The sequence below is a fragment of the Duganella sp. SG902 genome (assembly GCF_013376005.1).
GTDB lineage: Bacteria > Pseudomonadota > Gammaproteobacteria > Burkholderiales > Burkholderiaceae_D > Rugamonas.
In genome coordinates, this window is record NZ_JABMJK010000001.1 from 401,790 (window position 1) to 512,158 (window position 110,369).

The window sequence follows — 110,369 nt, forward strand, 5'->3', positions numbered from 1 at the left end:
CGGGCTGGCCGAGTTTCTGGAAGCCGCTGGAGCGCGGCGTCCACACCAGCCGCACCACGTCACTCGGCATGTACGGCGTGGAGGTGGTGTGCCGTCGTTGCGGCAGTCATCTCGGCGACGTGTTTGACGATGGCCCGGAACCGACCGGCCTGCGCTACTGCATCGACGGCGTGGCGCTGAATTTCGTTCCCGGCGAAGCTTGAGGAGGGTCGCATCATGGTACTGATTCTGCTTGCTTATCTTGGCGGGGCGCTGACGATACTCAGTCCCTGCATTCTGCCGGTGCTGCCGTTCGTGTTTGCGCGTACTGGCCAACCGTTTGTACGCAGCGTGCTGCCGCTGTTGGCCGGCATGGCCCTGACCTTCGCGCTGGTCGCGACGTTGGCCGCGGTGGGCGGCGGCTGGGTGGTTCAGGCTAACCAGTATGGCCGTTGGGTGGCGCTGGTGTTGATGGCGTTCTTCGGCCTGACCTTGATGCTGCCGCACCTGGCGGACCGCTTGACCAAGCCGCTGGTGGCGCTGGGCGATAAGTTGTCCAGCAAGGCGCGGCAGGATGGCGCGGCGGCAGGCAGCGGCGCGCGCTCGTCCTTCCTGTTGGGCGTGGCCACCGGTTTACTGTGGGCGCCGTGCGCGGGCCCGGTGCTGGGACTGGTGCTGACCGGCGCGGCCTTGAATGGCGCGAGTGCCGGCACGACCTTGCTGTTGTTGGCGTATGCGGCGGGCGCGGCGACTTCGCTGGCGCTGGCCCTGCTCATCGGCGGCAAGGTGTTCAGCGCGATGAAGCGTTCGCTGGGCGCGGGCGAATGGATACGGCGCGGTCTGGGCGTGGCCATGCTGGCAGGCGTCGGCGCAATCGCGACCGGCCTGGACACCGGGCTGCTGACGCAAGTCTCGAGCGTCGCAACGGCCGGCATCGAGCAAAAACTGATCGATACCTTGGCGCCGCACGACAACGAGGTCCCCGCCGGCGGCGCGATGATGCGCAGCGTGGCGGCACGCGGCGACGCCGCCGATGGCCCGGCCATGATGGCGCGGCGGGTGGCGGCGACGGCGGCCGATGCGCTGCCGGTCGAAGGACAGCTGCCGTCGCTGAACGGCGCCGTGGAGTGGCTGAATTCCGCGCCGCTGACCGCCGAGCAGTTGAAAGGCAAGGTCGTGCTGGTCGACTTCTGGACCTACTCCTGCATCAATTGCCTGCGCAGCCTGCCCTACACCAAGGCCTGGGCCGAGAAGTACCGCGACCAGGGGCTGGTGGTGATCGGCGTGCACGCGCCGGAATTCGCCTTCGAACGCAACGTCAGCAACGTCCGCAAGGCCGTGAAGGATCAAGGCATCACCTTCCCGGTGGCTATCGACAACAATTACGCGATCTGGCGCGCCTTTAACAACCAGTACTGGCCCGCGCACTACTTCATCGACGCCAAGGGCCAGATCCGCCACCATCACTTTGGTGAAGGCGAATACGCCCGCTCCGAACAGGTGATCCAGCAACTGCTGGAAGAGGCAGGCCGCAAAAACGTCAGCAACTCCGTGGTCAGCACCGAGGACGTGCAAGGCATCCAGCGGCAGTCCGACATGGGCCAGGTCGGTTCCCCGGAGACCTACCTGGGCTACGAGCGCGCCGAAAACTTCGCCTCGCCGGAGAAACAGGCCGCGAACGCCGCCCGCCAGTACACGGCGCCCGCCAAGCCCGCGCTGAACCAGTGGGGCCTGTCCGGCAACTGGCTGTCGCAAGCGGAGCAGGTCACGCTGAACAGCGGCACCGGCGGCATCGTCTACCGCTTCCATGCGCGTGACCTGCACCTGGTGCTCGGCCCGGCCAAAGACGGCAAGCCGGTGCGCTTCCGCGTGACCATCGACGGCGCGGCGCCGGGCCAGCATCACGGCGCGGACACCGCCGCCGACGGCACCGGCACCATCGACAGCCAGCGCCTGTACCAACTGGTGCGTCAATCCGGCACGGTGGGCGACCGCACTTTCAGCATCGAGTTTCTCGACCCGGGCGTACAAGCCTACGCCTTCACTTTTGGCTAATTCAGGAGAACGACCATGAAAAACATCGCATTAAAACTGGGCGCTCCGCTCGCCCTGCTCTGCGCCTTCGCCTACCAGCAGCAAGCCGCCAACGCCGCCGAGGAGGCCGTGGTGATCGCCGCGCCAGCCGTCGACGAGCCAGCCGGCACCGCCCGCACGGCGACCGCCATCTTTGCCGGCGGCTGCTTCTGGGGCGTGCAAGGCGTGTTCCAGCACGTGAAGGGCGTGACCAGCGCCGTCTCCGGCTACACCGGCGGCGAAGCGCGCACCGCCAATTACGAAGCGGTGGAAGGCGGCGACACCGGCCACGCCGAATCCGTGAAGATCACCTACGACCCCACGCAAGTCAGCTACGGCAAACTGCTGCAGGTGTTCTTCTCGGTCGCGCACGATCCCACGCAGCTGAATCGCCAGGGTCCGGATCGCGGCACCCAGTACCGCTCCGCCATCTTCCCCCAGACGGCAAGCCAGCGCGCCGTGGCGGAAAAATACATCGCCCAACTGGACGCGTCCCGCGCCTTCAAAAAGCCGTTGGTGACCCGGATCGAGATGGACAAGAAGTTCTATACCGCCGAGTCCTACCACCAGAACTACCTGACCCTGCATCCCAACGATCCGTATATTGTTTACAACGATCTGCCCAAGGTCGCCAACCTGAAGCGCATTTCACCGGACCTGTACAGATCCGACGCTGTACTGTTACGTAATACCCTGTAGTACAATTACAGTAACAATACGGTGGAAGAGACACGCCATGCACAATACCGAAGTTGATTCGCCCCTGCGCCGCCAGCTGCTTGGCGGGATGCTGTCCGCCGCCGTCCCGGCGCTGCCGCTGCTGACCTCCTCCAGCGCCAGCGCCGCCGAATCCCCGATACAGGTCGGCGGCTTGCCCGTCACCTGCAACCTCACCCTGCCGATCGCCTGTGTCGCCAAGGCCGCCGCCGCAGGCAAGCCGGGCGCCCTGCCGCGTGGCTTCGAGTACAGCAAATACAACGGCTGGCCGGAGGTCAAGGAATCCTTGATGACCGGCCGTATCCAGGCCGCCTACATGCTGGCGCCGCTGGTGATGGACCTGGCCGACAAGCGCATTCCGGTCAAGATAGTCTCGCTGGGCCACCGCTCGGGCGCCGTCATCATGGTGCGCACTGATTCCAGCTACAAGAAGTTCGCCGACCTCAAAGGCAAGCGCATCGCCATCCCGAGCCGCTTCGCGGTCGACTTCCTGTTCCTGCGCAAGATGCTGGCGCGCGAAAAAATGTCGCCCAAGGATATCGAGATCGTCGAGATGGCCCCGCCGGACATGCCGGCCGCGCTGTACGCCAAGGCGGTCGATGGCTACTGCACCGGCGAGCCGTTCGGCGCCGCCGCGCAGCGCGCCGGCTATGCCCGCCCGTTGGCCATGACGCGCGACGAATGGCGCAATTACATCTGCTGCGTGCTGACCGTGCGCGAGGAACTGATCAAGGAAAACCGCCCGCTGGTGCAGGAGCTGGTCAACTACGTGCAGGCCGCCGGCAACTGGCTGGACTCCACCCCGGTGAGCCGCGAGAAAGCCGTGACCATCGCCGCCGGCCGCAAATACTTCAACCAGGACCCGAACGTGCTGCGCTTCGTGATGCAGAATCCGGCCGACCGCGTCACCTACGGCGACCTGCGCATGATCCGCGCGGAGTTCGACGAATTGATGCAGCTGTCGATCGAAGCCGGCACCATCAAGCGCCCCATCGCCTACGAGAACTACGTGGACGAGAGCTTCGTCAAAGCCATCAAGCCAGTGACCATCAGCCTGTGAAAAGGATCCTCGCCACGCTGCTGGCCGCAGCCACCGTCGCCAGTGCGGCCGACGCCGCCGAACCGCTCGGCCTCAAGGCCGGCACCTTCGATCCGCCGCGCATGGCGCCCGACTTCACCGTCAAGGGCTCCAACGGCAAGCCACTGACGCTGAGCCAGTACCGCGGCAAGCTGGTGCTGCTGGAATTCGGCTACACCTCCTGCGTGGACGTGTGCCCGGTGTCGCTGGCGATGCTGGCGCAGGCGCGCAAGCAGCTGGGGGCGCAGGCGGACCAGCTGCAAGTCATCTACGTCACCGTCGATCCGGAGCGCGACACCGAGGAGCGCATGCGCAACTACCTGCGCGCCTTCGACCCCACCTTCATCGGCGCCACCGGCACGCCACAGCAAATGGCCAAGGTGCGCCAGGACTACGGCATCACCGCCACCAGGAAGCAGATCGAGGGCAGCAAGGATTACATCGTCGGCCACTCCTCCTACCTGTACTTCGTCGACGGCGCCGGCAAGCTGCGCGCGCTGCTGCCCTACGGCCGCACGGCCGACGACGTGGTGCACGACGTCAAACTGCTGCTGAAGAATTGAAAACGCCGCGCGTCCTCCTGCTGATCGTTGCGGGCGCGGCGTGCGCCGCCGCCGCGTGGGGCGCGCTGGCGCCGATCAAACTGGCCTCGCGCGACGAACTGTTTGAAATCCCGGCCGGCACCTACGCGCGCCGCATGGCCGGCGACAAGGTCGAGATCCTGCCCGCCGAAATCCACCTGACGCACGGCGCCAACGACGTGCTCCTGCTGCGCAACCTGGACAACGTGCCGCAAATCTTCGGCCCCGTGCTCATCATGCCGGGCCAGAGTTTCCGGCTGCCGTTTGAAACCGTCTCCGTCAACGACTTCGCCTGCACCGCGCACGCCAGCGGTCAAATGCGCGTGGTGGTGGACGAGATGCCGGCCGCCGGCTGGCCGCGCCTGCGGTGGCGCACCGCCCGCGCGTGGAAGCAAATAAAGCCAACATAAAAAACCAAACTAACAGGGAGCACATGGAAAAACTCAAAACCATCCTGCCGCCGCTGGCGGTGCTGATCGCCCTGATCGCCCTGTGGTGGGTGATCGTGGTGCAAACCGAAAGCGTGATCTTCCCGACGCCGGGCCAGGTGGTCACCGGCACCATGGAGCTGGTGGAGGACGGCACGCTGTGGGAACACATCGGCGCCTCGCTGTTCCGGGTAGGCTGCGGCTTCGGCCTGGCCGCGCTGGTGGCGATTCCGCTCGGCCTGTGGATGGGCCGCGTGGACGCCGCCTACATCACGCTCAACCCCATCTTCCAGATCCTGCGCCCGATTTCACCGATCGCGTGGATCCCGCTGGCCATCCTGTGGTTCGGGGTCGGCAACCTGTCGCCGGTGTTCCTGATCTTTATCGCTTCCGTGTTCCCGATGATCGTGCAGACGGCGGCCGGCGTGCACACCATCGAACGGCGCTACCTGCGCGCGGCCGAGAACTTTGGCGTCTCGCGCCTGGTGCTGTTCAAGCAGGTCATCATTCCGGCCGTGCTGCCGGAGATTATCGTCGGCATGCGCATCGCGCTGGGCGTGGCCTGGCTGGTGGTGGTGGCGGCGGAAATGATCGCGCTGCGTTCCGGCCTCGGCTATCTCATCATGGATTCGCGCAACGCCGGCAACCGCTATGACCTGGTCATCGCCGGCATGGTGATCATCGGCGTCATCGGCCTGATACTGGACGCGGTGATGCGCAAGCTCGAAGGACTCAAATCGGTAAGGTGGCGCTATGGACGCTAAGATCGTCGTCAACAACATCAAGAAGCAATTCAAGGACCTGCCGGTGGTGGGCGGTGTCAGCCTGTCGGTCGGGGATGGCGAATTCGTCGCCATCGTCGGCCCGTCCGGCTGCGGCAAATCGACGCTGATGAAGATCATCGCTGGCTTCGAGCCGCCCAGCGAAGGCGAAGTGCTGATTGACGGCGTTGTGCGCCATGGCCCCAGCCCGAAAGGCATCGCCATCTCGCAGCACGGCTCCGTGTTCCCGTGGCTGACGGTGCAGCAGAACCTGATGTTCGGCCTGACCGGCGACGGCCACGGCGACAAGGCCGCGCTGGCGGACCATTACGCCGAGATGGTGGGCCTCAAGGGCTTCGAAAACAGCTATCCGCACGAACTCTCGGGCGGCATGCTGAAACGGGTGGAGATCGCGCGGGCGCTGGTGGTCAAGCCCGAGATCCTGTACATGGACGAACCCTTCTCCGCGCTGGACGCGCTGATGAACCTCAAGATGCGCAACGAGCTGCTGCGCATCCTCGGCGAGGAGCGCCACACCGTGCTGCTGATCACGCACGACGTGGAGGAAGCCCTGTTCATGGCGGACCGCGTGCTGGTGCTGTCGCCCCGTCCCACCCGCATCCAGGCCGTGTTCGAAGTGCCGCACCCGCATCCGCGCAAGCTCTCCCATCCCGAGCTGCAGCAGATGAAGGAGCAGATCCTGCAGGAGCTGGGCGTTACGGTGTGACCTGTTTCAGCACCTCCAGCACGGCGTCGACCACGGCTTCCGGCTTATCGGCCTGAATCACGTGGCCGGCGCCGGCCACCACGCGCTGGGTGGCGCGGGTGGAGAGTTTGGTGAACTCCTTCTGTATCGCGAAGTTTTCATCTTCAAAAGCCTTGTTCATCGCGCTTTGCGGCTGGCCCGGCACCGCATACGGGCTCACGCCGCGCGTCAACACCACCAGCGGGATGTCGCCGAACGGACGGCGTAATTTGCGCAGCTGCCCGTCGCTGGTGGCGATCGCCGCATACTCCGCCACATTGGCCTGCCAGTACGACAATTTGGATTCGGACGCCAGTCGCGCCGCGCCGAGCCGCGGGCCGAAAGTCGCCAGCGGATCGCCAATGCAGTTGTTGCGCGCCTCGGCGTTTTTGGCGAAGCCCTTCTTCGCAGCGGCCAGGCAGTACTTGCCCTGCTGCTCTACCATCGCGTAAATCTGCTTTACCTTGCCTTCGGTGACCTTGTCCAGGCGATCGGTTTCGTCTTCATGCTGCGCCTCCACCAGCACCAATCCTTTCACCTCCGCCGGATAGCGATAGGTGTACACCTGCACATTGGCGCCGCCCAGCGAGTTGCCCACCATGACATACGGCCCCTTCTCGCCCGCCGCTGCCAGCAGCTTGTGCAAATCGGCCGCCACGCTCTCGGAGGTATTCGGCGTTTTCACCGGATCGCTGAAACCGAAGCCGGCGCGGTCGAACACGCAGGCGCGCGCGTGCTTGGCCACTTCCGGCTGCACGCGATACCACGACCAGCCGGCGTCGCCGGACGGCGCGTCAAACACCACGGTGACCGGCCCCTGGCCGCTGCAGTACATGTTCATCTTGCGGCCGCCTCCCACATCGAAGCGATGCGGCACGGCGAACTCGCTCGCCATCGCCCAGCCCGCGCTTAACGCCAATACCACAAAAACCACCTTACGCATCGCTACTCCCAAGTGATGCAGCGCCACGGCTGCGACGCCTGATAGTACAATGGAATCATGCAAAATTTGACATCCGAACTACAAAGACTTTACCTGCTGCCCGGCCAGCAGGTCGACGGCCAGGCGGTCAACCTGGTCGGCGCCGATGGCGTCACGCGCGCACTGGTGATCGACTTCCACCAGGCTCCCGAGGAGCTGCATTGGGCGCGCCTGTGCGATGTGGCCAACGCGCTGCAAACGGAATTGGGCCTGCCCGCGCCGGCGGTCAGCGTGTCGGGCGGCGAGTGCTATCGCCTGTGGCTGTCGCTGGCGCGGCCGATACCGGAGGCCCAGGCGAAACAATTCCTCGCCTTGCTGCACAAGGCTTACTTTGAAGATGAGCAGATTGATTTCGGCCGCAGCCGCGTCGATTTGCCGCCGGCGCTGAACCACGCCACCGGCCTGTGGGCCGCCTTCATCAACCCCAGCATGGGCGGCGCGCTGGCCGAGGATCTGGGTTTGGAGATGGCGCCGCCGGAAGCCGCGCAGGCGGCCTTCCTTGAGCGCCTTGAAAGCATCACGGAAGAGGAATTTGCTCAGGCATTGGCCACGCTGCGGCGCAAGCACGATGCCGCGCCGGCGGCGGTGCAAGCGCCCGCCATGCCGTCCACCGCGTCAGGCGTCGAGCCGCAGGACCTGCTGCTCAGGGACGCCACGCTGGAAGACATCGTCCGCCACCTGCACGCGCTGGGCATCGAGCCGACCTTCCGCCACGTGCTGAAACACTAGCACGCTGAGCGCCTTGTCGGCGCCGGCGCCGGCCATCGCCGTATCGACCAGCTGGGCGCCCTGCGCCTTCAACGCCAGCAGCGTGTGCTGGATGTCCGCGTCGCGCTCCCGCATGATCGGGTCCATGCCCAGGATGGACGACAGCGTCAGCGCCGCCAACTCGCCCGCCCTCACCTTGCCGACCACCACCGCGCCGGCCGCGCGCAGCTGCGTCGCCGCCGGCTCGGCGTCGTCACGGATCAGTACCGGCACACCGTGCAGCGGCCCGCGCACGCGCCTCAGGTTGCGCTCGCGGTCCATGTCCAGCGCCACCTTCAGCGCATGCGGATGGACCTCGATCCCCTTGCCGACTATGCGGATACGCGCCAGGTACTGCGACGTCAGCCAATGCGAGGTAAGCTTGCCCGCCTCCATCATCCGCTGCTGCTCGCGGACGCCGGCGTCGAGGATACCGCCCGTGCCCGGCTGCCTGCCCGGCGGATTGCCGAGTCTTACGAAATCCCTGCGATTCATGCCATCCTCGTGAGTGGTTTCACTAATGCACCGCGTTTGTTGCGTCGCATTAATATATCAGCAGCTTGCAACTTGCACCACAAAAATTGGCAAAAAAAAAGCACCTGCGGCCATGAGACGGTCTTGGCCGTCTCAGCACGCAGGTGCTTTTTTGGGGGGCTGGGCTGCTTAGCCGCGCACCACTTTCTTGAATTCGTTGGTGCGGGTGTCGATCTCGACGATGTCGTCTTGCGACACGAACAGCGGCACCTGGATCGAGAACTGCTTCGATTCGATGGCGTTTTCGATCTTGGCTTCCTTGGTCACGTTGCCCGAGGTGTTGCCTTTGACCGCAGGCTCCGAGTACACCACCTGACGCTGGATGGTGGTTGGCAGTTCAACCGAGATCGCCTTGCCGTCGTAGAACACGGCTTCGCATTCCATGCCGTCCTTCAGGTAGTTCAGGGCGTCGCCCAGGTTTTCTTCTTCGATTTCGTACTGTTCGTAGTCGGCGTCCATGAACACGTACAGCGGGTCGGCGAAGTACGAGTAGGTCACTGGCTTCTTGTCCAGAACCACCACGTCGAATTTGTCGTCGCCGCGGAACACGCTCTCGAACGGGGCGTTGGTCAGCAAGTTCTTCATTTTCCATTTGTAGGTGAAGCCCGTGCGGCTCGAACCGTTGACGTCGGAGCGCAGTACGATGAATGGCTTAGCGTCAACCATGATAATGTTGCCGACACGAATTTCTTTTGCTGGTTTCATAGCGATTCTACTTAATAAGGTGGTTGCGTAAAGATCATCGTCGCCTGACGTTTGATCGAAAAAAAGCGGTACAGAGCTAAACCCAGCATTGTACCTGTTTTTTGGCCATGCGCCTATCTCAAGCTGGCGGCGAACGACAGCATATTACTGGCCAGGTCGCCATGGGACAGCATTTCCCGCTGCCATGCGGCGGCGCGGGCCGTGGCGGCGCCGGCTTCGGCCGCCACGGCGGCCCAGGACGCCGCCCAGTTGTCATCCTCGCCATGCGCCGGCGCGCCGTTCCAGCGCAGCGAAAAATCGGCCAGCGCCGGCAGGTCGGCCGCGTAGCGCCGCAGGAAGGCGCGCAACTTCTTGTGGTGCAGGTTCTCGTCCTGCGGGTAGATGTGCCAGATGAAGGGCTTGCCGGCCCACTGCGCGCGCACGAAGGAATCCTCGCCGCGCACGAAGTTCAGGTCGCAGGCCCACAGCAGCTTGTCGTAATCGGGCTGCGGCACGAAGGGCAGCACGCGCACCGTCAGCGCGCCGCGCGTGGCCACGCTGCCGGCCCCGCCCCCGCCGCCGGTGAAGGCGCGCACGGCGTCGGCCGCCACGCCCTCCGGCACCAGGCAGGTGAGCGGCCGCGCGCCGTTTTGCCACACATCGAACAAGGCCGACACCGGCGCGTGCGGATAGCAGAACAGGGAAACCCGCGTGGCCGCCTGCTCGGCCGGCGTCAGGCCCAGTTGCGACAGGAAGGCGGCCGGTTCGAATTGCAGGCGCTGCCGCTCCAGTTCGGCCTCGCGCAGCAGGCCGCCGGTCTTGTCGGTAAAGCCGGGGAAGAAGAAATACTTGGTCATCGCGCGCGGCTGCATTGACGGCAGGCGGTGGCAGCCCTCGACCCACTCCTCCGCCGTCAGCCCCTCCAGATTGAACCATACCGGCCGCGGCGCGCATTGCGCCATGGCGTCGATGTAACCGGGCGGAAGGTCGACCGCGAAGAATTCGATCACGATGTCGGCCACCTCGGCCGGCGTGTAGACGCCGTCCTGGTCGCGCCAGTGCCGCACGGTCACGCCCTCCACCTGCTGGCGCTCCGCCGCCACGTTCACCGCCGGGCAAATGCGCTGGAAGCTGGCCAGGTCGTCCACGAACAGGGTGACGGCCAGCCCGTGCTCGCGCACCAGCTGTTTGGCGAGACGCCAGCAAATGCCGATGTCGCCGTAGTTGTCGACGACGCGGCAGAACAGGTCAAGGCGGCGGAATGGGGTCATGGCGGGCAAGCAGAAAAATCGAGGCTGGATGATACCTGATTAACACGCGGCGGGAACCAAGAATACCAAAACTTCGCGGGTGGCTGTCAGTCCAACCCTACCAGCGCGGCCCACCGGCTGCGCTGTCATTTACAACAAGGAGATGTCATGAATGAATTCTATGGACAACAACTCACCCCGCAACAATATGGCGAACTGGCCCCGCAAGGTTTCTTCGGCGGCCTGCTGGGCGCGCCGCTGGGCGGCCTGATCGGACGCGGCATCGGCGGCCTGTTCGGTAACGCCAACCTCGGCCGCCAGATCGGCCAGGCGGCCGGCGGCATCGGCGGCAGCCTGCTGCCGTTCGGCGTCGATCCGCTGACCGCCGCCTACGCGCAGCAACAGCAACAGCAGCAACTGCTGCAACAGGCGCAGCTGGGCCAGCTGGCGCCGCAAGGCTGGTTCGGCAACATCATCAAGAGCGTGGGTCGCCCGCTGGGCGGCATGATCGGCGGCGCCTTCGGTAACGCCGGCCTCGGCGGCACCATCGGCGGCATCGCCGGCCAGCTGGGCGGCATGCTGCCGTTCGGCGCCGATCCGGTGGCGGCGGCCTACGCGCAGCAGGGGCTGGCGCCGCAAGGCCTGTTTGGCGACCTGTGGCGCAAGAGCCATCCGTACAGCAGCGTGTACAACCCCTTCATTCCGCAGCCGCCCAACCTGCTGCCGTTCGGCGCCGACCCGGTGACGGCCGCCTACGCACAACAAGCACAACAGGAAGCGCTGGCGCAGCAGATGCAGGAGCAAGGCCTGGCGCCGCAAGGCTGGTTCGGCAACATCATCAAGAGCGTGGGTCGCCCGCTGGGCGGCATGATCGGCGGCGCCTTCGGTAACGCCGGCCTCGGCGGCACCATCGGCGGCATCGCCGGCCAGCTGGGCGGCATGCTGCCGTTTGGCGTGGACCCGGTCAGCGCGGCCTACGCCCAACAACAAGCACAACTGGCGCAACTGGCGGCGCAGCAAGGCAACACCGCGCTGTACGGCGGCCAGCAAACGCTGCATTGACGCGGCGGCGCCCCGGGCGCCAGCCATTGAGCCCTCCTGCGGCGGCCGCCGCCGGAGGGCGCTGCTCTTTGAGGAGTATCCCATGCCAGATCCCACCAACACCACAGGCCGTTACCTGATCCACGCCGCGCGCGGCGCGCCGCTCAACGACTTCCTGGCCCTGGCCGCCACCGACGCCGACATCGCCGTGGTCGACATCGTCGGCCCGCGCGACCGCCCGCACACGGCGGTGGTGGAAATCACCCCTGAAAAAGCGCGCCTGCTGGACCAGCACTTCCGCCTGACCGGCACGCCCGCGCACCAATTGACGATAGAGCCGGACCGGCCGCTGTCCCTGTTCGACAGCGACCCGTTCGATCCCTTTTGAAAGGAAGATCATGCCTAAGAATCCCAATGGCGGCAGCGCCACGCCGCCAGACCTCCCCCCCACCAGCGCCGAGGCCGATCCGCCGGCGCCGGCGGAAAGCGCCAATCCCGGCGGCGGTCGCCGTTCGGGCGGCGCCGGCGCCAGCAGCGGCTCCACCGGCGCCGTCGCCAGCGGCGGCACGCGCGCCGCCGACACGGTCGACAGCGGCGGCGACAGCGGCGAGGCCGCGCCGCAAGGCAACGGCCGCGCCGACAGCACCGGCCGCAATATCGGCGCGCGCAAGAAACAATTCGTGATCGCCCCACGCGCGGCGCCGGAGGGCTTGCACGCGCTGGGCTTGCAGCCGCTGCAGTTTGACGCGCTGGAGCAGGCGCTGCGCAACAGCAGCGACATCGAGGTGGTCGACAAGGTCGGCCCCAAATCGGTGCTGGGCGCCCTGGCCGACGGCATGGGCGGCGGCCAGGGCGTGCTGGTGGCGCGCATGACCGAGCAAAAAGCCGCCACCCTGCACCAGCAGGCCCAGGGACGCCTGCTGGTCGAGCGCGACCAGCCGCTGAACCTGATGGACGCGTCGCTGCGCCAGCCGGCCATGGTCACCGGCGTGACGCCGGCCAGCGACGGCGGGCCGGTGCTGAACGCCGTCATCAGCGTGATCGGCAAGGATGGCGCGCCGCTGGCCAACGCCGAGGTCTCGCTGTTCGGCAGCATGCTGCCGGCCAGCGGCGTGACCGACGCCAACGGCCAGGTCACGCTGTCGCTGTTCGGCGAGACGCGCGACACCGTGCGCGGCCTGTACGTCAAGCCCAAGTCCGATTACTGGAGCTTCTACCAGCGCGACCCCGACATCAGCAGCGACGAGGCCAACGTGGTGGCGCTGCGCGCGCTGTCCGACTGGCCGGCGCTGAACGGCTTCCCGCGCCAGCGCTGCTACGGCTGGGGCCAGAAAGCCATGCGCCTGGACCAGCTGCCGGGCGCCTATCGCGGCCAGGGCGTGAGGATCGCCATCATCGACTCCGGCGCCGCCACCACGCACGACAACCTGCACGGCATCCGCGCCGGCTTCGACGTCATCAACAAAAAAACCAACCCCAACGGCTGGGACCAGGACACGCTGGGCCATGGCACCCATTGCGCCGGCGTGATCGCGGCGGCCGACATCGCCTCCGGCATCCGCGGCTTCGCGCCCGAGGCCGAGGTCCATGCGTGCAAGCTGTTCCCCGGCGGCCAGGTGAGCCAGCTGATCGACGCGCTCGAATACTGCATCGACAAACAGATCGACGTGGTGAATCTGTCGCTGGGCGGCGCGGAGGTGTCGGAGGCGCTGGAGCAGCAAATCATCCGCGCCCGGCGCGCCGGCATCGCCTGCGTCGTGGCGGCCGGCAACTCGGGCGGGCCGGTGCAATATCCGGCCTCCTCGCCCAACGTGCTGGCGGTGGCGGCGATCGGCAAGCTCGATGAGTTCCCGGCCGACAGCTACCACGCGCAAACGCTGGACAACAACGTCGACGCCTATGGCTACTTCACCGCCAAGTTCAGCTGCTTCGGCCCGCAGGTGGCCGTGTGCGCGCCGGGCGTGGCCATCACCTCCTGCGTGCCGCCGAATAACTTCGCCGCGTGGGACGGCACCTCGATGGCGGCGCCGCACGTGACCGGCCTGGCCGCGCTGTGCCTCGCGCACCATCCGGACTTCCAGACGCCGCCATACAAGACGCGCGGTCCGGAGCGGGTCGAGCGGCTGTTCCAGATCATCCGCGCCAGCGCGCGCCGCGTCAGCCTGGGCGACCAGGGCCACACCGGTTTCGGCCTGCCGGACGCGGTGCTGGCGGTGGGGCTGAACACCGCCGCCACGCAGCCGCAGCAGATGATGATGCAAATGATGGCGGCGCCGGCCTACGATCCGTTCGCGCTGGGCATGATGCCGCTGTACCGGCCGCCGCTGCAGTACGCGCCGCTGGCGTGGTAGGGCCGGAAATGCAAAAAGCCGCACAAGGCGGCTTTTTGCATGATTTGGCGTCCCCACGGGGATTCGAACCCCGGTACTCACCGTGAAAGGGTGATGTCCTAGGCCTCTAGACGATGGGGACAGAAACTGTCCGTACTGGCCTTTGGAAATGTCTTTTGGCGTCCCCACGGGGATTCGAACCCCGGTACTCACCGTGAAAGGGTGATGTCCTAGGCCTCTAGACGATGGGGACATTTCCAAGGCGCGTATTATGGCAGCGTAATCCCCCGAGCGCAATAGCAAGCCCTTGTTTTTGCTGAAAAATCACAGCAAGATTGGCAGCTCTACAACGCCGTACCTATTTCGGGGCTGCGCGCTCCACTCCACCGCGCCCGAGCCGGGCGACACAAGGGTCGAGCATCTGCAAAGGGTGGAAACCGGCGCGCAAAAACAAAAAAGCCGCATCATGGCGGCTTATCATTTCGCTGTGTTGGCGTCCCCACGGGGATTCGAACCCCGGTACTCACCGTGAAAGGGTGATGTCCTAGGCCTCTAGACGATGGGGACCAAGGAACTTCTCTGATATGCATCCTACGCGATTGGTGGAGGTAAGCGGGATCGAACCGCTGACCTCTTGCATGCCATGCAAGCGCTCTCCCAGCTGAGCTATACCCCCCGGGCGTAGAAAACATTTACCGCAACCGACCAGCGTTGGCATCGCTGGCGTCCCCACGGGGATTCGAACCCCGGTACTCACCGTGAAAGGGTGATGTCCTAGGCCTCTAGACGATGGGGACCTCGGAACTACCTTGACTACTCTCCTGTGCTTGTTGGTGGAGGTAAGCGGGATCGAACCGCTGACCTCTTGCATGCCATGCAAGCGCTCTCCCAGCTGAGCTATACCCCCTCAGGGCACAGAAGCCTTACTACTACCAGCCTTGGCGAAGCTGGCGTCCCCACGGGGATTCGAACCCCGGTACTCACCGTGAAAGGGTGATGTCCTAGGCCTCTAGACGATGGGGACCCTGGAACTACCGTACTACATCCTCTGCAAACTGGTGGAGGTAAGCGGGATCGAACCGCTGACCTCTTGCATGCCATGCAAGCGCTCTCCCAGCTGAGCTATACCCCCGTTTGCGCGAGAGACAAGAGTATAGCAGAGGCGCCGTATTATGCAAATACCCTTTTGCAACTTTGCCCCTGCTTCAATGAAAAATTTAGAGGAACTTCGCCACACGCGCCACAACGGTGTCGCGGCCGAAGATTTCCAGCACGGCGTCGATGGCCGGCGTCTGCAGTTGGCCGGTGACGAACAGGCGCAGCGGCATGGCGATCTGCGGCATCTTCAGGCCGTGCGCGGCCAGCACTTCCTTGATCATGGCGGCCAGCGCGGCCTTGTTCCACTCCACCGTTTTGCAACGCTCGGCAAAATCCGCCAGCGCCGGCTTGACGGCGTCGGTGACGTGCTGGGCCAGCAGCGCGGCATCCGGCTGCGGCTCGCGGAAGAACAGCATGGCGGCATCGGCCAGTTCGTTGACGGTGTTGGTGCGCTCTTTCATCAGGCCCAGCACCACCGGCAGCGACGGCGCGCCCTCGAACACGGCGCCGTTGGCCTCCATGCGCGCCTTGGCCAGCCCGGCCAGGCGCTCGTTGTCCGCCTGCTTAATATAGTGGTTGTTCAACCAGTTCAGTTTTTCGATGTTGAACTGGGCCGCCGAGTTGGACAGGTGGGTGCCATCGAACCACTGGCACACCTGCTCCATCGAGAACACTTCATCGTCGCCGTGGCTCCAGCCCAGGCGCGCCAGGTAGTTCAAGATAGCTTCCGGCAGGTAGCCTTCGGCCGGGTATTGCATGACGTTGACCGCGTCCTTGCGCTTGGACATCTTGGCGCCGTCCGAACCAAGGATCATCGGCAGGTGGCCGTATTCCGGCAGCGGCGCGCCGATGGCGCGCAGGATGTTGATCTGGCGCGGGGTGTTGTTGACGTGGTCGTCGCCGCGCAGGACGTGGCTGATTTGCATGTCGAGGTCGTCGATGGCCACGCAGAAGTTATAGGTTGGCGTGCCGTCCGGACGGGCGATCACCAGATCGTCCAGCTCTTTATTGGCGATGGTGATCGGGCCCTTGACGAAATCGTTCCAGGTCACTTCGCCGTCGAGCGGGTTCTTGAAGCGGACCACCGGCTTGCGGCCTTCCGGAATCGCCGGCAGCACCTTGCCCGGCTCCGGACGCCAGGTGCCATCGTAACGTGGCTTTTCGCCGGCGGCGGTGGCGCGGTCGCGCATGGCCTGCACCTCTTCCGGGGACGAGTAGCAGTGGTAGGCGGTGCCCGCCTCCAGCATCTGGGCCACCACCTCGCGGTAGCGGTCCATGCGCTTCATCTGGTAGAACGGGCCCTCGTCGTGGTTCAGGCCCAGCCAGGCCATGCCTTCGATGATCGCCTGCACGGCCTCCGGCGTGGAGCGCTCCAGGTCGGTGTCTTCAATGCGCAGCACGAAGGTGCCGCCGAAGTGACGGGCGAAGGCCCACGAATACAGCGCCGTGCGGGCGCCGCCGAGGTGGAGGTAGCCGGTCGGGCTGGGGGCGAAACGGGTACGGACTGGCTTGGCTGGTGCGTTAGTCATCGGAGTGAAAGCTGAGATATAAAAACAGCTATTTTACCGCGTCGGCGCGGGCTTGGCGCTCGAAGCTGGCGCGGTAGCGCTCGTGGGCATCGGCGCGCGTGTTCATTTCGAACAGCAGCCCGCCCGGTGCCTCGCAGAAGAAGCGCGAGCCACGCTCGTGGTGGAACAGGCCGGTTTTCATGGGCACGCCCCGCGCTTGCAGGTGCTGGTAGAGCTGGCTGACCTCCTCCACCGTCGGCAGCTCGAAGCCGAGGTGGAAGTTGTGCGGCCAGACCACGGTGTGGTCCTTGGCTTCGATGACGATGTCGAAGCCGGCGCGCTTGAGCACGGCGGCGTCCGCGCCGATGTATTCAAGAGAGCAGCCGAGGTGCTGCACGAAGAAGTTGGCGGTGGCGCGCACGTCGCTGGATGGAAAGCTGATGTGATTGAATTTCATGGGTCTTGCTCCTGTTGTTGGAGCCATCAGAATAAGACCCGGCCGCCCTGCCCTCAACTCGCTTTCCACCGGCATAAAAGCCTTTGCGCTCAGCGACTTAGCGCCACCTCGTGCGGATTGCTCGCATTTACCACCCGTTAAAGCGCGGCCAGACTGGCCACTCCCCGCCGTTTTGCGGGATCACATGGTACTGACCATGTTGCGCGGCGGTGGCGCAGGCGTGGTTGGGCAGGATGCGCAGGCTGCTGCCGACCGGGAAGCGCTGGGTGATGTCGATGCCGCCGTCGCCGGTCCATTGCAGCACGCCATGTTCCTGATTGGCTTTGCCGAAGCTAAGGTCGGTGATGGGCTGGCCGTCAGCGTCGCAGACCTGGCCGTAGCCGTGGCTGTCGTGGCCGAGGTCGCGGCTCATCGCCATCCACCCGCCGTCGGTGATGACCCAGCCTTGATCGGCCTGGTGGCCGATGACTGTGCACAGCACGCTGATGGCGATATCGTCGGTGGTGCAGACGCCGACATCGGCCATCACCATGTCGAAGAACACGTAGACGCCGGCGCGCACTTCGGTCACGCCGTCCAGGTGCCGGGCGCTCAATGCGGTGGGCGTGGAGCCGACGCTGACCACTTCGCACGCATGGCCACCGTTGCGCAGCAGCGTGGCGGCGGCGACGCAGCGCGAGCGCTCCTGTTCGGCCATGGCCTGCAGCGCCTCCGGTGTGTTGCAATCGTAGGAAGCGCCGGCGTGCGTCATCACGCCCTTGAGACGCGCGCCGCCTTGCAGCGCGGCGGCGATATCCAGCAGCACCGGATCATCGGGCTTGACGCCGGAACGATGGCCATCGGTGTCGATTTCGATCATCACCTCGTAGCACACGCCATGTTCGGCGCCATGACGCGCCACCTGCTCGGCCATCGCCACCGATTCCAGCAGCAGCGTCAGGCGGCAGCCCTCGCGGATCAGCTTGAGCGCATGATCCAACTTGTTCGGCACGATGCCGACCGCGTACAGAATGTCATCGATGCCGGCACGGAAAAACTCCTCCGCCTCCTTCAGCGTGGACACCGTAATGCCACGCGCACCCTCGGCCATCTGACGGCGCACCACCTCCAGACACTTGCTCGTCTTGACGTGTGGCCGGAACGCCACGCCCAGCGCATCCATGCGCGTCTGCATGCGCTCGACATTGCGCATCATGCGCACCTCATCCAGCAATAGCACCGGCGTTTCCAGAATCTCCTGCATATCCACTCCCATATAAACACCGCACATTCTATCTACTTCAATACACACATGCGGGCATCCGTCTACTCTGCTCTAAACCAAACAACAAGGAGGCAGCACTAATGGATGCCATCTACAAAAAATGGTTTGATGCTGATTCCGTTGAGGTCACTATCGAGTTAGACAACCATGATGGATTCCTCAGCTCGCAGGATATTGCTGCCTTAACTGGGGCTCCCAAGAACAGCAAAGTACTAGTTCGAAGAGAGGAACAGTCGATCGCATTCATCGTTAGCAACGATATTTTGGATGAAGATATGTACCGTTATCTGGTCAATGAAAGCGACGGCCTGTCTCTTTATTTAAACAATGCTGTTATGGTTCTCAAAGAGCAGTTCACCAATCAAGGCATTGGGCCGCGTTGCGTCATCAGGGAAATTTTCGCGGCTGCAGCGCTCGCCCACAGGGTTCCAATTAAATTTATCAAAGTGGAGGCTGTAGGGAACTATGAATCATTTCACTGGGTCAAACATCCATGAATGCAAAAGGTATTGAACCATGAAACGGAACAGACTCCTCGAGATAATTCAAGCGAATACCTCGCCAGTTACGGAAGAGGAATTCAACGCGTTTTTATTGCGCCGTCACGGCACCACTTCCCGAGAGAACGCCAGCGCTGATCTCTCGATTCTGGAGGAGGAAGAGAGAAAATTTTTGAAAATGAGAACCAAGACAGAGACGAACGAGTCGCCTAAACAGGCTGCGGCAACTTAGAAAATTGAGTCCAAATAACCGAAGGCGGCGGCGTTGATGCGGCGGGCCAAGTCGGCGGGCTCGCGCTCGCCGCGTTCGCCGGCGGCGTCGGTCATGCCGCGGATGAGGGCCAAGAGGTCGGCGGCGGCCAGTTGGCTGTCGCTACGGCCTGCCCGCTCAAGAATAGCGGTCATCAGCATGACGAAGCTGTGGCCTTTGTCCAGCGCGGCACGGATGTCCGGGCGGCCTTCCTCCTGATCCAGCAGGCGCGCCAGGTTGGGACGTTCCAGTTGCTGGCGGGCGGAGACTTCGATGAAGGTGCGCACGGCTTCGCGCCAGTCGGGCAGCGCGGCAGCGGCGGTTGCGGCTTCGCGGTATTTGCCTTCCTCGCGCTGGAGCAGCGCCAGGGTCAGGGCGTCTTTGCTGGGAAAGTATTGGTACAGCGTGCCGATGCTGGCGCCCGCGCGGCGCGCCACGGCATTGGTGTTGAAGCCCTCCAACCCGCCCTCCTCCAGCACCAGCGCCGCCGCTTCCAGGATCGCCTCCACCGTGTGGGCGGAGCGGCTCTGGCGCGGGACTTTGCGGATGCTGAGGACGGCCGGCCGTGCTGGCATTACTTGACGGTGATCTTGATTTCCTTGTTCATGGCAGGGCCGTAAGCCTGGTGCAGGCCGTTGGCAAACTGCATGGTCAAGGTGTAGTTACCCGGCGGCAGATTCAGTTCGGTTTCGGTCTGGCCTTTGCCGAAGTGGATGTGCTTTTCATCGGCCGGGATCACCTCGCCGGCCTTGACCGGCGTGGCGTTGATCAGCAGGTGATGGTGGCCGGTATTGGCCGTCATGTCGCCGGCCGGCTTGACTTCCATGCCACTGACGGCGAACTTGACCTTGAACGGGCTGCTGACAGTCGCGCCGTTGGCCGGCTCGACGAAAGACACCGATTGCTGCGCGAACGCCATGGCGCTCAGGGACATCAGGGTTGCAGCCAATACCGATTTCATCATGGTGATTCTCCTGTTTAGTCGTTTTTGACAACAATAGTAGGGAACTTGCTGGTCATATCCTTGGCCTTCTCGGCCACTTGCACCGCCACCTTGCGGGCGATTTGCTTGTAGATCGCCGCCTCCTTGCCGTCCGGATCGGCCACCACGGTCGGCTTGCCGGAATCGGCCTGCTCGCGGATCGCCATGGTCAGCGGCAGCGCGCCGAGGAAGTCGACGCCGAAGTCCTTGCACATTTTCTCGCCGCCGCCATGGCCGAAGATTTCCTCCGCATGGCCGCAGTTGGTGCAGATGTGCACGCTCATATTCTCCACCACGCCCAGGATAGGGATGCCGACTTTCTCGAACATCTTCAGGCCCTTGCGCGCGTCCAGCAGGGCGATGTCCTGCGGGGTGGTGACGATCACGGCGCCGGTCACCGGCACTTTTTGCGACAGGGTCAGCTGGATGTCGCCGGTGCCTGGCGGCATGTCGACGATCAGGTAATCCAGGTCGCGCCAGTTGGTTTGCTCCAGCAACTGCTGCAAGGCCTGGGTAACCATCGGGCCGCGCCACACCATCGGCTCGTCCGGATCGATCAGGAAACCAATGGACGATACCTGCACGCCGTAGTTCTCCAGCGGCTCCATCGATTTGCCATCCTTGGTTTCCGGACGGCCGGACACGCCCAGCATCATCGGCTGCGACGGACCGTAAATATCGGCATCCAGCAGGCCCACCGAAGCGCCTTCGGCGGCCAATGCCAGCGCCAGGTTGACGGCGGTGGTCGATTTGCCGACGCCGCCCTTGCCCGAGGCCACGGCAATGATGTTTTTCACATTGACCATCGGCTTCAGGCCGCGCTGCACGGTGTGCGCAATGATTTTGCTGTACACGCTGACGCTGATATTGCCGATGCCCGGCAGGGTTTTCAGGCCGGCGATCACGCGGCTGCGGATGCCATCGATCTGGCTGTTGGCCGGGTAGCCCAGTTCAATGTCCAGCGACACATCGCTGCCATCGACCTTTAAATTCTTGACCGACTTGCCGCTCACGTAGTCTTTAGTTGTATTTGGATCAACAATCTTCGACAGGGCGGCCTTGACGTCTTCTACTGCGATGCTCATGTAACTCTCCGTTGATTAGGCCTTCATTCTATCGCAACATGCGCAATAGCCGCATCCGCTGTTAAAATGCTCTTTTTCCACCCACAAAGTGCAACAACCATGACTCGCAAGCTGTTCGTCACCACTGCCCTGCCCTACGCTAATGCCGCTTTCCATATTGGCCACATGATGGAGTACATCCAGGCCGACATCTGGGTACGGTTCCAGCGAATGCAGCGCGACGGCGGCACCCCGCGCGAAGTCCACTTTGTGGGCGCCGACGACACGCACGGCACGCCGATCATGATCGCCGCCGAGAAGGAAGGGATCACGCCGCAGGAATTCGTGGCGAAGATCGCCGCCGGCCGCGCCCAGTACCTGGACGGCTTCCATATCGCTTTTGACAACTGGTATTCGACCGATTCGCCGGAAAACGTCGAACTGTCGCAGGGCATCTACCGCAAGCTGCGCGATGCCGGCCTGATCCAGACCAAGACCGTGGACCGCTTCTTCGACCCGGTCAAGGGCATGTTCCTGGCCGACCGCAACATCAAGGGCGAGTGCCCGAAATGCGGCGCCAAGGACCAGTACGGCGACAACTGCGAGGTGTGCGGCGCGGCTTACCAGCCGACCGACCTGGTGAATCCGTTCTCGGTGTTCACCAACGCCACGCCGGTGCTGAAGCCGTCGGAACAGTATTTCTTCAAGCTGTCGGACAAGCGCTGCTACGAATTCCTGCGCGACTGGCTGAACACCCCGGGCCGTTTGCAACCGGAGATGGTCAACAAGGTCTCCGAATGGCTGGGCGAAGCCGGCGAAAAGCTGGCCGACTGGGACATCTCGCGCGACGCGCCTTACTTCGGCATTCCGATTCCGGACGCGCCAGGCAAATACTTCTACGTCTGGCTGGACGCGCCGGTCGGCTACCTGGCCTCGCTGAAGAACTACTTCAGCAAGAAAGGCATCGACTACGACGCCTTCCTGAAAGACCCGGGCACCGAGCAGATCCACTTCATCGGCAAGGACATCGTATCCTTCCATCTGCTGTTCTGGCCGGCGATGCTGAAGTTCGCCGATCACCCGACCATCGAGCGCATGCGCGTCGCGGTGCACGGCCACCTGACCGTCAACAACGAGAAAATGTCCAAATCACGCGGCACCGGCATCTCGCCGCTGCGCTACCTGAACCTGGGCATGAATCCGGAATGGCTGCGCTACTACATCGCCTTCAAGCTGAACTCCAAGGTGGAAGACCTGGACTTCACCGGCGAAGACTTCGTGGCGCGCGTGAACTCGGACCTGATCGGCAAGTACGTCAACATCGCCTCGCGCTGCGCCGGCTTCATCGCCAAAAAGTTCGACGGCAAGCTGGCCACCAGCCTGTCCGACAACGCCCAGCCGTGGATCAAGCGCGCGCTGGTGACGGCGGACGGCGTGGAACGCCAGGCCAACATCGCCGCCAGCTTCGAGTCGCGTGAGTTCGGCAAGGCGCTGCGCGAGATCATGGAGATCGCCGATTTCGCCAACCAGTACGTGGATGAAAACAAGCCATGGATTCTCGCGAAGGACGAAGCCAAGACCGCCGAGCTGCATGACGTCTGCACCACCGCGCTGATCCTGTTCCGCCAGCTGTCCATCCTGCTGTCGCCAGTGCTGCCGGGCGTGGCCGCCAACGTGGCCAAGTTCCTCAACGACGAGAAGTTCGACTGGACGCAAACCGATGTGGCCAGCGGCGCGGTCGCCAATGCCATGCTGGGCCGTACCATCGGCGCCTACTCACACCTGATGACCCGCGTCGATCCTAAGATGATCGAGGACCTGTTCGACGCGCCGCAAGCGGCCGCCGCGCAAGCCGCCCCCGCCGCCAAGGCCGAGAAGCCAGCCAAGGCCAAGGCCGCGCCAGCGGTGGCCGTGACCGAAACCGGCATCGAAGTGATGGCGCCAGAAATCTCGGTGGACGACTTCTTCAAGGTCGACCTGCGTATCGCCAAGATCGTCAACTGCGAACACGTGGAAGGTTCGGACAAGCTGCTGCGCCTGACGCTGGACGCCGGCGAAGGCCGTCACCGCAACGTCTTCTCCGGCATCAAGTCGATGTACCAGCCGGAAGACCTGATCGGCAAGCTGACCGTGCTGGTGGCCAACCTGGCGCCGCGCAAGATGAAGTTTGGCGTCTCGGAAGGCATGGTCATGGCCGCGTCGGCGGTGGATGAGAAAGCCAATCCGGGCATCTACATCCTGAATCCATGGCCGGGCGCCGAGCCGGGCATGCGCATTCGTTAAGGAAGCTGGCATGAACCTTGTGGTCCGGGAAGCGACAAAGGATGATGCCAAACTGATCGCCGAGCTCACGCGCGCCGCGTGGGCCGGCAAGGTGAGCGTGACTTCAAGCGGCCACCGCGAAACCGCCGTCATCGTTGCAGAGCACCTGCGCGATGGCGGCGGTTTTATTTTGGAGCTCGACCATCAGCCGATCGGTTCTGTGCGCTGGCTGCCGCTGGATTCGGAGCAGGATGTATGGGAAGTGTGCAGGATGGGTGTACTGCCGGCGTACCGGGGCAGCAATCTGTCGCAGCACTTGCTGGAGGCGGTGATCCATCATGGCCTGGCCTCCGGCGTGGAAGAGGTGCGCCTGGCGGTGCGCGCCGACCAGCCCAAGCTGATCGACTTCTACACGGCGTATGCGTTCGAACTGGCCGAGGAGCTGGAGTATTCGCACGCCAATCCGATGGAGCCGGCGCCGCTGGTGATGCGGCGCTCGCTGCGACACTGACATCCGCACGAGAGATCGTCCTACGCTGGCCGATGCGTCCGCGTGAAAAAATGTTCGTTCACCAGCCAAGGAGACGAACATGAACAGCAAACTGATCGCAGTGATAGCCGCCACCTGTCTGAGCGCGGTCGCCGTGGCGCAAACGGGCACCGGTCAATCCGGGCAAACCGGCCAGACCGGCAACCAAGGCTCCCAGACCAGCAGCCAGCAGCGAAGCACTGATCCGCAAAGCCGCGACAACGCCAGGACACAGGGCACCACCAATAGCAACGCCAATCGCGGCAGCACCACCGGCATGAACCGCGACGACTGCACCGGCAAGGATGGCCGCGTCGATGCCAACGGCAGCGATAACAGCCGCTCGCGCAGCCTGGCCAACTCGGTCGACACAGGCCGCAGCCGCACCGGCGCCACCGGGAATACCGCCTGCGACAACATGGGGACGCAACAGCGCGGCAGCGATACAACACCTCCTGTCCGACCATAGCACGGGAAATGCTCCTACGCCGCGTCCGCCTGTTCGGTGAAACAATGGCTGCATCCAATGGAGGCAATCATGAAAACCACTGTGGCGATATTGATGCTGACTGGTCTGCTGGGCGCAACGGCTGTTGCCCAGCAAACCACTCCCGCCCCATCAGTCAAGACCAGCGAGGGCAAGGCGGCCAAGCCCGCAAAACAGGACTGTAGCGGCATGCAAGGCGGCGTGGACGCCAGCGGTGGCGAAAGTGTCGAACAGCATGCCAAATCCAGCAAGGCCAATTCCACGAATAGCGCCAAGTGCGGTAAGCATAATCGCAAGGCCGCCACACCGGAAGCCGCGCCCACCACGGCCCATCCAGAAACCAAGGACCCGGTCCTTCGATAACCTCTTTCACAGGAGACTGTCATGAATACCAAACTGATCGCATTCTTTGCCGCGGCTGCCATGAGCATGACCGCCATCGCGCAAACCCAGACCTCGGGCACCAGCAATACCGGCACGCCGACGCAGGGCCAGAGCAACGCCACCAGCGGCGAACAAAACGCCACCGCCATGCAAAACAATAGCAACCGCCAGAACAACAAGATGGGGCAAACCGCCAAGGACCGCAAGGCCAACAAGGACAGCAAGAACAAAGCCGACTGCAATCAGGCCCATACTGACGGCAACGCGACCGCACCGGCCCACGCACCACGCGCAGGCTGCAAGGACGACACCAGCAGCACCGGCCAAACCCAGCGTTAAGCGCCAGTAAAACTACTGGTAGATGCCACACCCGACGATCACGTCATCGACGCGTTCGACGTACGTGCGCTTGGCATCGATGGTGCCGGTGCTCGGGTTAGGCCATTTGTAATCGACCCAGCCCTTGCCTTCCTTGCTCATGCCGACGGCAAGTATGTCCTTGATGAGGAACTTGCCGTCCGCATCTTTCATCTCCTTGACGTTTTTACCGACCAGCTTTTGGTTGGCACCGTTGGACGTCTCGATGCCGTCGCCATTTGCGGCAAAGGTGAAGATATAGAGGTCCTTGTGGATGAACTGACCTTTCGGATTATTGAATTCGGCGTAAGCCTTGTCCTTGCCGTGCTTTTTCAGGAATTCGCCAGCTTTTTTCACCATGGCCACAGCCTCGTCGGCCGTGCCCTTCTCGGCCGCACCGGCAACGCTCATCCACAGCATCAAGCACACCATCACAATACGCTTGAACATGGTTCCTCCTAGAAGAGATGGCGGATGCCGAGGTTGACCGCGCGATTGCCTGTGCCGCCTTCAATCGAGCTGCCGACCGTGTAGCCGGCGCCGTTCTTGTTGCGGATGTAGCCGTACACCCCGTACAAGTCGGTGCGCTTGGACAGGTAGTAGCGATAGCCGGCCGCGAACTGTTCGGCATCCTGATTGAAGCGGGTTTTATCGTTCTTGCGGATGTAGGAGCCAAGCCAGGTGCCCAGGCCTGCCGGCACCGTCACGCCGAGCAGCACCACATCGCTGTCGGTGGACGGCGTCGGCGCCACCGCCGCGCCAAACGGATTGGCCAGATTGCGCGGCAAGGCGCTGTTGACGCCCTTGTCCACGCCATACGCGAAGTGCGCCTTGGCCACGCCGAAGTCATACAGCGCGGTGAACACCGAATTGCGCGCGCTGCTGACGTTCTTCACCGTCGCCGTTTCGTTATTGCGATAGTGCGAGGACAGGCGCAACGTCAACGGCCCGCTCGCATACGCCAGCGTGCCGCCGAACTGGCGGCCGGCGCTGCTGTCGCCAGCCACTTCGCCGGCACCGTACACCACCTCGCCGCTGAAGCCATACACCACAGGCGAGGCGTATTTGACGGCATTGTCCATGCGGCTGGCGCTATTGCCGGTTGATGCCATCAGGTTCTTGGTATCTCCCGCCGTACCGGAGCCGAAAGGGTCGACCGCCGCCACCGCCAGGTACTGCGGCGTGTACTGCCGGCCGATCGTCACCGTGCCGGCACTGCCTTGCAGGCCCACGTAAGCCTGGCTCCCGAACAACAAGCCGCCCTGCCCCATGGCGCCGGTGTCGCCCTGGAAGCCATTCTCCACCAGGAAAATGGCCGACATGCCGCCGCCCAGATCCTCCGTGCCCTTGAAGCCGATGCGCGATCCGGACTCCACGCCGCTCGTCACCTTGGTGCTGGAGGCTGTGCCGCCGCTCTCACGAACCAGTGCCATATCAAAGATCCCGTACACGGTCACATTCGATTGTGCCGCCGCCATTCCCGCCGCTGCGCTCAGCGCGAGCGCCATCATGTTTTTTTTCATTGTCATCTCCCTGGTTTTGATTAAGCGCCGAAGCCGCCGCCACCCGGCGTTTCGATAGCAAAGACATCTCCTGCCCGCATCTCGGCGGTGTGCGTCGCGCCGAACTCCTCGACCGAGCCGTCGCCGCGTTCCACCCAATTGCGCCCCAGCGCGCCGGGCTGCGCGCCCTGCAGGCCAAACGGCGCGATGCGGCGGTGGCCGGCCAGGATGTTGGCCGTCATCGCCTCCAGGAAGCGGATGCGGCGCAGCGCCCCATCACCGCCGCGATGCGCACCGGCGCCGCCACTGCCGCGGCGAATCGCGTGCGTCTCCACCAGCACCGGGAAGCGCCACTCCAGCACCTCCGGATCGGTCATGCGCGAGTTGGTCATGTGGGTTTGCACGGCGGCGGTGCCGTCAAAACCCGGGCCCGCGCCCGAACCACCGGCGATGGTCTCGTAGTACTGGTGCTCGTCGTTCCCGAAGGTGAAGTTGTTCATCGTCCCCTGCGAGGCGGACATCACGCCCAGCGCACCGTACAGCGCATCGGTGACGTACTGCGACACCTCCACATTCCCCGCAACCACCGCCGCCGGATAGCGCGGATTGAGCATCGAGCCTTCGGGCACGATCAGATGCAGTGGTTTGAGCACACCTTCGTTCATCGGAATGTCGCTGTCGATCAGCGTGCGGAACACGTACAGCACGGCCGCCTTGCACACCGACAGCGGCGCGTTGAAGTTGGTCGGGCGCTGTTCGCTGGTGCCGGTGAAGTCGACGATGGCGCTGCCGTTGTCATGATCGATGGTCAGCTTCACCTGCAACAGCGCGCCGTCATCCATCTCGTAGGCGAAGCTGGCGTCGCGCAGCTTGCGGATGGCCTTGCGCACGGCCTGCTCGGCGTTATCCTGCACGTGCCGCATGTAGGCCAATACCACGTCTTCGCCGTAAGTGGCGGCGGCTTTCAGCAATTCATTGGCGCCGGTTTCGCACGCGCCGAGTTGCGCGATCAGGTCGGCGATGTTCTGATCGATATTGCGACTCGGCCAGGGGCCGGCGGCGAACAGTGCGCGCACCTCCTGTTCGAGGAACACGCCCCGGTCGACGATCTTCACGTTATCCAGCAGCACGCCCTCCTCCAGGATGCTGGTGCTGTTCGGCGGCATGGAGCCCGGCGTGATGCCACCCACGTCGCCGTGATGGCCGCGTGCCGCGACGTAGAACAGCGGCGCGTCCGCCTGCTTGCCGTAGACCGGGCACACGACCGTGATATCAGGGAGGTGGGTGCCGCCGTTGTATGGCACGTTGAGCACATACGCATCGCCGGGCGCCATGGTGGCGGCGTGTTGGCGAATCACGCACTGCACGCTATCGCTCATCGAGCCCAGATGGACCGGGATATGCGGCGCATTGGCGATCAGGTTACCCTCGCGGTCAAACACGGCGCAGGAGAAGTCCAGCCGCTCCTTCATGTTGACCGAGTAAGCCGTGTTCTCCAGCGTGGTGCCCATCTGGCGCGCGATCGCCATGAACAGGTTGTTGAAGATCTCCAGGTGAATCGGGTGCACGGCGGTGGTCATCTTGTGCGCCGCGCCGGCTGCAACCACACGCTCCAGCAGCAGCGTGTGGTCGGGCAGCACGCGCGCGCTCCAGCCGGCATCCACCACGGTGGTGGCGATGGCTTCGCGGATCAGCGCCGGGCCGGCGACGCGGCTGCCCACCGGCAGCTCGGCACGTACGTATAGCGGAATCGGCACGGTTTCGCCGTCCACATAGCTGTAGACGCGGCCATCCTCCACACTCGTGCCACCGGCCGGCACGGAGATTTCAAAACCAAGTCCATCGCTGGCGCCGATGGCCTCGGCGGAGATGGATTCGATGACCAGCGGCTGGCCTTCCATCACGAAGCCGAAACGGCTGCGGTACAAGGTGGCAAAGGCTTCTGCCATGGCCACCTCGCTGCCCAGGGCGACGACGAAGGTGGAATCGCTGTCCTGGTATTTCACGCGGGCGCACAGTTCGACGCGGATGTCGTTCTGGGCGACCTGCTGCGCCAAAAGTTCATCGGTGGCCTGCTGCGCCAGTGCGGCCAGTTGCGGCTCCAATGCGGTCAGGGTCGCATCGTTCAGCGGCTGCTCGACGGCCGCTTCACGCATGGCGCGGATGTCCGCCAGGCCCATGCCGAATGCCGACAACACGCCAGCAAATGGATGGATCGCGATCTTGCTCATACCCAGTACGTCCGCCACACGGCAAGCGTGCTGGCCGCCCGCACCGCCGAAGCAGCACATGGCGTAACGGCTGACGTCATAGCCGCGCTCCACCGAAATAGACTTGATCGCCTGCGCCATGTTGTCGACAGCGACCGCCAGGAAGCCATCCGCCACAGCCGATGGCGACAGACGCGTGCCCGTCTCGGCGTGGATCTGCTCCGCCAGCTTGCTGAAGCGGCGCACCACCACATCGCGGTCCAGCGGCTGATCGCCGTTCGGGCCAAACACGTACGGGAAGTGCTCGGGCTGGATACGGCCCAGCATCACGTTGCAGTCGGTGACCGTCAACGGGCCGCCCTTGCGATAGCTTGCCGGTCCCGGATTGGCGCCGGCCGACTCCGGACCAACCTTGAAGCGGCCGTTTTCAAAGCTGCAGATCGAGCCGCCGCCAGCTGCCACGGTATGAATGTGCATCATCGGCGCACGCACGCGCACACCGGCGACAACCGTCTCGAATACGCGTTCATAGGCGCCGTCATAGTGGGCGACGTCGGTCGAGGTGCCGCCCATATCGAAACCGATCACCTGTTTCAAGCCGATGGCTTCGCAGCTTTTGACCGCGCCAACGATACCGCCAGCGGGACCGGACAGGATCGCGTCCTTTCCCTGGAAACGGCTGGCGTCCGTCAGGCCGCCATTGGACTGCATGAACATCAGCCGGGTATCGCCGGTGTCGGCGGAGACGCGCGACACATAGTCGCGCAGAACCGGCGACAGATAGGCGTCCACCACCGTGGTGTCGCCACGGCCGACGATCTTCATCAGGGGGCTGACCTGGTGGCTGACCGAGATCTGCGTGAAGCCAGCTTCCGCCGCCAGTGCCTGCAACCGCTGTTCATGCTGAGGGTAGCGGTAGGCGTGCATCAGCACAATCGCGATCGCATCGATGCCGCGCTCACGCAGCGCCTGGAACTGGCGGCGCAACAGCGCTTCGTCCGGTGCCTGCAGCACTTCGCCGCGCGCGCCGATGCGTTCGTCGATTTCAATCACCTCCTCGTAGATCAGATCCGGCAGCGCGATGTGCATCGCAAAGATGTCCGGCCGGTCCTGATAACCGATGCGCAGCTGGTCGGCAAAACCGCGCGTGATCGCCAGCGCGGTGCGCGCGCCCTTGCGCTCGAGCAGCGCGTTGGTTGCCACCGTGGTGCCCATCTTGATGACTTCAATCTGCTCTGTCGGCAGCGGCTCGCCGGTTTTCAGTCCCAGCATCTCGCGCATGCCTTGCGTGACCGCGTCGTCGTAACGCTCCGGGCACTCCGACAGCAGCTTGTGCGTCACCAGCTTGCCGTCCGGACGGCGCGCCACGATGTCGGTGAAGGTGCCGCCACGGTCGACCCAGAATTGCCAGCGCAGTTGTTGAGCGGGGATGTCGTTTTTCATGATGATGCCTTTACGTCTGTGTATTTGATCTGTGGTTCAGGATTCGAGTTGTTTGCCGGCGGTTTCCGGCAAGGTCAGGGCCGCGAGGATCATGACGCCGTACGCGGTGCCGGCGAACACGCCAATCGCCTCGCCCAGCGCCATCGACTGGCTGCTCATGCCGATCATCAGCGGGAACAGCGAACCCACGGCGCGGCCCATGTTGTAGCTGAAGCCCTGGCCCGAGCCGCGGATGGCGGTCGGGAACAGCTCCGTCAGGAAAGCGCCCATGCCGCTGAACACACCGGACACGCAAAAGCCCAGCGGGAAGCCAAGGAACAGCATCACGCCATCGGTCACCGGCAAGCGGGTATAAGCCAGGGCGATGCACATCGAGCCGGTGGCGAACAGGATGAAGTTCTTCTTGCGGCCCAGGTAATCGGTCAGGAAGGCGCTGACGATGTAGCCGACGTAGGAGCCGACAATCACCATCGCCAGATAGCCGCCGGTGCCCAGCACAGTCAGATGGCGCTCGGTCTTGAGGAAGGTCGGCAGCCAGGTGGTGATGGCGTAGTAGCCGCCTTGTGCGCCGGTGGTCAGCAGCACGGCGCGCAGCGTCACGCTCAGCATCTTAGGCGAGAAGATCTGCCAGAACGATGGCTGGCCTTCGGCACGCGCCGCTTTCTTCTTCACGGCCACGTACACTTCCGGCTCGTCGACAAAGCGGCGGATGAAGATCACGAACAGCGCGGGCAGGATCCCCAGCAGGAACAGCGATCGCCATGCCCACTCCGCCGGCAGCAGCGAGAACATCAAGGCATACAGCAATGCGGACACGCCCCAGCCGATCGCCCATCCCGCCTGCACCATGCCGACCGCTTTGCCACGGTCCTTGGCGCGTATGACTTCGCCAATGAGGATGGCGCCAGCCGTCCACTCGCCGCCCATGCCAAAGCCCATCAGGCCGCGCGCCCACAGCAGTTGCGTGAAGTTCTGCGCCAGGCCGCACAGCACGGTGAAGAAGGCAAACCAGAGTATCGTGATCTGCAGCGCTTTCACGCGGCCGATGCGGTCGGACAGGATGCCGGCGATCCAGCCGCCGGCGGCGGAAGTCAGCAGCGTAACGGTGCCGATCAGGCCCGCGTCGCCCTTGGACAGGCCCCAGGTGGCGATCAGCGTTGGAATGACGAAGCTGAGAAACTGCGTGTCCATCGCGTCCAGCGCGTAACCGATCTTGCAACTCCAGAAGGTGCGGCGCTCCTTGCCCGTCAAGGCGAAGAACCAGGAAAAGAATCCTTCCCGCTGTTCGGTGCTTAGTGCTTGTGTGCTCATCGTGTTCCCCTTTTTGAAGGCGCAGCGGTCCCCGTTCGGGCCGGTGGTGCCGGCCCGTTGTGGTGCTGCGCTGTTTTTTTAATTAAAAAGCTGCGAGTGAAGAATTGAGTATGTCGGTCACCAGCATGTAGCCTGGCTGGTGGGTGATCACCAGCGGCAGACGCGCATGGCGTATGGCTTCCTGCGGCGTCACGCCGCAAGCCCAGAACACCGGTATTTCATCGGGCATGATCTCGACGGCATCGCCGTAATCGGGCTGCATGATGTCGGCAATGCCGATCAGGCGCGGATCGCCCAGATGAACAGGCGCGCCGTGCACCGCCGGATAGCGGCTGGTGATCTGAATCGCGCGGATGGCGTCGGCCGCCTTCATCGGCCGCATCGACACCACCATCTCGCCGCCGAACGGGCCGGCGGGATGGTTACGGACGTTGGTGCGGAACATGGCGACATTGCGGCGCTGCTCCACGTGGCGCAGGCGGATGCCCGCCTCCAGCAGCATGTGCTCAAACGAGAACGAGCAGCCGATGGCAAACACCACCAGATCGTCACGCCAGACCTCATGCAGCGCCCAGGTTTGCTCGGCCAGTTTGCCTTCGCGGTAAATGTTGTAGCCGGGCGTGTCGCTGCGGATGTCGAGGTCCGCCCCCAGGCGAGGCAGGTTCCACTGTCCCGGCTCGCCCACCGCCAACAGGGGGCAGGCGCGCTGGTTGCGTTGGCTGAACTGCAGGAAGTCATGGGCATGCGCCTGCGGCAGGATGACCAGGTTGGCTTGGGCGTAAGGACCGCAGTAACCCGCGGTGGGCTGGCGGAAGGCGCCGCTACGGACCTGCTGGCGCAATTCAAGTGGTGTCATGGCTGGCTCGCTAATCATATTAAAACTGCATGAGATAAGAATAATCTCGAATAACCACACAGGCTATCTAGTTATTGTTGCTGTTGTTGTTTAGTTTTTCTTACCGTGCCGCGCTATCCTGGTGCATGGGGTTAAGGTATTCTTGTTGCATGAATACCCGCTTCCCGGAGACTTTCGTCATCCTCGCCCAGCTGCGCAGCTTTCGCGCAACGGCGCAGGCGCTGCACGCCACGCCCGCCGCGATCTCGCTGCGCATCAAGACGCTGGAGGAGGAGCTGCAGACGGAGCTCATAGACCGCAACAGCAAGGACTTCCGTCTTACCGCCAATGCCGAATACCTGCTGGGCCACGCTAAAGCGGTGGTCGACGCGACCCGCCGCCTGCAGGCGGCGGCGCACAAAGATAGTGCGGTGCGCGGCCGCTTGCGCCTGGGCGTGATCGAATCGGTGGTGCACAGCTGGCTGGCGCAATACATCCGTGAGCTGAACGCTCTGTATCCGGAAATCGAAGTCGACCTGGCGGTCGACATGAGCAATGTGCTGGAGCGCCGGCTGCGCGCCCGCGAGCTGGATCTGGTGATTCAGGTGGAGGGGGTGGAAAGCAGCGATATCGTTTCCGAAGCGCTGGCGGCCTATCCGCTGCATTGGATCGCCCGCAAAGGCCTGCTGGATCCGCGTAAGGAGGGTTTGAATCAGCGCCTGTTGCAACTGCCTATCCTGACCTTCGGGCGCGGCACCGCGCCGCACCGCATGCTGGAGGAAATCGTCAGCAAGATGGCGAATCTGGCGATGGTGCCGTTGGAGCAGACCCGCATCACCTGCTCGCCGTCGGTGGCGGCGATTGTGCAGCTGATGAAGGATGGTTATGGCGTGGCCGCGATACCCAGCCTGTTCGTGGCGGGTTTGCTCGACAGCGGTGAATTCGTCGAGCTCCCGGTGCAGCCGGAGCCGCCGTCGATTATCGTCTCCATGTGCTTCCACACCAATGCCGAGATGCTGGTGCATGCCGCGGCCAACGCGGCACGCCAGTCCTGCGCCAGCTATTGCGCGCAGGTCGATCCGCGCTACATCAAGTCGCTGGGCTGAGGACCGCGCGACTCGGACCGAACGCTTCGAAGCGAATCCGCTGGTCGGGCACATCCAGCTCGCGCAGGGCGGCGTACATCGTTTGCATGAAACCGGCCGGCCCGCACAGGTAGACATCGTAATCGCCGGGCGGCAGCAGTTGGCGCAGGCGCTGGAGGTCGAGCCGCTCACGCTGCACGTGCACCGCCAGGTTGTTGTGCCCCGCCGCCAGCGTTTGCAGGTGCACGGCAAACGGATGCGCCACCTCTCGCGCGCCGTGGATGAAGTAGATCGGATGACGGTGGCGCGTGCGGCTGCCGTTCACCAGCACGCTGTTCAGCATGGCGATCATGGGCGTGATGCCGATACCGGCAGAGAGCATCACCACCGGACGCTGCGTGCCTTCTTCAAACACGAAGTCGCCGCCAGGCCCCATCAACTCGATCTGCCCTCCGGGCGCAAGATGCGCGTGCAGCCACGCCGACACCACGCCGGCGCGCTTGACGCTGATGCGGTAGCCGCGGCCATTGGCGGCATCGGAAATCGTGTAGCTGCGCTCCTGCGAAGCTGCGCCGCCCTCGGCCCACGCAGGCACCCGCAGCGTGATGTATTGTCCCGGCGCGTGCACCGCCACGCCGAAGCCGTCCGCAGGCTCCAGGTAGAACGAACGCACATCGGCGCTTTCCTGCACCACTTTCACCACGTTGAACGGACGCCAGCTTTGCGACATCACAGCGGCAGATTGCGCGCGGTCCGCTTCGCTCCAGCTGCCGGTACGGGCCACTTGCATGGCCGGCTGCGCGTCGGTCCAGCGGAACGGCAGCGCGGCGACGTTGCGCACCACTTCACGCACATGGAAGCGCAGCAGCCGTTCGGCGCCAGCGAAGGCCTGCAGCTGCGGGCCATCCCAGATTATCTCTGCATCCACCGCGATATGCAGCATGTCGCCGCGCTCGAAGTCAATGAACAGCAGCCCGGCGCGCGGATACTCATTCACGTTGCCCAGCGTGTTGAAGAAGAAGTTGCCGACGAATTCGGGGGAGGTCAGCGTGCGCTCGTCATCGATGCGCACAAAGCCCGGCCGGCCGCCGCGATGCGATACGTCGACGCCGCGCCCACGGCCCGCATCTTCGTTCATGTTGGCGGTGGCGATAAAGAAGGTGTCGGCGCGGGCGATCAGTTCGCGGTCGGCCGCCGTCAGCGCCACGCCACGCAGCACCTGCACTTTATGGCCATCATCCGGCGCGGCGCTGTGCTGGCGGTGCTGAATGTACTGCGGGCAGTTGCCGAAGCTCTGCGTCACGGCGATGCGCAGCCCACCCTCGTCCGCCGCCACAATCTCGCCATTCACGCGATTGCGGCGGCGCGTGGTCGGCTCCAGGCCAAGGCCGCCCACGTGATCGCCAACGCGCAGTTGCCCTTCCAGCGGGTCGCCCGCCAGCATGCCGCCGCCGCCGATGTGCAGCGTGCGTTCATCCGGCGTGCTGACAAAGCCGGGATCGTCCGCCAGCATGGTCGCCCACGGCTGGCCCGACGCATCCAGCGCGCCAAGGAAGAAGAACGGCAGCGACGCATAAAACTGGCGATGCTGCTCCGGCATGAAGTCGCGGATGAACGCCGCCGCGCCGGCCATGTGATCGCGCACGCCTACGCGCTCCTGGATCGCCAATTCGCCAGCGTGGAAGGGCGTCATGATTTATACCTCCTCTGGCGCCAGGCCGGCTTTGGTGGCCGGCATCGGCACAAAGCCCGGCAGCGCGCGGATGTTGTTGAGCCACGCGCGGATGTGCGGGTACGGCTTCAGCGACACGCCGCCTTCCGGCGCGTGGGCGATGTAGGTGTAGCCGGCGATGTCGGCAATGGTGGCGTGCTCGCCCACCAGCCAGCGGCGGCCTTGCAGCTCGCGTTCCATCACGTCGAACAGGCGCACGGCCATGGTCTTGGCGGCTTCATGATCGCGCGGCGCGTTGAACACGGTCACCAGCCGCGCCGTGGCGGGGCCGCCCGCGATTTTGCCGGCGGCGACCGACAGCCAGCGCTGCACATGGGCGCCGGCCACGGGATCGCGCGGCAGCCAGCGGCCGCTGTCGTCATATTTGGACGCCAGGTAGACCAGGATGGCGTTGGAGTCGGCCAGCGTGACCTCGCCATCCTGCAGCACGGGGATTTCGCCAAAGGCGTTCATGCGCAGGAAAGGTTCTTTCTTGTGCTCGGCGTTGGCCAGGTCGACCGTCACATAGTCATGCGGCAGGTTCAACAGGTTCAGGAACAGTTGCACGCGGTGGGTGTGGCCGGAAAGTGGAATGCCGTACAGTTTCATGATGACTCCTTGGTTGGTGATGAGGCCAGTATAGGGAGCCGCCATCGTCCTGATAAGCCGGACAAATGCGGAATCACAGTCCACTTAAAGTGTACAATTAAGGTCATGATCGATCTCAGCACCATCAACCTCAACCGCCTGACCACCTTTGTTGCCGTGGTGGAGGCCGGCTCGCTCACCGCCGCCGCCGAGCGGCTGGGGCTGGCCAAGTCCATGGTCAGCAAGCATATGCAGTTGCTGGAGCAGGAAATCGGCGTCGGCCTGCTGCTGCGTTCCACCCGCAAGCTGAGTTTGACCGAGGCGGGCCGCAGCTTTTACGAATCGAGCCGCCAGCTGCTGCAGGCGGCGGAACAGGCCATCGAGCAGGCGCGCAGCGGGCGCCACGCGCCGCAGGGCACGCTGCGCGTGGCCTCGCCCATCGATTACGGCGTGATTGTGGTGTCGCCGGTGCTGGCGCAGCTGCGCGCGCGCTACCCGGCGCTGAAAATCGACCTGACCTGCGGCGACCATCGCATCGACCTGATCGCGGAAGGCATCGACGTCACGGTACGGCTGGGCAAGCTGGCCGATTCCGGCCACATGGCCACACGGGTGGACACGTTGACGCGCTGGCTGGTGGCCAGCCCGGCCTTCCTGGCCGCCCACGGCACGCCGGCCACGCCCGACGATTTGCCGGCGCTGCCTTACATCGCCCTGTCCGTGATCCCGCAGCCGACGCAGTTCACGCTGAGCGATCGCGACGGCAACGAGGTCGAGGTGCGCATGCGGAACACGGTGTTTTCCACCAACACCGCCTATGCCACGCGGGCGGCGGCGCTGGCCGGCGACGGCATCCTGCGCGCCACCACGTTTTCCGTGAAGGAGGATGTGGCGGCGGGCCGGCTGGTGCGCGTGCTGCCCGACTGGTCGCTGCCGGAGAGCGATATTCACGCGGTCTACCCCGCCACCTCCCACTTGCCGCAGAAGGTGCGCGTCTTCATCGACGCGCTGAAGGCGGCTACCGGCGGCTAGCCGACACCACAATGCCGCCGACGATCAGCGCGAAGGCGGCGGCGTGGTAGCCATGCGGCGCTTCGCCAAGAAAGGCCGAGGACAACACGGCCGTGAACAGCGGCGTCAGGTTGACGAAGAAGGCGCCCACCGACGGCCCGGCCTCGCGCACGCCCGCGCCCCAGCAGCCAAAAGCGATGATCGCCGGGCAGGTGGCCACGTACAACAACGCCGCCGCCAGCGCCCAGCTCCACTGCACCGGAATCGCGCCCAGCCCCTGCTCGCCCAGCGCGAACGCGCCCGACCACAGCGCGCCGAACGCCACTTGCGCCAGCAGGAAGCTGGCCCAGTTGGCGCGCACTTCGGCCGGTTCCCTGGCGCGCAGCAGCAGCCAGCTGTACAGCGACCAGGCGATGGTGGCCAGTATCATGAACAAGTCGCCCGCCACCAGCCGCAATTCCAGCACATGGCGCCATTCGCCGCGCGCCAGCACCAGCAGCACGCCGGCAATCGACAGCAGCGCCCCAGCCACCTGCTTGCGGCTGACCGGCACGTCGAAAAACAGGCGGCCGGTCAACATCATCCATACCGGCATGCCGGACGCCACCAGGGTGACGTTGATCGGGGTCGAGCTTTGCAGCGCCATGTATTGCAGCGCGTTATACATGCCGATGCCCAGCAGCCCGAGGATGGCGTAGGTTTTCCAGTGCCGCCACAGCCCGGCCTCGCGGCGGAACACCGGTCCGGCCAGCGGCAGCAGGATGAAGAAGGCGATGGCCCAGCGCAGGAAGTTCAGCAGCACGGGCGGCACCATGTCGTGCACCAGGCGGCCAACGATGGCGTTGCCGGCCCACAGCAGCGGCGGCAGGGTCAGCAGGAAAACGGTTTTGGGAGTCAGGCGAGCGGTCATTTTTACTATTCGTGCAACATTATCCGCTAGAGCATACCCCATCGCGAGCGATAGAAATAGCGCGGGGACGCTGCGGCGCGGTAAAATAACCGTTGCTGATCCACCCTCTTAGTTAATATGAAACTTTCTAAACAACATTCGATGTACGAATCCGAGCACACCCTGTTCATCAAGGCGTTGAAGGAAAAGAATCCTGGCATTGAAGAAGGCCAGCAAAAAGGTCGCGCACTGCTGTGGGACCGTCCACCGATCTCGCTGGATGAGCAACAGCGTCAGCTGGAATCGGCCGTGAAGCAACAAGCTTACGTCTACCAGAACAAGGTCTAAGCTCACCACGCGGGCGGCGAGGATGTTGCCAGACGATACGGCTGACTTGGAGCCGCCGGTACCGGAAGCCGACCTCGGCACGCCGGACGCCGGCCCCAACCCGCTCGACGAGGCGGCGGCAGCCGTCGCCGGCCCCGCCGCTGAAGCCGAGGCCGCCGCGGCCGAGGCGGCGGCCGTGACGGCCGAAGTCTCCGCCCTCGCCCGCCTGTACGGCGAGCCGCTGCTCAAGCTGCCGACCGACCTCTACATCCCGCCCGACGCGCTGGAAGTCTTCCTCGACGCGTTCGAAGGTCCGCTCGACCTGCTGCTGTACCTGATCCGCAAGCAAAACTTCAACATCCTCGACATTCCGATGGCGCAGCTGACGCTGCAATACCTGAAGTACGTCGACCAGATCCGCCTGTCCAATCTGGAGCTGGCGGCCGAATACCTGTTGATGGCCGCCATGCTGATCGAGATCAAGTCGCGCATGCTGCTGCCGCAGCGCCAGGCCGATCTGGACGTGGAAGCGGACGACCCGCGCGCCGAGCTGGTGCGCCGCCTGCTGGAATACGAACAGATCAAGCTGGCGGCCTACGACCTCAACGCCATCCCGCAGATCGACCGCGACTTCGTCCGCACCCAGATCTTCATCGAGCAAAGCCTCACGCCGACCTGGCCGCACGTCGAGGCGATCGACCTGCAGCAAGCGTGGATGGACGTGATGAAGCGCGCCAAGCTGACACAGCACCACAAAATCAGCCGCGAGGAACTGTCGGTGCGCGAGCACATGACCAGCATCCTGCGCCGCCTGCAATCGACCCGCTTTGTCGAGTTCGCCGACCTGTTCGACGTCGCCGGCGGCGTGCCGGTGGTGGTGGTGAACTTTGTGGCGCTGCTGGAGCTGGCCAAGGAAACCCTGATTGAAATCACCCAGGCCGAACCGTTCGCACCGATTTACGTGCGGCTGGCCTACTCGCCAGCGTGAGCCGGCCATAAGAATGAGCACACCACCATGAAAATCATCACCTCCATTGAAGAACTGCGCGACCAACTGAGCGGCCAGCTGCGCACGGCGTTTGTCCCGACCATGGGCAATCTGCACGAGGGCCACCTGTCGCTGATGCGCCTGGCGCGCAAGCACGGCGACCCGGTGGTGGCCTCTATCTTCGTCAACCGTCTGCAGTTCGGCCCGAACGAGGACTTCGACAAGTATCCGCGCACCTTCCAGGCCGACGTGGAGAAGCTGGAGAAGGAAGGCGTGTACGTGCTGTTCGCGCCGACCGAGAAGGATCTGTATCCGGAGCCGCAGGAGTACCGTGTGCAGCCGCCGGACGGCCTCGGCAACACGCTGGAGGGCGAGTTCCGCCCGGGCTTCTTCAACGGTGTGTGCACGGTGGTGACCAAGCTGTTCTCGTGCGTGCAGCCGCGCGTGGCGGTGTTCGGCAAGAAGGATTACCAGCAGCTGATGATCGTGCGTAACATGACGCGCCAGTTCGCCATGCCGACCGAGATCATCGCTGCCGAGACCTATCGCGCCGATGACGGCCTGGCGCTGTCGTCGCGCAATATGTACCTATCGGAAGCGGAGCGCGCTGAGGCGCCGGCGCTGTACCAGGCGCTGAACGACGTGGCCAACGAGGTGCGCTCGGGCCATCTGGATGTGTTCCAGCTCGAACACAAGGCGATGGACGACCTGGCCAAGCGCGGCTGGAAGCCGGATTACATCTCGATCCGCAAGCGCAACGACCTGCAACCGCCAAACGCCGGCGACCTGGCGCAAGGCACGCCGCTGGTGGTGCTGGCCGCGGCCAAGCTCGGCACGACCCGCCTGATCGACAATCTGGAAATCTAAGGCTTGGCCGCAGGCGGCACGGCCGGCACCACGGCCGGGGGCGTTGCAGGAGGCTGATGCGACAGTAAATTCACCATCAACCCAGCCATCCCGAGGAAGGTTGCAACGAACATCGCGATCATGGCGCTGAGCAACCCGGCTATCCACTTGATAATCTCGGCCTTCGCCGTTTCAATCGCACTGACTATCTTGGCATCAACCGCGTCGAAACGGGCATGTACGGTTGTAAAACGCTCGGTCAGTACCAGGCGCAGGTCATCAACGGCGGTGCGGACGTCGCCCACCTTGTTGTCGATGTACTCTCTGTCGGAATTGGCGTTCATGATGGGATCATCATGCGCCGCGCGACCGTGAGCGTCAACCGCCGCGCGTGCGGGGTTTGAGGCAGGTCAAGCGGCGACGTTTTGCGCCCACGCCAGGGCCGAGAGGTGGGCTTTGTTGACGTCAAGCGGGCTCAGCTTCAAGGCCGCAGCCAGCGACGCCACCAGGTCGGAATTCAGCTCGCAGGCCTCGGCCAGCGCCAGGTAAGGACCATACTTGCCGCTGCGCGTGAGCAGCGCCGCCACCACGTCGTCGGACAGCTGGATATTGGCCAGCACTTCCTGCATCGGGATGCCGAGCAGCCGGTCCAGCAGCGAGAACATGCCAGCCACGAACACATTCTCCGCCTCGCTCTTGCCCAAGGCCGGCTGCGCCAGCAGCTCGGCCAGGCGGCCGCGCACCACCGCCGTCTCCAGCAGCACCGGCGAATAGCCCGAGGTGCTGGCGGTCGCCAGCAGCAAGGTCAGCCAGCGGTACAGCGGCGTGTAGCCCAGCAGGGTCAAGGCCTGGCGCAGGGACTGCACCTCCCTGCCCGCGCCAAAGCCGGCCGAATTGATGAAGCGCAGCAGCTTGTAGGACAGCGTGGCGTCGCGCTTGAGCACCGCCTCCAGCTGGGCGATGTCGGCGTTCTGCCGCACCATCTGCATCAGCTGCATGATGATGGTCTGGGCCGGATTCAGGCCCTTGCTGTCGGTGGAAGGACGCGGCGTCAGGTGCAGCTTGCCGACAAAGGCGTTCAGCCCCAGCGCCGCGCAGGCGTCGAAATCGGCCCAGTTGCTGACCGGCCGCGCGATCATGCCCACCGTCGATTGTTTCAGGGCCGCGTAGGTACGCGCCTGCGCGCCCACGTCCGCGCCCGAAAAGCGCATTTCCACGTAGGACGCCATGGTCGGCAGGCGCGTGCCGATGCGGGCCAGGTCGGCCTCGCGCAGCAGCACGCCGACGCCGCCGGCGCGCAGCCCCTGCACCGCCGCCATGGTATCGGGATTGGCCAGCTCGGCCGCCTTGATCGACAGCACGGTGTGCTCCGGCGGCAGCGCGTGCAGCGCGTCGGTCGACAGCATGGCGGGTACGGCTTCAAGGAAAAGGGTTTTGTCCCGCAACAACCAGCCGTCATCCTCATCGAGGACCTGGCTGGCGACGAAACCGACCAGCGACTCCAGCGCGTCAAGCGTGGAACCGCCAGCCGAGGCTTGCTGCCACGTCAGTTCGTAGCCAACGACCCGTTGTTTCGGGTCCAGCAGGGGTTCGCGAACGAGAAAGTTGGTTTGGTGCATGGCACTATCGCGTAAACAAGGTCCGCACCCCCTGCTTTATTACTTGACGATATCAAGCTCCGAGTTTTTCGAAGATCTTGTTCAGTTTTTCGTCCAGCGTGGCGGCGGTGAATGGCTTCACCACATAGCCGTTGGCGCCGGCCTGCGCCGCCGCGATGATGTTTTCCTTCTTGGCTTCGGCGGTCACCATCAACACCGGCAGCTTGGCCAGGGCTGGATCGGCACGGATGTTTTGCAGCATGGTCAGGCCGTCCATGTTCGGCATGTTCCAGTCGGACACGACGAAGTCGAACTGCTCCGCACGCAGCTTGGCCAGCGCCATCACGCCGTCTTCCGCCTCGTCGACATTGGCATAACCCAGTTCTTTTAACAGATTCCGGACGATGCGACGCATCGTCGAAAAATCGTCAACAACTAAAAATTTCATCTTTGGATCAGCCATGAATTGCTCCGTTGATTCTCTACGCGGTTGTTAATAGTGCCTACACTTGGCAACAAGTTGTAGGATAGCATTTTCGTTGCTTGAAGGCGAACAAAGTAGCAGTAAAACGTCACAGTTGTACATTTAAACACGCAAGGCGCGCATGCCGTGCTGTGCGAGGTAGCCCAGCACCATGCCCGGCAGCGCCTGCAAAGCACCAACTTCGTGCGTCGCCCCCACCGCGATCGCCTCGCGCGGCATCCCAAACACCACGCAACTGGCCTCGTCCTGTGCAAAATTATACGCCCCGGCGCCCTTCATCTCCAGCATGCCGGCCGCGCCGTCCTTGCCCATGCCAGTCAGGATAACACCGACTGCGTTTTTACCGGCGGCTTGCGCGGCGGAACGGAACAACACGTCGACCGAGGGACGGTGGCGGTTGACCGGCTCGGCCTGGTCGATGCGGGTCATGTAGTTGGCGCCGCTGCGGGTCAGGTACAGGTGCGAGTGGCCGGGCGCGATGTAGGCGTGGCCCGGCAGCACCCGTTCGTTGCCCTGCGCCTCCTGCACCGAGATCTTGCACAGCGAGTCCAGCCGCTTGGCGAACGAGCGCGTGAAGCCTTCCGGCATGTGCTGGGTGATCAGGATGCCGGGGCAGTCGGACGGCATCTGCATCAGGAATTCGCGGATCGCCTCGGTGCCGCCGGTGGAGGCGCCGATGATGATCAGCTTCTCCGACGACAGCAGCGGGTTGCGCAAGGCCGACAGCGGCGCCGCGCCCTGCCCCTCGGCGCCCGGCTGCGGCAGGCGGCGCGCCTGCACCCGCGCCTTGGAGGCGGCGCGGATCTTGTCGGTGATCAGGTCGGTGTACTCGCGCATGCCGGCCTGGATCGAGATTTTCGGCTTGGTGACGAAGTCCACCGCGCCCAGCTCCAGCGCGCGCATGGTGATCTCGGAGCCGCGCTCGGTCAGCGAGGACACCATCACCACCGGCATCGGCCGCAGGCGCATCAGTTTTTCCAGGAAATCGAGGCCGTCCATCTTCGGCATCTCGACGTCCAGCGTCAGCACGTCGGGATTGGTTTGCTTGATCAGTTCGCGCGCCACCAGCGGATCGGGGGCCACGCCCACCACTTCCATGTCGGGCTGCGAGTTGATGATTTCGGTCATCACGCTGCGGATCAGTGCGGAGTCGTCGCACACCAGGACTTTGATCTTCATAAAACTGCCTTCTTATTATCTAAAACAGATCGATCTCACCCGCCACCGGCGCCACCTTGAGGCGGCTGGCGTATTCGATCTCGCGTTTGACCAGGGTATCGTTATGGCTTTGCATCAGCTTCTTGACCAGCACCTTGCCGGTGCGCGGGAAGAAGTAGACCTTGCGCGGATAGATGTCGTTCAAATCCTCCGCCACCACGCGGATGCGCTCCACCTTCAGGAAGTTGAGCACAAACGCGGCGTTGCGTTCGCCGACGTTGATGGCGGTGAAGCCCTTCAGCACCGCGCCGCCGCCGAACACCTTGGCCTCCATGTTCTCGCGCTTGGCGCCGGCCTTGAGCAAGTCGTTGATCAGGATCTCCATGGCGTAGGTGCCATAGCGCGCCGAGGCCGACACCGGGCTGCCGGTGTCGCCGCCGCCGTCCGGCAGCATGAAGTGGTTCATGCCGCCCAGGCCGGTCACGCGGTCGCGGATGCAGGCCGACACGCAGGAGCCCAGCACGGTCACGATCAACATGTCCTTGTTGGTGAAGTAGTACTCGCCCGGCAAGATCTTGGCCGCCTGGCAGTCGAACGTCCGGTCGTAATAGACGTTCGTGGCAAATTGTTCAAGGTCCATGTTTTATTCTCATGTGCGTTGCGGTGCTTTGCGGGCCGCGGCGCCGTCGTCCAGTTCATAGACGGTCTTGCCGCGCAGTTTCAACGACTCCGAGACATACAGGAAGTTCTCCGAGTGCCCCGCGAACAGCAGCGCATCCGGTTTCATCAACGGTACAAAACGGGACAGGATCTTGCGCTGGGTCGCCTTGTCGAAGTAGATCATGACGTTCCGGCAAAAGATCGCGTCGAACTGGCCGCTGATCGGCCAGCTGTCGGCAAGCAGATTCAACTGCTTGAACGTGATCATATTACGCAATTCCGGGCGCACGCGGGCCATGCCTTCACGGTCGCCCTTGCCCTTCAGGAAGAAGCGGCGCTGGCGCTCGGGCAGCATCTTGTCCAGCCGGTCCATGGTGTAGACGCCGTTGGCGGCGTGGGCCAGCACGTTGGTGTCGATGTCGGTGGCGATGATCTGGCAGTTCGGCGTCAGCGTGTTGAAGGCCTCGCACACGGTCATGGCGATCGAATACGGTTCCTCGCCGGTGGAACTGGCGGAGCACCAGATGGTCAGCGGCTCGCGCTTGCCCTTGATGTGCTCGGCCAGCAGCGGGAAATGGTGGGCTTCGCGGAAGAACGAGGTCAGGTTGGTGGTGAGGGCGTTGGTGAACGATTCCCACTCCTCGCCCAGGCGCCCGGCCTCCAGGTCATCCAGGTACTTGGAGAAGGAGTCGATGCCGGTGGCGCGCAGGCGGCGCGCCAGGCGGCTGTACACCATTTCCTGCTTGCTGTCGGCCAGCGAAATGCCGGCCCGCTTGTAGATCAGGCCGCGCACACGCTCGAAATCCCTGGCGTTGAAGTCAAATTCCTTGACCGTATCTTTTGATTGCGGCATATGTTAAATCCTTTTTGATACCCACGTCATTCCCGCGCAGGCGGGAATCCATGCTGAGTATGGGCTCCCGCCCGCGCGGGAGCGACGGTAACGCTTAAAACTCTTCCCACTCGTCGCCGCCCGATGGCGCGGCGGCTTTCTTCGGTGCGGCGGCCGGCTTCGGACGCGGCGCGGCGATCGCCGGGGCTGGCGCGGGCGCCGGGGCCGGCGCTGGCGCGGCCACCACCTCGCGGCGCGGCGCCGGCGCGGCACGGCGCGTGCCTTCATCGTGCGACAGCTTGAAGATGCTGACCGCCTGCGACAGCAGCTCGGCCTGCTCCTGCATGCTTTCGGCCGCCGCCGCGGCCTGCTCCACCAGCGCCGCGTTCTGCTGGGTCATCTCGTCCATCTGCGAGATGGCCTGGTTGACTTCCTCGATGCCGTTGCTCTGCTCCTGGGTGGCGGCGGTGATCTCGCCCATGATGTCGGCCACCTGGCGGATCGAGGTCACGATCAGGTCCATGGTTTGGCCGGCCTCGTCCACCAGCTTGCTGCCGGCGTCGACCTTCTCGACCGAATCGCTGATCAGCTCCTTGATTTCCTTGGCGGCGCCGGCCGAGCGCTGGGCCAGGTTGCGCACCTCGGACGCCACCACCGCGAAGCCGCGGCCCTGCTCGCCGGCGCGGGCCGCCTCCACCGCCGCGTTCAGCGCCAGGATGTTGGTCTGGAAGGCGATCCCGTCGATCACCGAGATGATGTCGGCGATCTTGCGCGAGGACTCGGTGATCGAGCCCATGGTCTGCACCACCTGCGACACCACGCTGCCGCCCTTCTCCGCCACCGACGAGGCCGAGACGGCCAGCTGGTTGGCCTGGCGCGCGTTGTCGGCGTTCTGCTTGACGGTGCTGGTCAGTTCCTCCATCGACGAGGCGGTCTCCTCCAGCGAGCTGGCCTGCGACTCGGTGCGGGCCGACAGGTCGGCGTTGCCGGAGGCGATCTCCTGCGAGGCGGTCGAGATCAGCTCGGTGCCGGTGCGCACGTCGCCCACCGTCTTGGCCAGGCTTTCATTCATGTCCTTGAGCGCCTGCAGCAGCTCGCTGGTCTCATCCTTGCCCTCGACATACACCTGCGAGGTCAGCTCGCCCGAGGCCACCTTCTGCGCCACGCTCACCGCGCCCGACAGCGGGACGGTGATCGAGCGGGTGATCACGGTGGCGCACACCACGCCCAGCGCCACCGCCACGCCGCCCAGCACAAACAAGACCACCATCAGGCTGCGGTCGGCGGCCACCGAGCCATCCATCACTTCCTTGGCGTTGGCCTGCTGCATGTCGACCAGCTTGTTGATCAGGGCCAGGGTCTGGACGTTGAGCGGGTCGATGCGCCCGGCAATCACCTTGGCGCCGCCCTCGCTGTTGAACGCCAGGATCTGGCCGATGGCCTCCTTGAAGGCGGCATCGGTGTCCTTCTCCAGCGCCGCCAGGTCGGCCAGCACCTTCTTCTCCGCGTCCTCCAGGCCGTCCGCCTTCAGATCACTCAAGGCCTTGTCGTAGCGCGCGCGCTGCTCCTTGACCTTTTGCTCTTCCTTCTGCATCAGGCTGACGTCCGACTGCAAACCGATATTGCGCATGGCGATCCCGGTTTCCAGCATGGCGCTTTTCATGATGCCGGCGTGCAGGTTCTTGGCCGTCGTCGTGGCCAGGCCGGCGGTCAGCTTGCTCTTGTTGCTGTAATTCAGGTAGTTGGTCATCAGGACCATGGCCACCAGAATCAGCAAAATGATGCCGAAGCCGATGCGTAACCGGGCGCCGATTTTGAAGTCGCGTAAGTTCATGTGAATCTCCCCTCTGTCTATGCTTATGTCGTGATGTGGCGGCGCGTCCTTCTTTTTGGGACGCGTCCGGAGTGCTGCGGCCGGCGCGGGGTCATGGCGCCGGCGGGGGTGGACGTGCCGCTCAGGCCGCCAATTGTTCCATCAGGCCCATTTCCGGGCTGGACATCAGTTTGTCGATGTTCACCAGGATCAGCATGCGCTCGTCGATGGTGCCCAGGCCGATCATGTAATCGCTGCTGAAGGCGGTGCCCATCTCCGGCGCCGGCTTGACCTGCTCCGGGGTCAACGTGGTGACGTCCGACACCGAGTCCACCACCATGCCGACGATGCGGCCATTGATGTTGAGGATGATGACCACGGTGAACTGGTCGTACACGGGCGAGCCCAGGTTGAACTTGATGCGCATGTCGACCACCGGGATGATGATGCCGCGCAGGTTGATCACCCCCTTGATGAACTCGGGCGCGTTGGCGATGCGGGTGACCGCCTCGTAGCCGCGGATTTCCTGCACCTTGAGGATGTCGATGCCGTACTCTTCCGAACCCAGCTTGAAGGCCAGGTATTCGTGGCCGGCGATGTCGTTGGCTTGCGCCGTGGTTTGTGCGTCTGCCATGTTGGCCCCCTATGAAGAAAAAATCGACTCGTCCGCCAGTTGACGCGACGAACGTATCAGCGCGGCGACATCCAGGATCAGCGACACGCCGCCGTCGCCCAGGATGGTGGCGCCGGAAATGCCCGCCACCTTGCGGTAATTGGACTCCAGGTTCTTGACCACCACCTGCTGCTGGCCGACCAGGTCGTCCACGAACAGGCCGGCCTTGCGGCCGTCGGTCTCGACGATGATCACGATGCCCTTGCACGGGTCGGTGAAGCGCGGCGCGATGTCGAACATCTGGTACAGCGGCACCAGCGGCAGGTACTCGCCGCGCACCTTGATCACGCGGCCCTTGCCGCTGATTTCCTTGACGTCTTCCGGCACCGGCTGCAGCGACTCGATCACGAAGCCCAGCGGCAGGATGTAGATTTCATCGCCCACGCGGATCGACATGCCGTCCAGGATCGCCAGCGTCAGCGGCAGCGAGATCGAGATGGTGGTGCCGAAGCCCTTGGCCGAGCGGATGTCGACCACCCCGCCCATGGCCTCGATGTTGCGCTTGACCACGTCCATGCCCACCCCGCGGCCGGACACGTCGGTCACGGTCTCGGCGGTGGAGAAGCCGGGCGCGAAGATCAGTTGCCAGACCTCGGCGTCGCTCATGTTGTCGCTCAGCGGCAAGCCGTTCTGCTGGGCCTTGGCGAGGATTTTCTCGCGGTTCAGGCCGCCGCCATCGTCCGACACCTCGATGATGATGTTGCCGCCCTGGTGGGAGGCCGACAGGAACAGGCGGCCGGCGTCGCTCTTGCCGGCGGCGCGCCGCACCTCGGGCATCTCGATGCCGTGGTCGATGGAGTTGCGCACCAAATGGGTCAGCGGGTCGACGATGCGCTCGATCAGGCCCTTGTCCAGCTCGGTGGCGGCGCCGTTGGTGATGAAGTCGACCTTCTTGCCCAGCTTGTGCGCCAGGTCGCGCACCATGCGCGGGAAGCGCGAGAACACGAAGTCCATCGGCATCATGCGGATCGACATCACCGCTTCCTGCAGGTCGCGGGTGTTGCGGGTCAGCTGGCTGACGCTGTTGAGCAGGCGCTGGTGCACCATCGGGTCCAGCGTGTCGACGCGCTGCTCGATCATCGCCTGCGTGATGACCAGCTCGCCCACCAGGTTGATCAGCTGGTCGACCTTCTCGATCGAGACGCGGATCGAGGACGACTCGGCGCCGGCGGCCGGCGCCTTCTCCTTTTCCTTTTCTTCCTTTTTAACGACTTTCTTTTCCTCTTCCGCCGGCGGCGCCTCAAGCACGATGCCGGCGGCCGCGCGGATCTGCTCCACCGGCTGGAAGAAGCCATAGCCCTGCGCGTCCTCGGCGGCGGCGCTGGCGTTGGCGCGGATTTCGTCGAGCGGCTGGAAGAAGCCATAGCCGTCGCCGGCGTTGGCCGGCTTGAGCTCGGCCACGTCGAAGAAACCGTAACCGAGTTCGTTCTCGACCTTGTCGCGCGCGGCCTTCTCCAGCTGCGCCTGGCCGTCGCTCAGGGCCGGCAGCTCGCTGATCTTCATGTCGTCCGGATTCAGCACGAACGAGCAGATGGCGATGATGTCGTCCAGGCTCTCGTGGGTGGTGACCACCATGGCGTTGCGGTCCTTGTCCAGCGGGGTGATGGCGACGTGGCCCATCAGGCCCAGCTCGTCGCCGAGCGCCTGCACCTCGCGGTGCTGCATGGCCGGCAGCTCCAGCCGGTAGCGGCGCCCGCCGCTGTGGTCGACCACCTTGGCGTCGGCGCTGGTGAAGGCCGGCGCCACCGGCGCCAGCGCCGTCACCGGCACGTCCTGCGCCAGCGACTGCAGCATCATGCGCACATTGGCCACGGCGTCCTGGTCGACCTCGCTGCCGAGGCGGTGGCCGTCCAGCTGCATCTTGAGGATGTCCTTGGCGGCCAGGAAGGCGTCCACGTGCTCGGCGGTGAGCGCCATCTCGCCCTTGCGGATGCGGTCCAGCAGGGTTTCCAGCACGTGGGTGACCTCGGTCATGTCGGTCACGCCGAAGGTGGAGGCGCCGCCCTTGACGGAATGGGCGGTGCGGAAGATCGCGTTCAGATCCTCGGCGTCGGGCGCGTCGACGTTGACGGCCAGCAGCAGCCGCTCCATTTCAGCCAGCAGTTCCTCGGCCTCATCGAAAAAGACCTGGTAAAACTGGCTTATATCGATGGTCATGGTGATACTCCGTTACGTTCGCTTTGCATCATTGCATGCGCTTTCTTATCAGCCGATGACCTTTTTGACGACCTCGATAAGCCGCTGGGGATCGAAGGGCTTGACCAGCCAGCCGTTGGCGCCGGCGGCGCGGCCCTTGGCTTTCATCTCGTCGGACGATTCGGTGGTCAGCATCAGGATGGGGGTCTTGGCGTAGCTGGGCAGCTCGCGCAGGAGTTTGATGAGTTCCAGGCCATCCATGCGCGGCATGTTCTGGTCGGTCAGCACCATGTCGACGTTCTGCAGCTTGGCTTTTTCCAGGCCGTCCTGGCCGTCCACGGCCTCCACCACCTGGTAACCGGCGGCCTTCAGGCTGAATGCCACCATCTGGCGCAGGGAGCTGGAGTCATCAACTGCAAGTATAGTCTTAGCCATCTTATTTTCTCACTCAGTAAATCAATGTATGTAGTTATTAGAACAGCTCGATGTCGCCGCTCTCCAGGTGTTGCTGACTGACCGCCTTGCGCAACACGCTGCGCAGCTCCAGGCTCTGGATGGCCAGCGCCATGCTGACCTTGCCCAGCAGCTCGACGATCTGCTCGTTGTCGCTCTCGGGCAGCATTTCCGCGCCGTGGGCGCCCAGCGTGCCGAGGAATTCGCGCAAGCCGGTCACCCGCTTCAGGGTCCGATCCAGCAGCTGGCTGGTCATGTCCTGGAATTGCAGGCTGGTGATGGCGGCGTTGACGTAATTGCCGACCTGCCCCTGCAGCGCCTCCAGCTGGGCGCGCTGCTCGGGCGTGGCGGTGCCGCCGTCCAGCAGCAGCTGGATGGTGGCCTGCTCCGCCTCCACCGTCTTGTGGATGGCCATGAAGTTGTAGGACAGCTTTTCAATCGCCTCCTCCAGCAGCAGGCCGGTCTGGATCAGGTCGGTCTCGACTTCGGTCAGGTGCCGGCGACCGTGGTCAGACACGCCGGACAGCAGGCGCTTGACGTGGGAACCCAGAATTTTTTTTCTCGTCATAACAGTCTCGTTTTACTTCACTTCCGCTTTTACCTGCGTTATTTCCGTACCGGCGGTCCGGCCGGCGCGAGCCGCTCCGGCAACGGCGCCCCGGCGGCGGCGGCGGCGGCGGCGGCCTCCTCGGCCCCGACCTCGATCTGGCGGCCGTCGCGCAGCACGCTTTCCTCGGCGCGCCTGTTCATCACCACGATGCTGATGCGGCGGTTGATCGGGTTGAACGGGTCGGCCTTGTCGAGGTTGACGGCCGAGGCCAGCCCGACCACCCGCAACACCTTGGAATCCTGCATGCCGCCGACGATCAGCTCGCGGCGCGAGGCGTTGGCGCGGTCGGCCGACAATTCCCAGTTGCTGTAGCCGGTCTCGCTCATGTACGGCGTGGAATCGGTGTGGCCGGACAGGCTGATGCGGTTGGGCACGTCGTTCAGCACGAAGCCGATCTCGTGCAGGATGTCCTTGGTGTACGGCTGCAGCTCGGCCTTGGCCAGCGCGAACATCGGGCGGTTCTGCTCGTCCACGATCTGGATCCGAAGGCCGTCGTTGGTGATGTCCAGCAGCAGCTGCTCCTTGTACTTCTTGAGCAGCGGGTTGGCGTCGATCTTGTTCTCGATCTTTTCCTTGAGCGCCTTCAGGCGCTGGTTCTCTTCCGCTTCCAGCGCGGCCTTGGCGGCGGTCAGGTTAAAGGTTTTCTTGACGGCGGGGTCGTCGCTGGCCTTGACCTGGCCGTCGGTGCGGGTCAGGTCCTTGCCGCCGCCCTTGATGACGGACGAGCTGTCGCCGCTGCCGGAGCCGCCCGACATGGCCACCTTGAGCGGCGTCTTGAAGTATTCGGAAATGCCGTTGAGGTCGCCCTTGGTGGTGGAGCCGAGCAGCCACATCAGCAGGAAGAAGGCCATCATCGCCGTCACGAAGTCGGCGTACGCGATCTTCCAGGCGCCGCCGTGGTGACCACCGCCGCCCTTCTTGATGCGCTTCACGATGATAGGCCGCAAGCCCTCTTCAGCCATGATTCTTCCTTAACATAGTGACCGTGACCAGCATGGCTTACTTCGACTTCGATTTCTTGATGTGGTCTTCCAGCTCGTTGAAGGTCGGACGCTCGGTCGAGTACAGCACCTTGCGGCCGAACTCCACCGCCAGCGCCGGCGCGTAGCCGTTCAGGCTGGCCAGCAGGGTGACCTTGACGCACTGGTACATCTTGGTCGACTCCTCCAGCTTCTGCTCCAGCAAACTCGACAGAGGGCCGACGAAACCATAGGCTAACAGAATACCGAGGAAAGTACCGACCAAGGCGTGCGCGATCAGGATGCCCAGCTCGGCCGGCGGCAAGCCCACCGATTCCATGGTGTGCACCACCCCCATCACCGCCGCCACGATGCCGAAGGCCGGCATGCCGTCGCCCAGCTTGGCGATGGCGTGGGCCGGCGCGGCGCCCTCGTGGTGGTGGGTTTCAATCTCGATGTCCATCAGGTTCTCGATCTGGAACGCGTCCATATTACCCGACACCATCAGGCGCAGGTAGTCGGTCATGAATTCCACGATGTGGTGGTCTTCCAGCACGCTCGGATATTTGCTGAACAGCGGGCTTTGCTCGGGGCTGTCGATATCGCCCTCGATCGACATCAGGCCTTCCTTGCGCACCTTGGACAGCACGTCGAACAGCAAGGACATCAGCTCCATGTACAGGTCCTTGGTGTAGCGCGAGCCCTTGAACAGGGTCGGCATCGCCGCCAGCGTGGACTTCAGGGTCTTGGCGTTGTTGCCGACCAGGAAAGCGCCAGCCGCGCCGCCGCCGATCATGACCAGCTCCAGCGGCTGCAGCAGCGCGGCCAGGTGGCCGCCATTCATGGCAAAGCCGCCGAACACGCCGACACAAACCACGACATATCCAATGATGACTAACAAGTGTGCTGACTCCCCAGTGCGAAAACCGGCCGAATTGTGTCTGAGCGGGCCGGTTTTTCAATAATTTACATATAGAACTACAATAGCCTGAGTCGGGGTGGGCGGGCAAGAGAATAACGTCAAATGATGCTTAAAAGTACCATATGTAGAGTGGAACGTCGCCCTCGGTGGCATGCAGGATGCGATCCGCTGGTCTTTCCTCAACGATAAATTCGTAGCTGACGAGCATCGATCCAGGACACATTTCAGCGCGCGTCTTGCGCCACAGCGCGGGCATGGCGGCCGGCGACAGGTAGGCGAACACCAGGTCATAGCGGCTGAAATCCAGCTTTTCATAATCGCCGCGCACGAAGCGCGCGCGGCTGCCGGACAGGCGCGCGCGCAACCAACTATACAGGAACGGCAGCGGCGCCAGCTCGATGCCACTGACCTCGGCGTCCGGCCGCGCGCGCGACAGGTACAGCACAAAACCGCCCAGCCCGCTGCCGATGTCGATCACCCGCGCCGGCTTGTCGGCCGGCAGCAGCTGGCGCACCGCGTCCCACACGGCCGGCCCGGACGGGTAGTACGGCACCTGGGTGCGGAAGGTCGACCAGTACCAGCCCAGCAGCAGCAAAAAGCCCAGCCCGAACAGCCAGGACGGCAGCTGCAGCGCCAGCGCCGTCAGCACGGCCAGCGGGAACAGCAGCTGGATGGCGCGCCACCAGCGGGCCAGGCCCAGTTTCCAGGTCAGGCCGGCCGCCAGCACGCCCTGCACCACGGCCACGCTCAGGTAATCGACGGGGAAACGAAAACTGGCCATCACATAAATGATGGCCAGTGTGAGCGGCACCGCGCCGCACTGGATCAGCATGGCCCGCACGGCGGGCGCGCGGGCGATACGTTGTAGATAAGGTAAGGTCACGCCGGCATTATGCCGCCAATGCCTCCGTTTCGCGCGATTTTTTGGTCTTGCCGGCGCGCGAAGGCATGTGGCACAGGCCGCACACATAGCTGCCGTTGAGGTCCATGGCGTTGACCACGAACTTGCCCTGGCATTTGTTGCATGGCGCCAGCTCCAGCATCTTGCTGCTGAAGAAGCGCACCAGGGTCCAGGCGCGGGTCAGCGACAGCAGCGGCTCCTCGCCCGGCTCCGGCGGCATTTGCTCGAGGTACAGCTTGTAGGCCTTCATCACCGCCTCGATGCCGGTGGCGCCGGCATGGGTCACCAGGAAGCTGTGGATATTGATGAACAGCGAGGAATGGATATTCGGCTGCCAGGTCAGGAACCAGTCGGTCGAGAAAGGCAGCATGCCTTTCGGCGGCGACACGCCCTTCAGCTCCTTGTACAGCTTGAGCAGGCGCTCGCGCGACAGCGAGACCTCCGACTCCAGCAGCTGCAGGCGGGCGCCCAGCTGAATCAGTTCGATGGCCAGCTGGATTTCCTGGGCTTCCGATACGACGCTTTTCTTGGCGGCCATGATCTATGCTCCGAACGCTGACGACGGTTAAACGATTTCTTCGGCCGGCTGGCCAGCCATCAGGATGGCGGCGTGCGACTGGGCCAGCACGCGATCCTTGTTATAGTTGGTCAGCATGGCCAGGATGGCGCTGTCGTCGAAGCGGAAGCGGGCCAGCATCATGTTGCCGCCTGCCAGTTTCAGGATTTGGGCGTTGCTCATGCCTTCGATCAGGTCGGCGATTTCCGCGGCGATGCCGAGGCGGAAGATCGCGGTGACTTTGTCGGCGCGGATCATTTGCTGAGCCAGCATCAGGTAGCTCAGGTTAGCGTCGCGGATTTCAGCCATCATGTCGTTTGCGGTCATTTTCCCTACTCCTTACAGTTTTTCTCTCTGTCGGAACACTTTTGCGTTTCCGTTGAGATACATTCTGCTTGAGCAACAAATGCACGAGAAGAGGTGACTCTCCGTATTTTTTGCCGGGAAATGACGAACGCAACCTGTCGGTGTTTGTCTGACAAACACTCGCAGATCACTCATCCACGCCCTTGCGGCGTAGGTTTCTTGCTGGATACAAGCTTCAAGAAAAGCCCTGTTTTGAATCGAAAAATAAAGCGGCAAAGCGACTCTTTTTTGCGACATCCAACCCGGTAACGGCAGCCCTTTTGGAAACTTTAGGGTTTTTTGAAAAAATTTTTAAATTTTTTTCGATTTGCCGCGACGGGCGCTTTTCTGTTCGTCTAAGAACGGTAACGGCAGGGCTTGAGGGAACTTTAGGGCTTTTTCCGAAAAAACCTGAAAATTTTTAGAAAGCCCCTGAAGTCCGGCAATAATGCGGTGAAGAGTTAAAATTTGCCGCTTAAAAATCGGCTCGATCACCTATTTTTCCGGTTACACTCACTACTTTAGACCTCAAACATCACCCCAAATGACCACTCGCAACCACTGCCTGGAACGCGACACGCAAGACCCGCTCGCCCCGCTTCGCGACCAATTCGACTTGCCGGACGGCGTTATTTATCTGGACGGCAACTCTCTGGGCGCCCGCCCGAAAGCCGCCCTCGCCCGCGCCCAGCGGGTGATCGCCGAGGAATGGGGGCGCGACCTGATCCGCAGTTGGAACACGGCCGGCTGGTTCGAATTGCCGAAACGGCTGGGCAACCTGCTGGCGCCGCTGATCGGCGGCGCGGACGGCGAAGTGGTGGTGACCGACACCACCTCGGTCAACCTGTTCAAGGCGCTGGCGGCCGCGCTGATGATGCAGGCGCATGACCCGGAGCGCGCCGGCCGCCGCGTGATCGTCACCGAGCGCGCCAACTTCCCGACCGACATTTACATGGCGCAGGGCCTGACCGCCTGGCTGGACCGCGGCTACGCGCTGCGCCTGATCGACAGCCCGGACCAGCTGCCGGCCGCCGTCGACGCCGACGTGGCCCTGGTCATGCTGACCCACGTCAACTACCGCACCGGTTATCAATACGACATGAAGGCCACCAGCGCCCTCGCCCACGACGCCGGCGCGCTGATCGTCTGGGATCTGGCGCACTCGGCCGGCGCGGTGCCGGTGGACCTGCATGCCGACGGCGCCGACCTGGCGGTGGGCTGCACTTATAAGTACCTGAACGGCGGTCCCGGCGCGCCGGCCTTCATCTGGGTGCCGAGGAAGCACCAGCCGCGCTTCCAGCAGCCGCTGTCCGGCTGGTGGGGCCACGCCGCGCCGTTCGCCATGGCGCCCGACTTCCAGCCAGCCGACGGCATCGCGCGCGCGCTGTGCGGCACCCAGTCCATCGTCTCGCTGGCCCTGGTGGAATGCGGACTGGACGTACATCGCCAGGCCAGCATGGCCGCCATCCGCGCCAAATCGCTGGCGCTGACCGACCTGTTCATCGAACTGGTGGAGGCGCGCTGCGCCGATCATCCACTGGGACTGGTGACGCCACGCGAGCACGCCCGCCGCGGCAGCCAGGTCAGCTTCACCCATCCGCACGGCTACGCGGTGATGCAGGCGCTGATCGCGCGCGGCGTGATCGGCGACTACCGCGAGCCGGCCATCATGCGTTTCGGCTTCACGCCGCTGTACACCAGCTATGCTGACGTATGGGACGCGGTGGAGATCCTGCGCGACATCCTGGACCGCAAGGACTACAACGTCGACGCCAAGCGCGACGCGGTGACTTGAGCGTGGCCTGAAACGAGATAAACAATATGAGCGAAAATAAATGCCCGATGCATGGCGCGGCCGGTGGTGAGTGGCACGGCGCCCAAATGGACTTCAGCAACGACATGAGCTACGGCGACTACCTGGGCCTGAACCAGATCCTGCACGCCCAGCACCCGCTGTCGCCGAATCACAACGAGATGCTGTTCATCATCCAGCACCAGACCAGCGAACTGTGGATGAAGCTGATGCTGCACGAGATGCGCGCGGTGCGCACCCACATCCAGACCGACGACCTGCCGCCGGCCTTCAAGATGCTGGCGCGGGTGGCCCGCATCATGGACCAGCTGGTGCACGCCTGGGACGTGCTGGCCACCATGACGCCGCCGGAATACACGGCGATCCGCCCCTACCTAGGCGCATCGTCCGGCTTCCAGTCCTACCAGTACCGCGAGATCGAATTCATCCTCGGTAACAAGAACGCGGCCCTGCTCAACGTCCACGCCACCACGCCCGAATTCCCGCTGCTGCAACAGGCGCTGGCCACGCCATCGATCTACGACGAAGCCGTCAGGCTGCTGGCCCGCAACGGCCTGCCGATTTCCGAGGCGCGCCTCAACGTCGACCCGACCCAGCCGACGGTGGCCGACGACTCGGTGCAGCAAGCCTGGCTGGAAGTCTACCGCGACCCGACCCGCTACTGGGCGCTGTACGAACTGGCCGAGAAACTGGTGGACATGGAAACCGCGTTCCGCTTCTGGCGCTTCCGCCACGTGAGCACGGTGGAGCGCATCATCGGCTTCAAGACCGGCACCGGCGGCACGGCCGGCGTCAGCTACCTGCGCAAGATGCTGGACGTGGTGCTGTTCCCCGAACTATTTGCACTCCGCACGGCGCTCTGATCCGGGAACTCGCGCGCGCCGGCCCTCTCTAAGCTAAACACTTAACAGGGAGGGTCTATGAAACAACACGTACGCAACTGGGCAGCAGCGAGCCTGCTGTGCATCGGCGCGGCGGCGGCCGGCATGGCCAACGCCGCCACCCACACCACCATCCTGACCGGCGCCAAGGAAGTGCCGGCCAACAGCTCGCCCGGCATCGGCGCGGCCGCCATCACGTTTGATCCGGCCGCCCATGTGCTGGAACTGGGCGTGGCCTTCGCCGGCCTGCTGGGCCAGAGCACCGCCGCCCACATCCACTGCTGCACCGCCGATCCCGGCGACGGCCTGGCCGGCGCCATCACGCCCTCGTTGACTGGTTTCCCGCTGGGCGTCGCCACCGGCGCCTACAGCCATACCTTCGACACCTCCCTGGCCGCGACCTGGAACCCCTTGTTCCTGAGCGCGCACGGCGGCACCACGGCCGGCGCCGAGGCGGCCTTCTTCGCCGGCCTGAACGCCGGCACGGCCTACCTCAACATCCACAGCATGGCCGCGCCGGACGGTGAGATCCGCGGCTTCTTCGCCCCGGTCCGGGCGGTGCCGGAGCCGGCCAGCTTCGCCATGCTGGGACTGGGCGTGCCGGCCGTCCTGCTGCTGGCGCGCCGCCGCAAGACCGGGGCTACCTGACGCTGGCGCCGACCAGCGGCAGCTCGATATAGCTGTCGTGATAGATGCGCTGGGTGGCTTTCCTGTAATCCGCAGGCTGGGCGTGGAAGATATTCTGCACGAAGGTCTGCGGATTGCGGTCATACAGCGGGAACCAGCTGGACTGGATCTGCACCATGATGCGATGGCCCGGCAGGAACACATGGTTGGCGGTCGGCAGCGCGAAGCGGTATGGCAGCGGCGTGTTGGCGGCGAGCGGCTTGGCCTGCGCCGGGTTTTCGCGATAGCGGCCACGGAAAATATCGGCCGAAATCATCAACTGGTATCCGCCCAGCTCAGGCTGCGCCGCCACCTGGTCCGGATACACATCGATCAGCTTGACCACCCAGTCGGCGTCGGTGCCGCTGGTTGAGGCCAGCAGATGGGCCACCGGCTCGCCGCTGATCTTCACCGGCGCGGTCAGCACGCCGGTGGTGTAAGTCAGCACATCGGTGCGGCCCGAGGCCTCGCGCTGGTCGTCGACCAGCCAGCGCGGCCAGGTCTGGCCCTTGGCCTCGTCGTAACCGAACGGCGGGATCGGCCGCTGGCGGAACGGCACCGGCTTGGCCGGATCGGAGATATATTCGTCGTAGGCGTTCTTTTGCGCCGGCGCCGCCAGCGGCGTGGGCGCGCTATTGGTCAGGTTCAGCCGCGCATTGGCGGCCAGGCGCAGCGTGGCCGGCGCGATAAAGCAGCCTGTCGCGCAACCGGCCGGCCAGCTGTCGAGCGCGCGCCATTTGTTGGTGCCGGTCTCGAATGCGTTGACTGGCGCGATGGCTGGCGCCGATGCGTCATCCTTCAGATAACGGTCAAGGAAAGGCATCAGGATCTGCTCGCGGAAGTGCAGGCCGGTGTCGCTGTTGAACTTGATCGGCCCCAGCTTGCTGGCATCGCCATCCTGGCCGCCGTGGTTCCATGGCCCGATCGCCAGGAACACCTTGTTGTCCTTGTCGTTCGGCTTGATCGCCTTGTAGACCGCGATGGCGCCGTAGATGTCCTCCGCATCCCACAGGCCGTGCACCAGCAGGGTCGGCACCGTCACCGGCTGTTTGGCGAGGATCTTGTCGACCGCCTGGCTCTGCCAGAACTCGTCGTAGGCCGGATGGGCCACCACCTTGCGCCAGAAGCCGCTCTGCTCGACGCCGCGCTGGCGCGCCAGTTCGCCGGCCGAGCCGGCGCGCAGATACATATCGTAATCGTCGTAGTGGCTGGTGAACCAGCGCGCGTCGTTGCGGCGCGTGACCACCTGTTCCAGAATATAGCCGAGGTTAATTTGCCGGAACGCGCCGTGGTGGAACCAATCGTCGCCGCGCCAGCCGTCCACCATCGGATTCATCGGCACCGCCACCTTCAGCGCCGGATGCGGATTGACCAGCGCGATCAGCGGCAGATAGCCATCGTAGGAACCGCCGATGATGCCGACCTTGCCGTTGGACTCCGGCACATTCTTGCTGAGCCACTCGATGGTATCCCAGGTGTCGGTGGAATGGTCGATGGCGGTGGGGTTGAACGGCGAGCCGGCCATCGGGCGGTTCATCACATAATCGCCCTCGGAGCCGTACTTGCCGCGCACATCCTGCACCACGCGGATATAACCGCCCTTGACGATCACGTCCGGCTGGTTGTCGTAGCCCTGCAGGATGGACTCCATCTGCGCGTTCTCGGCGTGATTGACCATCTCGGCGGCGTTGTAGGGCGTGCGCGTGAGCAGCATGGGCGCGTCGCGGGCCTTGCGCGGGATCACAATCACGGTATTGAGCTTGACGCCGTCGCGCATCGGAATCATGACCGCGCGCTTGACGTAATCGAAGCTATCGACCGGCGCCTTGAATTCGTCCGGCGTTTCGCTGGGCAGGGGATTTTGCGCGTAAGCGGACAGGAAAGCGCAGGCCAGAACAGCCAGCGCGAGTGCGGATTTCTTCATAAAAACTCCGGGGTCAGGTCCTCCAATTCTACACGGCCCCAGCTGTATCTTGCGATAGCGCTGGGCTCGTGTAGAAATGGAGGACCTGACCCTAACGCCTGACCCTAACGCCCGCTAACGCCGCTAAGTTAAGCCTTTTTTGAACGCAAACTGATGAGCCGTAATTCCCGCGCAGGCGGGAATTACGGCTTTTAACTTGGCGGCATTCGGACCTGACCCCGGATTCGGCCTTATTTCGCCAGCAGCAATTCGTTCAGGCGCTTCACGAACGAGGCCGGATCGCTCAGCGAGCCGCCTTCGGCCAGCAGTGCCTGATCGAACAGCAGGTTGGACCAGTCATTGAACGAGCTGGCCACCTCCTCGTTCTTAAGACGCTGCACCAGCGGGTGGTCCGGATTGATTTCCAGGATAGGCTTGGACTCCGGCGCCGCCTGGCCCGCCGCCTTCAGCATGCGCAGCAGGTTGCCCGACAGCTCGTGCTCATCCGCCACCAGGCAGGCCGGCGAATCGGTCAGGCGGAAGGTGACGCGCACGTCCTTGGCTTTGTCGGCCAGCACTTCCTTCATCTTGGCGACCAGATCCTTGTACTGGGTCTCGGTCTCCTCGTGCTCCTTCTTCTCGGCTTCGTCTTCCAGTTTGCCCAGGTCCAGGCCGCCCTTGGCCACCGACACCAGTTCCTTGCCTTCAAACTCGGTCAGGAACGACAGCATCCACTCGTCGACGCGGTCGGTCAGCAGCAGCACTTCCACGCCTTTCTTGCGGAAGATTTCCAGGTGCGGGCTGTTTTTCGCCGCCACGTAGTTGTCGGCGGTGACGTAGTAGATCTTGTCCTGGCCTTCCTTGGCGCGCGCGAGGTACTGCTCCAGCGACGTGATTTGCTGGTCGCTGTCGTTGGCGGTGGAGGCGAAGCGCAGCAGCTTGGCCAGGCGGTCCTTGTTGGCCGCGTCCTCGCCGATGCCCTCTTTCAGCACCTGGCCAAACTCGGTCCAGAAGGTCGCGTACTTGTCTTTCTTTTCCTGTTCCTCGGCGTTGGCCAGTTCTTCCAGCATGCCGATCACGCGCTTGGTCGAGCCGTCGCGGATCACTTTCACGTCACGCGACTCCTGCAGGATTTCGCGCGAGACGTTCAGCGGCAGGTCGGCCGAATCGATCACCCCTTTGACGAAGCGCAGATAGGTCGGCATCAGCTGCTCGGCGTCGTCCATGATGAACACGCGCTTGACGTACAGCTTGATGCCGCCGCGCTTGTTGCGGTCCCACAGGTCGAACGGCGCCTTGGCCGGGATGTACAGCAGCTGGGTGTACTCGCTGCGGCCTTCGACGCGGTTGTGGGTGTGGGTCAGCGGCGCCTGGAAGTCGTGCGAGACGTGCTTGTAGAATTCGTCGTACTGCTCCGGCGTGATGTCGGATTTGCTGCGCGCCCACAGCGCACTGGCCTGGTTGACGGTTTCCAGTTCGTCTTTGAGGACGGTTTCCTTCTTCTCGTCGTCCCACTCCTCCTTCTGCATCACGATAGGCAGCGAGATGTGGTCGGAGTATTTGCGGATGATGGATTTGATCTTCCACGACGACAGCAGCTCGTCCTCGCCTTCGCGCAGGTGCAGGATGATGTCGGTGCCGCGATTGGTTTTCTCGATCTGCTCGACCGAGTAATCGCCCTCGCCGGTCGATTCCCAGCGTACGCCTTCCGAGGCGCTGGCTCCGGCGCGGCGCGATTCGACGGTGATCTTGTCGGCCACGATGAAGCCCGAGTAGAAGCCCACGCCGAACTGGCCGATCAGGGCCGCGTCCTGCTGCTGGTCGCCGGACAGCTTGCCGAAGAACTCCTTGGTGCCCGATTTGGCGATGGTGCCGAGGTGCGAGATCGCCTCGTCGCGGCTCATGCCGATGCCGTTGTCGGAGATGGTGATGGTGCGCGCCGCCTTGTCGAAGCTGACCTTGATCTTCAGTTCATGGTCGTTGCCGTACAGGGCGTCGTTGTTGATGGCTTCAAAACGCAGCTTGTCCGATGCGTCGGAGGCGTTGGAGATCAGTTCGCGCAGGAAGATCTCTTTGTTCGAGTACAGGGAGTGGATCATCAGCTGCAACAGCTGTTTCACTTCGGCCTGGAATCCAAGGGTTTGTTTTTCAGTATCAGCCATTTTTAAATAGTCTTTTGGTTAAGATTTTGCCAAGATGGGGATGGTCGAAGCTATTTCAAGAGCTCCTTTTCCAGGAAGCGCCAGATGGCCGGCTCCTGCATCGCCGCCACGTTCAGGCGCATGCGCGTGGACGGCAGCTGCTTGGGCGAGAACAGGCTGCCCGGCGCCAGCAGCAGGTTGTGCGCCATGGCGCGCTCGGTCAGCACGTTGGTGTCGCAGCCGGCGTCGACCCAGACGAACATGCCGGCCGGCGGCGAGGCGTCGACTTTCAGGCCCACACGCTCCATCTGGCGCAGGGTCTTGGCGCGGATCGCGTCCAGCCGCCCGCGCATGCGGTCCGCGTGCTTGCGGTAGGAGCCTTCGGACAGCACTTTATAGACCACGCGCTCGCCGATGTCGCTGGTGGTCAGGGTGGACAGCATCTTGCGGTCGGCCAGGCGCTCGGCGCGTTCGACCGAGGTGGCGATGTAGCCCACGCGCAGGTTGGCGGCCATGGTCTTGGAGAAGCCGCCCAGGTAGATCACCCGATGCAGCTGGTCCAGCGCCGCCAGCCGCGTGGCCGGCTGCACCGCGCTGCCGGGATGCAGGTCGCAGTAGATGTCGTCCTCCACGATCAGGAAGCCGTGTTCCTCCGACAGCCGCAGCACCTGGAACGCCTTGGCAGCCGACAGCGAGGTGGAACTGGGGTTGTGCAGCACGGAGTTGATGATGTACAGCTTGGGCTTGTGCAGCGCCGCCAGCTCGGCCAGGCGGGCGATGTCCGGGCCGTCGGCCAGGCGCGGGATGCCGATCACCTTCGCGCCCAATGCGGCGAAGGAGCCGAACATCAGGAACCAGGCCGGGTCGTCGACGAAGATGGTGTCGCCGGGACGGGTGAATTCACGCGCCACCATGTCCAGCGCCTGCGTGACGCCGGCGGTGGTGACGATTTGCTCCGGCGCGGCGGCGATTTCAAGTTCGGCCAGTTTGTGCTGCAGTTGCTGGCGCAGCGGCAGGAAGCCTTGCGGCACGCCGTAGCTTAACAGGAGGTTGGGGTTCTGGCGGCTGACGGCGCGCAGCGCGTTGGCGATGGCCGGGCCGTCCAGCCACTCGGGCGGCAGCACGCCGGAGCCGGGCATCTGCTGGTGCGGCATCTGGCGGAACATATTCCGCACCAGCCAGACCACGTCGATGGGCTTGGCCTCGAAGCCGGAATGGGCGGCGCGCAGCGGCGTCGCCGCCGCCCCGCCCTCGGCCGGATTGAGCGCCATGGCCGGGCGTTCGCGCACGAAGAAGCCGGCGCCTCGGCGCGATTCCAGATAGCCGGTGGCCACCAGCTTGTCGTACGCGGCCACCACGGTGAAGGCGGACACGTTGTGCGAGGCGGCGAAGGCGCGGATCGAGGGCATGCGCGCGCCGCCGCGCAGCAGGCGGTCGTCGATGCGGGCCGCCACCGAACGGACAATCTGGTCGATCAGGGTCTCGCCAGATGCGCGCAGCAGCAGGCCGAACGCCGGTCCCGCGCCCCGCCCCGCCGGCGCCGGCTCTGGCACGCGCGCCGCCGTGCGCCCCGCGCCACCGCGCGCGGCGGAAGCCGGCACGGGCACGGAAGCGACCGCCGGCCCCGGCGCCGGGGCGGCCAGTGCGCGCGCCTCGCGGGCCTGCGCGGCGGCCAGCGCCTCATTGACTGCCTCGGCGGCGGCCGCCGCGGCTGCGCCCAACAACGAAGTGCGTGATCGTGTATTGGTCATTTTACCGTAACAGTATGATGAATTATGTTGTCAAGTGTACTGGCACTGTACTGGTTTTGTCACGTACGATGAAGCCATGAATCCCACCACGCCCATCCTCACCACCCATCGCCGCCTGAGCGACGAAACCACCGGCATGCTGCTCGGATTGATCGGCGTGGCCATCTTCAGCCTTACCCTGCCCTTCACCCGGCTGGCGGTGGGCGGCGCCGAGGCCAGCGCCGGGGCGGGCCTGTCCCCGATGTTCGTCGCCCTCGGCCGCGCCCTGGCCGCCGCCGTATTGGCCGGCGGCTGGCTGCTGTGGAAACGCGCCCCTCTGCCGCCGCGCTCCGCCCTGCCCGCGCTGGCCATGGTGGCTGGCGGCTGCGTGATCGGTTTCCCCTGGCTGACCTCCATCGCAATGCGCAGCCTGCCGGCGGCCCACGGCGCTGTACTGGTCGGCGTGCTGCCGCTGGCCACCGCCGTCTTCGCGGCCCTGCTGGGCGGCGAAAAGCCGTCCCGGGGTTTCTGGATCATGGCCATCCTAGGCTCTGTGCTGGTGGTCGGCTTTGCGCTGCGCCAGAGCGGCGGCGGTTTGCACGCGGCGGACCTGGCCATCTTCCTGGCGGTGCTGGCCGCCGCCATGGGCTATGCCGCTGGCGGCCGCCTGTCGCAAACGCTGGGCGGACAGCAGACCATCTGCTGGGCGCTGGTGCTGGCCGCGCCGCCGCTGCTGCCGGTGGTCGGCTGGATCAGCTGGCGGGAAGCCGCGCAAATCCAGCATGCTGCGGCCGCGGCGTGGACCGGCTTCGCCTACGTTTCCATATTTTCAATGTTTATCGGTTTCTTCTTCTGGTATCGCGGCATGGCGCTGGGCGGAGTGGCGCGGGTGGGACAAGTACAGTTGGTCCAGCCGTTTTTATCTGTACTGGCCGCCACAGTGGTGCTGGGCGAAGCGCTGGAATGGCAAACCCTGGTCTTCGCAATCGCCGTCATCGCGGTGGTGGGCGCGGGCCGTAAAATGCAGGTAAAACGCGGCTGACACCATACAGTATCTTGATTTTGCCTCAATTGTGAGCATCCACCCCGGCAAGAGTACAATATCAGTCTCAACACATAACATAACAACCGCAACTGGAAATCCACATGTCTGTTTACGAAAAACTGAAAGCGCTTGATATCACCCTGGCAGCACCAGCCACTCCTGCCGCCGCCTACGTCATGTACGCCCAAACCGGCAATCTGGTCTTCCTATCCGGGCACATCGCCAAGCGCGCGGACGGCAGCGTGTGGGTGGGCCAGTTGGGCAAGAACATCGACACCGCGGAAGGCAAGGCCGCCGCGCGCGCCATCGCCATCGACCTGATCGGCACCCTGCAGGCGGCCGTCGGCGGCGACCTGAATCGCGTCAAGCGCATCGTCAAAGTCATGAGCCTCGTGAACTCGACGCCTGACTACACCGAACAGCACCTGGTCACCAACGGCGCCTCCGAATTGCTGGGCGAAGTATTCGGCGATGCCGGCAAACACGCCCGCTCCGCCTTCGGTGTCGCCCAAATCCCGCTTGGCGCCTGCGTCGAAATCGAATTGATCGCGGAAGTCGCGTAAGCGGGCGGCAGCTTACCCGCTGCCGTTCCTTTTATAAAAGCACGCCACAAGCGCGCTGATTACATCCTCTTAGTGAGACACGTATGAAAATCGAAAATCAAAACCCGATCCAATGGCGCTTCGCTGAACGCGCCGAGCAGCTGCAGGCTTCGTTCATCCGCGAGATCCTGAAGATCACGCAGCAGCCAGAGATCATCTCCTTCGCCGGCGGCCTGCCTTCGCCAGCCACCTTCCCGGTCGACGAAATGAAAGCGGCCTACGACAAGGTGCTGACCGAGAACGGCAAAGTGGCCCTGCAATACGGCCCGACCGACGGCTACACCCCGCTGCGCCAATGGATCGCTGATTCGCTGTCCACCGGCGGCGCCAAGATCGTGCCGGAACAAATCCTGATGACCTCGGGCTCGCAGCAGGCGCTGGACCTGCTGGGCAAGGTGCTGATCGACGAAGGCAGCCGCGTGCTGGTTGAAACCCCGTCCTACCTGGGCGCCCTGCAAGCGTTCTCGGTCTACCTGCCCGAATTCAAATCGGTGGACACCGACGACCATGGCCTGGTGCCGTCGTCGATCGACAAAGTGGCGGAAGGCGCGCGCCTGCTGTACTCCCTGCCTAACTTCCAGAACCCGACCGGCCGCTCGCTGTCCGTCGAGCGCCGCCAGGAACTGGTTGAGACCTGCGCCCGTCTGGGCCTGCCGCTGATCGAGGACGATCCATACGGCGCCTTGAGCTACAACGGCGCGCCATCGCCGAAGATGGTGGCGATGAACCCGGACGGCGTGATCTACATGGGCTCCTTCTCCAAGGTGCTGACCCCCGGCATCCGCCTGGGCTACGTATGCGCCCCGCTGCCGCTGGCGCGCCGCCTGGAACTGGCCAAGCAGGCCGCCGACCTGCACACCTCGCAGCTGACGCAAATGGTGGTGCACGAAGTGGTGAAGGATGGCTTCCTCGACCAGCACATCCCGAAAATCCGCACCCTGTACGGCAACCAGTGCCAGGTGATGCTGGACGCGATGGCGCAGCACTTCCCGGCCGGCGTCGAATGGACCAAGCCCGAAGGCGGCATGTTCATCTGGGTGACCCTGCCGAAGCACATCGACGCGATGAAACTGCTGGATGAGGCGATCGCGCAGAAGGTGGCCTTCGTGCCAGGCTCGCCGTTCTACGCCAACGAGCCGGCGACCAACACCCTGCGCCTGTCGTTCGTGACCGTGCCGCCGGAACGCATCCGCCAGGGCATCGAGATCCTCGGCAAACTGATCGCCGCCAAGATCTAAGCAGCTTCCGTGGGCGGCGCTCGCCGCCCACAAAAATACAACACGGCCGGCCGCGACTTTATCACCAATAGTCACAAAAACCGCGCCATCCTTTAACATCCCGCCAACATTACTTACACCATTAGGCGCTAGTCTGGCCCGGCCCGATAACACCGAGACAATACTCAAAAAAACATCGGATATTTTTTCCCCGACAACGCTGGCAAAGCGGTATGATTTGGACGGATAGTCACTTTCAAGTCAGGCCTGCCTTTGTTGAAACGCGCACCAGTCACCCTCGCTTGCCCCCTCCGCCGCCAACCCGCGCGACGGACGACTCACGCCAACGCAACCCACCCGGTTAAAGGCGAATCGCAATGAATCCTGGAAGTCTGAGTTATGCCACGCGGCGCGATGCCGCGATCCTGATCGTGGATGACGCGCCGGAGAATCTCGGCGCGCTGCGCAAGCTGATGGTCCAGCAAGGCTATCAGACCTTTGTCGCCACCACCGGCGAGCGCGCGCTGAAAATCGCACGCCGCGTGCATCCGGATCTGATCCTGCTCGACATCATGATGCCCGGGATGGACGGCTACGAGACCTGCCGCCAGCTGAAAAGCCAGTCCGCCACGCAGCGCATCCCCATCATCTTCATGAGCGCGCGCACCGAGACCGAGGACGTGGTGGCGGGCTTCGACATCGGCGCGGTGGATTACATCAGCAAGCCGCTGCGCATGGCGGAGGTCTGCGCGCGCGTGCGCACCCAGCTCCAGATCCGCAACAAGAGCGAAACGCACGAAGAACAGGCCGAGCGCCTGCGCACCATCGTCAACAACATGGCCGAGGGCCTGCTGATTTTCGAGGCCGACGGCCGCATCCAGATGACCAACCCGGCCTGCGACAAATACCTGGGCTACCAGATGGAGCCGCTGGCGGGGCGCAGCATCCACGACCTGCTGAACCCTTTGGTGGCACAGGAATACCTGGACTACTTCGCCCGCTACGCGGCGGCGCCGCAGTCGGCGCACAACCACGGCACGCGCGAGGTCATCATCCGCCACCGCAATGGCAGCTCGGTATGCATGGACCTGACGCTGACGCCGATGTATTTGCGCCAGCCGCTGTTTATCGGCCTGCTGCACGACATCACCCACCACAAGCAATCGGAAGACGCCTTGCAGCGCGCCGCCATGGTGGACCCGCTGACCAAGATCGCCAACCGCCGCCACTTCGACACCTTCCTGGAGAAGGAATGGCAGCGCGCCATGCGCAGCGGCCAGCCTTTGTCGCTGGTGGTGCTGGACGTCGACCATTTCAAGCTATACAACGACACGCTGGGGCACCCCGCCGGCGACGCCTGCCTGCAGCAGGTGGCGCAGGCCATCGCCTCGCACGCGCTGCGGCCGACCGACCTGGCGGCACGCTATGGCGGGGAGGAGTTCGTGATCCTGTTCGCCGAGACCGATGGCGATTCCGCCCACCTGCTGGCGGAATCGATCCGCGCCCACATCGAGTCCTTGCAGATTCCGCATCCGCGTTCGACCACGTCGGCATGGCTCACCGTCAGCATCGGCGTGGCGACCATCCACCCGCACCAGCTGGACAACACCGAGTCCCTGTTCGTGGCCGCCGACCGCGCCATGTACGCCGCCAAGGAAGGCGGCCGCAATCAGGTGCAAACCACCAAGACCGGCGGCGCCTCGCTGGCAGCCGTCAAGTCCCTGGTGATGCGCTAAAACTAAAGCTGTTCCGGGTAGCCGGTGATGTCGGCGATCTGCTGGTACATCGGCTGCAGCTGCCTGTACATCCGCAGGTAGACGCGCCGGTATAGCTGGTCGTAGATTTTCTGGTTGGCGGCGATCGGATGGAATATGCGGCCCGGGCGCGTCATGGCGCGGGTCGCCGTATCGAAGTCCTGGTGCAGGCTAAGGCCCGCGGCAATCGCAATCGCCGCGCCCAGCCCCGAGGTCTCGTAAACATGCGCGCGCGCGGCCGGCAGGCCGAAGATGTCCGCGGTCAGCTGCATGGCGGCGTCGCTCTGGGAACCGCCGCCGGCGATGCGCAGTTCCGTCACCGGGACGCCGCTGCGCTTTTCAATCCGCTCCTTCCCCTCTCTCAGCGCGTAGGCCAGGCCTTCGAGGATCGCCCGGTACATATGGGCGCGCGTGTGAACATCGCCAAAGCCGATCATCGCCCCCTTGGCCTCGGGCCCCGGTATGCGAATGCCGGGACTCCAGTACGGCTGCAGCATCAGCCCCATTGATCCGGGAGGCACCTCATTCACCAGCTGATCGAACATCGCTTCCGGCGCCATGCCCTGCTCCGCGCCAGCCATTTGTTCCAGATGGCCGAACTGCTCCTTGAACCAGTTGACCATCCAGTAACCGCGAAAGATCTGCACCTCGGTGCTGTACGCGCCCGGCACCGCCGCCGGATAGGGCGGAATGAAGGGCGTCACCTCGATGTATTTTTTGCTGGTGGTGTTGATGGTGGCCGTGGTGCCGTAGCTCAGGCAGGCGATGTGCGGGTCCAGGCTGCCGGCGCCGATCACTTCGCAGGCCTTGTCGGCGGCGGCGGCCACCAGCGGCGTGCCTTGCGGGATGCCGGTCGCTTCGGCGGCAGCGGCGGTGATGGCGCCGATGACGGTGCCCGGCGCCACCAGCTCCGGCAGCATATCGGCCCGGACTTTGAGCGCTTGCCACTTCCAGTCGCGCGCGCCGGCCCACTGGTGGCGCTTGTAATCGAACGGCAGGTAGGCGACCTGCGAACCGGTCGAGTCGACATGGCGCCCGCACAGGCGATAGTTGAGGAAACCGGACAACAGCAGATACTTGTGGGTCCGCGCCCAGATCTCGGGTTGATGCTCGGCGATCCAGTTGATTTCCGCTTCGCGGCGGAAGTATTCGATGGTGCCCTCCACGCGCGCGGCCTTGAACGCGGCGCGCCACCACCAGCTGAGCGGCCTTTGCCTGCCCACGCGACGCTGATCCAGCCAGGTGATGGCGGGCCGCAGCACCTTGCCGTCACGGTCCAGATTCACCACGGTGCCGCGCTGGGTGGTAACGGCCACGCCTTTGACGGCGCCACGCGGGATGTCGGTGGATCGCCAGAGCTGCTGGCAGGCCGCCGCCACCGCGCTCCAGTAGCCTTCGGCGTCATGTTCGGCCCAGCCGGGGTGCTCGGAGAAGTACGCTTGCAGATGGATTTGCGACTTGGCGGCGAGGTTGCCGTTCAAATCGAACAGCAACGCCCGCACGCTCTGCGTGCCGTTGTCGATGGAGAGCAGGTATTGGTCCGCCATGGTGTCTCTTTATCTTTTTGGTAGATTGTAATGCGTGGACCACAGGGTGAGGTAGGCGTCTTGCTCCGTGTCCCAGCGCGCGTCGTCCCAGCCAAGCTCCGGCTGGCAGATGGCCCGGATGCGCGGCAGGATATCGACACCACCGCCGCGCAACTGGATGCCGATGCGCGTGCGGCGCAGCAGCAGATCCTCCAGCTTGCAGACGTCCTCGTGCCGCGCGGCCCAGCGCAGTTGCGCCCAGATGGTTTCCGTGCCGGGGATGTTGGCAAGTTCGCCGTCATGCGCCGCGTCCACCAACGCCTGCGCCGAGGCGCCGTAGCGGCCTTGCAGGCGCTGCGCCTGGCCGGGCGGCAGGTCTGGCGTGTAGCGCAGTGGTGCGGTGACGCTGAAAACCGGCTGCGGCGCCAATCTGCCTTGCAGTTCGGGCAGCCGCGTCGCGGCCAGCTTGAGCGCGTCCAGCGCGATGACGCGGAAGGTGGTCAGCTTGCCGCCGGTGACGGTGAGCAGCCCGCGCTCCAGCCATAACGCGTGGTCGCGCGTTTCCTTCGACGGATCGGCTTTGCCGCTGTCGATGACGGGACGCACGCCGGCGTAGGTGGCGATGATGTCGTCATCGCTCAGGTTCAGTTGTGGGAACTGGGCCTGCAAGGCGGCCATCAGGTAATCGCATTCGGCGCGTGTGATGGCCGCTTCGCGCGACAGGTCGTCGTTATGATCGACGTCCGTGGTGCCAACCAGCGTGACGCCCTCCCACGGATAGGCGAACACCGGACGGCCATCAGCAGGATGCATCAAACTGATCGCCTGCGCCAGCGGCAAACGCCAGGCCGGCAGTATGAGATGGCTCCCCCGCAAAGGCCGCAAGCGGGGGCTCGCAGCCGCCCCCGCACCGTCCGAAGAACGCAACTGGTCGGCCCACGCCCCCGTGGCGCTGATCACCAGCCGCGCGCGCGCCTCGTGCTGGGCGCCGCTCAAACCATCGCGCAGCGTGACGCCACAGACCTCGCCGCCCTGCCCGCCCTCGCACAGCAGCGACTCAACAGCCATGTAGTTGATCGCCATTCCGCCGTGCCGGCGCGCCTCCTGCAGCACGCGCAGCACCAGCCGCGCATCGTCGGTCTTGGCATCGGTGTAGACCATCCCGCCCTGCAAGCCGTCCGTGGCCACATTCGGCGCCAGCGCCAGAAACGCATCGCGCTCAAAATAATGCCGCGCGCGCTGCCGCGCCATGCGGTCATAAATCGCCAGCCCGACCAGAAACGCGCGCTTGCCCGGCTTGCGCCCCGCATAGTCACCGAAGGCGAAGCTCTGCGGCTCCACCAAGCCCGCCGCCTGGCGCAGCAAGTGCTCGCGTTCATGCACGGACTCGCGCGTCAGCGCGAACTGCCCCTCCTTCAGATAGCGCAGGCCGCCGTGCACCAGCTTCGAAGACCGGCTCGACGTCCCCCACGCAAAATCGCGCTGCTCGACCAGCAAGGCGCGCAGGCCGCGCCGGGCCGCCTCCAGCAAAATCCCCGCCCCGGTGATGCCGCCGCCAACCACCACCACATCCCATGGCCCGGCGGGCAATTCACGTCCGCTCATGGCAACAGCTTCCCTGGATTCATGATCCCCTGCGGGTCCAGATGCTCAAACAGTGCCCGCAACGACGACATCCCGAGCCGCCCCTTCTCCGCCGCCAGATATGTCGCATGATCGCCGCCAACCCCATGCTGATGGCTGATCGTGCCGCCATTCTCCACAATCGCCATGCTGGCCGCCTTCTTCAACGCCTTCCAGCGCGCCAGATCGGATTCGTAGTCGCCAGCCAGGCGATACACAAACGTCGTATAGACACTGGCCCCCTGCGCATACAGATGCGACAAGTGGGTATAAGTGTGCACCTTCTCTCCGAACAGCCCCAGCGCCGCCGTGGCGGCTGCCTCCACCGCCCGCATCATGATCTCCACGCGCGGCCAATCCACCGCTGTCTCCACCGTGTCGATGGCATAACCATGCGACCACGCGGCGTTGCGCAGATAGACATTGCGGAAGCGATTCCGTTTCCACTTCTCGCCCATGTGCCGGCCCACGTGCACACCGCCATGCGGCAAGGTCAGTGACAAGGCCTCGCGCAACGCCGCCCTTGCCTGCGACTTGCGCCCGCTCACGCCGATCATCAGCATGCACTTGCCATCCCCGCAGCCGCGCAGCGACAGATAGCCCTCCAGCAGCGCGATCAATCTCTTATGTCCCGCCAGCGCCAGCATGGTGGTGGTCTCCAGCGCATTGGAGAGCCGCAGCATCGACAACGGCAACCCAGCCTGCGCGATCTGCCGCACTGCCGTCTCCGCCGCGCGCCAGTCGGGAAAGAACACCGCATGGAACGCCTCGTACGCCGGCGCCGCCGTCACGCGCACCGTCGCTTCGGTCAGAATGCCAATGCGGCCCTCGGAGCCCAATACCATCTCGCGCAAATCCGGTCCCGCCGCCGATGCCGGGAAAGTCGGCAGATGCAGCGTCCCCAATGGCGTCTCCACCACGCCGCCACGGAACATCTGCTCGATCCGCCCGTAGCGCAAGGATTGCTGCCCGGACGAACGCGTCGCCACCCATCCGCCCAGCGTGGAGTATTCAAACGATTGCGGGAAGTGCCCCAGCGTGTAACCGCGCGCGCGCAACTGCGCCTCAAGGTCCGGCCCCAGCACGCCGGCGCCAAATGTCGCCAACTGCGACTCGGTGTCCAGATACTGCAGCTGCCGCATGCGCGTCATGTTCACCGCCAGCGCCGGCACGCCGACGGGCGCCGTCAAGTGTCCGGCCACGCTGGTGCCGCCACCCTGCGGTATCAGCGCCACGCCGCACTGCTGCGCATACTCGATCAGATCCCGCACGTCCTGCGCGCTTTCCGGATACGCCACGCCGTCCGGCGTGCGGCCGATCACGCCGTAACGCAAACGCAGCCAATCCGGCAAACTCTGGCCCAGCGCGTTGCGCAGGCGGACCGCCGACGAGGTATCGATCAGCCGGTGCGGCGGCAAGCGCGACTCCGCGACCTGCGCGCAAGCGCGCCCGAACTCCGCGTCCTCCACCGGCCACCCCGCGCCGATGCGCTGCCGCAGAAACGCCAACGCCTCCGCGTCCAGCGCAAACTCGACCGACTCATCCCCCCAACCATTCCAGCGTTTCATTGTTTTGCTATCCCCATGATGGCGCGCTTGTTATACTGAGCATTCACCACTTGAGATTAAAACAATGCCGCCCGCAGGTATTGCGCATTCATGACAGCCACCTTGTTCGATCATGCCAACCGCGTCGCCGGCTCGTATTTGCAGCCCTTGCTGGAAGCTGCGGCCCAGCGCGGCGTGAGCGCGCGAGCGCTGGAACAAGCGGCCGGCCTGGCCGCCGGCACACTGGAGCCCCTGCCGGAATTCCTGCCAGCCGACGACTACGTGCGCCTGCTCGACATCGGCGCGGCGCTGGCCGACGACCCGCACTTCGGCCTGCACGTCGGCCAGTGCGTCAAACTGGGCACCTACACCGTGTACGGCCTGATTTTGCTGAGCTGCCGGGACTTCGGCCAGGTATTTGAACAAACCATGCGCTACGAGCAGCTGGCGCACGATCTTGGCCGCTCCAGCATCACGATCGAGGATGATGTCGCCAGCTACAGCTGGCACAGTAACTACAGCAGCGCACACCGCCACCTGGTGGACAGCGTGTTCTCCGGCATCCGCGTGTTCAGCAACTGGCTGGCCGGGATCGCCCTGCCCGCCAACGAACTACGCCTGACGCACGACGGCGGCCCGCCCGAACTGCGCGAGGAATATGCGCGCGTACTGGGCGACATGCCGGTCTTCGGCGCCGAGGCCAACGTCGCCAGCTTCAACGCCGCCATGCTCACCTGGCCGGTGCCGAACGCGGACGTCACCCTCTATCCCGTGCTGCGGCAGCATGCCGAACAACTGCTGCGACAGCGCGGCGCCAGCCAGCCGCCTGCCATCACGCAGCAGGTGCACGCGGCGATTGTCGCCAACCTCGCGCACGGCCAGGTGCGGCTGGCTTCCATTGCCGATGAATTGAAACTGTCGCCACGCACCTTGCAGCGCAAGCTGAGCGAGGCCGGCGCCACCTTCCAGCAGGTGCTGGACCAGGCCCGCTTTGCGCTGGCCAGGGATTATCTGCGGCGGCCGGAACTAAGCCTGATCGACATCGCCTTCCTGCTCGGCTACCAGGAACAAAGCGCCTTCAATCACGCTTTCAAGGAATGGTCCGGGGTCAACCCGGGCGCCTACCGCAACGGCTAGATCGATTGTCCGCGCACGCGGATGAAGGGGCCGATGCAGCGCTCGAGGCTGCGATCCGCGCACATCACGAACAGATTGCCGTTGGGGTGGAACTGCAGGTAATTGGTGATGGCCTTGCCCGGCTTGGTGATCTGGTTGCTGCAATCGCGCTTGCCGTTGTCCTTGGTGATGGTGTCGGTCTGCTTGTAGAAACCATCCTTGTCCGGCTGGTCGCTGATGGTGAAGCTGGACTCGGCCACCTCCTCCTTGCTGAACACCAGCGTGGTGCCGTCCGGACGAATGCGGTAGGTCTCGCTGCACGAACCATCCGGCAGCGTGATGCGCCAGGTGCCTATGATGGGATGATCGTGCCGCAGCGGCCCGCCTTGCGCAGCCGCCGACAGCATCAACGCCAAACTACCCACCGCTAGCATCCGCATCGCACACCTCCGTTTATTTTTCCGCCACCGTTTTCATCTTGGCCAGGCCGCTTTCAAACGCCGGACCGATCATGCTGTCCATGCTGACGAAAATGCCCATCAGCTTGGCCACGAAGTCGGTCTTGCCGGACATGGTCCAGGTGACCTGCGTGGTATCGCCCTTCGGCTCCAGCACAAAATCCGTCAACGACGACGACTCCACCGGCACGTAGAAGTCCAGCTTGATGCCGACCTTGGAAGGCGTCAAGCTGATCACCTCCATGCGGCCGGCGCCGACCTGGCGGTTACCCTGCCAAGCATAGACCGCGCCGACATCCTTGGGCGCGCCGCTGAAAGTACGGTTCATGGCCGGGTCCAGATGCTCCCACGGCGACCACTGCACCCAGTTATGAAAATCGCTGATCAGCGGCTGGATCTTCTCTGGAGGCGCCTTGATGGCCACGCTGCGCGTGACGCTGTACGTGGCCGGCTGCACGGCCGCGAACGCCAGCACGATCAGTATCAATACCGACAGACCAACAACGATTTTCCTGAACATGGCTCTCTCCCCGTTTTTTATGGATTATGCACCAGCCGCACCGGCAGCGCGTCCGGCGTCATGGTGAAGGTGAAGCACTCGCGCGCGGCTGGCGCGCCGGGCACGCGTTCCAGCGTGAAGTGCCGCGCCAGCATGGACATCGCCATCTTGATCTCCGCCATGGCCAGGTATCGCCCCGGGCAGAAGCGCGGCCCGCCGCCAAACGGGAACAGCTTGCGGCCCGGATCGTCGCCTTGGCCGTTGGCGCCTTCCAGCCAGCGCTCCGGCAGGAAGCGCTCCGGCTGCGCCAGGTCGCCGGCCCGCTCGGACGCGTAACGCAGCAGCATGAAGATCACCGTCCCCGCCGGCACCGCCAAGTCGCCCAGCACCGTGTCCTGGTTGGTTTCAGCCGCCATGAACGGCGCCACCGGCTTGAGGCGCATGGCTTCGCGCGTGGCGGCGTCGATGTATTTGAGCTGATCGAGCAAATGGTAGTCATCCAGCACCGCGCGCTCACCCAGCACCTCGCGCGCCTCCTGCGCCATGCGCGCGGCGGCCTGCGGATGATCGCCCAGGAATTCCAGCAGCCAGCCCATGGTGTTGGACGTGGTGTCCTCGCCGGCGAACACCATGGTGATGGCATTGCCGATTACCTCGGCGTCGGTGAAGCCGGAATCCGGCTCGTCGCGCGCCACGATCAGCGCCTCCAGCATGTTGGTCGGTTTCTGGCGCAAGGCCGGATTCCGCGCGATACGCTGGCGCGCGTCGGCGACGAAGCCGGCGATCGCGGTCTGGATGCGCGCGGCGGCGGCGGTGGCCTCGTGGTCCTGCGCGCGCTTCAGCACCGGCACGCGCCAATAGGTGAACGGCGTGGTCAGGCGGCGCGCCACCAGCTTGAACAGGAACTCGATGTCACGCTGCAGCGGATGTTCCTCCAGCTCCAGCGTGTTGATGTCCTGCCCCATCGCCAGGCCAATGGTCACGTCCAGCGTGTAGGCTTTCAAATCGCGCAGCAGGTCGACCGGCTGGCCGGCGGCCACCGCGCGCTCCCAGCGCTGGCGCAGGCGATCCGTCATCGCCGCCAGCGTGGGGAAGAAACTGTGGATGACCTCCGGCGTCAGCGCCCGCATCACCAGCTTGCGCTGGCGGCGCCAGTCTTCGCCCTCGGCGGTGAACAGGCCGCGCGTGCCGACCTCGTTCAACATCTCGGCCGACCGGCTGGAGCGCCGTATCATGTCCGGCCGGTCGCGCAACAAGGCGGCGATCAGGTCGCGGTCGGAGGTGGCCAGCATTTGCTTGCGCATGATGCGGAAACGGTACAGCGGGCCGTACTCGCGGCCCCAGCTCTCCAGCACCTGGTGGAATGGCCGCGCGCGGATCTCGCGCACATTGCCGAACAGCGGACGCGCCTTCGGGCCCGGCAAATCAGCGATGCGGCTCGGCGGTGGCGCCATGCCCGGTGTCAGTCCCATGGTGTTTTTTTCCATTTTTGCTCGTCTCCGCGTACACTATATCTCACAATGTTGACGATATACTCACTCGCCGGAGGAAGCAAATGCTGTCACACGTATATGTGGGGATTAACAACTTCGAGGAGGCGCTGCCGTTCTACAGCGCCGTCATGGCGGAATTGGGCGCGCGCCAGCGCTTCGTCGACACGCACCGGCCGTGGGCGGCATGGCAACCGGCCGAAGGCCCGCGCCCGCTGTTCGTAATCGGCGCGCCCTATGACGGCCAGCCGGCCAGCTGCGGCAACGGCCAGATGCTGGCGCTGATGGCAACGTCGAGGGAGATGGTGGACCGCGCCTACGCGGCGGCGCGCGAGCATGGCGGCGTCTGCGAAGGCGCGCCGGGACTGAGGCCGCAGTACCACGCCAATTACTACGGCGCCTACTTCCGCGACCCGGAGGGGAACAAGCTGTGCGTCGTCTGTCACGACGCACAGGCCGATTAAGCCAACGCCTCCTTCGCCGCCTCCTCCGGCGTCAGCCCTTCGTAGAACTGGTCGGTGAACCACTCGACCTGTTCCTCTATGTGTTCCTGCGCCTGCTGCTGGGTGGCGCCGCCCTTGACCAGGAAGCCCTCCACCTCGATACACCAGTTGATCAGCTCCAGGGTTTCCGGATCCAGCTCTTCCTTTTTCTTTGCCATGATGACTCCTTACTTCTCGGGGTACAGCACCACCTGCAGGTAGTTACTGGTGTCGAAGTAGCGCTGCGCGGCCTGTTTCAGGTCCGCCACGGTCAGACCGTTCACGCGCGACTCGTACGTCAGTATATCCTCTGGATTGGTATTGTTAAAGAAAGCGTTCTGCAGGGACGCCATCCAGTAGCCGTTCTCGCGCATGCCCTTGCGGTAGTTCTTGATCCATGCCGCCTTGACCTTGTTGAGGTCCGCCTCCTCCACGCCGTCCTGCTTGATCTTGTCGATTTCCGCGAAGGTGGCGGCCAGCACCTTGTCCACGTTCTCGGGCGCGCACGGCAGGCTGGCGTTGATGGTGTAGTTACCGTAAGGGATGCGGCTCATGGAACCGCTCATGCCGCCGCTGTACATCGCCCCCATCTTCTCGCGCAGCGTTTCGATCAACTTGATATTCATGACCTCCACCAGCGCCTGCAAGCGCATGCGCGCGGCGCGCGAGTACTCCACCTCGCCGGTGAAGGACAGCGAGATGGTGCTCTTCGGCTCCGTCCCCGCATGCACTGCCTTCTTGACCACGCCCTTGATCGGCCGCACGCCCTCGTCCTTGAAGGCGACCGGGATCTCGCCCACCGGCAGGCTGGCCAGATAGGTGGCGATCAGCGGCTTGATCTTCTCCACGTCGAAGCTGCCGACGATGAAGAAGGTGAAATCGCGCGCGCTCGACATGCGGCTGTTGTAGATATCCAGCACGCGATCCAGCGCCAGCTGGTCGAAGTCGGCCGGCTTGGCGGCGCGCAGCACGCGCGGACTGTTGTTGTACAGCGTGGCGGTGACGGTATCGTGGAATACCGACTCCGGCCGCGCCAGATTATTCTGCGCCAGCTCGCGCTGGCGGTCGACGTAGGCCGTGTAGATGGCGGCATCCTTGCGCGGCTGCGTCATCTGCAGGTAGACCAGCTGCAGCATGGCCTCCACGTCCGTGCTGCCCGAGCTGCCGCCCACCGACTCATTGAGCGAGCTGACATTGGCGCTGGAGCTCACGCTCTTCCCCGCCAGGACTTTCACCAGGTCGTTCGGCGTGTAGTTCAACACGCCCATCTGGCCGACGATGCTGCTGGCGTAATGCGCGGCGAAGACGTCGCTGTCCGGCAGCAGCGACCAGCCGCCGTAACGCAAGCCGCCGAGGATCACCTGGTCGTTATTGAAATCGGTCGGCTTGAGCATCACCTTCACGCCGTTGCTGAGCGTGAGCTCCGTGGTGCCGATGCTGGCGTTGACCTTTTCGCTGACGATGCTGCCGGCCTTGGGCGGCTTGGGCATCAGCTGCGAGGCATACTCCTTGTCCTCCAGCGGCTTGACGGCGATCTTCTCGGCCGAGGTGGCGGTGGCCACCAGTTCGTCCGCCTTCGGTTGCGCCACGCCCGGCTTCTCCACGCCGGTATAGATCACCAGCTTGCTCTGGTTGTCCGGAATGACGGCGCGCACGGCGGCGTTCACCTCCTGCACGGTGATACCCGGAATCAGTTCGGTCGCGTAGCGGTATTCGGCCGCCGTGCCGGGTATCGATTCCTGCTCCAGGAAGTTGCGGATGTATTCGGCCGCATAGCCCGATGAATCGGACTTGTCGCGCTCATTGTAGATGCGCTCATAGTTGCGCAGCATGCCCTTCTTGGCGCGCTCCACCTCCGCCGCGCTGAAGCCGTACTGGCGCGCGCGCTGGTCCTCCTGCACCAGCGCGTTGATGGCCGGCGTGGCGCCGCCCTTGCCCAGCACCGCGCCAGCGCCGAAGGAACGGTAACCGCGCACGATCTTGTTCATCCCACTTCCACCTTGCAGGAACGGCGGATTGGCTTGCTGAGTCAACTCGTACATGCGCTGGCTGAGGATAAAGCTGTACATCCCCTCGATCAGCTTCTGGCGGTAATCCGCGATCGTTTCACCGGCCGGCCACGATTGGATCGGGTAGCGGATGTAGACCGTATTGGCGCTGACTTCCTTGTCGGTGAAGACGATGCCTTCGGAATCCTGGCGCTCCGGGATACCGACATACTCGCGCGGACGCGGGTTGGCCGGGTTTTTCAGTTTGCTGAAATGCTGCTCGATCAGTTGCTGCGCCTGCGCCGGCTCGATATCGCCCACCACCACCACGGCCATCAGGTCCGGCCGATACCAGTCGCGGTAGAAGCGTTTGATGGCGTCGTATTTGAAATTCTTGATGATGTCCTCTTTACCGATCGGCATGCGCTCGGCGTAGCGCGAGCCGTTCAGCACCTTGGGTAGCACCACCTTGTTCATGCGGTCATCCACGCCTTTACCCAGGCGCAGCTCTTCCAGTATGATACCGCGCTCGCTGTCGATGTCCGCGTCGTTGAAGGACAGCCCATGCGCCCAGTCTTCCAGCACCTGGAAGCCCTGCTCGACGATTTCCTTTTTGTCGGTCGGTATCGGCAGGATGTAGACGGTTTCGTCGAAGCTGGTATAGGCGTTGAGGTCGGCGCCGAACTTCACGCCTATCGACTGCAGGTACGATACCAGCTCGTTGCGCTTGAAGTGTGTGGAGCCGTTGAAAGCCATGTGTTCCGTGAAGTGCGCCAGCCCCTGCTGGTCCTCGTCTTCCAGAATCGAACCTGCCTTGACCACCAGCCGCAATTCCAGTTTTTTCTCCGGACGGCCGTTTTTCTGGATGTAGTACGTCAATCCATTGGCTAATTTGCCAACTTTTACCTGCGGGCCAACCGGGATTTTGTCACTGAGCTTGAGGTCATCGGCGAGCGCCGGGAAAGTGCAGGCCAGAAGTACAGCGCCGCACAGGGTACGCAGGTTAATCAACTTCGTCTCCAGATACTTGGATTTTTTAGAGAACAGCTACCATACACCGAAATCCTTAATTTGGGCTAAAATCCTCGCAGCCCGCCGCCCGGCGGGTAACAACAACGTCTTCGGGGCGGGGTGTAATTCCCCACCGGCGGTAAGGTCACACAACCAAGCCCGCGAGCGCTCAGGCGCAGATCTGGTGCGATTCCAGGGCCGACGGTTAAAGTCCGGATGAAAGAAGATGTGCGGTTTACGCATCCTGCACGCCATTTTTTGGCGCGGCCGGCTGCGCGTATTCGCTTGCCCTGTCGCGTTCCTATTTTTTCAAGGAGCGTTCCTCATGTTAGACCAATCCGCGGTATCCCCTTATTCCCTGATATCGGACGATCTGGAAGGCCGTATCCAGGCCGCGCTGGACGCCGTGCGCGCCGGCGTGCCGGTCATCCTGCTCGATGATTTCGACCGCGAGAACGAAGCGGACCTGATCGTGGCCGCTGAAAAGATGACCGTCCAGACCATGGCCATGATGATCCGCGAGTGCAGTGGCATCGTTTGCCTGTGCCTGAGCGCCGACAAGGTGCGCGCGCTGGAGCTGCCGATGATGGCGGCCAATAACGGCAGCCGCTATGGCACCCCGTTCACCGTGTCGATCGAGGCCCGTGAAGGCGTGACCACCGGCGTTTCGGCGGCCGACCGCGTCACCACGATCCGTGCCGCGATCGCGGCTGACGCCAAGCCGTCGGATCTGGTGCATCCGGGCCACGTGTTCCCGCTGCGCGCCACGCCTGGCGGGGTGTTGGCGCGCAAGGGCCACACCGAGGGCTCGGTGGACCTGGCCACGATGGCAGGCCTGAATCCGTCGGCCGTCTTGTGCGAGTTGATGAACCCGGACGGCACCATGATGCGCGGCGCCGACATCGAACGCTTCGCGCAACAGCACCAGATGCCGATCCTGACCATCGCCGAGATGATCGCGTGGCGCGGGCAGCGCGGTATTTAAACCGGCTTTCCGAGTTTGATGTAGCGGTACACCAGCAGTAAAGCGCCCGCGTATGCCGCCGCGATCAACGTGAACGCCAACGGCAGCCGCAGCGCCCACTGCGGCGCGACATGCATCACAGTCCCCATCATCGCCACGCCGACCAGGGCGCCGATCTGCCGATTGGCGTTCAGCGCGGCGGCGGCGCTGTTGGCGTTGGCCTTGCCCGCCACCAGCATCACGGTGGCCGTCATGCCCGGGATCGCGATCCCGATCGCCACATTCATCACCACCGCCGCCGTCACCAGCAGCCAGTACGGCGTATCGGGGTGCAGCCCGGCCAGCATCAGCAGCGCCACCGCCAGCCCCACCATCAAGCCATACAGCATCGGCGGGCGGGTGCCCACACGCGCCGTGATGCGGCCCGAGGTCAGGTTACCCACCGCGAAAGCCGCCATCATCGGTATCAGCTTGACGCCCGTGTGCAGCGCATCCGCCCCGCCCTGCTGAATGAAGAGGCTCAGCAAAAACAGCTGGCCGAACACGGCAAAGTTAATCAGGAAGCCGACGCCGTTGGCCGCGGCAAAAGCCGGCGTTTCAAACAGGGCCTTGGGCAGCATGGGCTGGGAGCCGGTGCGCTCGCGCCGCACCAGCAGCGACGCCGTGATCACCGCCGCCACACCGGCCGCCAGCACTTCCGGCGAGGCCCAGCCCAGCACCGGCCCTTCGATCAGCACAAAGCTCAAGGCGGCCAGCGCCGCCACGCCCAGAGCGTGGCTCAGCATCGACAGCGCGCGCTGGTGCCGCGCGGTGGCCGGAGCCAGCACCTGGGTCAGCACGATGCCAAGCAGGCCGATAGGCACATTCACCCAGAATACGCTGCGCCAGCCAAATTCGTGCACCAGCACCCCACCCACCAGCGGACCAGCCGCCGACGAACAGCCGACGATGGCCGACCAGGTGCCCAGCATGCGCGCGCGCGTGGCCTGGTCCTCGTAGGCATGCGTCAGCAAACTCAAGGAACTCGGCATGAACAGCGCCGCGCCGGCGCCTTGCAGCAAGCGCGCCGCGATCAGCGCATTGCCGCTGGGGGCCAGCGCGCACAACGCGGAACCGAGAATGAACACGCTCAAGCCGCCCTGGTACACCGTCTTCGGTCCAAAACGGTCCGCCAGCGCACCGCCAGCCATCAGCAAGGCGGCGAAAGTCAGCGTATAGCCGTCCACCACCCAAACCAGTCCGGTGAGCGGCACCGACAGGCTGACCGAGATGTCGGACAGCGCGGTGTTGACGGCGGTGACATCGATCATCGCCATCACAAAGCCGATGGCCAGCGTCATCAGCATCAACAAGGGAGGCACGTGCCGTGCCGGCACGGCGGCGGTAGTGGAAGTATTCATGCTCACATGTTAGGCCGCTTGCCTGATGCAGTAAATACGCATAATATCAGCACTCTGATGCAAAAACGCATCACGCTGGAGACCCTCATGGATTGGGATAACGCCCGCATCTTCCTTGCCATCTACCGCAAAGGCACGCTGCGCTCCGCCGCCGCCTTGCTCGACATCGACCAGGCCACGGTCGGCCGCCGCCTCAACGCGCTGGAAACCTCGCTTGGAGCGCGCCTGTTCCTGCGCACGCCATCGGGCTACATGGCCACGCCGGCCGGCGAACTGGCCGTCAGCGCCGCCGAAAAGATGGAGCACGCGGCCCTGCAGTTCCAGCGCGAGATGCAGGGCATCGACAACCGCCTGTCCGGCGTGGTGCGGGTGACCACCTCCGACACCATGGCCGCGCACTTCGTCATCGCCGCCATGCAAAGGCTGCACGTCCAGCATCCCGACATCCGCATCGCACTCAGTACCAGCACCTCCATCACCAGCCTGACGCGGCGCGAGGCCGACCTGGCGGTGCGCACGCTCAAGCCCACCAGTCCGGACCTGATCTCGCGCCACCTGACCAAGCGCAGCATGGGGCTCTACGCCACGCCCGGCTACCTGAAGGCGCGCGGCATGCCGCAACCTGGCAACGGCCTGGCGGGGCATGACATCGTGATCTATCAGGCTTCGGTGGCGCCGCGCCATCAGGAGAAAATCTGCCACGAGCCGGTGCACAACGCGCGCGTGGCGATGGAGGTCAACAGCGGCCTGGCCATGATCGACGCGGCGCGACTGGGCATGGGCGTGGCCGAACTGCCCTGCCACATGGCGGACGGCGACAAGCGGCTGGTGCGCATCTGGCCCGAGCGCGTGGATCACTACGACGTATGGCTGGTGATGCACGCCGATTTAAGCCGCAGCGCCCGCGTGCGGGCGGCGGCGGACGCCATCATCGCCAGCTTCCCGGATAAATAGCGTGCTACTGCCATGGCCGCGTCGGTGCTAATATGCCAACATGAACACACATGCATCCACACCCGGCATCCTGCAACGGCTGCACCAGGGCGCTGTCGCCTGGCTGCACGGCTGGTGGCGGCTGCTGCATTTCGCGGTGCTGATGTTTTCGATGGCGCTGACGCCGGCCAGCTATGGCCGCGCGAACCGGCCGGCGCTGGCTCGCCAACTGGTGGCCGATACGGTACCCAATCTGGCGTGGTACGGCATGCTGTCGGCGCTGGTGAGCCTGGTACTGATCCGGATCGTGGTGGTGACGTCGCAAAGTTACGGCCTGTCGCGCTTCGCGCTGGAGATGGTGGTGCGCGTGCTGGTGCTGGAACTGATACCGCTGACCGCCGCCGCTTTCGTGGCCCTGCGCACCACCCTGCCCGCCGGGCTGGAACTGGCGCAGCGCCGCCAGGCCGCAGACGCCGCCAGCGGCAACACGCTGCACCGCGAATTCTTCCCGCGCGTGATCTCCGGCATTTTCGCCGTCTGGATGCTGGCCGCGGTCAGCTGTGTGCTGACGCTGATCCTGGCCTATCTGTCGCTGTACGGCTTTACGCCTTGGGCGCTGGCCGGCTATACGCGCGTGGTTGGCCAGGTGTTCAATCCCGCGGTCACGCTGATACTGGTGCTGAAGATTGTGTTCTTCAGTTTTGCGGTCGGACTGATACCGATGGCCGCTTCCAGCCGCATTTCGCACGGCCTGTCGGACATGGTCCGCGTTTTTGGCGTGATGCTGCTGATCGAAGTGGCCTCACTCATGGGTAATTACTACTGATATGACAGAACAGAATAACGAAGCCGCGCCGGTACGCAACGCCGAATTCAAGGCCGCCGTGCTGCTGGTGCTGATGGTGGTGCTGGTGCTTGGATCGGCGGTGTACCTGCTGTACGCGCGCGGCGCGTTCGAAGCCACCCAGACGCTGATCCTCCAGGCCGACGATTCGGAAGGCGTGGTGGTGGGCATGGACGTCACCTTCGCCGGCTTCCCCATCGGCCGCGTGCGACGCATCGAATTGAGCCCGGAAGGAAAGGCGCGCGTGGTGGTGGACGTGCCGCGCGAGGATGCGCACTGGCTGCGCAGCTCCAGCATCTTCACGCTGGAGCGGGGGCTGGTGGGCGGCGCCAAGCTGCGCGCGTTCACGGGTATTCCGACCGACCCGCCGCTGGAAGACGGCGCGATGCGCTCACTGCTGGTGGGCGATCCGGGCGCGGAGATTCCACGCCTGCTGGCGGCGGCCAAGGATCTGCTGCAAAACCTGAACGACCTGACGGCCGAGAATTCGGCGCTGGCCGCGTCGCTGGCCAACGTCGCCGGCGTCACCGGCAAGCTGAATGGCCCGCACGGGGCGATGGGCCTGATCGCCGGCGATGACAAGAACGCCCAACAGTTGTCGGAGCGTGCCAACAAGCTGCTTGTCACCGTCAATGCGCTGGCGGTGAAGGCGGACAGCCTGATTGGCCATGCGGATGAGCGGGTCTTCGGCCAGCAAGGCACCATCATCCAGTTGAACGGGCTGTTGGCCGATGCGCGCAATTCGCTCAAGAAAATGGATGCCGTGCTGGTTGAGGCCCAGGCGGTGGCGTCCAACACCAAGGAAGCCACGGCGGATCTGGGCGCGTTGCGTGGCGAAGTGGAAAGCAGCTTGCGGCGCGTGGAGCAGTTGGTGAACGAGATCAATCGCAAGTGGCCATTCAAGCGGGATACGGAGATCAAGCTGCCATGAAGAAGACCATCGTCATCGCCGCGCTGCTGTCGGCCGGCTGCGGCAACAATCCACCGGTCCCGGACTGGCAAATGACGGCGCACAGCAGCATCGAGCGCGCCACGTCGGCCTACATGTCCGGCAACGCGCGCGTGGAGGCCGCCGAATTCGCCCGCGCGCGCGAGGCGCTGGCCAGCACCGGCAAGGTGGAACTGGTGATCCGCGCGGAGCTGATACGCTGCGCCGCGCGTGTCGCCTCGCTGGCGTTCGAGGACTGTCCCGGCTATGACAAGCTGGCGCAGGACGCCAGCCCCGCCGACCGCGCCTACGCCGCCTACCTCAGCGGGGGCGCGGCCGACATCGCGCTGCTGCCGGAGCAGCATCGCGCCGTGGCGGCGGCCAACGACACGACCGCCACCGCCACCGTGCAAGCCATCACCGATCCGCTATCCCGGCTGGTCGCCAGCGGCGTCCTCCTGCGCAGCGGCCGCGCCACGCCGCAGGTGCTGGCGGGCGCCGTGGACACCGCGTCCAGCCAGGGCTGGCGCCGCCCGCTGCTCGCCTGGCTGGGCGTGCAAGCCATGCGCGCCGAACAAGCCGGCGACAGCGCCGAAGCTCAACGCATCCAACGCCGGATTGATCTGGTCAGCAAAAAATGAATATCACAGCCACCTCCGCTCCACGACACAGCGAGATCGCCCTGCGCATGCAAGGCGCCGACTTCCACGACTGCTATGAGATGGCCATCCCCGCGAATTCGCCTTCAGCGCTGGAGCTGTACCTGAAAGTGATGGCCACCACGCCGCGCTGGGTCAACGCCGCCATGGCGCTGCGCAACCGCATCGTGCAACTGGTGGGACTGAAAAACCTCGGCCTGCTGAACGACATCGACCCGGCCAAGCCGGCCAGCGCCTACCGCGTTGGCGACCGCATTGGCATCTTCTCGATCCGCTATCTCAGCGAGCGTGAAGTCATCCTTGGCGACACGGACAAGCACCTGAAGGTTGAACTCTCCGTGTGCAGGCTGCCCGACAAGGTCGCCGTCACCACCGTGGTGCATACGCATAACACGCTGGGGCGTATCTATATGTTGTTCGTCGCCCCCGCCCACCGCCGCATCGTCCCCGCCACGTTGAGGAAAGCCAGCTTCCTGTAAAATCCTGCTTCTTACGATTCAAGGATGGAAATGGCCTACTCTCTCTCCCGGACGCTGCGCGCGTTGTTTGCCGGCCTGGCGCTGTCGTCCGCCATGCTGGCGCAGGCCGCGCCGCAGAAAGTCATCGTCGACATGGACATCGGCGACGACATCGACGACGCCTTCGCCCTCGGCCTGCTGCTGCAGAGCCCGGACATTGAAATCGTCGGCATCACCACCGCCTGGGGCGACACCGCCCTGCGCGCGCAACTGCTGGAACGCATGTTGCGCGAAACGGGCCATAGCCGGATCCCGGTGGCGCAAGGCATTCCGACCAAGGACAATCCGCAGCCCTTCACCCAGGCGCGCTACGCCCAACGCGGCAAGCTGCCGGCCAAGCTGGATGCGATCGACTTCATGCTCGACCAGTTCAAACGCAATCCTGGCCAGGTTACGCTGCTGGCACTCGGTCCGCTGACCAACGTCGGCGCCGCCATCCAGCGCGACGCCGCCGCCTTCGGCAAGGTCAAACAGGTGGCGCTGATGGGCGGCTCGGTGCGCAGCGGCTACAGCAAATCGCAGTATGTGCCGGCCCGCCCGGTGGACAAGGAATACAACATCGTTTCCGACATCGGCGCGGCGCAGACGCTCTTCACGTCCGGCGTGCAGATCGTCATGATGCCGGTCGACTCCACCCAGATCCGCTTGGACGAGGTGGAGCGCACCGCCCTGCTGGGCCACGGCTCGCCGGTCACCGATCAACTGGCCCTGCTTTATCACCAGTGGATCAACGCCTACCAGCCGTGGTCCAGCAACACGCCATCGCTGTTTGACGTGGTGCCGGTGGCCTGGATGATCGATCCATCCGTATGCCCGCTCTCGCCATTGCGCATCGTGGTCGACAACGAGGGCTACACCCGCGAGCGTCCCGGCACGCCAAACGCGCGCGTTTGCCTGACGTCCGATCAGAAGCGCTTCTTCCATGTGCTGATGCCGCGCATGCTGAAGGATTGAGCCATGGCCCTCGTCTACTCGACCGAAACGGGCCGCATGTGCCCCGACTGCCGCAAGCCGCTGGGCCAATGCGACTGCAAGTCAGCCGCCAAAGCCAGGCCGGTTGGCGACGGCAACGTCAAGGTATCGCGCGAATCCAAGGGGCGCGGCGGCAAGACCGTCACGCTGGTGCGCGGTCTGCCGCTGGCCGCGGACGCGCTGGCCGCGCTGGGCAAGCAGCTGCGCAGCGCCTGCGGCTCGGGCGGCACCGTCAAGGACGGCGTGCTCGAAATCCAGGGCGATCATTGCGATCGCGTGATGGCCGAACTGACTAAGCTCGGCCACAAGCCCAAGCGCGTGGGCGGCTAGACCTTATTTGAGCGTGCGCTGGACCGACATGTAGATATTGTCGCGTTCCAGCGCCTTCCCTTCGCGCACGGCCGCGATCCACTGCCCGGTGCTGGCCACGGCGGCAAAGCCGGTATGGAACACCGTGCTGTAGACACGGTGGATCTCTTCCGCGCTGGCCTTGCCGGCCGCGTTCTCATACGACGGCGAGCCGCTGGCGTCCGACAAAAACTCCACCGACAAACCCTTGTGCGCCGCCTCGTAAATGGTGGAGGCGTCGCAATTGTGCGTCATGTAGCCGACGATGGTCAGTGTATCCACGCCGTTCCGTTCGATCCACTGCGCCAGGTCGGTGCCGGTGAACACGCTCGCATACACTTTGTTGATATGGTGCGCAACCGGATGCCGCGTCATCTCGGGATGCAATTGCCATGCGTCCGAGCCCTTGGCGAAAATCGGCGACTGCTCAGGCGCGTCGTGCTGCACCATCACCACCGGAATATCGGCCGCGCGCGCCGCCTCCATCGCCCGTGTGATATTCGGCAGGGAGACGCTCAGCGGCGGATATTCAATCTTCATATTCCCGGTGAAGTATTCGTTTTGCACATCAATGACGATCAAGGCACGGCGCATGGTGTTCTCCTGAGTGGGTTGCGATGAAGGTCATTGTGCGCCAGCCCGCGATCAACAAACAGTGGCCCGAAGGCATACCTCCGATATAATCGGGCCATGAATGCCCGATATAAAATCGCCGTCGTCGCCTTCGATGACATCACGCCCTTCCATCTCTCCGTGCCCGGCATGGTGTTCAGGGATGCCGAGACCTTCGATCTCAGGATCTGCTCCCCCGATCCATCGCCGCTGCGCACCACGGCCGGTTTCGACATCAGCGTGCCGCATGGCCTGCAGGCGATGAGCCGCGCCGACATCGTCATCGTGCCCACCTGGCACGACGATTGCCGCCCGGCCCCGGCCGCGCTGCTGGACGCGCTGCGCCGCGCGCACCGGCGCGGCGCCCGCGTCGTCGGCCTGTGCCTGGGCGCCTTTCCGCTGGCGGAAGCGGGCCTGCTGGATGGCCATGGCGCCACCACGCACTGGTCGTTCGCGCATACGCTGGCCGAGCGCTTCCCAGCCATTACCGTGAATCGCGAGGTGTTGTATGTGGATGACGGGGTATTGACATCGGCGGGCGTCGCGGCCGGACTGGATTGCTGCCTGCACCTGCTGCGCGAGCTATGCGGCGCGGAGGCGGCCAACCGCGTTGCGCGCCAGCTGGTGGTGGCGCCGCATCGCCAGGGCGGGCAGGCGCAATTCATCGAACGCCCGGTGCCGGCGAGCGGCAGCGACGACCGCTTCACGCGGGTATTGGAGTGGGTGAACCTGCATCTGGCCGATCGCCACAGCATCGACGCGCTGGCGGCGCGCGCGGCCATGAGCCGCCGCAACTTCACCCGCCACTTCCGCGACGCCACCGGCACCTCGTTCAAGCAATGGCTGCTCAACCAGCGCGTGGCGCACGCCCAGGGGCTGCTGGAAACCAGCGACGCGTCGATTGAAGTGGTGGCGCAGGAAGCGGGTTTCGGCTCGGCGCTCTCGCTACGCCAGCACTTCCGCGCCACGCTGCATACGTCGCCGTCGGAATACCGGCGCCAGTTCCGCAAGGACGCGGCCTGATTACTTTCCGCCTGCGTTGGCCGCCGCAGCCGCTTCGCGCAGCTTGTCCTTCTTGCTCTTGCGTTTGCCCTTGATGCCGCCATTGACCGTGTCGGTCACGCCATTCGACGGCGCTTCCACTTCGGTCGGCTCGAAGCCGGCGACGATCTCGCGCGGCACGCGTTCACCCTGGCGCTTCTCAATCAGGCGGAAATGCGGCTCCGACTCGGCGGTAATAAAGCTGATCGCCACGCCACTCAATCCGGCGCGGCCGGTACGGCCGATGCGGTGGGTGTAATCAACGGCGGACCGTGGAAGGTCGTAGTTCACCACCGCCGGCAAGCGCGCCACGTCGATGCCACGCGCCGCCACGTCGGTCGCCACCAGCACTTGCAGGCGGCCGGCCTTGAAATCGGCCAGCGCATCGGTGCGCGCGCCCTGGCTCAACTCACCGTGGAAGGAAGCGGCGCGAATGCCATTGCGGTTCAACTTCTCCGCCACGTGGTCCGACGCGTACTTGGTGGCGACAAACACCATCACGCCGCTCCACTTGTGTTCAAGGATCAGGTGCTTGAGCAGCATGGTCCGGCGCGGCACGTCCACCGAAATGGCGCGCTGCCGGATATCCGGCTTGCTCTCCGGCTCCGCCAGTACCTCGATACGCGACGGCTGGTGCAGCAGGCGGTCGGCCAGCGCTTGCACCGCCGGCGGGAAGGTCGCGGAGAAGAACAGATTCTGGCGCTGCTTGGGCAGCAGCTCCAGCACCCGATTCAATTCCTCGCTAAAGCCCATGTCCAGCAGGCGGTCGGCTTCGTCCAGCACCAGCGTATGGGTGTGCGCGACATTCAGCGCATTGTGGTCGATCAGGTCCAGCAGGCGGCCAGGCGTGGCCACCACGATGTCGGCGCTACCGCGCAGCGCCAGCATTTGGGGGTTGATCGACACGCCGCCGAACACCACCGACACCTTGACCGGCTCGTTCAAATGCGACGCCAGCTTGCCGATCGCCTCCCCCACCTGCGCCGCCAGCTCGCGCGTCGGCACCAGCACCAGGCCATGCAGCTTGCGCGGCCACTTGCGTTTTTCCAGCAGCGATTGCAGCAGCGGCAGCGCAAAAGCGGCGGTCTTGCCGGAGCCGGTTTGCGCCGCGCCCAGCACATCCTCTCCACGCAGGATGGCGGGGATGGCGGCACGCTGGATCGCGGTCGGTTCCTGGTAACCGATTTCGGTCACGGCGTTAAGCAGCGGGGGTGCAAGGCCCAGTGTGGAGAAAGACATGTCGGCCTTCGGATACGGATGAAAAGCCGCCAGTATAAAGCATGCGACAAATTTGCCCCGCGCGGACTTTCGTGGGACTATAGCCTTTTTAACCACATCGACGATCATGATTAACTGGGACGCCCATGCTTGCCTGCCGCAACATCCGCTGGCCGACTTCACGCCCGTACGCAAACTGCATGCGGCCGGCGTGAATTATGTATCGTTGAACGTGGGCGCGGACATGAACCCGGTCTCGCAAGTGATGTCGGTGATCGCCGGCTACCGCGCCACCATCGCAGCGGAGCCTGAGCACTATGTGCTGGTCTCCAGCGTGGACGACATCATCCAGGCGGCGGCCGACGGCCGCATGGCGGTCACCTTCGACCTCGAGGGCTCGATGCCGCTGCTGGACCAGCCCGAGATGGTGGCGTTGTACGCGCAACTGGGCGTGCGCCAGATGCATTTCGCCTATAACCGCAACAACAGCGTGGCCGATGGCTGCCACGACGTGGCGCGCGGCCTCACGCCCCTGGGCCACCGCATGGTGCAGGCGGTGAACGACAACGGCATCCTGATGGACTGCTCGCACACCGGCCGCCAGTGCAGCCTGGAGATCATGGAAGCCTCGTCGAAGCCGGTGATTTTCAGCCATGCCAACCCGTACACCCTGGCGCAGCACGGCCGCAACGTCACCGACGAGCAGATACGCGCCTGCGCCGCCACTGGCGGCGTGGTATGCGTTTCGGGCCTGTCCTGGTTCCTCGGCAGCGCGCAGCCCAACGCCGATGACGTGTCACGCCATGCCGCCTATATCGCCGATCTGGTGGGCGTGAGGCACGCGGGGATAGGCTTGGACATCTGCTTCCAGCAACCAGGCCTGGACGACACGCCACCAGGCGAGTTCGATCCGGGTCATTGGTGGCCCGCTGCCGCAGGCTACAACGCGGACAAGCCGCCCAGCTTTACGCCGCCGGAAGTCTGGCGCGAACTACCGGCCGCACTACGCAGGACCGGCATGAGCGACAAAGAAGCGGAACTGGTCCTCGGCCGCAATATGATGCGCGTGGCGCAGCAGGTATGGAGCTGCCCGCAAGCGCCGGCCAAAGCCGCCTGATTACCTGTGCAGACGGGTTTTCAGGTAGGCGACCAGCGCCAGCTTGAATTCAGCCACCAGTTCGCGGCGCTCCGCCGCCGCAGCCTGCGCGTACAGCGGATTAAGGCCCTTGACGATTTGCAGCGCTACGTTGGCGGTGCGTAGCGCCTCGTCCTCTTTCATTTCCGGTTTTTTCTCCCGCAGCGCCGCGCCAAACTGGGCACGCAAGCGCTGGCGGGAATCGGCATTGCGCTGATAGCCCAGCGTGGCGTTCAGCAGCGTAAAGTAGGCCGGATGCTCCTCAAAAAATCCGATCATCAGATCAAAGACGCGGTCAACCAACGCCGTGACGCTCAACTGCGCGGCGTCCGCGATCAGGCCACTCCAGCGCCGCGCCATCTGTTCGCCATACTGCTCACGCAGGGCGCGCGCCAGCGCCAGCTTATTGGGAAAGTATTGATACAGCGCGCCAATAGACGAGCCGGATCGTTCGGCAATCGCCGTCATGGTGGCGGCATCGAAACCGGCTTGGGCGAATTCGACGGCGGCGGCATCCAACATGGCGGCCATGCGCTGCTCGCCGCGTTGCTGTTGCGGCTTGCGCCTGGGTGCTTTTGCAGTATCTGAGGACATCCTCATATTATAAGCTACAATATATGAGGATACCCTCACTTTTAAGGAGCGCACCATGGAAGCAATCAACACGGCATTGGTATTAATCGATCTTCAACACAGCAACGTCGAGCGTACGCTGGCGCCGCATGCGTCGCAACGGGTGGTGGAAAATTGCGCGCGGCTGGCGCAGCTTGTACGGCGCAAAGGCGGCACCGTGGTCTACGTGCGCGTATTGGTGAATGAATTGCGGCAGCAGCCGGCCGACATTTCCGTTGGCCGCGCCCCGTCCGCCCCGCCACTGCCGGCGCAGGCATGGGAAATCGTCGCGGGCGCAGGACGGCAGGATGACGATATTGTGATCGACAAGCGTCAATGGGGCGCCTTCCACGGCACCTCCCTGGACCAGCAACTGCGCCGCCTTGGCGTCCGTACCATCATCCTTGGAGGTATTGCCACCAACTTCGGCGTGGAGTCGACCGCGCGCGCGGCCCAGGATCTGGGCTACGCCCTGGTGTTCGCGGAGGACGCCATGTCGAGCATCAAGGCAGAGATGCATCAGTTCGCGGTACAGAACATCTTCCCTATCCTCGGCCGCGTGCGCGGCACGGACGAAGTGCTGGCGATGCTGTAGATCAGGCGCTGAGGGCCCGCATCTCGCTGTAGAGGTTCGACTTGCCCTCGAAGCCGATGCCCACCAGCTCCGGCATGGTGATGTAACCGTTATCGACCCGCACGCCGTCCGGGAAGCCGCCGAAGGGCTGGAACAGGTCCGGATAGGACTCATTGCCACCCAGCCCAAGGCCGGCCGCGATGTTCAGCGACATCTGGTGGCCGCCATGCGGGATGCAGCGGGTGCGCGACCAGCCATGCTGGTGCAGCATGTCCAGCGTGCGCAGGTACTCCACCAGGCCATAGCTCAAGGCGCAATCGAACTGCAGCCAGTCGCGGTCCGCGCGCATGCCGCCGTATCGGATCAGGTTACGCGCATCCTGCATCGAGAACAGGTTCTCGCCGGTGGCCATCGGCTTGTCGTAGTAGTTGCGCAAGGTCGCTTGCAACTCGAAGTCCAGCGGATCGCCGGCTTCCTCGTACCAGAACAAATCGTATCGCGACAGCGCCTTGGCGTACTTGATGGCGGTGTCGAGATCGAAACGGCCATTGGCGTCCACCGCAAGCTTCTGGCCGTCGCCCAGCACGCTGAGGATGGCGTCGATGCGGCGCAGGTCTTCGTCCAGCGAGGCACCGCCGATCTTTTTCTTCACCACCGTGTAGCCGCGATCGATGTAGCTGCGCATTTCATCTTTGAGCGCCTCGTGGCTCTGGCCCGGATAGTAGTAGCCGCCGGCGGCGTACACGAACACCTTGCGGTCCGGCGAGCCGCTGCCATAACGCTCCGCCAGCAACTGGAACAGCGGCTTGTGCTCGATCTTGGCCACCGCGTCCCAGATCGCCATGTCAATGGTGCCGATGGCCACCGAACGCTCGCCATGGCCGCCGGGCTTCTCGTTGGTGAACATGCAGTCCCACACCTTGTGCGGATCGAGGTTGGTGCCTTCCGCGTTCAGCAGCGAGAACGGATCGGCTTCGAGGATGCGCGGGATGAAGCGTTCGCGCATCAACTTGCCCTGGCCGTAACGGCCATTCGAGTTGAAGCCGTAGCCCACCACAGGCTTGCCATCGCGGACCAAGTCCGTGATCACGGCCACGAGGCTCAACGTCATCTTGCTGAAATCGATGTAGGCATTGCGAATCGGGGAGCTGATAGGAATGGTCTTTTCGCGAATCTCGACGATTTTCATGATGCGGCCTCCGTTGAACAATGGACGCCAGCTTACTCTTGAAAGATAGTCGTATAATTTACTGAAAATAATTCCTTTATTAACTTCAAGTGAATAACGATATCGTCTCCGAGCTGTCTTTCTTCGTCATACTGGCAAGACTGGGCAGCCTGGCCGCCACCGCGCGCGAACTGGGATTGACGCCGCCGGCCGTCACCAAGCGGCTGATGCTGATGGGGCGGCGCCTCGGCGTGCGCCTGCTGAACCGCACCACCCGCCGCGTGAGCCTGACCAGCGAAGGCGAGACCTACCTCGCGCAAGCCACGCGCATCCTGGCCGACATCCGCGACATGGAAGAATCGGTATCGAGCGGGCGCGCAGCGCCCAAGGGGCTGCTGCGCGTGAACGCCACGCTGGGCTTCGGCCGCACCACCATCGCGCCGCTGGTATCGGCATTCGCGCGCCGCTATCCGGACGTGGAGGTGCGGTTGCAGCTGACCGACCGCCCCATCAACCTGGTGGAAGACGCCTACGACCTGGGCATACGCTTCGGCGAACTGCCTGACACGCGGCTCAGCGCGCGCAAGATCCTGTCCAACCAACGCTACCTGTGCGCCTCGCCGGCGTACTTGAAAAAGAACGGCGTGCCGCGCGCGCCGCAGGATCTTGCGCGGCACCGCTGCATCCTGCACCGCCAGAATGACGACAGCTACAGCACCTGGAAACTGCAGAAAGGCCGCAAGCAAGAGTCGGTGAAGGTACACGGCAGCCTGTCCAGCAACGACGGCGACGTGGTGCTGGGCTGGGCGCTGGAAGGTCACGGCATCCTGCTCCGCTCCGAGTGGGACGCGGCCAAGTATCTCGACAGCGGCCGCCTGCAGGTGGTCCTGCCGGACTACACCCTGCCCTCGGCCGACCTGTATGCCTATTACCCAAGCCGCCAGCAGCAGCCTGCCCGCGTGCGCGCTTTCATCGATTTTCTGGTGGAGAGCGTACCGGCAGCCACTGCGCCACGCCCCAGGCGAATTCCGGGATGATGAAAAGCCACAGCAGCGGCGCGCCCGTAACGGCCAGGGTCCAGCCCATCCAGGTGGTGAACAAGAAGCGGGCAACGCCGTCGAAGCGGCCGTACCGTGTTTGCGGATCGCTGACGCGCAACACGGACCACACCAGCACCACGCTGCCCAGCAGGCAGGCAAACAGCACGTGGAATGGCGTGAAGGCCGGTAGCGCAGTCCCGCCCAAGGCCTGGTTGATGGCAGCCAGCTGTTCGTGGGCGTAGGCGAAGCTCCACGGGGTGGCGAAAGGTGCGGTCACGATCAAATCATAGATCGCGCTGCCCAGGACGATTTTGCGGAAGGTGGTAGTTTTCATGCAGCCATGCTAAAGGCTGGAGTACACTCCAGGGTCAAGCAGTTTTTTGGAGATCATGGATGCAAATCGGAGAAATCGCCGGCGCCACTGGCCTGAGCCGCGACACCTTGCGCTTTTACGAGAAACGCGGCCTGCTGCGCGCGCGTCGCGCCGCCAACGGTTATCGCGACTATCCGCCGGAAGCCGTCGACTGGCTGCGCTACATCCGGCTGGCGCAAACGCTGGGCTTCACGCTCACAGAAATCGAGGCCGACCTGCCGCTGCTGGCCGAGCCGGATACTTCAGCGCCCCAACTGCGCGCGGCGCTGGAGCGCAAACTGGCCGATATCGACCAGCGCATCGACGGCCTGCAACGGCTGCGCGGCGAACTGCTGCGCCGCCTGGGCGAGGACATGCAAAGCTGTCCGCTGCAGGGCGGCGCTACTTGACCTCGTCGCACGCCTTTTCATTCGGCTGGAAGGTCTGGTTCAGCTCCACGCGCCGCCCGCCGACTTGCAATTCCTTGAAGCGCGGCGTGACCAGCGTGAACTCTCCCTTGCGCAGCTTTTCCACCAGCGGCTTGCAACTGATGTCGCCGTAGCCGACGTTGGCGGCCACCGTCCAGCTGCCATCGGCGCTTTCCGCGAACACCTGGCCGCCGCCCGCGTGCTGCTTCTCGATCAGCAGCACCTCCGGCTTGCCGTCACCGTCGGCGTCGATCAGGAAGGCGTCGCACTTGCCTTCCCGCTTGCTCAGGCAATCGGGCTTGAGATGGTCCTGCATGATGTTCCATTTCTGCGCGAGGAAGCTGGCCGGCAGTTGCGCGCCGGACGGCCACACCGTCAGGTTGTCCGCCACGGAGACTGGCGCGGTGGCGCGCATCGGGTGCTTCCAGCGGTCGCTGTCGTCCAGCGCCAGCATGGCCGCCGCTTCGCGCGCCAGGACGGCGGCATCGGGCCCGGTGCTGCGCTGCTTCAGTTCCTCCAGCGCGGCGCGGCCGTACCGCCCGCCTTCGAAGCGCAGGTAGCGGAAATCGAAATCGGCGGCGGCGGTCTTGCCCTTGGCCAGCCGCGCCATCTGGCTGTTGACGCCGATGCGAGCGGGGTCGGCGATCGGTGTGAACAGCACAAACAGCACCGCCAGCACGAGGAAGGCCGCCCACACGTTGATTCTGCTGACCGGCAGCAGCCAGGTGTCGTACTGGGAGGCCGCCCACAGGTAGCCGATGGCATAGAAGGCCGCCACCAGCAGGCAGGCCGCCGCGATCACGCGGTCCGAGGTCCAGCCGTATTGCGCCACGCGCAGTCCCAGCGCATAGACGCCGACCAGGGTCACAGGCAGGATCAGGATGGCGGCCGTGCGCGCGCCGACGCGCAGCGGCAATGCCACAATGGCCTCCCCATTCTGGAACGCGGCGTTGATCAGCACCAGCAGCACCGCCGCGGCGCTCAGCAGCACCGAGGTGGCGTGGCGCGTCTCCCACAACGCGGACAGGCCGGTGAAAGGCAGCGTGCAGATAAAGCCGGTCACCAGCACCACCGCCACCGGCAATATCCATGACATCAGCACCAGCAGCAGGGTGCGAATGCCGCGTACGATGGCCGGCCGCACATCCGTCACGTGCATGGCGCAGGAAAAAGCGGTGCAGATCACCGGCACGTTGAACCACGACTCGCGCAGCAACTCCTGCAGGAACTTCAGCTTCACCAGCATGAACAGCTGGGATCCCATGAACAGCACAAAGAACAAGGCGCCGACGAAGAACGCGGAAAACAACAGTTGTATAGCCAGCTTCCACGCCACCTCGAAATAGGTATTGTAGGTGGCGATGCGACGCCCCTCCTGCGCCCCGGCAAGCACCAGCGTATGGGCGATGAAGAAGAATACGGCGCTGAAGAAGACCAGCAGCACCGAGGGCGAATAGATCGGCTTATGATCCCAATTGCTCAGCAGCGGCTGCGCATTCTGGTCGCGCCAGGCGTCATGCAGCGACAACGCCAGCAGCACGGCCAGCGCCGCCAGCAGCCATATCGCGGCCTGGCGCGGCTTCAGGTGGCCCAGGCTGGAGATCAGCAGCACCGGCAAAATCAGCAGCACGGTGGTCAGCGGCACCATGGCGAACGGCGCGGTGGCCGGCCACGCGACGTCGCGCGCGGCGGCATACAGCCAATACAGCAGCAGCCCCTGTAGCAGCCCGATGGCCAGCCTTGCCGCCATCACTCTGCGGCTGACCTCCGCTTCCAGTGCGATCTCGTTGTGCTCCATGTTGTCCCACCCATCTTATTAATTCGATTATTTTAATAATTTAGCATGAATGACCGGCCGGGCGTGGAGGCGCTATAATCGAAGACTATGAATCCACTTCTCGACAAGCTGCACCCCTACCCTTTCGAAAAACTGCGTCTGCTGTTTGAGCAAGTCACTCCCAGCCCGCAGCATAAAGCCATTAGCTTGGGCATGGGTGAGCCCAAGCATCCTACGCCGAAATTCATTGAACAGGCGCTGGTCGACAATCTCGGCGGCCTGGCCGTCTATCCGACCACCATCGGTTCGCCCGAGATGCGCGACGCCATCGCCGGCTGGCTGGAACGGCGCTACAACCTGCCGAAGCTGAATCCGGCCACGCAGGTGCTGCCAGTGAACGGCTCGCGCGAGGCGCTGTTCGCGCTAGCGCAGGCGGTCATCGACAAGGACGCCAAGTCGATCGTGGTCAGCCCGAATCCGTTCTACCAGATTTACGAAGGCGCGGCCCACCTGGCCGGCGCCGAACCGTACTTTGTCAACTCCGACCCGGCGCGCAACTTCGGCTGCGACTACGACAGCATTCCGGAAGAAGTGTGGAAGCGCGTGGCGCTGCTGTTCGTCTGCTCGCCCGGCAATCCGACCGGCGCCGTGCTGTCGCTGACCGACTGGGAGAACCTGTTCGCCCTATCGGAGCGCTACAACTTCATCATTGCCGCCGACGAGTGCTATTCCGAGATCTACCACGGCGAGCAGCCGCCGCTGGGGGCGATGGAAGCCACCCATCAACTGGGCCTGGCCACCATCGACAAGCCATATGCGCGCCTGGTGGTGTTCAGCAGCCTGTCCAAGCGTTCCAACGTGCCTGGCATGCGCTCCGGCTTCGTCGCCGGCGACGCCGACGTGCTGAAGAAATTCCTGTTGTACCGCACCTATCACGGCGGCGCCATGAGCCTCTCCGTGCAAGCTGCGTCGATCGCGGCGTGGAACGACGAAACCCATGTCGAACAAAACCGCGAACAATACCGCGCCAAGTTCAACGCCATCACGCCTTTGCTGAAGGAAGTGCTGGACGTGGAACTGCCGGACGCCGGCTTCTACCTGTGGGCGGACGTCAGCCGTACCGGCTTGTCCGACACCGAGTTCGCCCAGCGCCTGTACGCCGAATATAATGTCACCGTACTGCCAGGCAGCTACCTGGCGCGTGAAGCGCACGGCATCAATCCGGGCCGCAACCGCATCCGCATGGCGCTGGTCGCCGAGACGACGGAAGGCCTGGAAGCGGCGCAGCGCATCGTCCAATTCTGCAAGTCCCTTAACAAATAATTGAGTCCATCATGAGCCAACAACTCCAGAACATCATCGAAACCGCCTGGGAAGACCGCGCGAACATCAATCCGGCCAACGGTTCCGCCGAACTGCGCGACGCCGTCAACCACGTGCTGGCCGGCCTGGACGCGGGCACCATCCGCGTGGCCGACAAGGCCACCGGCACCTGGGTGGTGAACCAGTGGGTCAAGAAAGCCGTGCTGCTGTCGTTCCGCCTGGAGAACAACGTGGTCCTGCCATCGGACGGCACCATGCAGTTCTACGACAAGGTGCCGACCAAGTTCGCCAACTACACCGCCGACGATTTCGCCAAGGGCGGCTTCCGCGTGGTGCCGCCGGCTGTCGCCCGCCGCGGCTCCTTCATCGCCAAGAACGTGGTGCTGATGCCTTCCTACGTCAACATCGGCGCCTACGTCGATGAAGGCGCGATGGTCGACACCTGGGCCACCGTCGGCTCGTGCGCGCAGATCGGCAAGAACGTCCACCTGTCGGGCGGCGTGGGCATCGGCGGCGTGCTGGAACCGATGCAAGCCAATCCAACCATCATCGAAGACAACTGCTTCATCGGCGCCCGCTCGGAAATCGTCGAAGGCGTGATCGTGGAAGAGAACTCGGTGATCTCGATGGGCGTGTACATCGGCCAGTCGACCAAGATCTACGACCGCGCCACCGGCGAAGTGACCTATGGCCGCGTGCCTGCCGGCTCCGTGGTGGTATCGGGTTCGCTGCCATCGGACGACGGCAAGTACTCGCTTTACTGCGCCGTGATCGTCAAGCGCGTGGACGCGCAGACCCGCTCCAAGACCAGCATCAACGAACTGCTGCGCGGCGTATAATCTGATGTAAAAACCGGAGAACCACCATGGCCATGGACCGCTTGTTCCAACTGATGAAGGAAAAGAACGCGTCGGACATGTTCTTCGCGGTGAATTCTCCGGTTCACATCAAGATCAACGGGAACCTCATCCCGATCAACCAGCAAAAGCTGGAGCCGGAGAACATCCACGCCCTGCTGGCGGAAATCGCCACACCGGAGCAGATGGAGGAACTGGCAAGCACCAATGAATTGAACATGGGCGTCTCGGTGCCCAACCTGGGGCGCTTCCGCCTGTCCGCGTTCCGGCAGCGTGGCAGCATCTCCGCCGTGTTCCGCTTTGTCCCCGCGACGATTCCCCTGCTGGCCGATTTGCAGCTGCCGCCTGTGCTGGCGGACCTGATCATGGAAAAGCGCGGCTTGCTGCTGCTGGTGGGTTCCACCGGTTCCGGCAAATCGACCACCATCGCGTCCATGCTGGATCATCGCAACGAACTGCGTTCCGGCCATATCCTGACGCTGGAAGATCCGATCGAGTACCTGTTCCGGAATAAGAAATCCATCGTCAACCAGCGCGAGATCGGCAGCGACGCCAAGGACTTCCACACCGCGCTGCGCAACTCCATGCGCCAGGCGCCGGACTGCATCCTGATCGGCGAGATCCGCGACAAGGAAACCATGGCCGCCGCGCTGGCCTACGCGCAGTCGGGCCACCTGGTGCTGGCGACCCTGCACGCCAATAACAGCTACAACGCGCTGAACCGCATCATCAGCTTCTACCCGATCGAGAACCGCGCGGCGTTGCTGCAGGATTTGTCGAGCACCATCAAGGCCATCGTGTCGCAGAGGCTTGTGCGCTCGATCAACGGCGGCACGCGCTCGGCGGCGGTGGAAGTGATGGTCAACACCCGCTACATCGCGGACCTGATCGAGAAAGGCGAAATCAGCCAGATCAAGGAAGCGATGGAAAAGAGCATGTCGCCCGGTTCGCAATCGTTCGAACAGGCCTTGCTCAAGCTGGTGCAGGATGGCCTGGTCAGCCAGGACGAAGCCCTGGCCAACGCCGATTCCGCCACCAACCTGCTCTGGCTCCTCAACAATGGCCCCGACAGCAAGCTGGCCAAGGCCGATGAACCGGAATCCAAGCCAGCAGCCAGCGAAGCATCCTTTACCGAATTTACCCTCAATACCTAGGCAGCCCTGACACGGAGATGAAAGATTGTTTCGATGAGTAAGAGCAGATTGGAAAGCACCAGCAAATTCTTGTCGCTCATTTTGCGGCATGCGCCAGAAACAATCGGTATTCAGCTCGATGCAAACGGCTGGGCCGACGTGGCCGAACTGCTCGAGAAAGCCGCCCAGCATGGCAAGCCGATCACACGCGAGCTATTAAACGAAGTCGTTGCGACGAGCGACAAAAAGCGATTCGCCTTCAGCGCCGACGAACAATCAATCCGCGCCAATCAAGGCCACTCTGTCGCAGCGGTCGATCTCGAACTGAGGCCAACACCACCACCTCCAGTCTTGTATCACGGTACTGCAAGTAGGTTTGTGGATTCAATCAAAGCGACAGGACTGCGATCACAATCGCGCAATCACGTGCACCTATCGTCACAGATGGAGACCGCCGTCAGTGTCGGCAAACGACATGGATCGCCGGTGGTGCTGACGATTCAGGCCCAAGCCATGCACGCCCAAGGGCATCCGTTTTACCTGTCCGAAAACGGTGTCTGGCTGACCGCCGACGTCCCGGCTGCATTTATCGGCTTTCCCTGACTTGCGGCAGTTCCATCATTACGATCTGCGGCGGCGGGCGAATACGCCCAGCAGCGCCAGCCCGCCGCCCAGCATGCGGAAATGGTCACCGTGGTGACGCGCGTTCCTCCCGGATAGGAGCCAAGGTCGAAATAGGTCAGCACCACGGCTTGCCCATTTAGCGGCTTGAGATCGATGCGCGCCGCCGAATGCGCGTCATCCAGGTCGGCCCAGGCCACGCCGTGCAGATTGTTGTATGAGTTGTCCCACCAGACAGCCGCGCCAACTACGCGATCGCACCGCCGCCGTCCACCAGCACGGTGGAGCCGGTAGCGTATGGCGTGGTGACCAGATAGACGATGGCGTTGGCCACGTCCTCCGGCTGTCCCATGCGCCTGGCCGGCAGCCGCGCGGCGACGGTTTCGAACTTGGCCGCGCGCGCCTCGTCGCTGATACCGGACCACATTGGTGTGGCGATCATCCCCGGCGACACCGTATTCACGCGCACCGGCGACAGCTCCAACGCCAGCCCGCGTGCCAGCGACTCCAGCGCCGCGTTGATCGCGCCTTGCAGCACCGAGGTCTTGCTGGGTCGGACGCCGAGGAAGCCAGACACCAGCGTCAATGACCCGCCTTCAGCGATCCGGGCCGCGCGCGCCACCCGGTAAGCGCCCCAAAACTTGCTGTTCATAGCCGCATACGCATCCACCAGCGGCAGCTGGCGCACCGGCCCGGACGCCGTTTGCGCCGCCGACACCACCACATGATCGAATTCTCCCTGTGCGGCGAAGAATGCCTCCAGCCCGGCGTCATTGGCGGTATCGAGAACGGCCGTGCGCACCGCGCCGCCGCTGCGCGCCGCCGCCGCTTGCAACTTGAGCGGATCACGCGAGGCGATGGTCACCTCGGCACCAAATCCCGCCAGCTCGCGGGCCGCAGCCTCGCCGATGCCGGAACTGCCGCCCACCACCAGTACTTTTTTGCCTTCGAGTTTGTTCATGATCTTCTCCGTATATCAAATGGTTTCGGTTTCGCGCAACGTGTCGGCGCTGCCTGATGCAAAGCGTGCTATCTCGTCCTTGCGCATGAAGGCCACGTCCGGGTGCGATTTGGCATAGCGCAGGAATTCGTCCAGTACCCGCACCATCTGCGGCGAGCCGCTAATCCGGTCATGCGTGCTGACCGACATCATGCGGCGGCGCGTCGCGCCTTCCTCGTACAGCTGATCGAACTCCAGCTTGATCTGCTCAAGGAACTGTCTCGGCGAGTAGTTGCGGCCTTCCACCAGCAGGATGTCGTTGTTACGCAGCGTGTACGGCACCACCACGAAATCCTTGCCGTTGACTTGCTCGATGAACGGCTCGTCGCGGCTCAGGTCATCGATGTGATAGGTGTAGCCCAGTTCCTGCAGCAGTGGCAGCGTGTTGGGGCCGCGACGCAGCCAATTCGCGTTGTAGCCTGTCGGGCGTTGGCCCGTCACCTCTTCCACCATGCGGGTGCCATCGATCAGGAACTGGCGCTCCTCGGCGCGGCCCATCGCATATTGTGAACTCCAGCGAGGGCCGTGCGCGGCCGCCTCGTGGCCACGGCGTACGATCTCGCGCGCCAGTTGCGGGTTGCGGCGCGCGGCCTCGCCGATCATGTGTGAGGTCACCTTGACGCCATGCTTGTCCCATAGGTCCAGCAAGCGCGGTATGCCTTCGCGGTAGCCGTAGGCGAACCAGGTGTTGGCGGTCAGGTCGGCCGGCACGCTGGCGGGGAAATCCACTTTCGGAAACGGGCTGTCGGTTCCCTTGAGTGGCTGGCCGCCGGCTTCAAACTGCATCGAGATCGAGATCACCAGGCGCGCGCCGCCAGGCCAGAAGGCGCTCGCGCCGGCGCTGGCCGTCGGCGCGGCTTGCGCGTCCGCCGTCACGCCCGTATTGGCCAGCAGTCCGGCGGCGGCCAGTATGCCGGCTTGGCCCAGGAAGTGGCGGCGCGCGCTGCGCGGTGTTTCGTCGGATGGCTTCATCATCTCTCCTTCAGCAATAATTGGTTGGTCGATGTCGTTATAATAGAAGCGGGAATCGCACCGAAATAGCCTCTTTCGTGTGATACATACTTTCCATTTCGCGAAGAATCCACCACCATGATCGATGACCTGCCCGCCCTCACCGCCTTCGCACGCATCGTCAGCGCGGGCAGCATGTCGGCCGCCGCGCGCGAACTGGATCTGCCGCTGTCGGTGGTCAGCAAGCGCATGACGCAACTGGAGAAGAGCCTCGGCGTCAGACTGCTGCAGCGGACCACGCGCCGCCAGGCGCTGACCGAGGAAGGCGCCCTGCTGCACGCGCGCGTTCTGCGCATCCTCGACGAAATCGAGCAGGCGGAAAACCTGTTGTCGCACAGCCGGCGCGAAGTGAGCGGCCTGCTGCGCGTGACCGCGCCCGGGGAATTCGGCCGCCAGCACATCGTGCCCATCGTGGCGGATTTCCAGCGCCAGCACCCGCAGTTGGCGATACAGCTGGACCTGAGCGACACCGTCCTGAATCTGCTGGAAAGCGGCCACGATCTGGCCATCCGTTTCGGCAGCCTGGAAGATTCCACCCTGGTCGCGCGACGGCTGGCGCCCAACTACCGGATCGCCTGCGCCGCGCCGGCCTATCTGGCGCAGCACGGCACGCCCAGCCACCCGGCCGAGCTGACGCGGCACCGCTGCATCCTGATAGGCGAGCAGCGGCGGGCCGAATGGCGCTTCCATGGCGAGGAGCAGGTGGCGGTGCGCGTAACCGGCGCGCTGGTCACCAACGATGGCCAGGCGGCGCACGCACTGGCGCTGCAGGCGGCCGGCATCGTGGTCAAGTCGATCTGGGACGTGGGCGACGACATCCTCGCCGGCCGGCTGCAGCGTGTGCTGCCCGCCCATTCCATGCCGACCGCGCCGCTGCACGCGATTTTCCCGCACAGTCAGAACCTCGCGCCACGCGTACGCGCTTTCATCGACTATCTACAGGCAAGGCTGCAGCAGGCGTGGCGCTGGGATGTCTGACGGTGGCGTGATATCCTATAGGGTTACCAGACCTTCTATTATCATGACGACTACTCTTTACGGCATCCCCAACTGCGACACGGTCAAGAAAGCGCGCACCTGGCTGGCCGACCAGCAGCAGGATTTTGTCTTCCACGACTTCAAAAAGCAGGGCCTGACGCGTGAAATCGTGGCCGGCTGGCTCAAACACCTGTCGCGCGACGTGCTGGTGAACCGCAAGGGCACCACCTGGCGCGCGCTGTCCGACGAGCGCAAGGCGTCCATCGTCGACGACGAGGCGGCCATCGCGCTGATGCTGGAAAACCCATCCGTGATCAAGCGCCCGGTGCTGGACAAGAACGGCACTTTCTCGGTCGGCTTCTCCGACGCGCAGTACCAACAAATCTTCAATAGCTGACATGACTCCTTCCAAGACCCTGGCGCTGACCGAAAAGCTGATCTCCCTGTCCTCCGTGACCCCGGACGACAAAGGCTGCCAGCAGCACCTGATCGACCTGCTGACCCCTCTGGGCTTCAACTGCGAAACCATCGAATCGAACGGCGTGACCAATCTGTGGGCGCGCCGTGGCAGCACCTCGCCGGTGATGGTATTCGCCGGCCACACCGACGTGGTGCCCACCGGCCCGGTCGAACAATGGCGTTCGCAGCCCTTCACCCCGACCCACCGCGACGGCAAGCTGTATGGCCGTGGCGCGGCTGACATGAAGACCTCCATCGCCGCCTTCGTGGTGGCCTGCGAGGAGTTCATCGCCAAGCACGCCGACCATAAGGGCTCGATCGCCTTCCTCATCACCAGCGACGAGGAAGGCCCGGCCACCGACGGCACGGTCATCGTCTGCAATATGCTGAAGGAGCGCGGCGAAACGCTGGACTATTGCATCGTCGGCGAGCCGACCTCCGATGAAACGCTGGGCGACATGATCAAGAATGGCCGTCGGGGCTCGCTGTCCGGCAAGCTGACCATCAAGGGCGTGCAGGGCCACATCGCCTATCCGCAACTAGCCAAGAACCCGATCCACCTGGGCGCGCCGGCCCTGGCCGAACTGGCGGCGGAAGTCTGGGACCACGGCAACGAGTACTACCTGCCCACCTCGTGGCAGATGTCGAACATCCACGCCGGCACCGGCGCCAACAACGTCATCCCGGGCGAGATGGTCATCGACTTCAACTTCCGCTTCTCCACCGCCAGCACGCACGAGGACCTGAAGCGCCGCGTGCACGCCATCCTGGACAAGCACAATCTGCACTACGACCTGAAATGGGCGCTGAGCGGCCTGCCGTTCCTGACCCCACGCGGCGCCTTGAGCGACGCGCTGTCGGCCGCCATCAAGTCGGAGACCGGCGTCAACACCGAACTGTCGACCACCGGCGGCACCTCGGACGGCCGCTTTATCGCGCAGATCTGCCCCCAGGTGATAGAATTCGGCCCCCCGAACGCCAGCATCCACAAGATCGATGAGCATATCGAACTGCGTTTCGTCGATCCGCTGAAGAATATCTATCGCCGCACGCTGGAAAACCTGCTTACCTGAACCGCCATGACCACGACTCCCTTCACCACGCCGCGCGACCTGCTGCGCTACGCCGTCACCCGCTTCAACACCGCCCAGCTGTTCTTCGGCCACGGCAGCTCGGAAGCGTTTGACGAAGCGGCCTACCTGATCCTGCACACGCTCAAGCTGCCGCTGGACCGCCTCGATCCTTTCCTCGACGCGAAGCTGCTGCCGGAGGAAGTGGCGGCGGTGATGACGGTGCTGGACCGCCGCGTCAACGAGCGCGTGCCGGCGGCCTACATCACCAACGAGGCGTGGCTGGGCACCTACAAGTTCTACGTGGACGAGCGCACCATCGTGCCGCGCTCCTTCATCGCCGAACTGATTCCCGACTACTTCGCGCCGTGGGTCAACGAGCCTGAGAATGTGTCCAACATCCTGGAACTGTGCACCGGCTCCGGCTGCCTCGCCATCATGATGGCGGACGCCTTCCCGGACGCGCACGTGGACGCCGTGGACATCTCGGCCGACGCGCTGGAGGTGGCCAAGCGCAACGTCGCCACCTACGAGCTGGAAGACCGTTTGACGCTGATCCAGTCCGACCTGTACGCCAACGTCCCGGCCAGGAAGTATGACCTGATCATCACCAATCCGCCGTATGTGAACTCGTCCTCCATGAGCAAGCTGCCGATGGAATACCGCGCCGAGCCGGAACTGGCGCTGGACGGCGGCAAGGACGGCATGGACATCGTGCGCCGCATCGTGGCCGGCGCCGCCGAGCGCCTGACCGACGACGGCCTGCTGATCGTCGAAATCGGCAATGAAAAAGAATTCGCCGAAGCTGCTTTCGGCGAACTGGGACTCACCTGGCTCACCACCAGCAACGGCGACGACATGGTCTTCCTGCTGACGGCGGACCAACTGAAACTGTAACCCGTCGCTCCCGCGCAGGCGGGAGCCCATACTCAGCATGGGTCCCCGCCTGCGCGGGGACGACGCTGCCCGAGAATACAATGATCCGTTTTACCCAAGTAAGCCTGATGCGCGGCGTGAAGCCGCTGCTGGAACAAGTCGATGTCACCCTCAATCCCGGCGACAAGATTGGCCTGATCGGCGCCAACGGCGCTGGCAAATCCAGCCTGTTCGCGATGATGCGCGGCGAGCTGCACCCGGACCAGGGCAACATCGACTTTCCGGCCAAGTGGCGCGTCGCTTACGTGGCGCAGGAAACCCCGCCGCTGGAACGCGCGGCCCTCGATTACGCCATCGACGGCGACGTCAACCTGCGCAAGCTGCAGGCCGAACTGGAACGCCTGGAATCCGAACCGGAATCCACCGAGAACGGCATCGCCATCGGTGAGGTCTACAGCGCGCTGGCCGATGCCGACGCCTACACCGTACAGTCGCGCGGCGAACAACTGCTGCTGGGCCTCGGCTTCTCGCTGGACCAGATGCAGCAGCCGGTGGCCAGCTTCTCCGGCGGCTGGCGCATGCGCCTGAACCTGGCGCAGGCGCTGATGTGCCCTTCCGACCTGCTGCTGCTTGACGAACCGACCAACCACCTGGACCTGGACGCCATCATCTGGCTGGAGGACTGGCTGAAACGCTACACCGGCACGCTGCTCATCATCTCCCACGACCGCGACTTCCTCGACGAAATCGTCAACGTCATCGTGCATATCGATGAGCGCAAGCTGAAACGCTACTCGGGCAACTACTCGGCCTTCGAGCGTCAACGCGCGGCGCAGATGGCGCTGGCCGCCGGCGCGCTGGAAAAGCAGCAGCGCAAGCGCGCCCACCTTGAATCCTTCATCGAGCGCTTCAAGGCCAAGGCCTCGAAAGCGCGCCAGGCACAAAGCCGCATGAAGGCGCTGGCCAAGATGGAGGAACTGGCGCCGCTGCGCGCCGCCGCCGAATTCTCCTTCGAGTTCCGCGAGCCGCTGAACGCGCCCAACCCGCTGCTGGTGATGGAAGACGTCGACGCCGGCTACCGCAGCGAAAACGAGAAGACTGGCGAGATCTCTGAAAAAACCATCGTCCGCGGGATCAACTTCTCGCTGCAGATCGGCCAGCGTATCGGCCTGCTGGGCGTGAACGGCGCCGGCAAATCGACGCTGATCAAAACCATCGCCGGCGAGCTGGCGCCGCTGACCGGCGAATCGACCACCGGCAAGGGCCTGAACATCGGCTACTTCGCCCAGCACCAGGTGGAGATGCTGCGCCACGACGAATCGCCGCTGTGGCACCTGATGAAAATCGCGCCGACCACGCGCGAGCAGGAACTGCGCAACTTCCTCGGCGGCTTCAACTTCCCGGGCACCATGGTGACCGAGAAGATCGCGCCGTTCTCCGGCGGCGAAAAGGCGCGCCTGGCGCTGGCGCTGATCGTGTGGCAGCGCCCCAACCTGCTGCTGCTGGACGAACCGACCAACCACCTGGACCTGGAAACCCGCGAGGCGCTGACCGAGGCGCTGGCGCAGTTCGAAGGCACGCTGGTGGTGGTATCGCACGATCGCCACCTGCTGCGCGCCACCACCGACCAGTTCATCATCGTCGCCGACGGCAAGCTGCAGCCGTTCGACGGCGACCTGGATGACTACAAGGACTGGCTGTTCCAGACCAAGCTGGGTAAAGGCACCGACGTGCTGCCGGCGGCCGGCAAGGACAACAAGACCGCCTTCCCGGTGCAATCGCCGGTGGCGCCGCCGAAAGCCGAAGCGGCCGCGCCGGCGGTCAACAGCAAGGAGCAAAAGCGCAAGGAGGCGGAGGATCGCCAGCGCCTGTCCGCGCTGCGCAAACCGATCGAGCAAAAGATCAAGCGCCTGGACGAGCAGATCGCCAAGCGCACGGCGCAGAAGGCTGACGTGGATGCCCAGCTGGGCGAGGAGTCGATCTACGACGCGGCCAACAAGGCCAAGTTGAAGCAACTGCTGGCCGACCAGGCGTTCTTCACCAAGGACCTGGGCGAGCTGGAAGGCGAATGGCTGGAGCTGCAGGAGCAGCTGGAAGCCATCGGCTAGGCGGCCTGGCGGGCGCCGAACTGCACTTTGCGGATCGACATCAGCTTATCGATGTCGACCACGATCAGGCGGCGCCCCTCCGTTTCCACCAGCCCCACCAGGTAATCGACGCCGCCGGCGCCGGCGATCGGCGCGATCTGTTCCGGCTTCAGCGCGATGATGTCCGTCACGCCATCCACCACCATCCCCATCACGCAGCTGGACAGCTTGAGGATGATCACGTCCGTCAGCGGATCGTGCTGTGGCGGCCGCGGGCCGAACGCGATACGCATGTCGACGATCGGCATGATCACCCCGCGCGACACCACCACGCCACTGACGATCTCTCCATCCGACGAAAAGCGCTCCAGCGCCTGCAAGGGCCGCAGCTCCTGCACCTTGTTGAAGTCCAAAGCGTAATCAAGCCCGCCCAGCCGAAATACCAGGTACTGGCGCGCCTCGGCGGCGGTGGCCTGCGTTATCGAAGAAGACATGATGATCCTTTCGTTCGGAGAACAGCAAGTGCCATCCTAACCGCGCCCTCCTTCCCCGGCGTTGACTAGCGTCAACGTTCCCGGACGGCTGGCGCGTGTTTGCTACAATCGCCATATGAACATCATCGATCCGAACGAAGTGGAATTCAGCGCCATCCGCGCGCAGGGCCCGGGTGGGCAGAACGTGAACAAGGTATCGAACGCCGTGCACGTGCGCTTCGACATTGCCGCTTCATCGCTGCCCGACCACATCAAGGAGCGCCTGCTGGCGTTGCGCGACAGCCGCATCACGCGCGAGGGCGTGATCGTGATGAAAGCGCAGCAGTCGCGCAGCCTGGGCGCCAACAAACAGGATGCCTTGCGCCGGCTGCAGGAAATGGTGGACAGCGTGGCCGTGCTGCCCGCCGTTCGGCGCGCCACCAAGCCGACACTGAGCTCGCAGCGCCGCCGCCTGGAAGGCAAGACGCGCGACAGCGAACGCAAACAGCTGCGCGGCAAGGTTATTTTATAAACAGCTGGTGCGCGCCCAGCGCCACCAGCGCGATGAAGAAGCAGCGGCGGAACATGGCCGGCCGCATGCGGTCGCGCAGCCACTGCCCGATCACCATGCCGATACCGGACGGGATCAGCGCCAGCAGCGAGCCACCGGCCGCCGTCACCTGCCATTCGCCACGCGCCGCCAGCATGGCGGCCAGCGCCAGCGTACCGACCGTGAACGCCATTCCCAGCGCCTGCACCATGTCGTCCTTGTCGAGGTTGAGCGCCTGCAGATAAGGCGCCACCGGCATCACCAGCACACCGGTCACGCCGGCCAGCATGCCGGTGGCGGCACCGGCCACCGGACCGGCCCAGCGCTCGGCCGCAGGCGCGAGGTGCAAGCGCCAGCCGGTCAACCCCAGCAGGCCGTAGCCCAACAGCGCCAGTCCCAGCGCCTCGCCGCTCCACGCGGCGGCGCCCAGCAGGCCGGCGCCGGCCACGCCCACGCATACCGCCAGCATCACCCACCGGAAGCGTAGCCATAGCGGATACAGCGCCGGCCCCGCCACCAGCTGCCAGACATTCGTCACAGACGAAGGCACAATCAGCAGCGCGGCCGCCTCCAGCGGCGCCATGCGCAGCGACAGCAGCGCGATCGCGACCGTCTGCAGGCCCATGCCGGTAACGCCCTTGATCATGCCGGCCAGTATGAAAACCAGGGTGACAAATAAAGTATCCATGGGCGCTATTCTGCGCTCGCCGCCGGCGCCTGAAAATCTGGAATATACTGAGCCTGACTTCGGATTATCCATAGGCACAGACCATGCGCTTCGACCCGACCGACCTGCAGCTGTTCATCCACGTGGCGGAGGGCGGCAGCATCACGGCCGGCGCGCGGCTGTCGCACCTGGCGCTGCCTTCCGCCAGCGCGCGCATACGCGGCATGGAAGAGGCGCTGAACGTCCCCTTGCTGGAGCGCGGCCGGCGCGGCGCCGATCCCACCGAGGCCGGCCGCACGCTGTTGCAGCACGCCCGCACCATCCTGCGCCA

113 protein-coding genes, 8 tRNA genes and 1 riboswitch (2 of these 122 cut by a window edge) are annotated in these 110,369 nt (G+C 64.1%); of the genes, 56 read left to right on the forward strand and 65 right to left on the reverse strand.

The annotated features are described in order from the left end of the window. The 8 genes in view from msrB to FHW83_RS01710 are tightly spaced (at most 37 nt apart) and all read left to right on the forward strand, a layout consistent with a single transcriptional unit that may run on beyond the window. Positions 1-203, forward strand: partial view of a peptide-methionine (R)-S-oxide reductase MsrB gene (gene msrB, locus FHW83_RS01675; protein WP_176644625.1) — the 3' portion only. 283 nt of this gene lie to the left of the window's left edge; 203 of the gene's 486 nt are visible here — the last part of the coding sequence; the start codon falls outside the window, past its left edge; it ends in the stop codon at positions 201-203. Positions 204-216: 13 nt separating this feature from the next. After that, entirely contained in the window at positions 217-2,034 is a 1,818-nt protein-coding gene (locus FHW83_RS01680) for a cytochrome c biogenesis protein CcdA (RefSeq protein ID WP_176644626.1), read from the forward strand. Positions 2,035-2,049: 15 nt separating this feature from the next. Beyond that, positions 2,050-2,751 carry a peptide-methionine (S)-S-oxide reductase MsrA gene (gene msrA / locus FHW83_RS01685; protein WP_176644627.1) on the forward strand — a complete coding sequence of 234 codons (702 nt, stop codon included), beginning with the start codon at positions 2,050-2,052 and terminating at the stop codon, positions 2,749-2,751. 37 nt (positions 2,752-2,788) lie between these two features. Beyond that, positions 2,789-3,829: an ABC transporter substrate-binding protein gene (locus FHW83_RS01690; RefSeq protein ID WP_176644628.1), complete on the forward strand. Its 1,041-nt coding sequence runs from the start codon at positions 2,789-2,791 to the stop codon at positions 3,827-3,829. Beyond that, positions 3,826-4,410, forward strand: coding sequence for an SCO family protein (locus tag FHW83_RS01695; protein ID WP_373997154.1), 585 nt, complete (start codon positions 3,826-3,828; stop codon positions 4,408-4,410). Before FHW83_RS01690 ends, FHW83_RS01695 begins: the two co-directional genes overlap by 4 nt. Continuing rightward, the gene (locus tag FHW83_RS01700; protein WP_229223976.1) at positions 4,407-4,838 is read left to right on the forward strand and encodes a hypothetical protein; all 432 of its coding nucleotides are present in this window, start codon (positions 4,407-4,409) and stop codon (positions 4,836-4,838) included. The genes FHW83_RS01695 and FHW83_RS01700 overlap by 4 nt, the downstream gene beginning before the upstream one ends. Positions 4,839-4,861: 23 nt before the next feature. Beyond that, the gene (locus FHW83_RS01705) at positions 4,862-5,620 is read left to right on the forward strand and encodes an ABC transporter permease (RefSeq protein ID WP_176644629.1); all 759 of its coding nucleotides are present in this window, start codon (positions 4,862-4,864) and stop codon (positions 5,618-5,620) included. Continuing rightward, a complete protein-coding gene (locus FHW83_RS01710) occupies positions 5,610-6,344 on the forward strand; it encodes an ABC transporter ATP-binding protein (protein ID WP_176644630.1) in 735 nt (244 codons plus the stop codon). Before FHW83_RS01705 ends, FHW83_RS01710 begins: the two co-directional genes overlap by 11 nt. Here FHW83_RS01710 and FHW83_RS01715 read toward each other — a convergent pair. Beyond that, a complete protein-coding gene (locus FHW83_RS01715; RefSeq protein WP_176644631.1) occupies positions 6,334-7,305 on the reverse strand; it encodes an alpha/beta fold hydrolase in 972 nt (323 codons plus the stop codon). The genes FHW83_RS01710 and FHW83_RS01715 overlap by 11 nt on opposite strands. Before the next feature lie 57 nt (positions 7,306-7,362). Between FHW83_RS01715 and FHW83_RS01720 the strand changes: the two genes are divergently transcribed. Further along, on the forward strand, positions 7,363-8,073 hold the full coding sequence (locus FHW83_RS01720; protein ID WP_176644632.1) for a hypothetical protein: 711 nt from the start codon (positions 7,363-7,365) through the stop codon (positions 8,071-8,073). Here FHW83_RS01720 and FHW83_RS30560 read toward each other — a convergent pair. The 3 genes from FHW83_RS30560 to earP all read right to left on the reverse strand — a co-directional run bounded on the left by FHW83_RS30560 (position 7,960) and on the right by earP (position 10,580). Continuing rightward, positions 7,960-8,586: a hypothetical protein gene (locus tag FHW83_RS30560; RefSeq protein WP_229223977.1), complete on the reverse strand. Its 627-nt coding sequence runs from the start codon at positions 8,584-8,586 to the stop codon at positions 7,960-7,962. The two genes, FHW83_RS01720 and FHW83_RS30560, sit on opposite strands and share 114 nt — an antisense overlap. Before the next feature lie 168 nt (positions 8,587-8,754). Further along, positions 8,755-9,330: an elongation factor P gene (locus FHW83_RS01730; RefSeq protein ID WP_176644633.1), complete on the reverse strand. Its 576-nt coding sequence runs from the start codon at positions 9,328-9,330 to the stop codon at positions 8,755-8,757. Positions 9,331-9,443: 113 nt separating this feature from the next. Further along, the gene (earP, locus tag FHW83_RS01735; RefSeq protein ID WP_176644634.1) at positions 9,444-10,580 is read right to left on the reverse strand and encodes an elongation factor P maturation arginine rhamnosyltransferase EarP; all 1,137 of its coding nucleotides are present in this window, start codon (positions 10,578-10,580) and stop codon (positions 9,444-9,446) included. A 147-nt stretch (positions 10,581-10,727) separates the two neighbouring features. Here earP and FHW83_RS01740 point away from each other — a divergent pair, with 147 nt between their 5' ends. The 3 genes from FHW83_RS01740 to FHW83_RS01750 all read left to right on the forward strand — a co-directional run bounded on the left by FHW83_RS01740 (position 10,728) and on the right by FHW83_RS01750 (position 13,951). After that, positions 10,728-11,621, forward strand: a complete 894-nt coding sequence (locus FHW83_RS01740) for a hypothetical protein (protein WP_176644635.1) — start codon at positions 10,728-10,730, stop codon at positions 11,619-11,621. An 82-nt stretch (positions 11,622-11,703) separates the two neighbouring features. Further along, a complete protein-coding gene (locus tag FHW83_RS01745; protein ID WP_176644636.1) occupies positions 11,704-11,988 on the forward strand; it encodes a hypothetical protein in 285 nt (94 codons plus the stop codon). Between the two features lie 10 nt (positions 11,989-11,998). Then, entirely contained in the window at positions 11,999-13,951 is a 1,953-nt protein-coding gene (locus tag FHW83_RS01750) for a S8 family serine peptidase (RefSeq protein WP_176644637.1), read from the forward strand. Between the two features lie 45 nt (positions 13,952-13,996). Here FHW83_RS01750 and FHW83_RS01755 read toward each other — a convergent pair. The 11 genes from FHW83_RS01755 to FHW83_RS01805 all read right to left on the reverse strand — a co-directional run bounded on the left by FHW83_RS01755 (position 13,997) and on the right by FHW83_RS01805 (position 18,236). Beyond that, a tRNA-Glu gene (locus FHW83_RS01755) sits at positions 13,997-14,072 on the reverse strand. Between the two features lie 35 nt (positions 14,073-14,107). Next, positions 14,108-14,183, reverse strand: a tRNA-Glu gene (locus tag FHW83_RS01760). A gap of 238 nt (positions 14,184-14,421) precedes the next feature. Next, positions 14,422-14,497 (reverse strand) — tRNA-Glu (locus tag FHW83_RS01765). Between the two features lie 33 nt (positions 14,498-14,530). Continuing rightward, positions 14,531-14,606 (reverse strand) — tRNA-Ala (locus tag FHW83_RS01770). A 45-nt stretch (positions 14,607-14,651) separates the two neighbouring features. Further along, positions 14,652-14,727: transfer RNA gene (locus FHW83_RS01775), tRNA-Glu, on the reverse strand. Between the two features lie 34 nt (positions 14,728-14,761). After that, a tRNA-Ala gene (locus FHW83_RS01780) sits at positions 14,762-14,837 on the reverse strand. A gap of 41 nt (positions 14,838-14,878) precedes the next feature. Further along, positions 14,879-14,954: transfer RNA gene (locus FHW83_RS01785), tRNA-Glu, on the reverse strand. A 32-nt stretch (positions 14,955-14,986) separates the two neighbouring features. After that, a tRNA-Ala gene (locus tag FHW83_RS01790) sits at positions 14,987-15,062 on the reverse strand. 85 nt (positions 15,063-15,147) lie between these two features. Then, a complete protein-coding gene (gltX, locus tag FHW83_RS01795; protein ID WP_176644638.1) occupies positions 15,148-16,557 on the reverse strand; it encodes a glutamate--tRNA ligase in 1,410 nt (469 codons plus the stop codon). A gap of 28 nt (positions 16,558-16,585) precedes the next feature. Then, complete coding sequence (locus FHW83_RS01800) at positions 16,586-16,993, reverse strand: VOC family protein (RefSeq protein WP_176644639.1); 408 nt, start codon at positions 16,991-16,993, stop codon at positions 16,586-16,588. A 127-nt stretch (positions 16,994-17,120) separates the two neighbouring features. Beyond that, positions 17,121-18,236 carry an alanine racemase gene (locus FHW83_RS01805; RefSeq protein WP_176644640.1) on the reverse strand — a complete coding sequence of 372 codons (1,116 nt, stop codon included), beginning with the start codon at positions 18,234-18,236 and terminating at the stop codon, positions 17,121-17,123. Positions 18,237-18,337: 101 nt separating this feature from the next. Here FHW83_RS01805 and FHW83_RS01810 point away from each other — a divergent pair, with 101 nt between their 5' ends. Next, positions 18,338-18,754, forward strand: coding sequence for a hypothetical protein (locus FHW83_RS01810; protein ID WP_176644641.1), 417 nt, complete (start codon positions 18,338-18,340; stop codon positions 18,752-18,754). Positions 18,755-18,985: 231 nt separating this feature from the next. On the opposite strand, the gene FHW83_RS01815 is transcribed toward FHW83_RS01810, so the two are convergent. From FHW83_RS01815 to apbC, 3 genes are read right to left on the reverse strand one after another with little or no spacing between them, the layout of a single operon-like run. After that, positions 18,986-19,582, reverse strand: a complete 597-nt coding sequence (locus FHW83_RS01815; RefSeq protein WP_176644642.1) for a TetR/AcrR family transcriptional regulator — start codon at positions 19,580-19,582, stop codon at positions 18,986-18,988. Next, positions 19,582-19,971: a DUF4399 domain-containing protein gene (locus FHW83_RS01820; RefSeq protein WP_176644643.1), complete on the reverse strand. Its 390-nt coding sequence runs from the start codon at positions 19,969-19,971 to the stop codon at positions 19,582-19,584. The genes FHW83_RS01815 and FHW83_RS01820 overlap by 1 nt, the downstream gene beginning before the upstream one ends. A gap of 14 nt (positions 19,972-19,985) precedes the next feature. Next, positions 19,986-21,074 (reverse strand): iron-sulfur cluster carrier protein ApbC, encoded by a 1,089-nt coding sequence (gene apbC / locus FHW83_RS01825; protein WP_176644644.1) that lies wholly within the window; start codon positions 21,072-21,074, stop codon positions 19,986-19,988. 99 nt (positions 21,075-21,173) lie between these two features. Here apbC and metG point away from each other — a divergent pair, with 99 nt between their 5' ends. The 5 genes from metG to FHW83_RS01850 all read left to right on the forward strand — a co-directional run bounded on the left by metG (position 21,174) and on the right by FHW83_RS01850 (position 25,054). After that, entirely contained in the window at positions 21,174-23,336 is a 2,163-nt protein-coding gene (gene metG, locus FHW83_RS01830; RefSeq protein WP_229223978.1) for a methionine--tRNA ligase, read from the forward strand. Between the two features lie 10 nt (positions 23,337-23,346). Next, positions 23,347-23,826: a GNAT family N-acetyltransferase gene (locus FHW83_RS01835; protein WP_176644646.1), complete on the forward strand. Its 480-nt coding sequence runs from the start codon at positions 23,347-23,349 to the stop codon at positions 23,824-23,826. 79 nt (positions 23,827-23,905) lie between these two features. Then, positions 23,906-24,313: a hypothetical protein gene (locus tag FHW83_RS01840; protein ID WP_176644647.1), complete on the forward strand. Its 408-nt coding sequence runs from the start codon at positions 23,906-23,908 to the stop codon at positions 24,311-24,313. A gap of 69 nt (positions 24,314-24,382) precedes the next feature. Continuing rightward, entirely contained in the window at positions 24,383-24,694 is a 312-nt protein-coding gene (locus tag FHW83_RS01845) for a hypothetical protein (protein WP_176644648.1), read from the forward strand. Positions 24,695-24,715: 21 nt separating this feature from the next. Next, positions 24,716-25,054 (forward strand): hypothetical protein, encoded by a 339-nt coding sequence (locus tag FHW83_RS01850; RefSeq protein ID WP_176644649.1) that lies wholly within the window; start codon positions 24,716-24,718, stop codon positions 25,052-25,054. Positions 25,055-25,066: 12 nt separating this feature from the next. On the opposite strand, the gene FHW83_RS01855 is transcribed toward FHW83_RS01850, so the two are convergent. The 5 genes from FHW83_RS01855 to FHW83_RS01875 form a co-directional block, all read right to left on the reverse strand. Further along, positions 25,067-25,522 (reverse strand): cache domain-containing protein, encoded by a 456-nt coding sequence (locus FHW83_RS01855; protein ID WP_176644650.1) that lies wholly within the window; start codon positions 25,520-25,522, stop codon positions 25,067-25,069. Positions 25,523-25,530: 8 nt separating this feature from the next. Beyond that, on the reverse strand, positions 25,531-26,595 hold the full coding sequence (locus FHW83_RS01860) for a porin (RefSeq protein WP_176644651.1): 1,065 nt from the start codon (positions 26,593-26,595) through the stop codon (positions 25,531-25,533). A gap of 20 nt (positions 26,596-26,615) precedes the next feature. Then, on the reverse strand, positions 26,616-30,227 hold the full coding sequence (locus tag FHW83_RS01865) for a hydantoinase B/oxoprolinase family protein (RefSeq protein WP_176644652.1): 3,612 nt from the start codon (positions 30,225-30,227) through the stop codon (positions 26,616-26,618). A gap of 36 nt (positions 30,228-30,263) precedes the next feature. Continuing rightward, positions 30,264-31,538 (reverse strand): MFS transporter, encoded by a 1,275-nt coding sequence (locus FHW83_RS01870; RefSeq protein ID WP_176644653.1) that lies wholly within the window; start codon positions 31,536-31,538, stop codon positions 30,264-30,266. 82 nt (positions 31,539-31,620) lie between these two features. Then, the gene (locus FHW83_RS01875; RefSeq protein WP_176644654.1) at positions 31,621-32,394 is read right to left on the reverse strand and encodes a putative hydro-lyase; all 774 of its coding nucleotides are present in this window, start codon (positions 32,392-32,394) and stop codon (positions 31,621-31,623) included. 149 nt (positions 32,395-32,543) lie between these two features. Here FHW83_RS01875 and FHW83_RS01880 point away from each other — a divergent pair, with 149 nt between their 5' ends. After that, the gene (locus FHW83_RS01880) at positions 32,544-33,479 is read left to right on the forward strand and encodes a LysR family transcriptional regulator (protein WP_176644655.1); all 936 of its coding nucleotides are present in this window, start codon (positions 32,544-32,546) and stop codon (positions 33,477-33,479) included. Here the strand turns inward: FHW83_RS01880 and FHW83_RS01885 are convergent. Further along, positions 33,463-35,151, reverse strand: coding sequence for a pyridoxamine 5'-phosphate oxidase family protein (locus FHW83_RS01885; RefSeq protein ID WP_176644656.1), 1,689 nt, complete (start codon positions 35,149-35,151; stop codon positions 33,463-33,465). The genes FHW83_RS01880 and FHW83_RS01885 overlap by 17 nt on opposite strands. 3 nt (positions 35,152-35,154) lie before the next feature. Further along, positions 35,155-35,778 carry a glutathione S-transferase family protein gene (locus FHW83_RS01890; protein WP_176644657.1) on the reverse strand — a complete coding sequence of 208 codons (624 nt, stop codon included), beginning with the start codon at positions 35,776-35,778 and terminating at the stop codon, positions 35,155-35,157. Positions 35,779-35,883: 105 nt separating this feature from the next. Here FHW83_RS01890 and FHW83_RS01895 point away from each other — a divergent pair, with 105 nt between their 5' ends. Continuing rightward, positions 35,884-36,789 (forward strand): LysR family transcriptional regulator, encoded by a 906-nt coding sequence (locus FHW83_RS01895; protein ID WP_176644658.1) that lies wholly within the window; start codon positions 35,884-35,886, stop codon positions 36,787-36,789. On the opposite strand, the gene FHW83_RS01900 is transcribed toward FHW83_RS01895, so the two are convergent. Beyond that, positions 36,776-37,678, reverse strand: coding sequence for a DMT family transporter (locus FHW83_RS01900; protein WP_176644659.1), 903 nt, complete (start codon positions 37,676-37,678; stop codon positions 36,776-36,778). The two genes, FHW83_RS01895 and FHW83_RS01900, sit on opposite strands and share 14 nt — an antisense overlap. A 117-nt stretch (positions 37,679-37,795) precedes the next feature. On the opposite strand from FHW83_RS01900, the gene FHW83_RS01905 reads away from it, so the two are divergent. Genes FHW83_RS01905 through panC form a run of 3 tightly spaced genes read left to right on the forward strand, consistent with a single transcriptional unit; the run spans position 37,796 to position 39,839 of the window. Then, positions 37,796-38,005 carry a DUF3460 family protein gene (locus tag FHW83_RS01905; protein ID WP_155467470.1) on the forward strand — a complete coding sequence of 70 codons (210 nt, stop codon included), beginning with the start codon at positions 37,796-37,798 and terminating at the stop codon, positions 38,003-38,005. A 22-nt stretch (positions 38,006-38,027) separates the two neighbouring features. Next, on the forward strand, positions 38,028-38,972 hold the full coding sequence (locus FHW83_RS01910; RefSeq protein WP_176644660.1) for a ScpA family protein: 945 nt from the start codon (positions 38,028-38,030) through the stop codon (positions 38,970-38,972). A 27-nt stretch (positions 38,973-38,999) separates the two neighbouring features. Next, a complete protein-coding gene (panC, locus tag FHW83_RS01915) occupies positions 39,000-39,839 on the forward strand; it encodes a pantoate--beta-alanine ligase (RefSeq protein WP_176644661.1) in 840 nt (279 codons plus the stop codon). Here the strand turns inward: panC and FHW83_RS01920 are convergent. The 17 genes from FHW83_RS01920 to FHW83_RS02000 all read right to left on the reverse strand — a co-directional run bounded on the left by FHW83_RS01920 (position 39,836) and on the right by FHW83_RS02000 (position 54,413). Continuing rightward, on the reverse strand, positions 39,836-40,162 hold the full coding sequence (locus FHW83_RS01920) for a hypothetical protein (protein ID WP_176644662.1): 327 nt from the start codon (positions 40,160-40,162) through the stop codon (positions 39,836-39,838). The genes panC and FHW83_RS01920 overlap by 4 nt on opposite strands. 66 nt (positions 40,163-40,228) lie before the next feature. Beyond that, the gene (locus FHW83_RS01925) at positions 40,229-41,437 is read right to left on the reverse strand and encodes an EAL and HDOD domain-containing protein (RefSeq protein WP_176644663.1); all 1,209 of its coding nucleotides are present in this window, start codon (positions 41,435-41,437) and stop codon (positions 40,229-40,231) included. A 52-nt stretch (positions 41,438-41,489) separates the two neighbouring features. Beyond that, positions 41,490-41,879, reverse strand: coding sequence for a chemotaxis response regulator CheY (gene cheY / locus FHW83_RS01930; protein ID WP_028104141.1), 390 nt, complete (start codon positions 41,877-41,879; stop codon positions 41,490-41,492). Between the two features lie 123 nt (positions 41,880-42,002). Next, on the reverse strand, positions 42,003-43,079 hold the full coding sequence (locus FHW83_RS01935) for a chemotaxis response regulator protein-glutamate methylesterase (protein WP_176644664.1): 1,077 nt from the start codon (positions 43,077-43,079) through the stop codon (positions 42,003-42,005). Positions 43,080-43,098: 19 nt separating this feature from the next. Further along, the gene (gene cheD / locus FHW83_RS01940; protein WP_176644665.1) at positions 43,099-43,698 is read right to left on the reverse strand and encodes a chemoreceptor glutamine deamidase CheD; all 600 of its coding nucleotides are present in this window, start codon (positions 43,696-43,698) and stop codon (positions 43,099-43,101) included. 9 nt (positions 43,699-43,707) lie between these two features. After that, on the reverse strand, positions 43,708-44,571 hold the full coding sequence (locus FHW83_RS01945) for a CheR family methyltransferase (protein ID WP_176644666.1): 864 nt from the start codon (positions 44,569-44,571) through the stop codon (positions 43,708-43,710). A 94-nt stretch (positions 44,572-44,665) separates the two neighbouring features. Then, positions 44,666-46,384: a methyl-accepting chemotaxis protein gene (locus FHW83_RS01950; RefSeq protein ID WP_176644667.1), complete on the reverse strand. Its 1,719-nt coding sequence runs from the start codon at positions 46,382-46,384 to the stop codon at positions 44,666-44,668. Positions 46,385-46,505: 121 nt separating this feature from the next. Continuing rightward, positions 46,506-46,997, reverse strand: coding sequence for a chemotaxis protein CheW (locus tag FHW83_RS01955; protein WP_176644668.1), 492 nt, complete (start codon positions 46,995-46,997; stop codon positions 46,506-46,508). A 9-nt stretch (positions 46,998-47,006) separates the two neighbouring features. Continuing rightward, entirely contained in the window at positions 47,007-49,193 is a 2,187-nt protein-coding gene (gene cheA / locus FHW83_RS01960) for a chemotaxis protein CheA (protein ID WP_176644669.1), read from the reverse strand. A gap of 48 nt (positions 49,194-49,241) precedes the next feature. After that, positions 49,242-49,607, reverse strand: coding sequence for a response regulator (locus FHW83_RS01965; protein ID WP_092273000.1), 366 nt, complete (start codon positions 49,605-49,607; stop codon positions 49,242-49,244). A 37-nt stretch (positions 49,608-49,644) separates the two neighbouring features. Next, a complete protein-coding gene (locus FHW83_RS01970; RefSeq protein WP_176644670.1) occupies positions 49,645-50,193 on the reverse strand; it encodes a chemotaxis protein in 549 nt (182 codons plus the stop codon). Positions 50,194-50,231: 38 nt separating this feature from the next. Beyond that, the gene (motB, locus tag FHW83_RS01975) at positions 50,232-51,197 is read right to left on the reverse strand and encodes a flagellar motor protein MotB (RefSeq protein ID WP_176644671.1); all 966 of its coding nucleotides are present in this window, start codon (positions 51,195-51,197) and stop codon (positions 50,232-50,234) included. A gap of 37 nt (positions 51,198-51,234) precedes the next feature. Then, entirely contained in the window at positions 51,235-52,095 is an 861-nt protein-coding gene (gene motA / locus FHW83_RS01980) for a flagellar motor stator protein MotA (RefSeq protein ID WP_176644672.1), read from the reverse strand. 130 nt (positions 52,096-52,225) lie between these two features. After that, positions 52,226-52,948: a trans-aconitate 2-methyltransferase gene (locus tag FHW83_RS01985; RefSeq protein ID WP_176644959.1), complete on the reverse strand. Its 723-nt coding sequence runs from the start codon at positions 52,946-52,948 to the stop codon at positions 52,226-52,228. 58 nt (positions 52,949-53,006) lie between these two features. Continuing rightward, on the reverse strand, positions 53,007-53,555 hold the full coding sequence (flhC, locus tag FHW83_RS01990) for a flagellar transcriptional regulator FlhC (RefSeq protein ID WP_176644673.1): 549 nt from the start codon (positions 53,553-53,555) through the stop codon (positions 53,007-53,009). Between the two features lie 27 nt (positions 53,556-53,582). Continuing rightward, positions 53,583-53,900 (reverse strand): flagellar transcriptional regulator FlhD, encoded by a 318-nt coding sequence (flhD, locus tag FHW83_RS01995; RefSeq protein ID WP_176644674.1) that lies wholly within the window; start codon positions 53,898-53,900, stop codon positions 53,583-53,585. A 330-nt stretch (positions 53,901-54,230) separates the two neighbouring features. Further along, positions 54,231-54,413, reverse strand: coding sequence for a hypothetical protein (locus FHW83_RS02000; protein ID WP_176644675.1), 183 nt, complete (start codon positions 54,411-54,413; stop codon positions 54,231-54,233). Positions 54,414-54,462: 49 nt separating this feature from the next. Between FHW83_RS02000 and kynU the strand changes: the two genes are divergently transcribed. From kynU to FHW83_RS02015, 3 genes are read left to right on the forward strand one after another with little or no spacing between them, the layout of a single operon-like run. Then, entirely contained in the window at positions 54,463-55,713 is a 1,251-nt protein-coding gene (gene kynU, locus FHW83_RS02005) for a kynureninase (protein WP_176644676.1), read from the forward strand. A gap of 26 nt (positions 55,714-55,739) precedes the next feature. After that, entirely contained in the window at positions 55,740-56,594 is an 855-nt protein-coding gene (gene kynA / locus FHW83_RS02010) for a tryptophan 2,3-dioxygenase (protein ID WP_176644677.1), read from the forward strand. 57 nt (positions 56,595-56,651) lie between these two features. Continuing rightward, a complete protein-coding gene (locus FHW83_RS02015) occupies positions 56,652-57,260 on the forward strand; it encodes a CHRD domain-containing protein (protein ID WP_176644678.1) in 609 nt (202 codons plus the stop codon). On the opposite strand, the gene FHW83_RS02020 is transcribed toward FHW83_RS02015, so the two are convergent. The 3 genes from FHW83_RS02020 to FHW83_RS02030 form a co-directional block, all read right to left on the reverse strand. Next, positions 57,253-59,202, reverse strand: a complete 1,950-nt coding sequence (locus FHW83_RS02020; RefSeq protein WP_176644679.1) for a CocE/NonD family hydrolase — start codon at positions 59,200-59,202, stop codon at positions 57,253-57,255. The genes FHW83_RS02015 and FHW83_RS02020 overlap by 8 nt on opposite strands. 230 nt (positions 59,203-59,432) lie before the next feature. Beyond that, positions 59,433-61,343 carry a molecular chaperone HtpG gene (htpG, locus tag FHW83_RS02025; RefSeq protein WP_176644680.1) on the reverse strand — a complete coding sequence of 637 codons (1,911 nt, stop codon included), beginning with the start codon at positions 61,341-61,343 and terminating at the stop codon, positions 59,433-59,435. 50 nt (positions 61,344-61,393) lie between these two features. Then, a complete protein-coding gene (locus FHW83_RS02030) occupies positions 61,394-63,073 on the reverse strand; it encodes a PLP-dependent aminotransferase family protein (protein WP_229223979.1) in 1,680 nt (559 codons plus the stop codon). Between the two features lie 76 nt (positions 63,074-63,149). On the opposite strand from FHW83_RS02030, the gene FHW83_RS02035 reads away from it, so the two are divergent. The 4 genes from FHW83_RS02035 (at position 63,150) to FHW83_RS02050 (ending at position 67,652) form a co-directional block, all read left to right on the forward strand. Then, positions 63,150-64,094, forward strand: a complete 945-nt coding sequence (locus tag FHW83_RS02035) for a DMT family transporter (RefSeq protein ID WP_229223980.1) — start codon at positions 63,150-63,152, stop codon at positions 64,092-64,094. A 104-nt stretch (positions 64,095-64,198) separates the two neighbouring features. After that, on the forward strand, positions 64,199-64,660 hold the full coding sequence (locus FHW83_RS02040) for a RidA family protein (protein WP_154382907.1): 462 nt from the start codon (positions 64,199-64,201) through the stop codon (positions 64,658-64,660). A gap of 83 nt (positions 64,661-64,743) precedes the next feature. Then, positions 64,744-65,937: a PLP-dependent aminotransferase family protein gene (locus FHW83_RS02045; RefSeq protein WP_176644681.1), complete on the forward strand. Its 1,194-nt coding sequence runs from the start codon at positions 64,744-64,746 to the stop codon at positions 65,935-65,937. Between the two features lie 356 nt (positions 65,938-66,293). After that, entirely contained in the window at positions 66,294-67,652 is a 1,359-nt protein-coding gene (locus FHW83_RS02050; protein ID WP_176644682.1) for a diguanylate cyclase domain-containing protein, read from the forward strand. 2 nt (positions 67,653-67,654) lie between these two features. Here the strand turns inward: FHW83_RS02050 and FHW83_RS02055 are convergent, their stop codons facing one another. From FHW83_RS02055 to FHW83_RS02065, 3 genes are read right to left on the reverse strand one after another with little or no spacing between them, the layout of a single operon-like run. Further along, positions 67,655-69,217 carry an FGGY-family carbohydrate kinase gene (locus FHW83_RS02055; protein WP_176644683.1) on the reverse strand — a complete coding sequence of 521 codons (1,563 nt, stop codon included), beginning with the start codon at positions 69,215-69,217 and terminating at the stop codon, positions 67,655-67,657. Between the two features lie 9 nt (positions 69,218-69,226). Continuing rightward, complete coding sequence (locus FHW83_RS02060; protein WP_176644684.1) at positions 69,227-70,801, reverse strand: glycerol-3-phosphate dehydrogenase/oxidase; 1,575 nt, start codon at positions 70,799-70,801, stop codon at positions 69,227-69,229. Further along, entirely contained in the window at positions 70,798-72,387 is a 1,590-nt protein-coding gene (locus tag FHW83_RS02065; RefSeq protein WP_176644685.1) for an FAD-binding oxidoreductase, read from the reverse strand. Before FHW83_RS02065 ends, FHW83_RS02060 begins: the two co-directional genes overlap by 4 nt. 90 nt (positions 72,388-72,477) lie before the next feature. On the opposite strand from FHW83_RS02065, the gene FHW83_RS02070 reads away from it, so the two are divergent. Then, on the forward strand, positions 72,478-73,503 hold the full coding sequence (locus FHW83_RS02070) for an AraC family transcriptional regulator (RefSeq protein WP_176644686.1): 1,026 nt from the start codon (positions 72,478-72,480) through the stop codon (positions 73,501-73,503). Here FHW83_RS02070 and FHW83_RS02075 read toward each other — a convergent pair. From FHW83_RS02075 to FHW83_RS02085, 3 genes are read right to left on the reverse strand one after another with little or no spacing between them, the layout of a single operon-like run. After that, the gene (locus FHW83_RS02075; RefSeq protein ID WP_229223981.1) at positions 73,500-73,922 is read right to left on the reverse strand and encodes a hypothetical protein; all 423 of its coding nucleotides are present in this window, start codon (positions 73,920-73,922) and stop codon (positions 73,500-73,502) included. The genes FHW83_RS02070 and FHW83_RS02075 overlap by 4 nt on opposite strands. Before the next feature lie 13 nt (positions 73,923-73,935). Continuing rightward, entirely contained in the window at positions 73,936-74,460 is a 525-nt protein-coding gene (locus tag FHW83_RS02080; RefSeq protein ID WP_176644687.1) for an SRPBCC family protein, read from the reverse strand. Positions 74,461-74,477: 17 nt separating this feature from the next. Then, the gene (locus tag FHW83_RS02085; protein WP_229223982.1) at positions 74,478-75,926 is read right to left on the reverse strand and encodes a cytochrome P450; all 1,449 of its coding nucleotides are present in this window, start codon (positions 75,924-75,926) and stop codon (positions 74,478-74,480) included. A 68-nt stretch (positions 75,927-75,994) separates the two neighbouring features. Between FHW83_RS02085 and FHW83_RS02090 the strand changes: the two genes are divergently transcribed. Further along, entirely contained in the window at positions 75,995-76,393 is a 399-nt protein-coding gene (locus FHW83_RS02090; RefSeq protein ID WP_176644688.1) for a VOC family protein, read from the forward strand. On the opposite strand, the gene FHW83_RS02095 is transcribed toward FHW83_RS02090, so the two are convergent. Together FHW83_RS02095 and FHW83_RS02100 are read right to left on the reverse strand one after the other, a co-directional pair. Then, positions 76,390-76,590, reverse strand: coding sequence for a hypothetical protein (locus FHW83_RS02095; protein WP_176644689.1), 201 nt, complete (start codon positions 76,588-76,590; stop codon positions 76,390-76,392). The genes FHW83_RS02090 and FHW83_RS02095 overlap by 4 nt on opposite strands. 9 nt (positions 76,591-76,599) lie before the next feature. Beyond that, on the reverse strand, positions 76,600-79,410 hold the full coding sequence (locus FHW83_RS02100; RefSeq protein WP_229223983.1) for a pitrilysin family protein: 2,811 nt from the start codon (positions 79,408-79,410) through the stop codon (positions 76,600-76,602). A gap of 102 nt (positions 79,411-79,512) precedes the next feature. Next, positions 79,513-79,642, forward strand: a riboswitch (FMN riboswitch). Between the two features lie 93 nt (positions 79,643-79,735). On the opposite strand from FHW83_RS02100, the gene ribB reads away from it, so the two are divergent. Next, entirely contained in the window at positions 79,736-80,395 is a 660-nt protein-coding gene (gene ribB, locus FHW83_RS02105; protein WP_176644690.1) for a 3,4-dihydroxy-2-butanone-4-phosphate synthase, read from the forward strand. Here the strand turns inward: ribB and FHW83_RS02110 are convergent. Next, positions 80,392-81,774 carry an MFS transporter gene (locus FHW83_RS02110; RefSeq protein ID WP_176644691.1) on the reverse strand — a complete coding sequence of 461 codons (1,383 nt, stop codon included), beginning with the start codon at positions 81,772-81,774 and terminating at the stop codon, positions 80,392-80,394. The two genes, ribB and FHW83_RS02110, sit on opposite strands and share 4 nt — an antisense overlap. 87 nt (positions 81,775-81,861) lie before the next feature. Here FHW83_RS02110 and FHW83_RS02115 point away from each other — a divergent pair, with 87 nt between their 5' ends. Genes FHW83_RS02115 through FHW83_RS02145 form a run of 7 tightly spaced genes read left to right on the forward strand, consistent with a single transcriptional unit; the run spans position 81,862 to position 86,958 of the window. Then, on the forward strand, positions 81,862-82,728 hold the full coding sequence (locus tag FHW83_RS02115; protein ID WP_176644965.1) for a LysR family transcriptional regulator: 867 nt from the start codon (positions 81,862-81,864) through the stop codon (positions 82,726-82,728). Between the two features lie 40 nt (positions 82,729-82,768). Further along, the gene (locus FHW83_RS02120) at positions 82,769-83,533 is read left to right on the forward strand and encodes an ABC transporter permease (protein WP_176644692.1); all 765 of its coding nucleotides are present in this window, start codon (positions 82,769-82,771) and stop codon (positions 83,531-83,533) included. A gap of 1 nt (position 83,534) precedes the next feature. Next, the gene (locus FHW83_RS02125) at positions 83,535-84,482 is read left to right on the forward strand and encodes an MlaD family protein (RefSeq protein WP_176644693.1); all 948 of its coding nucleotides are present in this window, start codon (positions 83,535-83,537) and stop codon (positions 84,480-84,482) included. Next, positions 84,479-85,120 carry a hypothetical protein gene (locus tag FHW83_RS02130; RefSeq protein ID WP_176644694.1) on the forward strand — a complete coding sequence of 214 codons (642 nt, stop codon included), beginning with the start codon at positions 84,479-84,481 and terminating at the stop codon, positions 85,118-85,120. The genes FHW83_RS02125 and FHW83_RS02130 overlap by 4 nt, the downstream gene beginning before the upstream one ends. Beyond that, complete coding sequence (locus FHW83_RS02135; RefSeq protein ID WP_176644695.1) at positions 85,117-85,617, forward strand: DUF2867 domain-containing protein; 501 nt, start codon at positions 85,117-85,119, stop codon at positions 85,615-85,617. Before FHW83_RS02130 ends, FHW83_RS02135 begins: the two co-directional genes overlap by 4 nt. Positions 85,618-85,647: 30 nt before the next feature. Continuing rightward, on the forward strand, positions 85,648-86,610 hold the full coding sequence (locus FHW83_RS02140; RefSeq protein ID WP_176644696.1) for a nucleoside hydrolase: 963 nt from the start codon (positions 85,648-85,650) through the stop codon (positions 86,608-86,610). Positions 86,611-86,613: 3 nt separating this feature from the next. After that, entirely contained in the window at positions 86,614-86,958 is a 345-nt protein-coding gene (locus FHW83_RS02145; RefSeq protein ID WP_176644697.1) for a translation initiation factor Sui1, read from the forward strand. A 3-nt stretch (positions 86,959-86,961) separates the two neighbouring features. Here the strand turns inward: FHW83_RS02145 and FHW83_RS02150 are convergent, their stop codons facing one another. Next, positions 86,962-87,570, reverse strand: a complete 609-nt coding sequence (locus FHW83_RS02150; RefSeq protein ID WP_176644698.1) for a cysteine hydrolase family protein — start codon at positions 87,568-87,570, stop codon at positions 86,962-86,964. Positions 87,571-87,666: 96 nt separating this feature from the next. Here FHW83_RS02150 and FHW83_RS02155 point away from each other — a divergent pair, with 96 nt between their 5' ends. Further along, a complete protein-coding gene (locus tag FHW83_RS02155) occupies positions 87,667-88,611 on the forward strand; it encodes a GlxA family transcriptional regulator (protein WP_176644699.1) in 945 nt (314 codons plus the stop codon). On the opposite strand, the gene FHW83_RS02160 is transcribed toward FHW83_RS02155, so the two are convergent. Continuing rightward, entirely contained in the window at positions 88,612-89,868 is a 1,257-nt protein-coding gene (locus FHW83_RS02160) for a DEAD/DEAH box helicase (protein WP_176644700.1), read from the reverse strand. Between the two features lie 106 nt (positions 89,869-89,974). Here FHW83_RS02160 and FHW83_RS02165 point away from each other — a divergent pair, with 106 nt between their 5' ends. Further along, complete coding sequence (locus FHW83_RS02165; protein WP_176644701.1) at positions 89,975-90,964, forward strand: dipeptidase; 990 nt, start codon at positions 89,975-89,977, stop codon at positions 90,962-90,964. On the opposite strand, the gene FHW83_RS02170 is transcribed toward FHW83_RS02165, so the two are convergent. Continuing rightward, positions 90,965-91,633, reverse strand: a complete 669-nt coding sequence (locus tag FHW83_RS02170; protein ID WP_229223984.1) for a TetR/AcrR family transcriptional regulator — start codon at positions 91,631-91,633, stop codon at positions 90,965-90,967. Here FHW83_RS02170 and FHW83_RS02175 point away from each other — a divergent pair. After that, positions 91,632-92,189: an isochorismatase family protein gene (locus tag FHW83_RS02175; RefSeq protein WP_176644702.1), complete on the forward strand. Its 558-nt coding sequence runs from the start codon at positions 91,632-91,634 to the stop codon at positions 92,187-92,189. The genes FHW83_RS02170 and FHW83_RS02175 overlap by 2 nt on opposite strands. 1 nt (position 92,190) lies before the next feature. Here FHW83_RS02175 and FHW83_RS02180 read toward each other — a convergent pair whose 3' ends face one another. Further along, a complete protein-coding gene (locus FHW83_RS02180) occupies positions 92,191-93,357 on the reverse strand; it encodes a mandelate racemase/muconate lactonizing enzyme family protein (RefSeq protein WP_176644703.1) in 1,167 nt (388 codons plus the stop codon). A gap of 89 nt (positions 93,358-93,446) precedes the next feature. Between FHW83_RS02180 and FHW83_RS02185 the strand changes: the two genes are divergently transcribed. Further along, positions 93,447-94,373 (forward strand): LysR family transcriptional regulator, encoded by a 927-nt coding sequence (locus FHW83_RS02185; protein WP_176644704.1) that lies wholly within the window; start codon positions 93,447-93,449, stop codon positions 94,371-94,373. Here the strand turns inward: FHW83_RS02185 and FHW83_RS02190 are convergent. Next, positions 94,306-94,710, reverse strand: coding sequence for a hypothetical protein (locus tag FHW83_RS02190; protein WP_176644705.1), 405 nt, complete (start codon positions 94,708-94,710; stop codon positions 94,306-94,308). The genes FHW83_RS02185 and FHW83_RS02190 overlap by 68 nt on opposite strands. A 59-nt stretch (positions 94,711-94,769) precedes the next feature. Between FHW83_RS02190 and FHW83_RS02195 the strand changes: the two genes are divergently transcribed. Then, positions 94,770-95,138 carry a MerR family transcriptional regulator gene (locus FHW83_RS02195; RefSeq protein WP_176644706.1) on the forward strand — a complete coding sequence of 123 codons (369 nt, stop codon included), beginning with the start codon at positions 94,770-94,772 and terminating at the stop codon, positions 95,136-95,138. Here FHW83_RS02195 and FHW83_RS02200 read toward each other — a convergent pair. Continuing rightward, positions 95,131-96,954: a DUF4153 domain-containing protein gene (locus FHW83_RS02200; protein ID WP_176644707.1), complete on the reverse strand. Its 1,824-nt coding sequence runs from the start codon at positions 96,952-96,954 to the stop codon at positions 95,131-95,133. The two genes, FHW83_RS02195 and FHW83_RS02200, sit on opposite strands and share 8 nt — an antisense overlap. Before the next feature lie 87 nt (positions 96,955-97,041). Between FHW83_RS02200 and dapC the strand changes: the two genes are divergently transcribed. The 4 genes from dapC to FHW83_RS02220 are packed head-to-tail and all read left to right on the forward strand — an operon-like array spanning position 97,042 to position 100,849. After that, positions 97,042-98,256, forward strand: a complete 1,215-nt coding sequence (gene dapC / locus FHW83_RS02205; RefSeq protein ID WP_176644708.1) for a succinyldiaminopimelate transaminase — start codon at positions 97,042-97,044, stop codon at positions 98,254-98,256. An 11-nt stretch (positions 98,257-98,267) separates the two neighbouring features. Further along, positions 98,268-99,095 (forward strand): 2,3,4,5-tetrahydropyridine-2,6-dicarboxylate N-succinyltransferase, encoded by an 828-nt coding sequence (dapD, locus tag FHW83_RS02210; RefSeq protein ID WP_155465432.1) that lies wholly within the window; start codon positions 98,268-98,270, stop codon positions 99,093-99,095. Between the two features lie 26 nt (positions 99,096-99,121). Beyond that, the gene (locus FHW83_RS02215; RefSeq protein ID WP_176644709.1) at positions 99,122-100,267 is read left to right on the forward strand and encodes a PilT/PilU family type 4a pilus ATPase; all 1,146 of its coding nucleotides are present in this window, start codon (positions 99,122-99,124) and stop codon (positions 100,265-100,267) included. 33 nt (positions 100,268-100,300) lie between these two features. After that, positions 100,301-100,849: an RNA 2'-phosphotransferase gene (locus tag FHW83_RS02220; protein ID WP_176644710.1), complete on the forward strand. Its 549-nt coding sequence runs from the start codon at positions 100,301-100,303 to the stop codon at positions 100,847-100,849. A 265-nt stretch (positions 100,850-101,114) separates the two neighbouring features. Here FHW83_RS02220 and FHW83_RS02225 read toward each other — a convergent pair whose 3' ends face one another. Both FHW83_RS02225 and FHW83_RS02230 read right to left on the reverse strand, forming a co-directional pair. Then, positions 101,115-101,828: an SDR family oxidoreductase gene (locus FHW83_RS02225; protein WP_176644711.1), complete on the reverse strand. Its 714-nt coding sequence runs from the start codon at positions 101,826-101,828 to the stop codon at positions 101,115-101,117. 15 nt (positions 101,829-101,843) lie between these two features. Further along, positions 101,844-102,839, reverse strand: a complete 996-nt coding sequence (locus tag FHW83_RS02230; protein WP_176644967.1) for a polysaccharide deacetylase family protein — start codon at positions 102,837-102,839, stop codon at positions 101,844-101,846. Positions 102,840-102,956: 117 nt separating this feature from the next. Here FHW83_RS02230 and FHW83_RS02235 point away from each other — a divergent pair, with 117 nt between their 5' ends. From FHW83_RS02235 to FHW83_RS02255, 5 genes are all read left to right on the forward strand, one after another. After that, positions 102,957-103,856, forward strand: coding sequence for a LysR family transcriptional regulator (locus tag FHW83_RS02235; RefSeq protein ID WP_176644712.1), 900 nt, complete (start codon positions 102,957-102,959; stop codon positions 103,854-103,856). A 43-nt stretch (positions 103,857-103,899) separates the two neighbouring features. Beyond that, entirely contained in the window at positions 103,900-104,253 is a 354-nt protein-coding gene (locus tag FHW83_RS02240) for an ArsC family reductase (protein WP_176644713.1), read from the forward strand. 1 nt (position 104,254) lies between these two features. After that, a complete protein-coding gene (dapE, locus tag FHW83_RS02245; RefSeq protein WP_176644714.1) occupies positions 104,255-105,388 on the forward strand; it encodes a succinyl-diaminopimelate desuccinylase in 1,134 nt (377 codons plus the stop codon). A gap of 6 nt (positions 105,389-105,394) precedes the next feature. Continuing rightward, positions 105,395-106,282: a 50S ribosomal protein L3 N(5)-glutamine methyltransferase gene (prmB, locus tag FHW83_RS02250; RefSeq protein WP_176644715.1), complete on the forward strand. Its 888-nt coding sequence runs from the start codon at positions 105,395-105,397 to the stop codon at positions 106,280-106,282. Positions 106,283-106,362: 80 nt separating this feature from the next. Then, a complete protein-coding gene (locus FHW83_RS02255; protein ID WP_176644716.1) occupies positions 106,363-108,369 on the forward strand; it encodes an ATP-binding cassette domain-containing protein in 2,007 nt (668 codons plus the stop codon). On the opposite strand, the gene FHW83_RS02260 is transcribed toward FHW83_RS02255, so the two are convergent. Next, the gene (locus FHW83_RS02260) at positions 108,366-108,842 is read right to left on the reverse strand and encodes a chemotaxis protein CheW (protein WP_176644717.1); all 477 of its coding nucleotides are present in this window, start codon (positions 108,840-108,842) and stop codon (positions 108,366-108,368) included. The two genes, FHW83_RS02255 and FHW83_RS02260, sit on opposite strands and share 4 nt — an antisense overlap. 115 nt (positions 108,843-108,957) lie before the next feature. Between FHW83_RS02260 and arfB the strand changes: the two genes are divergently transcribed. After that, a complete protein-coding gene (gene arfB, locus FHW83_RS02265) occupies positions 108,958-109,353 on the forward strand; it encodes an alternative ribosome rescue aminoacyl-tRNA hydrolase ArfB (RefSeq protein WP_176644718.1) in 396 nt (131 codons plus the stop codon). Here the strand turns inward: arfB and FHW83_RS02270 are convergent. After that, positions 109,343-110,059 carry a sulfite exporter TauE/SafE family protein gene (locus FHW83_RS02270; RefSeq protein ID WP_176644719.1) on the reverse strand — a complete coding sequence of 239 codons (717 nt, stop codon included), beginning with the start codon at positions 110,057-110,059 and terminating at the stop codon, positions 109,343-109,345. The genes arfB and FHW83_RS02270 overlap by 11 nt on opposite strands. An 83-nt stretch (positions 110,060-110,142) precedes the next feature. Between FHW83_RS02270 and FHW83_RS02275 the strand changes: the two genes are divergently transcribed. After that, a protein-coding gene (locus FHW83_RS02275) for a LysR family transcriptional regulator (protein WP_176644720.1) crosses the window boundary here: on the forward strand, positions 110,143-110,369 show its start. Its footprint extends 664 nt past the window's final position; 227 of the gene's 891 nt are visible here — the first part of the coding sequence; its start codon is at positions 110,143-110,145; its stop codon lies off the right edge, out of view.

What these genes read in the sequence shown, in the direction of transcription:
- FHW83_RS01680 (WP_176644626.1), top strand. Translation starts at nt 217, where the DNA reads ATGGTACTGATTCTGCTTGCTTATCTTGGCGGGGCGCTGACGATACTC.
- msrA (WP_176644627.1), top strand. Translation starts at nt 2,050, where the DNA reads ATGAAAAACATCGCATTAAAACTGGGCGCTCCGCTCGCCCTGCTCTGC.
- FHW83_RS01690 (WP_176644628.1), top strand. Translation starts at nt 2,789, where the DNA reads ATGCACAATACCGAAGTTGATTCGCCCCTGCGCCGCCAGCTGCTTGGC.
- FHW83_RS01705 (WP_176644629.1), top strand. Translation starts at nt 4,862, where the DNA reads ATGGAAAAACTCAAAACCATCCTGCCGCCGCTGGCGGTGCTGATCGCC.
- FHW83_RS01710 (WP_176644630.1), top strand. Translation starts at nt 5,610, where the DNA reads ATGGACGCTAAGATCGTCGTCAACAACATCAAGAAGCAATTCAAGGAC.
- FHW83_RS01715 (WP_176644631.1), bottom strand. Translation starts at nt 7,305, where the DNA reads ATGCGTAAGGTGGTTTTTGTGGTATTGGCGTTAAGCGCGGGCTGGGCG.
- FHW83_RS01720 (WP_176644632.1), top strand. Translation starts at nt 7,363, where the DNA reads ATGCAAAATTTGACATCCGAACTACAAAGACTTTACCTGCTGCCCGGC.
- FHW83_RS30560 (WP_229223977.1), bottom strand. Translation starts at nt 8,586, where the DNA reads ATGAATCGCAGGGATTTCGTAAGACTCGGCAATCCGCCGGGCAGGCAG.
- FHW83_RS01730 (WP_176644633.1), bottom strand. Translation starts at nt 9,330, where the DNA reads ATGAAACCAGCAAAAGAAATTCGTGTCGGCAACATTATCATGGTTGAC.
- earP (WP_176644634.1), bottom strand. Translation starts at nt 10,580, where the DNA reads ATGACCCCATTCCGCCGCCTTGACCTGTTCTGCCGCGTCGTCGACAAC.
- FHW83_RS01740 (WP_176644635.1), top strand. Translation starts at nt 10,728, where the DNA reads ATGAATGAATTCTATGGACAACAACTCACCCCGCAACAATATGGCGAA.
- FHW83_RS01745 (WP_176644636.1), top strand. Translation starts at nt 11,704, where the DNA reads ATGCCAGATCCCACCAACACCACAGGCCGTTACCTGATCCACGCCGCG.
- FHW83_RS01750 (WP_176644637.1), top strand. Translation starts at nt 11,999, where the DNA reads ATGCCTAAGAATCCCAATGGCGGCAGCGCCACGCCGCCAGACCTCCCC.
- gltX (WP_176644638.1), bottom strand. Translation starts at nt 16,557, where the DNA reads ATGACTAACGCACCAGCCAAGCCAGTCCGTACCCGTTTCGCCCCCAGC.
- FHW83_RS01800 (WP_176644639.1), bottom strand. Translation starts at nt 16,993, where the DNA reads ATGAAATTCAATCACATCAGCTTTCCATCCAGCGACGTGCGCGCCACC.
- FHW83_RS01805 (WP_176644640.1), bottom strand. Translation starts at nt 18,236, where the DNA reads ATGCAGGAGATTCTGGAAACGCCGGTGCTATTGCTGGATGAGGTGCGC.
- FHW83_RS01810 (WP_176644641.1), top strand. Translation starts at nt 18,338, where the DNA reads ATGGATGCCATCTACAAAAAATGGTTTGATGCTGATTCCGTTGAGGTC.
- FHW83_RS01815 (WP_176644642.1), bottom strand. Translation starts at nt 19,582, where the DNA reads ATGCCAGCACGGCCGGCCGTCCTCAGCATCCGCAAAGTCCCGCGCCAG.
- FHW83_RS01820 (WP_176644643.1), bottom strand. Translation starts at nt 19,971, where the DNA reads ATGATGAAATCGGTATTGGCTGCAACCCTGATGTCCCTGAGCGCCATG.
- apbC (WP_176644644.1), bottom strand. Translation starts at nt 21,074, where the DNA reads ATGAGCATCGCAGTAGAAGACGTCAAGGCCGCCCTGTCGAAGATTGTT.
- metG (WP_229223978.1), top strand. Translation starts at nt 21,174, where the DNA reads ATGACTCGCAAGCTGTTCGTCACCACTGCCCTGCCCTACGCTAATGCC.
- FHW83_RS01835 (WP_176644646.1), top strand. Translation starts at nt 23,347, where the DNA reads ATGAACCTTGTGGTCCGGGAAGCGACAAAGGATGATGCCAAACTGATC.
- FHW83_RS01840 (WP_176644647.1), top strand. Translation starts at nt 23,906, where the DNA reads ATGAACAGCAAACTGATCGCAGTGATAGCCGCCACCTGTCTGAGCGCG.
- FHW83_RS01845 (WP_176644648.1), top strand. Translation starts at nt 24,383, where the DNA reads ATGAAAACCACTGTGGCGATATTGATGCTGACTGGTCTGCTGGGCGCA.
- FHW83_RS01850 (WP_176644649.1), top strand. Translation starts at nt 24,716, where the DNA reads ATGAATACCAAACTGATCGCATTCTTTGCCGCGGCTGCCATGAGCATG.
- FHW83_RS01855 (WP_176644650.1), bottom strand. Translation starts at nt 25,522, where the DNA reads ATGTTCAAGCGTATTGTGATGGTGTGCTTGATGCTGTGGATGAGCGTT.
- FHW83_RS01860 (WP_176644651.1), bottom strand. Translation starts at nt 26,595, where the DNA reads ATGAAAAAAAACATGATGGCGCTCGCGCTGAGCGCAGCGGCGGGAATG.
- FHW83_RS01865 (WP_176644652.1), bottom strand. Translation starts at nt 30,227, where the DNA reads ATGAAAAACGACATCCCCGCTCAACAACTGCGCTGGCAATTCTGGGTC.
- FHW83_RS01870 (WP_176644653.1), bottom strand. Translation starts at nt 31,538, where the DNA reads ATGAGCACACAAGCACTAAGCACCGAACAGCGGGAAGGATTCTTTTCC.
- FHW83_RS01875 (WP_176644654.1), bottom strand. Translation starts at nt 32,394, where the DNA reads ATGACACCACTTGAATTGCGCCAGCAGGTCCGTAGCGGCGCCTTCCGC.
- FHW83_RS01880 (WP_176644655.1), top strand. Translation starts at nt 32,544, where the DNA reads ATGAATACCCGCTTCCCGGAGACTTTCGTCATCCTCGCCCAGCTGCGC.
- FHW83_RS01885 (WP_176644656.1), bottom strand. Translation starts at nt 35,151, where the DNA reads ATGACGCCCTTCCACGCTGGCGAATTGGCGATCCAGGAGCGCGTAGGC.
- FHW83_RS01890 (WP_176644657.1), bottom strand. Translation starts at nt 35,778, where the DNA reads ATGAAACTGTACGGCATTCCACTTTCCGGCCACACCCACCGCGTGCAA.
- FHW83_RS01895 (WP_176644658.1), top strand. Translation starts at nt 35,884, where the DNA reads ATGATCGATCTCAGCACCATCAACCTCAACCGCCTGACCACCTTTGTT.
- FHW83_RS01900 (WP_176644659.1), bottom strand. Translation starts at nt 37,678, where the DNA reads ATGACCGCTCGCCTGACTCCCAAAACCGTTTTCCTGCTGACCCTGCCG.
- FHW83_RS01905 (WP_155467470.1), top strand. Translation starts at nt 37,796, where the DNA reads ATGAAACTTTCTAAACAACATTCGATGTACGAATCCGAGCACACCCTG.
- FHW83_RS01910 (WP_176644660.1), top strand. Translation starts at nt 38,028, where the DNA reads ATGTTGCCAGACGATACGGCTGACTTGGAGCCGCCGGTACCGGAAGCC.
- panC (WP_176644661.1), top strand. Translation starts at nt 39,000, where the DNA reads ATGAAAATCATCACCTCCATTGAAGAACTGCGCGACCAACTGAGCGGC.
- FHW83_RS01920 (WP_176644662.1), bottom strand. Translation starts at nt 40,162, where the DNA reads ATGAACGCCAATTCCGACAGAGAGTACATCGACAACAAGGTGGGCGAC.
- FHW83_RS01925 (WP_176644663.1), bottom strand. Translation starts at nt 41,437, where the DNA reads ATGCACCAAACCAACTTTCTCGTTCGCGAACCCCTGCTGGACCCGAAA.
- cheY (WP_028104141.1), bottom strand. Translation starts at nt 41,879, where the DNA reads ATGGCTGATCCAAAGATGAAATTTTTAGTTGTTGACGATTTTTCGACG.
- FHW83_RS01935 (WP_176644664.1), bottom strand. Translation starts at nt 43,079, where the DNA reads ATGAAGATCAAAGTCCTGGTGTGCGACGACTCCGCACTGATCCGCAGC.
- cheD (WP_176644665.1), bottom strand. Translation starts at nt 43,698, where the DNA reads ATGGACCTTGAACAATTTGCCACGAACGTCTATTACGACCGGACGTTC.
- FHW83_RS01945 (WP_176644666.1), bottom strand. Translation starts at nt 44,571, where the DNA reads ATGCCGCAATCAAAAGATACGGTCAAGGAATTTGACTTCAACGCCAGG.
- FHW83_RS01950 (WP_176644667.1), bottom strand. Translation starts at nt 46,384, where the DNA reads ATGAACTTACGCGACTTCAAAATCGGCGCCCGGTTACGCATCGGCTTC.
- FHW83_RS01955 (WP_176644668.1), bottom strand. Translation starts at nt 46,997, where the DNA reads ATGGCAGACGCACAAACCACGGCGCAAGCCAACGACATCGCCGGCCAC.
- cheA (WP_176644669.1), bottom strand. Translation starts at nt 49,193, where the DNA reads ATGACCATCGATATAAGCCAGTTTTACCAGGTCTTTTTCGATGAGGCC.
- FHW83_RS01965 (WP_092273000.1), bottom strand. Translation starts at nt 49,607, where the DNA reads ATGGCTAAGACTATACTTGCAGTTGATGACTCCAGCTCCCTGCGCCAG.
- FHW83_RS01970 (WP_176644670.1), bottom strand. Translation starts at nt 50,193, where the DNA reads ATGACGAGAAAAAAAATTCTGGGTTCCCACGTCAAGCGCCTGCTGTCC.
- motB (WP_176644671.1), bottom strand. Translation starts at nt 51,197, where the DNA reads ATGGCTGAAGAGGGCTTGCGGCCTATCATCGTGAAGCGCATCAAGAAG.
- FHW83_RS01985 (WP_176644959.1), bottom strand. Translation starts at nt 52,948, where the DNA reads ATGCTGATCCAGTGCGGCGCGGTGCCGCTCACACTGGCCATCATTTAT.
- flhC (WP_176644673.1), bottom strand. Translation starts at nt 53,555, where the DNA reads ATGGCCGCCAAGAAAAGCGTCGTATCGGAAGCCCAGGAAATCCAGCTG.
- flhD (WP_176644674.1), bottom strand. Translation starts at nt 53,900, where the DNA reads ATGACCGCAAACGACATGATGGCTGAAATCCGCGACGCTAACCTGAGC.
- kynU (WP_176644676.1), top strand. Translation starts at nt 54,463, where the DNA reads ATGACCACTCGCAACCACTGCCTGGAACGCGACACGCAAGACCCGCTC.
- kynA (WP_176644677.1), top strand. Translation starts at nt 55,740, where the DNA reads ATGAGCGAAAATAAATGCCCGATGCATGGCGCGGCCGGTGGTGAGTGG.
- FHW83_RS02015 (WP_176644678.1), top strand. Translation starts at nt 56,652, where the DNA reads ATGAAACAACACGTACGCAACTGGGCAGCAGCGAGCCTGCTGTGCATC.
- FHW83_RS02020 (WP_176644679.1), bottom strand. Translation starts at nt 59,202, where the DNA reads ATGAAGAAATCCGCACTCGCGCTGGCTGTTCTGGCCTGCGCTTTCCTG.
- htpG (WP_176644680.1), bottom strand. Translation starts at nt 61,343, where the DNA reads ATGGCTGATACTGAAAAACAAACCCTTGGATTCCAGGCCGAAGTGAAA.
- FHW83_RS02030 (WP_229223979.1), bottom strand. Translation starts at nt 63,073, where the DNA reads ATGACCAATACACGATCACGCACTTCGTTGTTGGGCGCAGCCGCGGCG.
- FHW83_RS02035 (WP_229223980.1), top strand. Translation starts at nt 63,150, where the DNA reads ATGAATCCCACCACGCCCATCCTCACCACCCATCGCCGCCTGAGCGAC.
- FHW83_RS02040 (WP_154382907.1), top strand. Translation starts at nt 64,199, where the DNA reads ATGTCTGTTTACGAAAAACTGAAAGCGCTTGATATCACCCTGGCAGCA.
- FHW83_RS02045 (WP_176644681.1), top strand. Translation starts at nt 64,744, where the DNA reads ATGAAAATCGAAAATCAAAACCCGATCCAATGGCGCTTCGCTGAACGC.
- FHW83_RS02050 (WP_176644682.1), top strand. Translation starts at nt 66,294, where the DNA reads ATGAATCCTGGAAGTCTGAGTTATGCCACGCGGCGCGATGCCGCGATC.
- FHW83_RS02055 (WP_176644683.1), bottom strand. Translation starts at nt 69,217, where the DNA reads ATGGCGGACCAATACCTGCTCTCCATCGACAACGGCACGCAGAGCGTG.
- FHW83_RS02060 (WP_176644684.1), bottom strand. Translation starts at nt 70,801, where the DNA reads ATGAGCGGACGTGAATTGCCCGCCGGGCCATGGGATGTGGTGGTGGTT.
- FHW83_RS02065 (WP_176644685.1), bottom strand. Translation starts at nt 72,387, where the DNA reads ATGAAACGCTGGAATGGTTGGGGGGATGAGTCGGTCGAGTTTGCGCTG.
- FHW83_RS02070 (WP_176644686.1), top strand. Translation starts at nt 72,478, where the DNA reads ATGACAGCCACCTTGTTCGATCATGCCAACCGCGTCGCCGGCTCGTAT.
- FHW83_RS02075 (WP_229223981.1), bottom strand. Translation starts at nt 73,922, where the DNA reads ATGCGGATGCTAGCGGTGGGTAGTTTGGCGTTGATGCTGTCGGCGGCT.
- FHW83_RS02080 (WP_176644687.1), bottom strand. Translation starts at nt 74,460, where the DNA reads ATGTTCAGGAAAATCGTTGTTGGTCTGTCGGTATTGATACTGATCGTG.
- FHW83_RS02085 (WP_229223982.1), bottom strand. Translation starts at nt 75,926, where the DNA reads ATGGAAAAAAACACCATGGGACTGACACCGGGCATGGCGCCACCGCCG.
- FHW83_RS02090 (WP_176644688.1), top strand. Translation starts at nt 75,995, where the DNA reads ATGCTGTCACACGTATATGTGGGGATTAACAACTTCGAGGAGGCGCTG.
- FHW83_RS02095 (WP_176644689.1), bottom strand. Translation starts at nt 76,590, where the DNA reads ATGGCAAAGAAAAAGGAAGAGCTGGATCCGGAAACCCTGGAGCTGATC.
- ribB (WP_176644690.1), top strand. Translation starts at nt 79,736, where the DNA reads ATGTTAGACCAATCCGCGGTATCCCCTTATTCCCTGATATCGGACGAT.
- FHW83_RS02110 (WP_176644691.1), bottom strand. Translation starts at nt 81,774, where the DNA reads ATGAATACTTCCACTACCGCCGCCGTGCCGGCACGGCACGTGCCTCCC.
- FHW83_RS02115 (WP_176644965.1), top strand. Translation starts at nt 81,862, where the DNA reads ATGGATTGGGATAACGCCCGCATCTTCCTTGCCATCTACCGCAAAGGC.
- FHW83_RS02120 (WP_176644692.1), top strand. Translation starts at nt 82,769, where the DNA reads ATGAACACACATGCATCCACACCCGGCATCCTGCAACGGCTGCACCAG.
- FHW83_RS02125 (WP_176644693.1), top strand. Translation starts at nt 83,535, where the DNA reads ATGACAGAACAGAATAACGAAGCCGCGCCGGTACGCAACGCCGAATTC.
- FHW83_RS02130 (WP_176644694.1), top strand. Translation starts at nt 84,479, where the DNA reads ATGAAGAAGACCATCGTCATCGCCGCGCTGCTGTCGGCCGGCTGCGGC.
- FHW83_RS02135 (WP_176644695.1), top strand. Translation starts at nt 85,117, where the DNA reads ATGAATATCACAGCCACCTCCGCTCCACGACACAGCGAGATCGCCCTG.
- FHW83_RS02140 (WP_176644696.1), top strand. Translation starts at nt 85,648, where the DNA reads ATGGCCTACTCTCTCTCCCGGACGCTGCGCGCGTTGTTTGCCGGCCTG.
- FHW83_RS02145 (WP_176644697.1), top strand. Translation starts at nt 86,614, where the DNA reads ATGGCCCTCGTCTACTCGACCGAAACGGGCCGCATGTGCCCCGACTGC.
- FHW83_RS02150 (WP_176644698.1), bottom strand. Translation starts at nt 87,570, where the DNA reads ATGCGCCGTGCCTTGATCGTCATTGATGTGCAAAACGAATACTTCACC.
- FHW83_RS02155 (WP_176644699.1), top strand. Translation starts at nt 87,667, where the DNA reads ATGAATGCCCGATATAAAATCGCCGTCGTCGCCTTCGATGACATCACG.
- FHW83_RS02160 (WP_176644700.1), bottom strand. Translation starts at nt 89,868, where the DNA reads ATGTCTTTCTCCACACTGGGCCTTGCACCCCCGCTGCTTAACGCCGTG.
- FHW83_RS02165 (WP_176644701.1), top strand. Translation starts at nt 89,975, where the DNA reads ATGATTAACTGGGACGCCCATGCTTGCCTGCCGCAACATCCGCTGGCC.
- FHW83_RS02175 (WP_176644702.1), top strand. Translation starts at nt 91,632, where the DNA reads ATGGAAGCAATCAACACGGCATTGGTATTAATCGATCTTCAACACAGC.
- FHW83_RS02170 (WP_229223984.1), bottom strand. Translation starts at nt 91,633, where the DNA reads ATGGTGCGCTCCTTAAAAGTGAGGGTATCCTCATATATTGTAGCTTAT.
- FHW83_RS02180 (WP_176644703.1), bottom strand. Translation starts at nt 93,357, where the DNA reads ATGAAAATCGTCGAGATTCGCGAAAAGACCATTCCTATCAGCTCCCCG.
- FHW83_RS02190 (WP_176644705.1), bottom strand. Translation starts at nt 94,710, where the DNA reads ATGAAAACTACCACCTTCCGCAAAATCGTCCTGGGCAGCGCGATCTAT.
- FHW83_RS02195 (WP_176644706.1), top strand. Translation starts at nt 94,770, where the DNA reads ATGCAAATCGGAGAAATCGCCGGCGCCACTGGCCTGAGCCGCGACACC.
- FHW83_RS02200 (WP_176644707.1), bottom strand. Translation starts at nt 96,954, where the DNA reads ATGGAGCACAACGAGATCGCACTGGAAGCGGAGGTCAGCCGCAGAGTG.
- dapC (WP_176644708.1), top strand. Translation starts at nt 97,042, where the DNA reads ATGAATCCACTTCTCGACAAGCTGCACCCCTACCCTTTCGAAAAACTG.
- dapD (WP_155465432.1), top strand. Translation starts at nt 98,268, where the DNA reads ATGAGCCAACAACTCCAGAACATCATCGAAACCGCCTGGGAAGACCGC.
- FHW83_RS02215 (WP_176644709.1), top strand. Translation starts at nt 99,122, where the DNA reads ATGGCCATGGACCGCTTGTTCCAACTGATGAAGGAAAAGAACGCGTCG.
- FHW83_RS02220 (WP_176644710.1), top strand. Translation starts at nt 100,301, where the DNA reads ATGAGTAAGAGCAGATTGGAAAGCACCAGCAAATTCTTGTCGCTCATT.
- FHW83_RS02225 (WP_176644711.1), bottom strand. Translation starts at nt 101,828, where the DNA reads ATGAACAAACTCGAAGGCAAAAAAGTACTGGTGGTGGGCGGCAGTTCC.
- FHW83_RS02230 (WP_176644967.1), bottom strand. Translation starts at nt 102,839, where the DNA reads ATGAAGCCATCCGACGAAACACCGCGCAGCGCGCGCCGCCACTTCCTG.
- FHW83_RS02235 (WP_176644712.1), top strand. Translation starts at nt 102,957, where the DNA reads ATGATCGATGACCTGCCCGCCCTCACCGCCTTCGCACGCATCGTCAGC.
- FHW83_RS02240 (WP_176644713.1), top strand. Translation starts at nt 103,900, where the DNA reads ATGACGACTACTCTTTACGGCATCCCCAACTGCGACACGGTCAAGAAA.
- dapE (WP_176644714.1), top strand. Translation starts at nt 104,255, where the DNA reads ATGACTCCTTCCAAGACCCTGGCGCTGACCGAAAAGCTGATCTCCCTG.
- prmB (WP_176644715.1), top strand. Translation starts at nt 105,395, where the DNA reads ATGACCACGACTCCCTTCACCACGCCGCGCGACCTGCTGCGCTACGCC.
- FHW83_RS02255 (WP_176644716.1), top strand. Translation starts at nt 106,363, where the DNA reads ATGATCCGTTTTACCCAAGTAAGCCTGATGCGCGGCGTGAAGCCGCTG.
- FHW83_RS02260 (WP_176644717.1), bottom strand. Translation starts at nt 108,842, where the DNA reads ATGTCTTCTTCGATAACGCAGGCCACCGCCGCCGAGGCGCGCCAGTAC.
- arfB (WP_176644718.1), top strand. Translation starts at nt 108,958, where the DNA reads ATGAACATCATCGATCCGAACGAAGTGGAATTCAGCGCCATCCGCGCG.
- FHW83_RS02270 (WP_176644719.1), bottom strand. Translation starts at nt 110,059, where the DNA reads ATGGATACTTTATTTGTCACCCTGGTTTTCATACTGGCCGGCATGATC.